The sequence below is a fragment of the Stakelama saccharophila genome, from assembly GCF_032229225.1.
GTDB classification, from domain to species: Bacteria; Pseudomonadota; Alphaproteobacteria; order Sphingomonadales; family Sphingomonadaceae; genus Sphingomonas; species Sphingomonas saccharophila.
Genome location: NZ_CP135076.1, coordinates 725,001 through 840,343, shown reverse-complemented (window position 1 = coordinate 840,343; position 115,343 = coordinate 725,001). Strand labels below are relative to the sequence as shown.

Genomic DNA, 115,343 nt, shown 5'->3' with positions numbered 1-115,343 from the left:
GATCGTCGACTGGTCGATCACCTTGAGCGGAATAGGCAGCTTGCCCGAGCGCAGCGCGATCGCGAGTTCGTTGGCCGATTCGACGGTGAATCCGCCCTCGATCATCGCGCTGCCGCCCAGGATCTGCGAATTGATCCGCGGCGCGGAGATGACGAGGTCGTCGACGATGATGGCGAAGCGCTTGCCGACATTGTCCTGCGTTGCGCGCGCGAAGCGCCGGCCGCCTTCGGAATTGAAATCCATGGTGACGATCGGCTGCCCCGTGGTCGGGCTGAACGCCTGGCGCGCATCGGTCAGCATGTCGCCGGAAATCAGCGTCGAACGGTCGAGCGCGATATTCTGCCCCGCTTCGGGATAGGGCAGCACCACGTCGCCGATGGGCGCATTGCCCTTGGCGACCATCGCCGGGTCGGCATTTTCGTCGACCATCTTGAATTCGAGCTTCGCGGTCTTGCCCAGCAGGTCCACCAGCGCTTTCGGGTCCTGCAGGCCCGGCACCTGGACGACGATGCGGTCGTCGCCCTGGCGCACGATGGTCGGCTCGCGCGTGCCGAGCGCGTTGATGCGCCGGTTCACATTCTCGCGCGCATCCTCCATCGCCTGGTCGAGCGCTTCGGACTGGCCGGCCTCGGTCGGGGTGATGACGAAGCGGGTCGAATCGACCACTTCGACATTCCATTCGCGCTGACCGCTCAGCCCCGCGCCGCTACCGGTGATCTCCAGCAACCGTTCGCGCGCGGCATCGACATCGTTGGCGTCGCGCACCATGAAGGTGACGCGTCCCTCGCGCGAGGAAATGTCGCCGATCGCGATGCGCGGGTCCTTGCGCATCGCCTCGGCGACCGAATCGCGCATCCGCTCCAGCCGGTCGCTCTGCAACTGGTCGCGGTCGCCCTCGAGCAGGATATAGCTGCCGCCGGCAAGGTCGAGGCCCAGGTTGACGGACGGGGTGGGGACCCAGGACGGCCACTGCGCGCGCACATTTTCGGGCACGAAGCTGGGGATCGCGAACAGGATCGCAACCAGGATCGCGGCGAAGACGCCCCAGACCTTCCAGCGCGGAAAATCGAGCATCAGTCGTTCGCCGGCTTGCCACCGCCGGCGGGCGAGACCTCGCTGAGCGTGGATTTCACGACCCGCACCTTCGTACCGGCCGCGATCTCGACCTCGACGAATTTTTCCTCGACCTTCGTCACCTTGCCGACCAGGCCGCCGGCCGTGACCACCTGATCACCCTTCTTCACCGCGGCAATAGCGTCCTGAAGCTGGCGCATGCGCTTTTGCTGCGGCCGGATCATCAGGAACCAGAAAGCGACGAAAATGAGGATCAGCGGCAGGAAGCCGACGATCCCGCCAAGGATTCCGCCGCCACCTGCGGCTCCGGCGGTCTGGGCATAGGCTGGGGTTGCGAACATTGTTTCCTGAACGGTCAAGTGGGAGCGGGACCGAAACGGCCCCGGCGTCAAGCGCCGCGCGCTATCACTTAGCCGCCTTTCGCGCAACTATTCGCGAGCCGGCTTGCATCCGCGCGCCACAGCGCATAGATGCGGCGCCACCTTGGTTTCGGGACGTAGCGCAGCCTGGTAGCGCATCACACTGGGGGTGTGGGGGTCGCTGGTTCGAATCCAGTCGTCCCGACCAAGGATTTCTGCCCCGTCCACAACGCGAAACCGTCCTGCGCGGCCGGTAAGCGTTTGCTCACCAAAGCGTGGCATTACAGGCGGCGATGGTGGAGGGAAGAAGAACGATGCGCGGCGCGTCAGCGATCGCGTTTTGCCTGCTGTTCGGCGCGATTCTCCTTGTCCGGCCGACGGATGCCGGGGCGAAGCCGCTGCAACTGAACCGGTCGCTGTGCCACGCCGTCACCGCACTCGACCACGACGACACCCCGCCGGCCGGGCGCCGCTTTTCGTGCACCGGCGAACCATCCGGCTATCAGCAGCAGAGCCTGTGGCTACGCCTCGATCCGGCGCGAGCCGGCCTCGACCCCGACGATCTGACGCTGATGATCCACCAGACGCGCTTCGACCGGGCCGTCCTGGTGTTTCGCTATGCCGACGGCACGGTCGTGCGGCAGCAGGTCGTCGGCGGAGATTTCGGTTCGCACTGGCGCGCCGGCGGACAGGTCGCGTTCGAGGCGCCGCAGCGCGCCGCCCCGGTGCGCGCCGCCACGATCCGCTTCGACAAGCTCGCCAGCCACCGCCTGCTGCGCATCCGTGCCGCCACGAGCGGCGCGGCCGAGGTACAGTCGGCCTCGCTCGCCATGCTGATCGGCGCGGCGCTCACGCTGCTTCTGATCGGCGTGCTCTACAATGTCTCGCTGGCCATCGCGGTCCGGCGCCGCTTTCTCGCCTGGCATGCCGGCTGGGCCGCATCGGTCCTGATCTGGGGCTTTCTCTGGTCGCAACTGGTTCTGGTGCTCGCCCCCGGTCTTGCCGGCACGGCCAGCGCGCAGACCTGCACCTTCCTCGCCTGCCTGGCGGTGACGCTCGCGACGATCAGCGCGGTTTCCCCCTTCGACTCGCATCACCTTCCCCGGATCGCGCGGATGTCGACGCTGGCGCTCGGCCTGGCGGTGGGGCTGATCGGCATTCCCGCCGCTCTGGTGCGCGGGCCCGCGATCGGGCCGCTGGGGGCGGTGCTGGGCGTACTCGTGCTGGCCGATCTGCTCGCCGTCGCTGTCTGCCTGGCCTGCGCGTGGCGCCGGGGCAGCGCGGAGGCGCGTGACCTCGCCGCGGCCTGGTCCGTGCCGATGGCGGCGCTCGGCCTCACCCAGTTCGTCGACGTCGAATCCACGCTGTGGGGCGGCGGATCGCAGCTTCTGGTGCTGTTCGCATCGGCCTGGCAGACGCTGTGGCTGTCGATCGCAGCGACGCGACGGCTGGCGCGCCTGCGGATCGAGCGCGACCGCGCCCGCGCCGCCGAGGCCCGCGCCAGCGAACTCGCCAGCCGCGATCCGCTGACCGGCCTCAACAACCGCCGCGGCTTTTTCGAGCGTATCGCGCCCTTGCTCGACCGGGCGCAGGCGGACGCGACGCCGCTCGCCCTGCTGGTGCTGGATATCGACCGGTTCAAGGCGATCAACGACGTCCACGGCCACGACACGGGCGACGCGGTGATCGTGACCATCGCCGAGCGGCTTTCGCGGTGGGACGGGCCGATGTGCGTCACCGCGCGGCTGGGCGGAGAGGAATTCGCGCTGATGATCGCCGGGCTGAGCGGCTTCGCACTGGCGCACTTCGCCGACAATGTCCGGCGTGAGATCGCGGCGTGCGACCATCAGGCGCTGGTCGGCAGCCAGCGCGTCACCGTCAGCATCGGCGTGGCAACGGCAGGGCCGGCGGCGCGCGATTTCCAGCAACTCTATCAGCGCGCCGACGGCGCCCTGTACGCGGCCAAGCAGAACGGCCGCGATCGCGTCGTCCACGCGCGGCCGGAGGACCGGATCGCCACCGAGCCGTTGCTCGCCAACCGCTAAACGCGGTGCGCTACTGCGCCACGCCCAACTGCCACAGCACGAACGCCATGTCCTCGGCCCCTTCGCGCAGCGCCTGCCAGCGGCCCGATTTGCCGCCATGCCCCGCGCCCATATTGGTCTTCAGCACCAGCACATTGTCGTCGGTCTTGACGCTGCGCAGCTTCGCCGTCCATTTCGCCGGCTCCCAATAGGTCACGCGCGGATCGTTCAGCCCGCCGGAAATGAACATCGGCGGATACTCCTGCGGCCGCACATTGTCATAGGGGCTGTACGACCGGATCAGATCGAACGCCGCCTTGTCCTCGATCGGATTGCCCCATTCGGGCCATTCCCCCGGCGTCAGCGGCAGCGTCTCGTCCAGCATGGTGTTCAGCACGTCGACGAAAGGCACGTCGGCCACGACCACGCCCCAAAGCTCCGGGTTGGAGTTGACCACCGCGCCCATCAGCTCGCCGCCCGCCGAACCGCCGCTGATCGCGATATTGCCGGCCGAGGTATAGCCGCGCGCGATCAATCCTTTCGCCACGTCGACGAAGTCGTGGAACGTGTTGGTTCGCTTTTCCAGCTTGCCGTCGTGATACCATTGCTGGCCCAGGTCGTCGCCGCCGCGGATATGCGCGATCGCGAACGCCATGCCACGGTCGAGATAGCTCATCCGCCCGGTGGAAAAGCCCGGCGGCATGGCGATGCCGTAGGCGCCATAGGCATAGAGGTACAGCTTGCCCGTCCCGTCCATCGGATAATCCTTGGGATAGACGATCGAGCACGGCACCTCGGTCCCGTCGCGCGCGGTGATCGTCAGCCGTTCGGTACGATAGTTCGCCGGGTCGTATCCGCTCGGGATCTCCTGGACCTTCAGCGTCTCCAGCTCGCCCGACGCGACATGATAGTCATAGACGGTCCCCGGCGTGACCATCGACTGATAGCCGATGCGGAGCCGGTCGACGTCATATTCGGCGATGCCGCCCAGCCCGGCGACGTAGCTCGCCTCCGGAAATACGATCCGCACCGGCGCGATTGCCGGGTCGTACCGGTGCAGTTCGATCTGATCGAGCCCGGTGTCGCGTCCTTCGACGACGAAGAAATCCTTAAAACAGGTGACGCCGGTCATATAGAACGTGTCCGACGGCGCGATCCGCTCGGTCCATTCTTGCGGGTTGCCGATCGGCGCGGTCACCAGCCGCCACATCGGATCGGTGTCGTTGGTGTGGATGAACAGCGTGCCTTCATGCTCGTCGACATCGTATTCGCGGCCGGTCTTGCGCGGCGCCACCAGGATCGGCTCGGCGGCGGGGTCGTCGGCGGGCAGCAGCCGCACCTCGCTCGTCGTGTGGTCGCCGGTCGCGATGATCAGCCATTTGCGCGACTGCGTCTCGCCGACATCGACGCGAAAGCCCTCGTCATCCTCGTGATACAGCTCGGCATCGTCTTGCGGATCGTCGCCCAGCCGGTGCCAGCGCGCATTGTCGGTGCGCCACTGCTCGTTGGCCAGGCAATAGAGGAACCCTCGCGAATCGCTCGTCCAGACGAGGTCGGACAGCGTGCCGGCGATCACATCGTCCAGCAAAGCGCCGGTCTCCAGGTCCTTCACCCGAACCTCGAACCGCTCGGACCCGTCGACATCGACGGCATAGGCCATCAGTCGCCCGTCGGGGCTGACCGACATGGTGCCGAGGCGGAAATATTCATGCGGCTCGGCCAGCGCGGGTTCGTCGAGGATCAGTTGCGCCTCGCCGCCGCCGACCGGCTTGCGCCACCATTTGCGATATTCGCCGCCGGTCTCGAACGCGGTCCAGTACAGCCAGCCGCCGTCCTTTTGCGGCACGGTGGCGTCGTCTTCCTTGATCCGCCCGCGCATCTCCCCGAACAACGTGTCGACCAGGTCGCGATGCGGCGCCATCACGCTCTCGAAATAGGCGTTCTCCGCCTCCAGATAGCCCAGTATCTCCTTGTCCGTGACCTTCGGATAGCCGGGGTCGCGCAGCCAGGCATAGGGATCTTCGATGCGCACGCCGTGGCGTTCATAGCTGTGGGCGTGGACGGGGGCGACGGGCGGTTTGGCTTCGGTCATGCCGACGCTCCTAACCGGATCGCCCCGCAGCGTCGAGCCGGCGCACGGCATCCCGACGGGGAACCACTGCCCCCGTCCCGACATTTCAGTGTGGTACGCCGGTACAGGGGCCGGCAGAAGGAAAGGCCAGCATGGCGATCAGATTCCACCGGGCGCGCGAACACGCACTCCATCCGCTTCACGCCGTCCTGCTCGGGGGCGCCTTCTCGCTGTTTCTGGGCACGGCGCTCAGCGATTTGGCCTATAACGCCAGCTATTTCATCCAATGGACGAACTTCGGATCCTGGATGAATGCCGGCGGGCTGGTCTTCGCCGGGCTGGCGCTCATCTGGGCGATCGTCGACCTCATCCGCTTCCGCGGCGCGACCGTGCCGTATTTCCTGGTACTGCTCGCGGCCTGGGTGCTCGGCTTCATCGGCTCGCTCGTCCATGCCAGGGACGCCTGGGGCGCGATGCCGGCCGCGCTGATCCTCTCGATCCTCACCACCCTGCTCGTGATCGCCGGGATCGTCATCGGCCTGATCGGCCTGCGGATGGGAGAACGCGCATGAAGACCGCCACCATTCTCGCCGCCGCCCTCCTGCCCGCTCTGCTCGCCGGATGCGGCGGCGGCGATGCCGACCAGGCGCACTACGGCCCCGACCCCAGACTGCCCAAGCCGCATCGCGGTCTCCTGCCCAACATGAAGATCGCCGATCCGGCCGGCTGGGGCGATCGGCGGCCGACCGTGCCGGACGGCTATACCGTCACCGCGATCGCCACCGATCTGAAGGTGCCGCGCCAGACGCTGGTGCTACCCAATGGCGACATCCTGGTCGCCGAGGGCAAGGGCGGTCACGAATCCACGCGCAATCCCAAGGATCTCGTCGCGGGCTATCTGAAGGCGAAGGGCACGACCTCGGTGAAGGGCGGCGATCGCCTCACCCTGCTGCGCGACGCGGACGGCGACGGTCGGTATGAGGGACGCTCGGTCTTCGCCGACAATCTCGACGCACCCTACGGCCTGGCGCTGATCGGCCACCAGCTCTACGTCGCCAACCAGGGCTCGCTGGTGCGCTTCCCCTATCGCGGCGGCGAGACGCGGGCCGCCGGCGCGCCGGTCAAGGTCACCGACCTGCCCTCGGAGATCAATCATCACTGGACCAAGGCGCTCACCGCCGGGCCGGACGGACGCTATCTCTATGTCGGTATCGGATCGAACAGCAACATCACCGAGAACGGGATGGCGGCCGAGGTCGAACGCGCCCGGATCTGGCAGGTCGATCCGCGCACCGGCTCGCACCGCACCTTCGCCACAGGCATCCGCAATCCCACCGCGCTGGCGATCGAGCCGCAGACGCGCGCGCTGTTCACCGTGGCGAACGAGCGCGACGAGCTGGGCTCGAACCTCGTTCCCGACTATCTGACCTCGGTGCGCGACGGGGCCTTTTACGGCTGGCCCTACAGCTATTGGGGCCAGCACGTCGATTCGCGGGTGAAGCCGCAGGACCCGCAAAAGGTCGCCGCGGCGATCGCACCGGACTATGCGCTGGGCAACCATGTCGCGCCGCTCGGCCTCGCCTTTTCGACGCCCGCCATGGGTCCGCGCTTCGCGAGCGGCGCCTTCGTCGGCGAGCATGGCAGTTGGAACCGCAGCGACCCGTCGGGCTACAAGGTGGTCTTCGTGCCCTTCCGCGACGGCCGCCCGGCCGGCAAGCCGGTCGATGTGGTGACGGGCTTCAGGGACGAAGGCGGAAAGACCTACGGCCGTCCGGTCGGCGTCACCGTCGATCCACGCGGCGCGCTGATCGTCGCGGACGACCTGTCCAACACCGTCTGGCGGATCGCGCCGGCCCGCTGACCGGCCTACCTCCCCTCCCGCTGCGCGGGAGGGGCCGGGGGAGGGCAAACTCCCCCTTCCACATCATTGACGGCAACCGGCCCTCCTGGAACCCCTCCCGCACGGCGGGAGGGCGAGCATTCAGGAACGGGTCAGGCGAGGTCGAACCGGTCGGCGTTCATCACCTTCACCCAGGCGGCGACGAAATCGGCCACGAACTTGTCGCCCGCATCGTCGGTCGCATAGACCTCCGAGATCGCGCGGAGCTGCGAGTTGGAACCGAACACCAGGTCGGTGCGCGTCGCCGTCCATTTCTCCTCGTCGGTCCGGCGGCAGGTGCCGACGAATTCCTCGTCGCCGGCCTCGTCCACTTCCTTCCACGCCGTGCCCATGTCGAGCAGATTGACGAAGAAATCGTTGGTGAGCTGCCCCGGCCGATCGGTGAAGACGCCGTGCCGCGATCCGCCATGATTGGCGCCGAGCACGCGCAGGCCGCCGACCAGCACCGTCATTTCCGGCGCGGACAGGCCCAGAAGCTGCGAACGATCGACCAGCAGCTCCTCAGTCGGCACGCTGAAGCGGACCGAAAGATAGTTGCGGAACCCGTCCGCCTTGGGCTCGAGCGGTTCGAAACTCTCCGCATCGGTCAGCTCGTCGGTCGTATCGACGCGGCCGGGGCTGAACGGAACCGTCACGTCATGTCCCGCCTCCTTCGCCGCCTTCTCGATCCCGACCGAGCCGCCGAGCACGATCAGATCGGCGATCGACACCTTCTTGCCGCCAGAGGCCGCACCATCGAAATCGGCCTTGATGCGCTCATAGACCTTGAGCACCTTGGCAAGTTCGGCCGGTTCGTTGACCTCCCAGTCCTTCTGCGGCGCCAGCCGGATGCGCGCGCCATTCGCCCCGCCGCGCTTGTCCGACCCGCGAAAGGTCGAGGCAGAAGCCCATGCCGTCTTTACGAGCTGTGCAACCGAAAGGCCCGAATCGGCGATCCGCTTCCTGAGTTCGGCCACGTCGGCGTCGCCGATCGGCATATAGTCCGCCTGCGGGATCGGGTCCTGCCAGATCAGGTCTTCATCGGGCACGTCAGGGCCGAGATAACGGACCTTCGGTCCCATGTCGCGGTGCGTCAGCTTGAACCAGGCACGCGCGAAGGCGTCGGCGAATTCTGCCGGGTTTTCGCGGAAATGCTCCATGATCCTGCGATATTGGGGATCGACCTTCATCGCCATGTCGGCGGTGGTCATCATCGTCGGCACCTTCGTGCCCGGCGTATGGGCCTTGGGCGCCTGGGTGTCCTCCGGATTGCCGACCGGCTGCCACTGCTGCGCGCCGGCCGGGCTCCTGACCAGTTCGTATTCATGGTCGAGCAGCATGTCGAAATAGCTCATGTCCCACGTGATGGGCGTGGGCGTCCACGAACCTTCCAGGCCGCTGGTGATGGTATGATCGCCGACGCCCGATTCGTGCCCCGACTGCCAGCCGAGGCCCTGCATCGCGATGTCCGCGCCCTCGGGCTCGGCGCCGACCTTGGACGCGTCGCCCGCACCGTGGCACTTGCCGAAAGTATGTCCGCCCGCGGTCAGCGCGACCGTCTCGTAATCGTTCATCGCCATGCGCGCGAAGGTCTCGCGGATGTCGCGGCCCGACTGTGCGGGATCGGGAACGCCGCCCGGTCCTTCGGGATTGACGTAGATCAGGCCCATCTGGATCGCGGCGAGCGGGTTTTCCAGCGCCCGGCCTTCTTCCTCGTGAATGCGGGTCAGGCTGCCTTCCTCACCGACCCATTCCTCTTCCGTGCCCCAATAGACGTCCTTTTCGGGCTCGAAGATGTCCTCGCGCCCGCCGGCGAAGCCGAAGATCGGGCCGCCCATCGATTCGATGGCGACGTTGCCGGCCAGGATCATCAGGTCGGCCCAGCTCAGGTTGCGGCCGTATTTCTTCTTGATCGGCCAGAGCAGGCGCCGCGCCTTGTCGAGATTGGCATTGTCCGGCCACGAATTGAGCGGAGCGAAGCGCTGATTGCCCGACGAAGCGCCGCCACGTCCGTCGCCGGTGCGATAGGTGCCGGCGGAGTGCCACGCCATGCGGATCAGGAACGGGCCGTAATGCCCGTAATCGGCCGGCCACCACGGCTGGCTGTCGGTCATCAGCGCGGTAAGGTCGCGCTTCACCGCGGCGAGGTCGAGCTGCTTGAACGCTTCCGCATAGTCGAAATCGTCGCCCATCGGATTGCCCGACAAGCCGTGCTGGTGGAGGATGTCGATCGAAAGCTGGTTCGGCCACCAGTCGCGGTTGGTGCGGCCCAGGAGCGACCGCGTCGCCTCCCGGTTCATCGGGCATCCGCCGCCGAGCGGGTCATTGGTCTTGGCGTCCATTTTCCGTCTCCTGGTTCCTCACGGGCATTTTCACCCCGATTCGACACCTGAAATGCTACGCCGCGTTTTCAATCGAGCGAAACGATTATGCTCGGTCAGTGACAATCAGGGAATCGATTGAACCCGGTGCGCCGCCCGGCGCGCGATTTTCGCCTCATTCCTGACACGCGCCCGCGGCAAGACCTCATTCCTGACACGCGCCCGCGGCAAGAGACGCGGCGGTTCGCAGAAGAGTATCCATGGTTCGCGTGACAAAGCTGCTCATTCCGCTCCTCGCGCTGCTCGGCCTCGCCGCGGGCCTGCCCGCCGCGCACGCCGGATCGGCGCCCTTCGACCTCGCGGGGCCACGGATCCGCGTTGCGGTGACGCATGACGGCATGACCCTGCCGATCGAATGGGTGCCCAATCTCGCACCCGGCGACCGTCTGTCGATCAAGCTCGACCTGCCCGAGGGGCAGCGCACCCGCTATCGCCTGATCGCCGCCTTTCTGCGCGGCGCGACCGATCGCCCCCCGCGCGACTGGTTCCACGATGCCGAAACGTGGGACGAGGACGAAAACCAGCTTTCGCTGGTCGTGCCCGCCGGTGCGAAACAGGCCGTCCTGTTCCTGATGCCGGAGGATGGCGGCGATTTCGACGCGGTGGTGGATATGGTGCGCGATCGCCCCGGCACCTTCGTCCGCGCGGTGCAGGAACTGAACCAGGCCGCGCTCGACCGCGCCCGGCTCGACGCCTTCCTGCGCGGCGTCCGCGCCGTGGAGCAACGCGATCCCACCCGCATCGACGACGCCTCCAAGGCGCTGACGCGCAGCCTGGCGATCCGGCTCGACGCCGCCTGCCTGCGCCAGCCCGTCGACCTGCAGGCCGCCTGCCTGACGCAGGACCGCGAATCGCTGCTGCTCGCCGACACGCACAGTTCGTCGCTCGCCTCGACGCTGGTGGGCGCGCCCACCGATCTCGCCCTGCAACTCAGCGCGACACCGCAGGGCGGTTATGGCTATTACAGCCCCTATATCGGGGTGGTCCGCGACATCTTCCGCATCTTCGGCGCGTTCGAGTCGACCCAGCTTCAATATATCCCGGCGCTCGCCCGCCTGCACGACGGTCGCGGCGGGCTGCTGCTCAATGCGCCTTTGTCCTTCGGAAAGCCGACCTCGGTGATGGTCGCCGCCCTGCCCGCGATCGAGCCGGCCAAGCCGCCGCCGTTGCGCCCGACGCATCCCGGCCGCCTGCTTTGCGCCGCGCCGGGCATGGCCCTGCCGGTCGACGGCGCGCCACTGGTCTTTGCCACCCGCTACGCCCGCGACATGGCGCTGCGATTGACCGGCAAGGGCGGCACCACCATCGACCTGCCGGTCGTCGCCGACGCCGAACGCGGTGGCTTCGTGCTGACCGGTACGCTCCCCTCCGACAAGCTCGCGCCCGATGTCGAGGCGCGACTCCACGGCAGATGGGGCTTCACGGCGTTCGACGGGCCACGCTTCACCTTGTCGAATCCGGCCGCCGGCGCGTGGCGGGCGGAGGGCAACACATCGCTCGTGGTCGGGCGCGACAACGGCCTGTCGCTGAACGGCGGCCCGGCGGGCTGCGTCTCGTCGGTCACGATGCGGCCGCAGGGCGGCTCGGCGCAACCCATCGCATGGTCGGCGACCGACGCCGGCCGCCTCACACTGACGCTGCCGCTGGGCAAGGCGAAGGCGGGGCCGGTGACGCTGCTGATCCATCAGACCGGCACCGATGCGCCGCAGACGGTGACGCTGCCCGCGACCGAGGAAGCCGCCGCGATCGACCGCCTGACGTTCCACGCCGGCGACCCGGCAGCGGTGCTGACGGGAACGCGGCTCGACCAGGTCGGGCAGGTGAAGCTCGGGCCAGTCATCTTCCGCCCCGACGGGCTGGAACGGGATGGCCGGCGCGACCGCCTGACGCTCGCGGCCGCAGATCCGGCGGCGGCGGCGGAGCTGGCCGCCGGGCAGCGCCTGACGGCCATCGTCGCCCTTGCCGGCGGGCGCGATCGCCAGCTCATGGCGACGATCGCGCCGCCGCGTGCGCGTGCCCGGATTCTCAGCCTTTCAACGCAGCGCGGCGCCGCGGGCGACACCCTGCCCGTCACGCTGAGCGCAGACGGCTTCGTACCCCAGGACGCGCGCCTGACCTTCGCCTTCCGCCTGACCGGCGACACGCCGCTCACCGGCCGCGAGACGATCGAGATCGCCGCCGCCGAAGGGGGCACCGCAACGGTCGCCGCCGGGAAGGGATATGACCTGCAGGACGCGCGAACCGGCATCGTGTCGATGATCCCCGCCGACGCGCTCGGCCCGATGACGAAAGGCGCGCTGCGCTTCCGCGTGCTGCGCGGTGATACGGCAAGCGCCTGGACGCCCCTGGCAACCGTCGTCCGCCTCCCCGCGATCAGCGCGATCGACTGCGACTCCGACAGACGTTGCACGCTCAGCGGAACGCGGCTGTTCCTGATCGAGGCGATCGCCACCGACCCGCGCCTGACGGATGCGGTCGCCGTTCCCGACGGCTTCACCGCCACCGCGATCCCCGTGCCGGCGACGAAGGACGGCCGGCTGTTCCTGAAACTGCGCGACGATCCGAACGCGATCGCGACGGTTCGCCGCCGATAGTGCTCCTGCGCGGTCAGGCGCACGGATATGACCACCGAGCGCCCCTGTCCCGCACGCGGCAAATCTGCCACAAGGCCTCCAAACGCCGTGGCGGCACTCCGGCTGCCGAAGGTTGCTGCCCGCAACAATCGGTCGGGCTCGCGCAATCTTTGCAAGGGAACGCCGCGAAAGTTGTGAATCTAACCGTGCGAGAGTGAAACGATGTCCACCCATTCCGACCGACTCAAGGCCCTTCGCGAACAGTTGCGGGCCGACCGGCTCGACGGCTTCGTCGTGCCGCTGACGGATGAGCATATGAGCGAATATGTCGGCGCCTATGCCCAGCGCCTCGCCTGGCTGACGGGGTTCGAGGGTTCGGCCGGCAACGCCGTGGTGCTGCCGGAGGCGGCGGCGATCTTCACCGACGGCCGCTATACCCTGCAGGTGCGCGAACAGGTGTCGGGCGACGATTACGAATATGTCGCGGTGCCCGCGACGAGCATGTCCGACTGGCTGCGCGACCACGCGCCCGAGGGTGGCCGCATCGGCTATGACCCATGGCTGCACACGCGGAGCTGGGTGCGCGAGGCGACGAAGGCGCTTGCCGAACGCGGCGCGGAGCTGGTGCCGGTCGCAAGCAATCCGATCGATGCGATCTGGTCCGACCGCCCCGCCCCCTCGCCGGCGAGGATGGAAGTCTATCCCGAAAAGGCGGCCGGTCGCTCCTCGGCCGACAAGCGCGCCGAAATCGCCGACTGGCTCGCCGGGCGCAAGGCCGATGCGGTGGTCCTGTCGGCACTCGATTCGATTGCATGGACGTTCAACGTGCGCGGCGGCGATGTCGAGCATACGCCGGTCACGCTGAGCTATTCGGTGATCCACTCGGACGGCACCGCCGACCTCTTCATCGACCCGGCGAAGATGACCGATGCGGTGCGCCAGCATCTCGGCAACGCCGTGCGCATCCATGACCGAACAGCATTCGGCGAAGCGCTCAGGGGCTTCTCGGGCAAGCGCGTCGCGGTCGATCCCGGCTTCGGCGTCGCCGCGATTTTCGACGCGCTGGAACAGGGTGGCGCGAAGGTGCTGCCGGTGCGCGACCCGGCGGTCCTCGCCAAGGCGATCAAGAACGAGGCCGAGATTGCCGGGCACCGCCAGGCGCAACTGCGCGACGGCGCGGCGATCGTGCGCTTCCTCCACTGGATCGAGCGCGAAGCGCCGAAGGGCGGTGTCGACGAACTGACCGCCGCGGCGAAGCTGCTCGATTTCCGCAAGGAAACCGGGCTGCTCAAGGACACGTCGTTCGACACCATCTCGGCGACCGGCGGTCACGGCGCGAGCCCGCATTACCGCGTCGATGAAACGTCGAATGCGAAGCTCGAAAAGGGGCAGCTCTTCCTGATCGACTCGGGCGGGCAATATGAAGACGGCACCACCGACATCACCCGCACCGTGCCGGTCGGCGAACCGTCTGCGGAGATGCGCGACCGCTTCACCCGCGTGCTGAAGGGCCATATCGCCATCGACCGGGCGCGCTTTCCCGAGGGCACGACCGGCGGCCAGCTCGACAGCTTCGCGCGCCAGCCGCTCTGGGAAGCCGGGCTCGACTTCGCGCACGGCACCGGCCACGGCGTCGGCGCCTATCTGGGCGTGCATGAAGGGCCGCAACGCATCGCCAAGCCCAATTATCCCGGTGGCGGCCCCGCCGAGCCGCTGGTCGCCGGCATGATATGCTCGAACGAGCCCGGCTATTACAAGGCCGGCGAGTACGGCATCCGCATCGAGAACCTGGTGCTGGTCGTCCCGCACGAGGTGACAGGCGCCGAGGCGCAGGTGCTGGGCTTCGAGACGCTGACCTATGCCCCGATCGAGCGGAACCTGATCGAGCCGATGCTGATGAACGCGGAAGAACTGCGCTGGCTCGATGCCTATCACCAGCGCGTGCTCGACCGGATCGGCCCGCTGCTGGACGACGAAGACCGCGCCTGGCTGGAAAAGAAATGCGCGACGATCGGCTGAGCCTCAAGCCCGCAAACAGATCCCGCATAGCCCTGAGCTTATCGAAGAGCCGCAAAGGTCGAGACGAAATGCCGCGTTGCCCCGAACTTGTCGAAGGGCCGCACTTTCTTCAGGCGAGAGGCCAGTGCTTCGACAGGCTCAGCACGAACGGTGAAAGCTCAGGGAAATCACCGCGTCAATCGGTCGATTCTGGCGGCGAAGCGGGAACCGAGCGCTCTTCCCCGTCGCGCTTGTCCCGCGCCTGTGCCTTGCGGCGCCTGAGATTGGCCCGCAACGCCTGCGCCAGCCGCTGCTTCTTCTCGTCGTCCCGGCTCATATCGCCGCGATAGTCCGCCCGCTACGGGTTGACAATGCGGGGCGTACCTGCACATAGGCCCGCTCCGCCAGCGCACGCTGCGCGAGTGCTGCCGTAGCTCAGTGGTAGAGCGCATCCTTGGTAAGGCTGAGGTCGTGAGTTCAATCCTCACCGGCAGCACCATTTTCCGCAACGATCCCCGGCCGGCCGGCACTCCGGATTCGTCGTGCGTCCTCATCGCCGGCAAGCCGGGCGGATTGCACGCCCACTACCGCGAATTCCTGTCCGCGCCTCGCCATCGCGGCCCGCAGGCGCTAGTCAGCCGGCAATGGCGATTCTCCAGCCCCTGGCCGATCATCTTGGCGATCTCGAAACCGCCCATCGCCGCCGCTCGCTGCAACCGCGATCGGGCCATGACTTCGCATCGAACGATTATCTCGGGCTGCGCGATTCCGCCCGCCTGATCTCGGCCGTCCGCGACGCGCTCGATCGCGGTATCGGAATCGGCTCGGGCGGGTCGCGGCTGCTGCGCGGCAACGATCCCGAACACGAAGCGCTCGAAAGCGAAGCCGCCGCGTTCTTCGGCGCCGAAGCCGCGTTGTTCTTCGCCACCGGCTATGCCGCCAATGCGGCACTGCTCGCGACGCTGCCACAGCGCGGCGACCTGATCGTTCACGACGCGCTGATCCACGCGAGCGCGCATGACGGCATCCGCCTCGCCCGCTGCCCGGCGGTTGTCGCGGAACATGGCGACGCCCAGGCGGTCGAGGATGCGATCCGCCGCTATCGCGGCGAAGGCGGCACCGGCACGCCGTGGATCGCGGTCGAAAGCCTCTACAGCATGGACGGCGACCGCGCGCCGCTGGAAGACCTGGCGGCGATCGCCGCCCGGCACGGGGCAATGCTGTTGATCGACGAAGCGCACGCCACGGGCGTGTTCGGCCCCGACGGCCGTGGGCTGGCGGCCGAGATCGAAGGCGGCGAGAACGTCATCACCCTGCATACCTGCGGCAAGGCGCTCGGCTGCGAGGGCGCGCTCGTCTGCGGCCCTCGCACGGCGATCGATTTCCTGGTCAATCGCGCCCGGCCCTTCATCTTCTCGACCGCGCCGTCGCCGCTGATGGCCGCCGCGGTCCGCGAAGCGTTGCGGATCGTCGCCGACGAGCCCGAACGCCGCCGGACCCTGCTCGCGCTCGCCCGCCATGCGGGGCAGCGGCTGGCGCGCCACGGCGCCACTGCTACCGGATCGCAGATCCTGCCACTGATCCTGGGCGAAGAGGTGCGGACGATGGCGGTCGCGACGACGCTGCAACGGCAGGGATACGATATACGCGGCATCCGCCCGCCGACGGTCCCGGCCGGCACCTCGCGGTTGCGGCTGTCGATCACCACCAATATCGGCATGGATACGATCGACGCACTCGACGCCGCGTTGGCGCAAGGCTTGCGATGAGCAACGCCGTCGTCGTCACCGGCACCGATACCGAAATCGGCAAGACCGTCTTCTCCGCCGCGCTCACCGGCGCGCTGGACGGCTGCTACTGGAAACCGGTGCAGGCCGGGCTCGACGGCGGCAGCGACCGCGAGCGCGTCGCCCGGCTGGCCGGCATGAGCACAGACCGGCTGCTGCCGGAGGCCTATCGCCTCACCACCCCCTGCTCGCCGCATCAGGCCGCCGCCATCGACGGCGTGACGATCGCGGCGGAGCGGCTGGCGCTTCCCGTCTGCGATCGACCGCTGATCGTGGAAGGCGCGGGCGGCGCGCTGGTGCCGCTGACGCGCTCGCTGACCTATGCCGACATTTTCGCGCGGTGGCACTGTCCCACGGTCGTCGTCGCACGTACCGAACTCGGCACGATCAACCATTCGCTGCTGACCGTGGAGGCGTTGCGCGCACGCGGCGTCCCGCTGCTCGGCATCGCCTTTGTCGGCGACGCGAATGAGGAGACGGAGAGCGTGATCGCGGAAATGGCCGGCGTCCGCCGTCTCGGTCGCCTCCCCCGCCTTCCCTCGCTGACGCCGGAGGCGCTGCGCGCCGCCTTTGCCGATCATTTCACCATAGCGGATTTCCGATGACCTCACCCGTCTGGCACCCATTCCACCAGCACGGGCTGGGCGAACCGATCCCGAAGGTCGTGCGCACCGGGGGCAGTTGCCTGTGGACCGGGGACGGCCGGCGGATCATCGACGCGATTTCCTCCTGGTGGGTGACGACGCACGGCCATCGCCACCCGCGCATCATGGCCGCGATCGCCGAACAGACGAAGGCGCTCGACCAGATCATCTTCGCCGGCTGGACGCACGAGCCGGCCGAGGCGCTGGCGCGCGGCCTGACGGAGATCATGCCGGAGCCGCTGGCGCACGTCTTCTATTCCGACAGCGGGTCCACGGCGGTGGAGGTCGCGCTGAAGATGGCGCTGGGCTATTGGCGCAATATCGGCGAGCCAAGGCACCGCATCGCCGTCATGCAGCACAGCTATCACGGCGACACCATCGGCGGCATGTCGGTGGGCGAACGCGGCGTGTTCAACCAGGCTTATGCCCCGCTGCTGTTCGACGTCGCCACCCTGCCCTTTCCGGTCGCGGGATCGGAACAGGCGACGCTCGACGCGCTGGAGGCCGAATGCCGCGGGCCGGAGCCGCTCGCCGCGCTGATCGTGGAGCCGCTGGTGCTGGGCGCGGGCGGCATGCTGATATACCCGCCGGAAATCCTTGCCGCGATGCGCGACATCTGTGCGAAGCACGGCGTGTTGTTCATCGCCGACGAGGTGATGACGGGCTGGGGCCGCACCGGCCCGCTGCTGGCATGCGAGCAGGCCGACATCGTTCCCGACATCGTCTGCCTGTCCAAGGGGCTGACCGGCGGCGCGGTGCCGCTCGCCGTCACCATGGCGACGAAACCGATCTTCGATGCGCATTGTTCGACCGACAAGGCGACGATGTTCTTCCATTCGTCGAGCTACACCGCCAACCCGATCGCATGCGCGGCGGGCGTGGCCAATCTCGCCATCTGGCGCGACGAGCCGGTGCGTGAGGGGATCGCCGATCTGTGCGAGCGCCAGGCGGCCCAGATCGCGCGCTACCGCGATAATCCGGCGGTCCACAATCTGCGCCGGTGCGGCACCATCACCGCGATGGAGATCGGCGATCCCGACGGTGCCTATCTGTCCGATATCGGGCCGCGGCTCGCCCGGATATTCCGCGAGCGCGACATCCTGCTGCGGCCGCTGGGCAACACCGTCTATGTCATGCCGCCTTATTGCGTCAGCGACGACGAACTGGACGAAATCTATGCGGCGATCGACGCCGGCATCGCCGCGGTGACCGGCTAGCGTCACGGTAATCCTCCCCTGAAAGGGGAGGTGGCAGTCCGAAGGACTGACGGAGGGGTGTCCGCCGCCCGCCGCCGTGTACCCCTCCACCGCGCTGCGCGCGGTCCCCCTCCCTTCCAGGGGAGGATTACCGTTGCCGCGATCAGCGTCGAAGGACTCCAGGACCGGGCGCTAGGATCGACCGACATTCAGAAGATGATGAGCCGAAAATGGTGGTTTTGCGTGACCCGGAGCGCAGCGACCTAAAGGGTCGTGAGCACCGGAAGCTCGCAAAGCCGCCATTTGCAGGCCGTCAGGGCTGAATGTCGATCGGTCCTAGGGCTGTTCGCCTTCGAGCAGCTCGACATAGCGCGCAGCCGACCGCGCTACCACGCCATTGCCATCCGCCAGCACCTCGCGCCCGGCAAAGGCACCGTAGATCCGCTCGAACCGCCACGGCGCGAGCATGTGGGCGATACGCCGCACCGATCCGGCCGACAGCGGCATCATGTTGGGATAGCTCCACAGGAACGACACCCGGTCCCGGCCGGGCGTGACCTGTACGATGTCGCCGCTCAACAGGGCGTCCGCACCGTCCGCGCCCTTGCCCCAGTGGAGCACGCAACCGCCGGGAAAATGCCCGCCGAGGCGAAGCACCGTCAGGTCGGGCAGCAGCTCCAGCCGGTCACCGTCCCAGAAGCGAATGGCGGGATGCGCGCGCATCATCCATTGCCGATCGGCGGCGTGCAGGTGGATCGGACAGTCGAACGCCTCGGCCCAGTCCTGCATCGTGGAATAATAATGCGGGTGCGAGATCGCGATGGCGCTCAGCCCGCCCAGCGCCGCGACGATCTCGCGCGTCGCATCGTCGAGCAGCGTCAGGCAGTCCCACAGCACGTTGCCCGCCGGCGTGCGCACCAGGAACGCCCGCTGCCCGATGGCAAAGGAGGGCCGGGTGCGCAGTTCGAACAGGCCCGGCTCGTGCCGGCGCCACGCATTCGCATGGCCCCGCACAACCGCGTCCGGCGTCGTCCAGCTCTGGCCGCCCGGCGGCACGAACTGGCGCTCGTCCTCGCAGATCGGGCAGCGCTCCGGCGGGGCCGCGCTTTCGCGATAGGCGGTGCCGCACGCCTTGCAGATGTGGATCGCCGCCACCTGCGCCCGCATCAGCCGTCGCCGACGCGTTCAATGTCGGCGCCGACGGCCTTCAGCTTTTCCTCCAGCCGTTCATAGCCGCGGTCGAGATGATAGACGCGGTTGACCTGCGTCTCGCCCCTGGCGGCCAGGCCGGCGATGATCAGGCTCATCGATGCGCGCAGGTCGGTCGCCATCACCGGCGCGCCGATCAGGTCGGTATTGCCGCGCACGAAGGCGGCGCGCCCGCGCACCTCGATATGCGCGCCCATCCGCGCCAGTTCCGGCACGTGCATGTAGCGGTTCTCGAAGATCGTCTCGGTCAGCACGCTGGCGCCGTCGGCCTTGCACAGCATCGCCATGAACTGCGCCTGCATGTCGGTGGCGAAGCCGGGAAAGGGCGCCGTCGACAGCGTCAGCGGCCCCATGCCGTTCGACGCTTCCACGCGGATCGCATCCTGGCGTTCCTCGATCGCCACGCCGGCATCGCTGAGCGCGTTCAGCGTGGCGCGCATGTCGCCCGCCGCCGCGCCCACCAGGTCCAGCGACCCACCCGTGATTGCGGCCGCGCAGGCATAGCTTCCCGCCTCGATCCGGTCGGGCATCACGCGGTAGGTGGCGCCGTGCAGCCGGTCGCGGCCCTCGATCTCGATCCGTTCGGTGCCGATGCCGGAAATCGACGCGCCCATCGCCACCAGCAGGTTGCAGAGGTCGACAATCTCGGGCTCGCGCGCGGCGTTTTCCAGCACGCTCGTTCCTTCGGCCAGGACGGCCGCCATCAGCGCATTCTCGGTCGCGCCCACCGAAACGACCGGGAAGGTATAGCACCCGCCGCGCAAGCGCCCGCCGGGTGCTGTCGCCTTCACATAGCCCGCGGCCAGCTCGATCTCCCCGCCCAACGCCTCGATCGCCTTCAGGTGCAGATCGATCGGCCGGTTGCCGATGGCGCAGCCGCCCGGCAGCGACACCGTCGCCTCGCCCGCGCGGGCGAGCAGCGGGCCGAGCACCAGGATCGACGCCCGCATCTTGCGCACGATGTCATAGGGCGCCTCGGTCGCGGTCAGGCGGCCCGCGCGGATCGTCATCACCCGGCCGAAATCGGCCGGCCGGGCGCCCTCGATCTGCGTCGAGGCGCCGAGCTGGTTGAGCAGGTGGCCGAAACTGTCGACATCGGCCAGGCGCGGCAGGTTTCTGAGCGTCAGCGGCTCGTCGGTCAAGAGCGCGCAGGGCATCAGCGCGAGCGCCGCGTTCTTGGCGCCGGAAATGGCGATGCGGCCGGAAAGCGGCGTGCCGCCGCGAATGAGAATGCGATCCATCGGGCACCTTCTATCGCGTGGCCACGGCCATGCAAGGGCAAGGGAAAGTCCGCCCAATTCGCAGAGCTTAACCGACTTTAATGCGCCGTCGCCGGCGCGCTGCTCTTTCGAGCGAAAATCGGGGGTGATGACGTTGAGCCGATCGGCGAGCTGTTTTGCGGAAATCCTCAGTGACCTGGTCGAACTCACCGACAATGAGATCCAGGCGCTGAAACAACTGGAAGCGCGCGAGCGCAATCTGCGCCGGGGGGCCGTGCTGCAGCGCGAGAACGAACCCGACCACGAGCTTTATATCCTGCGCCGGGGCATGATGATGAGCTATGTGCTGCTCGAGGACGGCAGCCGGCAGATCCTGCGCTTCCTGTTTCCCGGCGACATGATCGGCCTGCCCGGCATTCTGTACCGCGGATCGCCGGAGGCGCTGTGCGCGCTGTCGGATTGCGTCGTCTGCCCGTTCGACCGGTCGGCATTGTCCAACCTCATCGTACAGCATCCCCGCCTGGCGGCGCTCATCCTGGTCGTGAACCAGATCGAACGGGTATCGCTGACCGATCGGCTCGCCATGCTGGGGCGCACCACCGCCAAGGCGCGTGTCGGCGCGCTGCTGCTGGAGCTTCGCGACCGGCTGCGGGCGACCGACAAGTCGATCGACAACAGCTTCACGCTGGGCCTGACGCAGGAAGAGATCGGCGACGCGACCGGCCTAACATCGGTTCACGTCAACCGGATGCTGCGCCAATTGGAGCAGGAAGGGTCGATCGCGCGGGTGAACGGCCATGTGACGTTGCTGGACGAAAGCGTGCTCGCGCGGTCGGCCAATTACGTCAACCGCTTCGAGGGGATCGAGATCGACTGGCTGCCGGTTCCACGGTGAAGCCGGCCGGCTTGCCGGGTATCAGGCCTTTTCCAGCGTGCATTGCAGCGGATGCTGGTTCTGGCGCGCGAAGTCCATGACCTGCGCCACCTTGGTTTCCGCCACTTCGTAGCTGAACACGCCGCACACGCCGACGCCCTTCTGATGGACGTGGAGCATCACCCGCGTCGCATCCTCCATGCTCATGCGAAAGAAGCGCTGCAGGCAAAGGACGACGAACTCCATGGGCGTATAGTCGTCGTTGAGCATCAATACCCGATAGGGCGTGGGCTTCTTGGTCTTCGCGCGCGTGCGCGTGGCGACGCCGGTCGCGGCATCGTCATCGTCGAGGCCGTCGCCGTCCTCGGCCATCTGGATCGGGTGATACGGAACTGAAACCATCACAGATCGAAAATATGGCATTGCGGGCCTGCTCGACAAGGGCGGAAATGGTGCCGGACCCGCACAAAGTGGTTTAACGCGCAAAGAAAAGGACGACCGTCCCGAAGGACCGGCCGCCCTCTTTTCCCGTGCGGACGCCTGAGGCGCCGTATCCCCGGATCAGGCCACGGTCTTGGCCTTGTCCGCGGCGACCGCAACGCGGTTCGACAGCGGCTGCGACGCTTCGCCGGCCAGCTTCAGCATGGCCTCGCTCTGCTTCGACGCTTCGGCAACCGCCGAATCGAAGGCGGAGCGGACATAGTCGCTCTGCAGCTTGAAGAAGTCGGTCGGCGACTTGGCCGATGCCATTTCCTTCATCGCGGCCGTCATGGTCTCGAACGACTTGCGGCTATATTCGGCGGCGTCGCGGCCGAACGATTCCAGCCCCTTGGCGGTGATGCGGCCGGATTCGGCCATCGCCTCGACATTGCCCTTGGCGAAGTCGTTCATTTCCTCGACCATCTTCGAGCTTTTCTCCATCGCCGCCTTGGTGCGGTCGTTCATGTCGGCGAACATCGCCTGGGACTTGTCCATCGTCTTTTCTGCAGTGCTAGCCATGGTGGTTGCTTCCTTCCGGGTGCGTGTCGCCGGCTGCGCGGCGGTCTCGGTATCGTCGGCTGCGACCATCGCTGCCGCTTCGCTGTTCTTGGCCGCGGGAGCGGCGGGCTTTGCCGGAGCGGCAATCTCGGGGCGGCTTGCCTCCGCGACCTTTTCCGGGATCTTTTCCGCCGGCTTTGCGGGCGCAGGCGCGGCCTTTGGCTGAGTTGCGGGTGGCTGAGTTGCGGGCGGTGCGGACGGCGCCTTCGCGACAGCGGCCGCACGCTTCGGCTCAGCCGGTTTTGCGGCGGGCGTGGTCTTCGCCTCGGACCTCGCCGTCTTCGCCGGGGCCCGACGCTGCGTCGTCTTGCGGGGGGTGGTCTTCTTCGCGCCCCTGGGCGGGTTCCTGCTGGCCACAGTCCTGGCCTCCTGCTCGATCACCTGATTTTGCGGTGCAGCATATACCGATTCGCAAGGGACTTCGCAAGCGGTATTTGTGCACCGCAACATGACGCTTCCGCACCGTCTCGCGGCCGGGTTCAGCGCGCCTTTACATAGGTCCCCGGCGCATCGCCCAGCGCCTTCAGTCTGCCCTTGCCCGGAATGCGCGCCTTCACCGCTTCCACCTTGTCCGGCGCCTGCTCCGCGATCCAGGCGATCCAATCGGGCCACCAGCTTCCCTTGGTCTCCTTCGCCCCGGCGACGAACTCCGTCAGCGTTTCGACCGCCTCGCTGTTGGTCCAATATTGGTATTTGCCAGACGATGGCGGGTTGACCACCCCGGCGATATGGCCGGACCCGGCCAGCACGAATTTCAGCGGCCCGGCGAAGTGATGCGTGATCTTCCACACGCTCGACGCCGGGGCGATATGATCCTCGCGTCCGGCCTGGACATAGGTCGGTGTCGTGACGCGGGACAGGTCGACCGGCGTTCCGGCGATCACCATGCCGCCCGGCGTCGCCAGCTTGTTGTCGCGATAGAGATCGCGCAGATAGGACCGGTGCCACCCGGCCGGCAGATTGGTGACGTCGGCATTCCAGTGCAGCAGGTCGAACGGCGCGTAATCCTCGCCCAGCAGATAATTGTTGGCGACATAGTTCCAGATCAGGTCGCGCCCGCGCAGCAGGTTGAACGTCGCCGCCATGTAGCGGCCGTCGAGAAAGCCATCGGTCGCCAGCGTCTCGATCAGCTTCATCTGCTCGTCGTCGACGAAGAGTTGCAGGTCGCCCGCATCGGCGAAATCCACCTGGGCGGTGAAGAAGGTGGCGCTCCTCACCTTTTCCGCCTCGCCCCGCGCCGCCAGGATGGCGAGCGTCGCCGCCAGGGTGGTGCCCGCCACGCAATAGCCGACCGTGTGCACCGCCTCGACGCCCAGCAGGTCGCGAACCGTGTCGATGGCGTCGATCTGCCCGCGCTCGACATAATCGTCCCAATATATGTCGGCGAGCGACGCATCGGCCGATTTCCACGAACAGACGAAGACCGTCAGCCCCTGGTCGACCGCCCATCTTATGAAGCTCTTTTCCGCCGTCAGGTCGAGGATATAGAAGCGGTTGATCCAGGGCGGGAAGATGATCAGCGGCGTTTCGTACACCTGCTCGGTCGTGGGCGAATACTGGATCAGTTCGTAAAGCGGCGTGCGCTTCACCACCTTTCCGGGCGTCGTCGCGATATTCTCGCCGACAGCGAACGCTGTCTCGTCGGTATGGGTGAGCTGCCCCCGGCCGAGATCGGTCAGCATGTTCTCCAGCCCCTTGAGCAGATTCTCGCCGCGCGTTTCGATGATCCGTTCGATCACCAGCGGATTGGTCGCGGGAAAGTTCGTGGGGCTCATCGCGTCGATGAAGTGGCGCGTGGCGAAGCGGATCTGTTCCTTCTGCTTCGGGTCGACGCCTTCCAGCGCGTCGACGCCCTTCAGCATGTGGTCGGAAATCAGGAAATAGCTCTGGCGCAGGAAGTCGAACAGCGGGTCCTCGTGCCATTGCGGCGCCCGGAACCGCTTGTCGCGCGCATGTTCGGGCGCGATCTCCGCCGCCTCCGCCTTGGCCGGATCGAGAAAGCGCTGCCACAGCTTCATCGAATCGGACCAGAAATCGGCGCTGGCGCGGGCAAACGCCGCGGGATCGCTCCAGCCGGGCAGCGCACCCGCGTTCATCGTGTGAATGCCGTGTTCCAGCAGCATCTGCTGCGCGCGTCCCAGCAGCCAGGTCCAGTGCTGCAGTTCGGCCAGGGTCGCGGTGCCGCCGGTGGGGTTTTCCTGCGTAATACTTTCCTCCGGCATATTTTTCTCTCCTTGGGAGACCGCTCGACGCAACCTATAACCTGTCGGACCGTGCCAAGCGATTCACGGCTCTGGAGGTCCAACGCATGTCCGACGAATTCTATCGCATCCGCAGATTGCCGCCCTATGTCATCGCCGAAGTGAACGGCATGCGGGCTGCGGCGCGCGCGGCGGGCGAGGATATCATCGACCTCGGCATGGGCAATCCCGACATGCCGCCGCCCGACCATGTCGTCGACAAGCTCGCCGAGGTCGCGCGCAAGCCCGATGCGCACGGCTATTCGGCGTCCAGGGGCATTCGCGGCCTGCGCCGCGCCCAGGCGGAATATTACGGCCGTCGCTTCGGCGTCGACCTCGACCCGGAAAGCGAGGTCGTGGTCACGCTGGGCTCCAAGGAAGGGCTCGCCAACCTCGCCCAGGCGATCACCGCGCCGGGCGACGTGATTCTGGCGCCCAATCCGTCCTATCCCATCCACACCTTCGGCTTCATCATCGCCGGCGCGACCATCCGCAGCGTGCCGACCACGCCTGACGAGCGGTATTTCGAGGCGCTGGAAAAGGCGGTGCACTATACCGTGCCGCGCCCGTCGGTGCTAGTCATGGGCTATCCATCCAACCCCACGGCGGAGGTGGTCGACCTCGACTTCTACGAACGCGTCGTCGCCTTCGCGAAGGAAAACGGGCTCTGGATCCTGTCCGACCTCGCTTATTCGGAAATCTATTTCGACGGCAGGCCGACGCCGTCCATCCTGCAGGTGCCCGGCGCAAAGGACGTCGCGGTCGAGTTCACCAGCATGTCCAAGACCTATTCCATGGCCGGCTGGCGGATCGGCTTCGCGGTCGGCAACAAGCAGTTGATCGCCGCGCTGACGCGGGTGAAGTCCTATCTTGATTACGGCGCGTTCACCCCCGTTCAGGCCGCCGCCGTCGCCGCGATCAACGGGCCTCAGGATTGCGTCGAACAGAACCGGCAACGCTATCAGAACCGGCGCGACGTGCTGGTCGAAAGCTTCGCCCGCGCCGGGTGGGAGATCCCGTCGCCGCCGGCCTCCATGTTCGCCTGGGCGCCCCTGCCGCCGGCGCTGGCGCATTTAGGCAGCCTTGAGTTCTCCAAACAATTGCTAACCCATGCCAAGGTCGCGGTCGCGCCCGGTGTCGGCTATGGCGAGAACGGTGAAGGCTATGTACGGATCGCAATGGTGGAGAACGAACAACGGCTGCGTCAGGCGGCGCGCAACGTGAAGCGCTATTTCCAGAGCATGGGCGTCGCCACGCCCGAAGCACGATCGGCGTAGGCCGGCATGTTCCTGTTTCGCGGTGTCGAAAGCCATCCCCGCTCGATCACCAAGGCGTTCTCGTGGCGCGCACTGGGCAGCATCGACACGTTCGTGCTGAGCTGGCTGTTCACCGGCAACGTGTCGGCCGCGGGCGCCATCGCCAGCACGGAGATCTTCACCAAGATCCTCCTCTTCTATTTCCACGAACGGATCTGGGCGCTGGTGCCGTGGGGGCACGTACTGACGCCCGAGATGCGGGAATATAATGAAAAGCAGCGCGCGGCGTCGGCCCCGGAGGACCAGCCGGCGGCCGAAACCGGGGACTGACCGGACCCGCCGGCGCCGCGCCGCCGCTTATTCGGCAGCTTCGGCCTTGCCGTAAACATCCTCGGGCAGCGCCCAGACCAGGTCGTCCTTTTCCAGCACCCGGCCGTCATGCGCGCGCACCGACACCTGGGCGATCGGCTTGCGATCGCGGGCGTCGACCAGGATCGGGTTCGCCGCCACGCCGGTTTCCCACCGCTCGCCCCACTGGCGCAGCGCAACCATCGTCGGCAACAGCGCAAAGCCCTTTTCCGTCAGCCGGTATTCGATCTTGCGCCGGTCCTCCGGCAATGGCCGGCGCTCCAGGATGCCGTGGCCGACGAGGCGGGCCAGCCGGTTCGCCAGGATGTTGCGCGCGATGCCGAGTTCCGACTGGAATTCCTCGAAATGATGCAGGCCGTTGAACGCCGCGCGCAGGATGAGGAACGACCAACGCTCACCCATGGCTTCCAGCGCCGCCGGAAGGCTGCAGCAGGCGGCCAGTTCGCGCAGCGGTTCTCTCAAGGGATCAGCCATGTCCGGCAGCTTAGCGGCAACCGCGCCGTCCGCAAAGGCGGGCCGGACATGATGCGGCGCAGCACCAGTTGTTGAAAAACGATTGCAAAGCAGCGGCGCGCGGTCCCATCTAGATGGTGTGCTGCGCCAATATGAACTGGTCGATCGGGTCCTTGACTACGATCCGGACGCCGACGAGGCGTTGCTCAACCGCGCCTATGTGTTTTCGATGCAGGCGCACGGATCGCAGAAGCGTGCCTCGGGCGACCCGTATTTCAGCCATCCGATCGAGGTCGCGGGTATCCTGACCGACCTGCACCTCGACGACGAGACGATCGCCACCGCGATCCTGCACGACACGATCGAGGACACCGTCGCCACGCCCGAGGAAATCCTCGCCAAGTTCGGGTCTTCGGTCGCGCGCATGGTGGACGGCGTCACCAAGCTGTCGAAGATCGAGGCGCAGACCGAAAATGAGCGCGCGGCCGAAAATCTGCGCAAGTTCCTGCTCGCCATGTCGGACGACATCCGCGTGCTTCTGGTCAAGCTGGCCGACCGGCTGCACAACATGCGCACGCTGCACCACATCGCCAAACCGGAAAAGCGCCAGCGTATCGCGCGCGAGACGATGGACATCTATGCTCCGCTGGCGGAGCGGATCGGCATGTACGAATTCATGAAGGAGATGCAGACGCTCGCCTTCCGCGAACTCGAACCGGAAGCATATGAATCGATCACCAGGCGCCTGGAAACGCTGAAGGAAGGCGGCGACGACCGGATCGTCCGCATCGCGTCGGACCTGAAGCTATTGCTGTCGCGCAGCGGCGTCGATGCGGAGATTTCGGGACGCGAAAAGCATCCCTATTCCATCTGGAAGAAGATGTCGGAACGCCATGTCAGCCTGGAACAGGTGTCCGACATCATGGCGTTCCGCGCGATCGTCGAAAGCGAGGAGGAATGCTATCGCGCCCTCGGCATCATCCATCGCCGCTGGCCGATGGTGCCGGGACGGTTCAAGGATTACATCTCCACGCCCAAGCGCAACGGCTATCGCTCGCTGCACACCACGATCATGCACGCCGGCAACCAGCGCGTGGAAATCCAGATCCGCACGCAGGAAATGCACGCCCAGGCCGAATACGGGCTGGCCGCGCACTGGGCCTACAAGCAGAATGCCGTCCGTCCCGATACGCAGGTAAGCTGGATCCGCGATTTGGTCGAGATCCTGGACAATGCCGCCGATGCCGAGGAATTGCTCGAACATACCCGCATGGCGATGTACCAGGACCGGATCTTCGCCTTCACGCCCGCGGGCGAGCTGATCCAGCTACCCAAGGGCGCGACGCCGATCGACTTCGCCTATGCCGTTCACACCGATCTCGGCGATCAGGCGGTGGGCGCGAAGATCAACGGACGCGTCGTTCCGTTGCGCGCCGCCATCGACAATGGCGACCAGGTCCAGATCCTGCGCTCCAAGGCGCAGGCGCCGCAGGCCTATTGGCTGAACTTCGCCATCACCGGCAAGGCGCGCGCCGCGATCCGGCGCCATCTGCGCCACCGCGAACGCGACGAGATCGTCGCCATGGGGCAGAAACTCTATGACGAAATCGTCGCCCGCCTGCCCGTCGCCATCGGCAAGGACGTGCTGAACGACGCGCTGAAGCGGCTGAAACTGCCCGATCAGTCGGCGCTGATGCAGGCGATCGCCCAGCGTAAGGTAACGGACGAACAGGTGATGGCGGCGCTCCTGCCCGGCTATGACCACGGCCAGGCGGAGGCCGCGGAACCGCTGCCGCCGCAACAGCATGCCATCTCGATCACGGGACTGACGCCGGGCATCGCCTATGACATCGCCGGGTGCTGCCGTCCGGTGCCGGGCGACCGGATCGTCGGCATCCGCCGTCCCGGCGCGGCGATCGAGGTGCACGCGATCGACTGCCCCGCCCTCGACGCGCTGGAGGATGCCGACTGGACCGACCTCGCCTGGGGCGAAGGCGCCGAGGGCGGCATCGCCAGGGTCGCCGTCACGCTGCGCAACGAGCCTGGGTCGCTGGGCGTGATCGCCACCATCATCGGCACCTACCGGGCCAATATCACCGGCCTGCGGCTGGATAATCGCGACACCACCTTCCACACCAACATCATCGATATCGAGGTGCGCGACGCCGCCCATCTGATGAAATTGCTGGCGGCCCTGCGCGCGGCGGAGGCGGTGAGCGCGGCCGAACGCCTGCGCCCCGACGGCGTGGTGGAGGCCTGACGCCTCTGCCCCCGGCTCCCTGCCCCCGGCCACCGCGCCGACATCCGCATTTCGGATCATGACGGCGACCGGCAAGCGCGCTAAGGAGACCCGCCATGACATCGCCGCAGCTCTCCGTCGTCGTTCCGTGCTATAACGAGGAACATTGCCTGGAAGCGCTGCACGCGCGCGTGTCCGCCGCCGCGCGCACGGCCGTGGGCGAAAGCTACGAACTGGTGTTCGTCAACGACGGATCGCGCGACGAAAGCTGGTCGGTGATGCAGCGGTTGTCGACGGAGGACCCGCACCTCGTCGCCATCAACCTGTCGCGCAACCACGGGCACCAACTGGCGCTTACCGCCGGGCTCGACCTGTGTGCGGGGCATGAAATCCTGATCATCGACGCCGATCTGCAGGATCCGCCCGAACTGCTCGCCGACATGCGCCGGGCGATGGCCGAACAGCAGGCCGACGTGGTCTATGCCGTCCGGCGCAAGCGCGAGGGCGAGACCTTTTTCAAGCGGCTGACGGCGGCGGCCTTCTACCGCGTGCTCGACCGCGTGACGGATACCCCCATCCCGCTCGACACCGGCGATTTCCGGCTGATGAGCCGGCGTGCGCTCGATGCCTTCCTGGCGCTTCCGGAACAGGCGCGATTCGTTCGCGGCATGGTCGCCTGGATCGGTTTCCGCCAGGTGCCGTTCGCCTATGACCGGGCCGAACGCCATGCCGGCAACACCAAATATCCGCTGGGCAAGATGATCCGCTTCGCGCTCGACGCGGTCACCGGCTTTTCGACCGCGCCGCTGCGCTTCGCCAGCCATGTCGGGCTGTGGCTGACCGCGGCGTCGCTGCTGCTGATCGTCTATATCGCCATCGGCTGGCTGACGGGTTCGGCGGTGCAGGGCTGGACGTCGACGATGCTGGTCGTCGTCGTGCTCGGCGCGGTGCAGATGTTCGTGCTCGGCATGATCGGCGAATATCTCGGGCGGCTCTACGTCGAATCGAAACGGCGGCCGCTCTACCTCGTCGCCGACGTCGCGGGGCCGGTGCAGGGCCGCGCGACGCTCGGCTATGCCGGGCACGAAACGCACGACCCGCGGGAACCGGAAGACCCGCCGCGGCAATAAGCGCAAATCAGGTGAAGGGCAGGACGCAGCCCTCGCGCGCGCTTTCACGGGCGCGCGCCATCAGGCGCAGCGCGCGCACCGCGTCCCTCGGGTCGACCGGCGGCGCGGCGCCGGCGCGAACGGCATCGCGCACGCCCAGATAGAAACGGCGCCAGTCGCCGCGATCGGTGGCGACCGGACGGGCCACGCCGTCGCCCCCCGTCAGCGCGCCATAGGCCGCCGGCGCCTCTTCACCGAAGCCGGGATCGGTCGGGCGACCGCCGGCCCGCAGCACGCCTTCCTGCGGGTCCAGGCCGTATTTGACGAAGCTCGCCCGGTCGCCGTGGAGCGCGAAGCGCGGCCGCGCGGCGGCGACCAGCGTGCCCGCCGACAGCAGGACGCGCGTCGTTCCGTAATGCAGCGTCACGTCGAAATAATCGTCGGTGCAGGCTTCGCCGCGCTGGGTCAGGATGTCGGCGGATACCGCCTCCGGCCACCCGAACAGACACGCCGCCTGGTCGATCAGGTGCGGCCCCAGATCAGCGAAGACGCCGCTTCCCGGCCCCGCTTCCTCGCGCCAGCCCTGCTTGACGGCGGGGCGGAATCGATCCCAGCAGAACTGCGCCAGCCGCACCCGGCCCAGCGCGCCCGAGCGGAGCAGGCGCCGGACCGTCAGGAAGTCGCCGTCCCAGCGCCGATTGTGGAACACGCTCAACATGCGCTCGCGCTCGCGCGCCAGTTCGACCAGCATTTCCGCCTCGGCCGCATCGAGCGCGAACGGCTTGTCGACCACCACATGCTTGCCCGCCTCCAGGCCTGCGCGTGCGAGCGGGGCATGCGTCTGGTTGGGCGTGGCGATGACGACCAGCGCGACGCCCGGATCACCGAACACGGCGCCCGCTTCCGCCACGACCCGCGCATCGGGAAAGCGTGTGCGCACTGATTCGGCGCGCGAGGTGGCGACCGCTGCAACATGCAGCCCGTCCACCGCATCGATGACCGGCGCATGCAGCACGCCGCCGGCGAGGCCGAAGCCGATCAGTCCGACGGGCACGGAGGGTTCATTGTCCATGCCAGCGTTGCTGCCACCGAATGCACCAGCGACGAAACCCCATTTATACGCGAGAAAAAGGACGACTGAGAGTGGCGATCAGCCGCCAGGAATCTCCCCTCCCTTTCAAGGGAAGGGGGACCGCCGAAGGCGGTGGAGGGGCACCGCGAAGCGGTGAAGCGGCGCGAAGACATGCCCGTCGCTCTTCGGGCGCCCCCTTCACCACACTTCGCATTGTTCCCCTCGAGCCGAGTTCGGAGAGGAACTCGGGTCCCGCTCCTTGCCTTTGCCCGCCGCATTCCGGTCCGACAGCACCACTGGGCTATTGCGGCGCAAATGTGATAGCGCTCTCAGCGGACCAGGAGAGGGCGGCGCGGATGCCGGGCGTCCGGCGCTTTCCGAGGCTGGCACCGCAAGAGGCTGATGTCGGAAACCCGGCGGCGCAAATTGGCGTTCGATATGCTGGCCGACTGCTGTGCAGGCCGTGCCGCCAAGCAGAATTGAGGAGAAACCGTTGAGCTTCGATATACCTTATACCGCCGATGCCGGCCGTTATGACGGGCGCATGCCGTACAGGCGTTGCGGCAGGAGCGGACTGAAACTGCCGGCGATCTCGCTGGGGCTGTGGCAGAATTTCGGCGGTGCGGACGTGTTCGAAACCGGCCGCGCGATCCTGCGCCGCGCCTTCGACCGGGGCGTGACGCATTTCGATCTCGCCAACAATTACGGCCCGCCCTACGGATCGGCGGAGGAGAATTTCGGCCGCGTGCTGGCGAAGGACTTCGCCGCGCACCGCGACGAGTTGATCGTCTCGTCCAAGGCCGGATGGGACATGTGGCCGGGGCCGTATGGCGATGTCGGCGGCAGCCGCAAATATCTGATCGCGAGCTGCGACCAGTCATTGAAGCGGCTGGGTGTCGATTATGTCGACATCTTCTATTCGCACCGCGTCGATCCCGACACGCCGCTGGAAGAAACGATGGGCGCACTCGCCACTATCCACCAGCAGGGCAAGGCGCTCTATGTCAGCATCTCCAGCTATTCGCCCGAGCTGACGCGCAAGGCGGCGGCCATCCTGGCCGAATACAAGGTGCCCCTGCTCATCCACCAGCCGAGCTATTCCATGCTCAACCGCTGGATCGAGGACGAACTGCTCGATACGCTCGCCGATCTCGGCACCGGCTGCATCGCCTTTTCGCCGCTGGCGCAGGGGTTGCTTACGGGCAAGTATCTGAACGGCGTACCGGAGGATGCGCGCGCGGCGAAGGCGGGATCGTTCGACCGCGAAATGCTCACGGACGAGAATATCGAACGTGTCCGCGCGCTCAATGCCATTGCGGAAAAGCGCGGGCAGACGCTGGCGCAGATGGCGATCGCCTGGGTGCTGCGCGACCCCCGCGTTACCTCCGCCCTGGTCGGCGCGCGCACGGTGGAACAGCTCGACAACAGCCTCGATGCGCTCAAGAACCTGGATTTCAGCGACGACGAACGCGCCGCGATCGACCGCCATGCCACCGAAGGCGGCGTGGACAAGTGGAAGGTGTCGTCGACGCTGACCGCAGGCGAGGTCGGCTGAGCCTCAGTCTTTCGACGCCAGCGTGATGATCGACAGGCCGGGTGGCATCGGCACCCGGCCGATCAGATGCCGTTCCAGCCCGAAGATCGCCTGGAATGCGCGGTTGAGCGCGGCCGGCGGCGGCGAATCGTCGCTGTCCTCCTTGCCCGTGAGCTTGCCCGCGGCGCGCGCGGCGACGGCGGCGGGAAAGAGCAGCGAGTTGAACCAGCGCAACCCGTTGTGGCGCAGGCCGGCGGCGCGGATCGCCTTGCCCAGCGCACGCTTCGAATAGCGCCGGTGATGGTGGTTCACCTCGTCATGCGCGCTCCACATCCAGGGATGCGCCGGAACGGTGATCAGGATGGCGCCGCCCGGTTTCAGGCACTCGGCCATCGCCGCAAGGGCCGCCACGTCGTCTTCGATATGCTCGACCACGTCCAGCACCGCGATCAGGTCGTAGGCGCCGCGCGGCACGCCGCCCAGCGCGGGCAGCGGGGCACTGCCGACCGGCTTGCCCAGCCGCTTGCCCGCGATCGCGGCGGCGGCGGGATCGATCTCGATCGCATCCACCGTGCCGAAGCGCGCCAGCATCGGCAGATTGTGCCCCGTGCCGCAGCCGATCTCGAGAATGCGCGCATCCGCCGGCAGCGCCGCCTCGCGCGTCAGATAGTCGGCCAGCACCTCGCGCCGGGCGCGATACCACCAATGCGTCGAATCGTGCGCGGCCATCCGGTCATAAACGATGCGTTCCATCTCAGGCGAACACCCATTGGCGGTTGAGGACGAAGGTCACGAGCGGCACGATCATCAGTCCCGGGATCAGCGGCACCCAGGCCGGCTGGTGCAACAGGCCGGTCAGCAGCCAGGTGATGCCCGCGTGCAGCATCAGGCCGAAGCCCTGCACGGCGACGAACTTCACATGCTGGCGGCCACTGGAATCGCGCGTGCCGTGATCCTTGAAGCTCCACTTGCTGTGCAGCACGAACCCGCTCGACACTGCCGCTGCAAAGGCAAAGGGCACGGCGAAGACCGCCTGCTCGCGCGCGAAGACGAACATGGCGAGCGGCAGATAGACGCCGGTATAGATCAGCGTCGTGATCCCGCCGGCAATGCCGAAGCGGACCAACTGCCCGAACACGCCGCTCGCGCGCAATGCCTCAACCTGTCGCGAAATTGCCGTCACAGCCACCTTGCCCTTTGCGCTTGCGGCACTAATGGCCGACGCAACAAGAGGAAAGCGTTTTGCGTCTCGCACTGCCCGCGGTCGGCACGGTCGCCCGCCTGATCAGACTGCCCGCCGGCGACACGCTCGCCCGCCTGAACGACCGTTACTGGCTGCGCGCCAGCATGCTCGTCTGGCTGGGCGTGGCGATCTGGTTCTTCTGGGACCGCTGGCCCTACATCTATTGGCTCGCGCTGCGCGATACGGACGACAATATGCGGTTGATGCAGGTCCGCGCCCTCCTGTCGGGGCAGGGCTGGTACGACCTCACCAACTATCGCCTGAACCCGCCACAGGGCTTCAACATCCACTGGTCGCGTATCGTAGACCTGCCGATCGCGGGCCTGATCCTGTTCTTCCGTCTGTTCACCAGCAACTGGTGGGCCGAACGGCTTGCCGCCGGCATCGCGCCGCTCATCCCGCTGTCGGTTGTCATCGGCGCGCTCGGCTTCACGGTGCGGCGCCTGGTCGGGGCGTTTTCGTGGCCGCTAATGATCGCGATGCTGCTTTTGAGCAGCGGCCCGGCGATCCTGATGTTCTATCCCATGCGGATCGACCATCATGGCTGGCAGCTCGCGGCGCTGACGCTGACCGTTGCGGGCCTGGCCGACGACCGGCGCGTGCGCGGCGGCGCGATCATCGGCGCGTCGAGCGCGTTCTCGCTCGCCATCGGGCTGGAGATGCTGCCCTATTGCGCCATGGCCGGCGCGATCCTGACGCTGCGCTGGATCTGGGACCGCGACGATGCGCGCCGCCTGCTGGTCTATGCTCTGACGCTGGGCGGCGGCGTGGCGATCGGTTTCGCCGGCTTCGCCTCCTACGCCAACCGGGCCATGCGCTGCGATGCGCTGACGCCGGTCTATCTGGCGACCGTCACCCTCTCCGCCGCCCTGCTGTTCGTGCTCGCCTGGGTCAACCCGCGCGCGCGGCTCATTCGCCTGACGCTCGCCGTCCTGGCCGGCGCCGCGATCGCCGCCGCCTTCGCCGCCGCCTTCCCGCAATGCCTGGGGCGCCCCGAAGGCGCTTCGCCCGAACTCTACCGCGTGTGGCTGGACAACGTGCGCGAGGCGAAGCCGATCTACGAACATCCGCTGCGCAATATCGTGCGGATCGCGACGCTGCCCGTCATCGGCCTGATCGGCGCGATCGTCGCGACCGTCGTCGCCTGGCGGCGGGGCCGCTTCATGCTGTGGCTGCCGGCCGCCCTGTTCACCGCCTTCGCCTGCGCCATGCTGCTGTGGCAGGTCCGCGCCGGCCCCGCGGCCGAATTGCTGGCGCTGCCGGGCGCGACTGCGCTTGCCTGGATCGTCATTCCCTGGCTCGTCACCCGCCGCGGCTGGATGCCTAAGGTCGTCGGCGCGGGCGTCGGCGCGGCGATCCTGGCGGCGGTGTTCGCCGGCGTCCTGCTCGGCTGGTTCCGTGTCGACCCGATGAACGAATATCACCGGGTGGTGAACCGCGCCAATGCGCGCTGCGCCAGCTATTCGCGTCTGAAGCAACTGGACCGCCTGCCGCCGCAGGTGATCTTCACCCATGTCGATCTCGGCCCCCGGCTCGTCACCGTCACGCACCATGACGCGGTCGCCGGCCCCTATCACCGCAACGGGCCGGCCATCCTGGACGTCCACCACGCCTTCGAGGGGACGCCAGAGCGCGCCCACCGCATCATGAAGCGGCACCATGCGACGCTGCTCCTCGTCTGTCCGAACATGAGCGAGACCACCGTGTACCGCGCCAGCGCGCCGGACGGCTTCTATGCCCGCCTGTCGCACGACAAGGTGCCCGGCTGGCTGACACCGGTCGAACTGCCGAAGGATTCGCCGTTCCGCGCCTGGCGGATCAGGTGAAGCTGGCGCGCACGCCGTCGACGATGAACTGAACCGAAAAGGCCGACAGCAGCACGCCCAGCAGCCGCGTGATCATCGCCTCGATCTTGTCGCCCATCAGCCGCATCAGCGGCCCCGCCGCCATCAGCGCGGCCAGCGTCAAAAGCAGGATCACCCCGACCGCCGCAAGGATGACGATCGAGCGTTCGAGCCCCGAATCGCGCGACATCAGCAGCATGATCGACGCGATCGAACCCGGCCCTGCGATCATCGGCATCGCCATGGGAAAGATCGAGACGTCCTCCACCTCCGGCTGCTCGTCGATGATCTTCTGCGCCCGGTCCTCGCGCCGCTTGGTGCGCTTTTCAAAGACCATTTCCAGCGCGATCAGGAACAGCATGATGCCGCCTGCGATGCGGAAACTGTCGAGGCTGATGCCCAGCCCGCCCAGCAGATGCTCGCCGAACAGGGCGAAGACCAGGATGATGGCGGCCGACACCGTGATCGCGCGGATCGCCATGGCGCGCCGCTGCGCCGTGGTGGCGTCCGCCGTCAGCCCGGCATAGATCGGCGCGCAGCCGATCGGGTCGATCACCACGAAAAAGGTGATGAGCGTGGAGATGAACAGCTCGACCACGAGTCTAGATCGCGTCCATGTCGAGCGCCACGCCGGCATTCCGGTGCGCGGCGACCAGCGTGTTCCGGAGCAGGCAGGCGATGGTCATCGGCCCCACCCCGCCCGGCACCGGCGTGATCGCGGCCGCGACCGATGCGGCGCCGTCGAAATCGACATCGCCGACCAGCCCGTCCTCGGTCCGGTTGATGCCGACGTCGATGACGGTGGCGCCGGGCCTGATCCATTCGCCCTTGACGAAATCGGGGCGGCCGACGGCGGCGACGACGATGTCGGCGCGCCTGATATGGCTCGACAGGTCGCGCGTGCGCGAATGAGCGACGGTGACCGTGCAGTTGCGCGACAGAAGGAGCTGCGCCATCGGCTTGCCCACCAGGATCGAGCGGCCGATGATCACCGCGTCCATCCCCGACAGATCGCCGAGCTGGTCTTCCAGCAGCATCAGGCAGCCGAGCGGCGTGCAGGGCACGAGTCCCTCGATGCCGAGCGCCAGCCGCCCGGTGCTGACCGGCGTCAGGCCGTCGACATCCTTGTCCGGGTCGATGCGTCGGATCACCGCCTGCTCGTCGAGATGCTTCGGCAGCGGAAGCTGGACGAGGATGCCGTCGATGCGCGTGTCGGCGTTGAGCCGGTCGACCAGATGCAGCAGCTCGTCGAGCGAGGCGTCGGCGGACAGGCGGTGCTCGAAGCTTTCCATGCCCGCGGCGACGGTCGCCTTGCCCTTCATCCGGACATAGACGGACGACGCCGGGTCCTCGCCCACCAGCACGACGGCCAAACCGGGTGGCCGGCCCGCCTTGCCGCGGAAATCGGATACCATGTCGCCGATACGGGCCCTCAGGTCCGCCGCGAACGCCTTGCCGTCGATGATCGCTGCCGTCATGCCCGCGCCCCATAGAGATTTCGTGACCGACTGGCCACCGCCGGACGCTACATCACGAAGGTGGGGCCGGTATAGAGCCGGGGGATGATGATGTTCTGCAGGATATAGAGGATGATCAGGACCACCAGCGGCGACAGGTCCAGCGCGCCGAAATCCGGCAGTACCCGCCGGATCGGGCGGTAGAGCGGCTCGGTGATCACGCCCAGGCCATGCCATAGCGAGCGCACGAACTCGTTATGCGTGTTGATGACGTTGAACGCGATCAACCAGGACAGGATCGCCTGAATGATGATGATCCAGGTCAGGATCGTCAGCAGAACCTGGATGATGTCTAATATTGCGTTCAAGCCTTGTCTCCGCGCGTCGGTGTGCCGCCTGGCTGGTACAGTCGCGCCAAATTAGGTGCTCGGCATCGATTTGCCAACCAGCGTGCCCGCGCCGCGCCGCGTAAAGATTTCCAGCAGCATCGCATGGGGCACGCGCCCGTCGAGGATGACGGCGGCATCCACGCCCGCCTCCACGGCCGAAACGCAGGTTTCCAGTTTCGGGATCATGCCGCCGGTGATGGTGCCGGCCGCACGCAGGCGGGCGATGGCGGGCGGATCGAGGTCGGTCAGCAGGTCGCCTCGGCTGTCGAGCACCCCGGCCACGTCGGTCAGGAGGAACAGCCGGGCGGCCCGCAACGCGCCGGCGATGGCCCCGGCCATGGTGTCGGCGTTGATGTTGAAGGTCTCGCCCCCCGGCCCCACGCCGATCGGCGCGATCACCGGGATCATGCCGGCGGCCGAGACGGTGTCGATCACGCTGCGGTCGATGCGCTCCGGCCGGCCGACGAAGCCGAGATCGACCGCCCGCTCGATATTGCTGTCGGGATCGCGCGTCGTGCGTTCGACCTTGGCGGCACGCACGAAGCCGCCGTCCTTGCCCGAAATGCCGACCGCGCGGCCGCCGGCCTGGTCGATCCAGGCGACGATTTCCTTGTTGATCGCGCCCGACAGCACCATTTCGGCGACGCGCGCCGTTTCCGCACTGGTGACGCGCAGGCCGTCGATGAATTCGCTCTCGACGCCTAGCTGCTTCAGCATCGCGCCGATCTGCGGACCGCCGCCATGAACGACGACGGGATTGATGCCGACCGCCTTCAGCAGCACCACGTCCTCGGCGAAGTCGCGCGCCAGTTCGGGGTCGCCCATGGCGTGGCCGCCATATTTCACGACGAAGGTCTCGCCGGCGTAGCGTTGCAGATAGGGCAGCGCCTCGGTCAGCGTTTCCGCCTTGGCGAGCATCGCGGGATCGGGGGTATGATCGGTCATGACGCGGTCCGCCTTAGCGACGCCGCGGCATCGGGGGAAGCGTCCGCAGTGCCCGACGTCCGGTGGCCGGGCGCGAGAGGGTCAGCGCATGGTCAGGACGATCTTGCCGATATGATCGCCCGCTTCCATCCGGGCATGGGCGTCGGCGGCGCGTTCCAGCGGAAAGGTGCGGTCCATGCACGGTTTCAGCGCGCCCGCCTCGACGTGCGGCCAGACGTTCCGCGACAGTTCGTCGGCGACCATCGTCTTGAACCCGGTGTCGCGTGCCCGCAGCGTCGAACCCGTCAGGGTCAGGCGCCGCTGCATCACCTGGAAGATGGGAATCGTCGCCTTCGCCCCGCCCTGCACGGCGATGGAGACGTGCCGGCCGTCCTCGGCCAGGCATTTCAGGTTGCGCGGCACATAGTCGCCGCCGACCATGTCGATCACGATCTGGACGCCGGCGCCGCCGGTGATCGCCGCCACCCGGTCGACGAAATCCTCCTGCCGGTAATTGATCGCGTGATCGGCGCCCCACACCCGCGCCGCATCGCATTTCGCGTCGGTGCCGCAGGTTACGATGCTGGTCAGCCCGAACAGCCTGCCGAGGCTGATCGCCATCGTGCCGATGCCACTGGTGCCGCCGTGGACGAGCACCGTGTCGCCAGCGTCGGCGAAGGCGCGCTCGAACAGGTTGCTCCACACCGTGAACAGGGTCTCCGGGATGGCCGCCGCCTCCGTCATGGTCAGCGCATCGGGCACCGGCAGGCACTGGCCGGCCGGCGCACAGGCATATTCGCCATAGCCGCCGCCGGCGATCAGGGCGCAGACGGGCTGGCCCATCTGCTCCGGGCCGACGCCCTCGCCCACCGCGGCGACCGTCCCGGCGATCTCCAGGCCGGGGATCGACGGTGCACCGGGCGGCGGCGGATAGGCCCCTTTGCGCTGCATCACGTCGGGCCGATTGACGCCGGCCGCCGCCACGGCGATCAGCACCTCGCCGGCCCCCGGTCGGGGGACGGGACGCTCGACGATCCGCAGCACGTCCGGCCCGCCGGCTTCCGCCGGGTCGATCGCGCGCATCTTCTCCGGAACGGTCGTCATCGCCTGCCCCCCAATCTGCGCAGTGGCACGCCCGTTATTGACATCGCCGCGCCCAGGGTCAACGCTGCGATCCGATGGACGTCGACGAGAATCTTCCGCGCCGTCCGGGCGATGCGCTCGCCGACCTCGCCCGGCAGGACCTCGATCCGCTTTCGGTGGACGAACTGAACGCGCGCATCGCCGCGCTGGAGGGCGAGATCGCGCGGACCAGGGCGCGAATTGAATACGCCGTTAATCACCGTGCAAGCGCCGAGGCGCTATTCCGGCGATGAGCGCGAGCGGGCCGGAAAGCGTGGGGTCGCCTCCGCGAACTTCCGGCACGGGGTCGCCGCGCTTGATGTGCCGGTCCGCAATTCCGACATTGGGTTTGCGGGCCCCGTACATTCCCTTTCGGCCCGACTGGAGTACTGACTGAAATGCCTTCTTTCGCATCCGCGCTGGAATCCACGCTGCACAAGGCGCTCGAGGCCGCGTCCGCCCGCCGCCATGAATATGCGACGCTGGAGCATCTGCTGCTCGCGCTCGTCGATGACGAGCATGCGCTGAAGGTGATGGGCGCCTGCGGCGTCGATCTGGACGAATTGCGGACGGTGGTCGCGCACTATCTCGACACCGAACTCGATGCGCTGAAGCTCGACGCGGCGACCGACCCCTCGCCGACCAGCGGCTTTCAGCGCGTCGTCCAGCGCGCCATCCTGCACGTGCAATCGTCCGGCCGGGACGAGGTGACCGGCGCCAACGTGCTGGTCGCCTTGTTCTCCGAGCGCGAAAGCTATGCCGTCTATTTCCTGCAGCAACAGGATATGAGCCGCCTCGACGCCGTCAGCTATATCAGCCACGGCGTCGGCAAGGGCGCCTCGACGGCGGAAGCAGCGACGCCCAAGGGCGCCGAGGACGAAAAGGCCGCCAAGGGCGACGGCAAGAAGGGCGAAAGCGCGCTCAAGCAGTTCACCGTCAACCTCAACGAAAAGGCGGAAAACGGCAAGGTCGATCCCCTGATCGGCCGCGGGCCGGAGGTCGATCGGACGGTGCAGATCCTGTGCCGCCGCTCGAAGAACAACCCGCTTTACGTGGGCGATCCCGGCGTCGGCAAGACCGCCATCGCCGAGGGCCTGGCCCGCAAGATCATCGAGGGCGACGTTCCCGAGGTGCTGGAAGAGGCGGTGATCTATTCGCTCGACATGGGCGCGCTGCTCGCCGGCACGCGCTATCGCGGCGATTTCGAGGAGCGGCTGAAACAGGTGGTGTCGGAGCTGGAAAAGCTGCCGCATGCCATCCTGTTCATCGACGAGATCCACACCGTCATCGGTGCGGGCGCGACCTCGGGCGGCGCGATGGATGCGTCGAACCTGCTCAAGCCTGCGCTGTCGGGCGGCACGATCCGCTGCATCGGCTCCACCACCTACAAGGAATTCCGCAACCATTTCGAAAAGGATCGCGCGCTCTTGCGCCGGTTCCAGAAGATCGACGTCAACGAGCCGACCGTCGAAGACACGATCAAGATCCTCGCCGGGCTCCGTTCGGCGTTCGAGGAGCACCACTCGGTCAAGTACACGCCCGATTCGCTCAAGACCGCGGTCGAGCTGTCGGCGCGCTACATCAACGACCGCAAGCTGCCCGACAAGGCGATCGACGTGATCGACGAGGTCGGCGCGATGCAGATGCTCGTGCCGGTGTCGAAGCGGCGCAAGACGATCACGCCCAAGGAGATCGAGGCCGTCATCGCAACGATGGCGCGCATTCCGCCGAAATCGGTGTCGGCGGACGACACCAAGGTTCTGTCCAGCCTGGAGACCGACCTAAAGCGCGTCGTGTTCGGCCAGGACAAGGCGATCGAGGTGCTGTCCTCCGCCATCAAGCTAAGCCGAGCGGGCCTGCGCGATCCCGACAAGCCGATCGGCAACTATCTGTTCTCCGGCCCCACCGGCGTCGGTAAGACCGAGGTCGCCCGCCAGCTCGCGGAGATCCTGGGCATTCCGCTCCAGCGCTTCGACATGAGCGAATATATGGAGCGCCATTCGGTCAGCCGCCTGATCGGCGCGCCTCCGGGCTATGTCGGCTATGACCAGGGCGGCCTCTTGACCGACGCGGTCGACCAGAATCCGCATTCGGTGCTGCTGCTCGACGAGATCGAGAAGGCGCATCCCGACCTGTTCAACGTGCTGCTGCAGGTCATGGATAATGGCAAGCTGACCGACCATCACGGCAAGACCGTCGATTTCCGCAACACCATCGTCATCATGACGACCAATGCGGGCGCCGCCGACATGGCCAAGGAAGCGATCGGCTTCGGCAATGTCAGCAAGGAGGATGCGCAGGACGAGGCGGTGAAGCGGCTGTTCACGCCCGAATTCCGCAATCGCCTCGATGCCATCGTGCCGTTCAGCTATCTGCCGACCGAGGTCGTCTCGCGGGTGGTGGAGAAATTCATTCTCCAGCTCGAGCTGCAACTCGCCGACCGGGGCGTGCACATCCAGCTCGACGACGGCGCCAAGGAATGGCTGACGAAGCGCGGCTATGACAAGCTGTACGGCGCCCGGCCGATGAGCCGCCTGATCCAGGAAAAGATCAAGCAGCCGCTGGCCGAGGAGTTGCTGTTCGGCAAGCTGGTCAATGGCGGCGAGGTGGCCGTGAAGCTGAAGGACGGTACGGACGAACTGTCCTTCGAGATCACGCCCGCCCCGCCGAAGCGCCCGCGCAAGAAGAGCGGCGGCAGAAAGAAGCCGGCCGAGGTCGAAACCAAGTAAGGGTGTGGGCGGCCGGACCCGATCCCGGCCGCCCCGCTCGCGCGCCGCTATCGCACCGCCGGCCATGCCGCTTCGCCGCATGAGTGCTTGTCGGTCTGCGCGCGATGGCGTACAGGTTCGACCATGCGACACAGGCGCGCCATCGGATTCGGGATCATCGCGGCGGCATTGCTGGCCGTCGGGATCGCCGATCATCCCAGCGCCGACATCCGCATCCTGACCCATGACCATGGCGACCGCGCCCCGCACCGCGTCAGCGCCGCTGTCGACCTGGGCGTTGCCGCGTTCTCGGTGCTGGTGACCTGGACCGGAAGCCGCGTCGCGCGCTGAGGGGCGGTTGCGCTCCCCGCCGGACCTGCTTACACTCGTGTAAATGAGCGACCCTGCCCGAGCCTGGCGCGAGCGTTATCAGCACCCCGGCCCCTGGGATCAGGCATTTCCGCCGCTGTCCATGGTCGATCTGTTCGAACGGTCGGCGCGGGACGCCGGCAAGATGCCCATGATCGATTTTCTGGGGCGGAAATACAGCTATGCCGAGGCGCTGGACGGCGCCAACCGGGTCGCGTGCGGACTGGCGGCGGCGGGATATGGCCCCGGCGACAGGATCGGCCTGTTCCTGCCCAACGTCCCGCATTATTGCGCCGCATATTACGGCATCCTGAAACTGGGCGCGACGGTGGTCAATTTCTCGCCGCTCTACACGGTCGAGGAACTGGCGCACCAGGTAGAGGATTCGGGCACCCGTTTGCTGTTCACCCTGTCGGCGACGGCGCTGCTGCCGACGGCGCTGAAGGTTCTCGACACGAGCAGCCTGGAACGGCTGGTCGTGGGATCGGTCGCGGGCGTGTTGCCGCCGGCCAAATCGCTATTGTACCGGCTGTTCCGCGGTCGGGAGGTGGCGCGGAAACCGGATGACGAGCGGATCACGGCATTTTCCGCGCTGATCGCCAATGACGGCAGGTGCCGGATGCCGGAAATCGCACCGGAGCGCGACATCGCGCTGATCCAATATACCGGCGGCACCACCGGCAGGCCGAAGGGCGCGATGCTGACGCACCAGAACCTGTCGGCCAATGCCCGGCAGGTGGCGGCGCTCGACCCGCAGCGCGGCAAGGTGGTCGACCGCATCCTGGGCGTGCTGCCTTTTTTCCACGTCTTCGCCAATACCTGCGTGCTCAACCGCACCGTCCTGACCGGCGGCGAGATCGTGATGCTGCCGCGCTTCGACGCGGCGCAGACGCTGGCGGCGCTCGACCGGACGAAGGCGACCTCGCTTCCCGGCGTGCCGACCATGTATCAGGCGCTGCTCGACCATCCGAAGACGGCGCGCACCGATTTTTCGAGCCTGCGCGTGTGCATTTCCGGCGGCGCGCCGCTGCCGGCGGAGCTGAAATCCCGGTTCGAGCAGGAAACCGGCGCCAGGCTGATCGAGGGATACGGCCTGTCGGAGAGTTCCGGCGTGGTGTCGAGCAATCCCTATGAGGGGGAGAACAGGAACGGCACCATCGGCCAGCCGATCCAGGGCACGGCCGTCCGCCTGGTCGACAAGGAGGATCCGTCGCGTCCCGCCGCAGACGGCGAGCCGGGTGAGATCGTCGTGTGCGGGCCGCAGATCATGGCCGGCTATTGGAACCGCCCCGACGCCGATGCCGGGGTGGTCACCGGCGGACCGGACGACCGCCGCTGGCTGCGCACCGGCGATGTCGGCCTGATCGACGCGGACGGCTATATCCGCATCGTCGACCGGTTGAAGGACATGATCGCGGTCGGCGGGTTCAAGGTGTTTCCCAGCCAGATCGAGACCATCCTGTACGGCCACCCGGCGGTGAAGGAAGCGCTCGTGATCGGCGTGCCCGACGCCTATCACGGCGAAATGCCGCGCGCCTACGTGACGCTGAACCACGGCTTCGAAGCGAGCGGCGCGGCGCTGCGCGACTGGCTGAACCCGAAGCTGGGCAAGCATGAGCGCGTGGACGAGGTGATCGTGCGCCTGACCATGCCCAAGACGATGATCGGCAAGCTCGACCGCAAGGCGCTGCGCACGGAGGTGGCGGCCGCAGACTGATCCGGCGCGCCCCGGTACCCCACATAAATCCGCCAAAGGTCGCACAGAGTCGCACCTCAACGCAGGCGCGGGCGCGGGCGCGGGCGCGGGCGCGGGCGCGGGCGCGGGCGCGGGCGCGCGAGGCATGACAATTTTACCGATGTCAAAGAGCAATATCGGTGCTGGCACAGATCACGGGGTGTAGGAAAGTTGTTTCTTCGACCCGTTCGTGGCCGACCTGGTCCGGGACAGCGCGCGCCAGCGTGCCGGGGAGCGCCCCGCGCGCAGTCGGCTCAGGTGCCGGCCGATGCCCCGCGAGCCTGTCCGTCGAGCCAGCGTCCGAACCCGACCACGACGTAGATCAGCGGCGGGACGAGGATGGCCGACAGCGTCACCTTGGCGAGCATCTGGCCGGCAAGCAGCTCCGCGATCGGAAAGGTGCCGTAAAAGGCGATGGTCACGAACAGCAGCGTGTCGACGACCTGGCTGAGCGCGCTTGCCAGGCCGGCGCGGAACCAGAGCAGATGGCTGCCCTCGCGCCCCTTCAGCGCGGCGAAGATGGTGACGTTGAGCGTCTGCGACACGCCGTAGGCGACGATGCCGCCCAGCCAGATGCGCCACGTGCCGCCGAGCACGCGCTGGATCGCATCGCGATATTCCGGCTGCATGTCGGTCGCGGCAGGCAGCGCATGGACGATCACCGACAGGATGATCGACACGATGAGCGGGACGAAGCCGATCTGCACCAGCCGGTTGGCGAGGCTGCGGCCGTGCAGTTCGGCGACCGCGCTGGAAACGACGACGAGCAGCAGGAAGGCGAAGATGCCCGCTTCCACCGCCAGCGGGCCGAGACCGAACAGCGGGCCGATCTGCGAGATCGGGCCGAGGCTGACCTGCTTGTTGCCGAGCACGCCGGCGATGCAGACCATGCCGCCGTAGAAGATCGCGAAGAAGAAGAGCGAGCGCGGGATCGCGAGGGACTTGGCTTCCATTGCGGCGTGCTAGCGGGAAATCGCGGGCGACGGAAGAGATTGGTGGCCGAAGGGCGAGGAGGCGAAGGAGCCGGTCGCGCGACCGGTTCTCGTCACCCAGGACCTGATCCGGCATCCGGGCGATCGGTCGGCGGGGCATGGCCGGTCGTCGCTGGTCCGTGCCCCCCGGAGCAAGTCCGGGGTGACGGCGACGGGGACGGGGCGGGGACAAGGACGAAACGGGGACGGGGACGGCGACGCGATTGCCAGCCGCGCCGCCATCGGGTTACAACCCCCTAGCCCTGTCGCGCGTACCGTGTATGGTCGCGCCCCGCGTGTGCCGGGGGGCCGCGTCAGTTTGGTTCGAAAGGCGCGGGTACGGCTTCATGACACGTTTTCTCATCGGCATCGCCGGAATCTGCGTGATCCTGGCCATCGCCGTTGCCCTGTCCACCAACCGCCGGGCGATTCGGCCGCGGGTCGTCGGCGCGGCCTTCGCGCTGCAGGCGGGGATCGCGGTGCTGGTCCTCTATGTCCCGGCGGGCAAGCGCGTGCTGCAATTCCTGTCGGGCGGCGTGTCCAACCTGCTCGGCTATGCCGATGCCGGCGTGCAGTTCATCTTCGGTCCGCTCGCATCGCCGGAAATCGGCGGCAACAGCTTCGCCATCTCGGCGCTACCCGTCATCATCTTCTTCGCCAGCCTGGTGTCGATCCTCTATTATCTGGGCATCATGCAGTTCGTCGTGCGCTGGATCGGCGGCGCGATCGAATGGGTGATCGGGGTGTCCAAGGTCGAAAGCCTGTGCGCGGCGGCCAACATCTTCGTCGGCCAGTCGGAATCGCCGCTCGTCATCCGCCCCTATCTGCCGACGCTCAGCCGGGCACAGCTCTTCACCGTCATGTCGTCGGGCATGGCGGGCGTGGCGGGCACGATCCTGGCCGCTTATGCCTCGATGGGCATTTCGATCGAATATCTGCTGGCGGCGAGCTTCATGGCGGCGCCGGGCGGCATCCTGATGGCCAAGATCGTCCTGCCCGACGATCCGGCGGAGCCGCGCGACGGCGAATTGCCGCTGGGCGACGACGCGGAAGAGGAGCAACTGGCGCTCGCCGAGGCGACGCACGACGACGAAAAGCCGTCCAACCTGATCATGGCGGCGGCGCAGGGCGCGCAGACGGGCGTGAAGCTGGCGGTCGCGGTGGGCGCGATGGTGCTGGCCTTCGTCGCGCTGGTGGCGCTCGCCAACGGCATCCTGACCGGGATCGGCCACTGGTTCGGCATCCCCGAGCTGACCTTTCAGGGCCTGCTCGGCTATGTCTTCAAACCGGTCATGTTCCTGCTCAACATTCCCTGGGACGAAGCGGGCATCGCGGGCGGCCTGTTCGGCGAGAAGATGGTGCTCAACGAATTCGTCGCCTATATCGACCTGGGCAAGCAGGCGGCGGCGCTTTCCCCGCGCACCGTCGCGATCGTCACCTTCGCGCTGTGCGGCTTCGCCAATTTCTCGTCGATCGCGATCCAGATGGCCGTGACCGGCGGCCTGGCCCCCAACCAGCGGCCGATGATCGCGAAACTGGGCATCCGCGCATTGTTGTCGGGCAGCCTCGCCAACCTGATGTCGGCGGCGCTGGCCGGTTTGCTGCTGCCCTATTGAAGCGCGGCCGGCGCGTCCTGCACCCCGCGCGGGGCAAGGACATTGTCGAGCCGCTCGCGCACCATCGCCTCATACTCCTCGCGGCTCATCGAACGCGGGCAGGACAGCGCGATGTCGCTGACGATAGCATCGCGGATGCGGTGCACCGCATCGGTATCGAGAATGCCGACGTCAAGCAGTTCGCGGCAGAGCTGCACCAGCCCGGCGGCGGTCGCCTGGGTACGCATCCCGATGAATTCGAGGGATCCGTGGAGTTTCTTGGAGTCAGGCAGTTCCATCATTTCCTCTCCCGAAATTTTCTTTCGTGGTGACAGTGATATAGCAGCAATGGCGGGCGCGACCAAACGAACGGGGCGATCAGCCCAACAGTCGGGGCAGGTTGAGCGCCGCGATCACCAGGACGCCGGCGGTGGCGCCGAACCCGGCGAGGATCAGCAGCCCGTCGCAGGCGGTCAGGCCGATGCCGAACAGCAACACCGCGGCGGCGGGCGCTGCGGCGGCGAAGGGGAGCAGTTCCAGCGGCGGCATGGTCAGCGCCAGCAGCGTGCAGCACAGTGCCGCCACCCATTCCGCGCGGCGGCCGGTCGCCCAGACGAGACGGCGCGTGATCAGCCGGTCGATCCGGCGCAGCACACCGCCCGCGCGATCCTGCGCCGCCGTGACCTTGTCTCGAGAAAATCCGACCTTCTGGAGCCGCGCGGGCACCCAGGGGTGCTCGCGGCCGAACAGCCACTGCACCGACACCAGGAAGATAAGCACCCCCATCGCGGTGGGAATACCGGGAATCGCACCGATCGGCGGGGTCATCGCGACCAGCGCGAACACCGCGATCAACGGACCGAAGCTGCGGCTTCCGAAATTATCCAGCAGCGAGCCGATCGTAACCCTGCCGTCCTGCTCGCTCTTCTCCGCATCGTCGAGCAGATGCTCGAGCGGCTTGTCCTCTGGCCCGGTCGCCGATCCGTCCATTCTCCATCCTCCTGTCGGGAGGGAAACGGACCGGCGGCTCGTCGGGTCCGGCCTCAGCGGGTCGGGACCGGCTCGTCCCCCGAATAGTCGTAGAAGCCGCGCCCGGTCTTGCGGCCGTACCAGCCGGCCTCGACATATTTGACGAGCAGCGGGGCCGGACGGAACTTGGGGTCGCCGGTGCCGTGGAACAGCACGTTGGTGATCTCCAGACAGGTGTCGAGGCCGATGAAGTCGGCCAGCGTGAACGGCCCCATCGGGTGGTTGAGGCCGAGCTTGCACGCCGTGTCGATGTCGGGAATCGTCGCCACGCCCTCGCCCAGCGCGAAGCACGCCTCGTTCAGCATCGGCATCAGCACGCGGTTGACGATGAAGCCGGGCGCATCGTTGGCGTGGACGATTTCCTTGCCGAGCGACGTGCCGAACTGCTCCACCGCGGCGACGGTATCATCGGAGGTGGCGAGGCCGCGGATCAGCTCGATCAGGCCCATCACCGGCACCGGGTTGAAGAAGTGCACGCCCATGAAGCGCGCGGGATCGTGGCTCGCCTGCGCCAGCCGGGTGATCGGGATGGACGAGGTGTTGGACGCAAGGATCGCGCGGTCCGAGAGCACCTTCGACACATTCTGGAAGATGGTGCGCTTGATCTCCTCGCGCTCGGTCGCCGCCTCGACGACGAGGTCGCATTCGCCCATGGCGGACACATCGCCGACGGCCTCGATATTGGCGAGCGTCTTCGCCCGCACATCCTCGCTGATCTTCTCCTTGGCGACCAGCTTCGCCAGCGCCTTGTCGATCCCCGCCTTTCCGGCCTCGGCCCGATCCAGCGACACATCCGACAGCAGCGTACGATATCCCGCCGTGCCCGAAACCTGGGCGATGCCGGCGCCCATCTGGCCGGCGCCGATGACACCAATGACGTTCATGCGAATTCTCCTTTTCGGTGCTCCCTACCCAAGCCGCGCGGATTCGGCTAGGACAGCGCGCAATGATGATCGCCGCCCTCGCCCTGGCCACCATGCTCCAGCCGACGGACATGAAGGTGTTCGGCCACTGGACGGTTTCGTGCGACGACGGCCGGCGCTGTGTCGCCATGGAGATGAAGAACCCGCACAAGCTGAATGCGCTGCACGACGCCTCCATGCGGATCACGCGCGGCGCCCGGGGCGGCATGACCGTCGAGATCTGGCCGGGCCGCAAGGTCGCGGCACCGGTGACGATCCGGATCGGCAAGACCCTGGTCTATCGCGGGCGGATCAAGGGCGACGTCCTGCGCCTGACGGGCGAGCGCGGCGTGCGCGCTGCCCGGGCGGCGGCGACGGCGGCGGGCGACGGCTTCGTCATCCGCGCCGACGACGGCAGCTATAGCGGCACCGTGCCGCTATACGGCGTCAGCCATTCGCTGCGCTATATGGACCAGCAGCAGGGACGCGACCACGCATCCTTCGCCTGATTGGCAATCAAGGCGCGAGCGCATGCGGGCGCGCTTCGGCCAGGATCAGGGCGAAGCGATCCGCATCGTCGGTCCATTCCGAAACCGGCGTCCATCCCCCCGCGCGCAGCAGAAGCCGCGCGCCGGACGGCGTATATTTGTGGCTGTTCTCGGTATGGATGGTGTCGCCCGCGCCCATGTCGAACTGCCGGCCGTCGACCTCGAACAGCACGTCGCGCGTCGCCTCCAGATGCATTTCGATCCGCTCGTGACCGGGGTTCCACACGGCCTTGTGGCGAAAGGTGTCGACGGGAATCGTGCCCGCCAGCTCGCGGTTGATGCGTTCGAGCAGGTTCAGGTCGAAGGCAGCCGTCACCCCGGCCGAATCGTCATAGGCCGGCACCAGCACGTCCGGGCTTTTCACCCGGTCGATGCCGATCAGGAGCTGCGCGCCTTCGCCCAGCGATTTCCGCATGGTGCGCAGGAGGTCGACGGCCGCCGACGCCGTCAGATTGCCGATGGTCGAGCCGGGAAAGAAGCCGAGCTTCGGCTGATCGGCAACGACGTCCGGCAACGGGACGGGCTGCATGAAATTGGCCTCGACCGGGTGGACCGGCAGGTCGGGAAAGCGCTGCGCCAGATCGGCCGCTGCGGCGCGCAGGAAATCGCCCGAAATGTCGATCGGCACATAGGATGCCGGCCGGATCGCCTGCAGCAGGCGCGGCGTCTTGGCCGAGGAGCCGGAACCGAACTCGATCACCGCCCGCCCCGGACCGACCGCGTCGGCCACCGCCGGACCCGACCGGTCGAGCAGGCCGATCTCGGTCCGGGTGGGATAATATTCGGGCAGGTCGGTGATGTCCTCGAATAATTCCGAGCCGCGCCGGTCGTAGAGCCAGCGCGCCTGAATCGCGCGCGGACGGCGGGAAAGCCCCGCGACCACGTCGGCGCGGAACATGGGATCGACCGGCGAGCCGTCGCCGGCTTCCTGTTTGTGCATGGGGTTCAGAGATCCTTGGCGAGCCGCACGCCGGTGAACTGCCAGCGCTGGTGCGGATAGAAGAAGTTGCGGTAGCAGGCGCGCGCATGCCCCCGCGGCGTGGCGCAGGAGCCGCCCTTCAGCACGAACTGCCCGCTCATGAACTTGCCGTTATATTCGCCGACCGCGCCCTCGGCCGGACGGAAACCGGGATAGGGGCGATAGGCGCTGCCGGTCCATTCCCAGACATCGCCGAAAAAGGCCGGGCCGCCGCGCGCCGGGCGCGGCTCGACAGGGCCGGCGCGATCGAGCTGGTTGCCGGCCCAGGCGTCGTGCGCGCCGGCGGCGGCTTCCCATTCGAACTCGGTCGGCAGGCGACAGCCGGCCCAGCTCGCATAGGCGTCCGCCTCGAAAAAGCTGACATGGGTGACGGGCGCCGCCGGATCGAGCGCACGGCGGCCGTCGAGGCCGAAGCGGGTCCAGACATCGTCGCGCCTTTCCCAGTAAAGCGGCGCTTCGATTCCGTTCGCCTGGACCCAGGCCCAGCCGTCGGACAGCCAGTGATGCGGTTCGGCATAGCCGCCGTCGGCGATGAAGGCGGCCCATTCGCCGTTGGTCACGGTGCGGTCGGCGATGGCATGCGGGTGCAGGAGTTCCCGGTGGCGCGGGCCTTCGCAGTCGAAGGCGAAACCACCCCCGTCATGGCCGATCTCGACGATCCCGCCGGCATGCTCGATCCAGCGGATGGTGCCGGGCAGGTTCACCGGAACCTTGCGCTCGCCCGGCCAGATCGCCGGTTCGACCGGGTTCTGCGCGAACAAATGGAGCATGTCGGTCAGCATCAATTCCTGATGCTGTTCCTCGTGATGACAGCCGAGCACGGCGAGCTGGCGCGCCGCCTCCGGCAGGTCGGGCAGCGCTTCGACCATCGCTTCATCGACATGGGCGCGGTATGCCAGCACCTCGTCCAGCGTCGGACGCGTCACCATGCCGCGACGGGCGCGGCTGTGGCGCGCGCCCTCCGCCTCGTAATAGCTGTTGAAGAGAAAGGGGAAGCGTTCGTCGAAGAACGTATAGCCGGGCACGTGATCGCGCAGGATGAAGGTCTCGAAAAACCAGCTTATGTGCGCGAGGTGCCATTTGGCGGGCGATGCGTCCTCCATCGACTGAACGGTGGCGTCGGCGTCGGAAAGCGGCGCGGCGAGCGCCTCGCTCAGCGCGCGGACCTCACGATAGCGGCGCTGTAGCGGTCCGGGTTCGGCTTCCCTGACGGCGGATATGGCTGGCATGACGCTTCCCCATGTTGCGCGACCGTGACATTGTCCCCCCGGCCGACGGCCGGTCCGCATCGCGCCCGGTCATCGTGACGCACCCGGAACCCAAAGAACGTCGCCGCCGTCCTGTTTGTTCACGCTTCGTGCGAGAACGAACAAAAAATCGGACAGACGGTTGATATAAGCCAGTGCCAGAGGGTTGAGCGGGACGACGGCGGCGGCCGCCACCGTCGTGCGTTCGGCCCGACGCGCCACCGACCGTGCGACGTGCAGACCGGCCGCCACCCGGTTGCCGCCGGGCAGGACAAAGCTCTTGAGTGGTTCGAGTTCACGGTTCGCTTCGTCGATGCGCGCTTCCAGCCAGTCGACCTGTGCCTGGACGATGCGCAATTCCATTTTGCCCGGGGTGAAATCCTCCCCCGGCGTGGCGAGGTCGGCGCCGAGATCGAACAGGTCGTTCTGGACGTGCTTGAGCAGGGCGGCGACGCCCTTTTCGCCCGCACAGTCCGCGACGACGACGCCGAGGAACCCGTTCAGTTCGTCGACATCGCCCATTGCCGCCATGCGCAGGTCCGATTTCGCGACGCGCGAGCCGTCGACCAGCCCGGTCGTGCCGTCGTCGCCCGTACGGGTATAGATCCGGTTGAGCCGGACCACGGACCGCTCAGGTCCGGCCGGCGGCGAAGAGGATCAGGACGACGATCAGGATCGCCAGCGCCTGAAACAGGATGCGCGCCTGCATCATCTTGTTCGAACGCATGCCGGGCTCGCTCGGCCCCTCTCCCTTCAGATCGGCCTCGGTCGTCTTCAGAAAGGTGACAATGCCGCGGACCAGCGCCGCGACGGTGGCGAGCATGGCGCCGATGAGCAGGATGACGAGAAACGTCTGCATGGCCGGGAGTCTAGTCGCTGGTTCGGACAAAGCCAACCGGCAGTTCGCCGCCGCGCAGCCTGTCGGCCAGCGCCCGGCCGTCCTCTCCCGCCAGCCGCAGCGATTCCAGCGTCGGCGCGCCGTGCCGCTTGGCCAGCCGTTCTCCACCGGGGCCGGTGAGAAGGCCGTGATGGTGATATTCGGGCGTCGGCAGCCCGAACAGCGCCTGGAGCAGGCGGTGGATGTCGGTTGCCGGAAACAGATCGACCCCGCGCACCACGTCGGTAACGCCCTGCGCCGCATCGTCCAGCGCAACCGCAAGATGATAGCTGGCCGGCGCATCCTTGCGGGCGAGCACGACATCGCCGTGCGCGGCCGGATCGGCGGCGACCGTCCCGGCGAATTCGTCATGCCAGGTGAGCGGCGGGCGGACGCCGTGGTTGTCCGCGACGACACGCGCCACCGCCGCCTCCACGTCCAGCCGCCACGCATGCGGCTTTGCCTTGATCCGGGCTTCGCGGACGTCGGGGGCCAGCGCGCGGCAGGTGCCGGGATAGATCGGGCCGTCGGGGCCGGCATGGGGGGCGAAGGCGCTTTCGGCGATCTCCCGCGCGACATCGGCGCGGGTGCAGAAGCAGGGATAGACCAGCCCCCGCGCCTTCAGAGCGTCCAGCGCTGCGGCGTAGCGGTCGAGGCGCCGGGACTGGAAGACGACCTCGCCGTCCCAGTCTAGGCCGAGCCAGCGCAGATCGGCGAGGATCGCGTCGACATGCTCCGGCCGGCTGCGCGTACCGTCGATATCCTCGATCCGCAGCAGGAAAGCGCCGCCGCCCGCGCGCGCGAAATCATGGGCGCGAATGGCCGAATATGCGTGGCCGAGATGCAGCCGCCCGGTGGGGCTGGGCGCGAAACGCGTCACCACCGGCCGCGCGGGGACTTGACCGCGAGTCATGCCGGTGCTGTCATATGCGTGTCATGCGCCTGGGCGAATTGCACGGGCGCCGCAGGGCGATAGAGGGGACATCGATGTATCATCCCGATCTGCTCCGACATCCGGACAGTTGCCCCTCGCTCGTGCTGAACGCGGACTATACCCCGCTCAGCTATTACCCCTTGAGCCTCTGGCCCTGGCAGACCGCCGTCAAGGCGGTCTTTTTGGATCGGGTCGACACCGTCGCCTATTACGAGCGCGAAGTGCACAGCCCGTCGGCCACCCTGAAGCTGCCTTCGGTCATCGCGCTGCGCCAGTTCGTCAAGCCGTCCGCCTTTCCCGCCTTCACCCGGTTCAACCTGTTCCTGCGCGACAAATTCGCCTGCCAATATTGCGGCGAACCGCGCGAGTTGACCTTCGACCATGTCGTGCCTCGCGCCCAGGGCGGCCGCACGACATGGGAGAATGTCGTCACCGCCTGCGCCCCGTGCAACCTGAAAAAGGGCGGCCGGACGCCCAAGCAGGCGACGATGCCGCTGCACATAAAGCCGATCCGGCCGACCAACTGGCAGTTGCAGGAACATGGGCGGGCCTTTCCGCCCAACTATCTGCACGAAAGCTGGCGCGACTGGCTGTACTGGGACATCGAGCTGGAGGCCTGACCGCCGGCGCGGCGCAGCCCGGCACCGGAGCACCGGCGTTCAAGAGGCCGCGCCCCGACGGCGCGACTCAGTTTTGGTTCATCGCTCCGTGCGCTATAGGCGCGACCTTTCATGCACCTTGCCGGAACTGTGGCATTGCACTAATACAGCACGTCCGACCGTGAACCGATTTGATCCCCTCGACCCGGCTGCGTCCGGCGCGCTTTCCGGCGCGGATCGCCCGACCGGCGCGCAGCCCTGGTATGAGGGCGATCCCGATCCGAACGCGCCGCCTTCGCGCGCGCGGCGGCGCTGGCGCTGGTTCGTGCGCGGGCTGGCGGCGATCCTCGTGCTGTTCGTCGTCCTGATCGGCTGGCTGGCGCTGACGGCGCCCTTGTCCAAGTCGCTCGAGCCGCCCGTGCCGCCGTCGGTGACGCTGTTGTCGGCGGAAGGCACGCCGATCGCCAGGCGCGGCGCGATCATCGCCGCCCCGGTCGACGCCGCGGCGCTGCCGGACAGGGTAACGCAGCCCTTCATCGCGATCGAGGACCGGCGCTTCTACGGCCATTGGGGCATTGATCCCATCGGCATCACCCGCGCGCTGGTGCACAACATCTTCACCGACGGCGCGACCGAAGGCGGCAGCACGATCACGCAGCAGCTCGCCAAGAACGCGTTCCTGAGTTCGAAGCAGACGCTGGGGCGCAAGGCGCGCGAGGCGCTGATCGCGCTGTGGCTGGAGGCGTGGCTGTCGAAGGACGAAATCCTGTCGCGTTATCTGTCGAACATCTATTTCGGCGACAATGTCTATGGCCTGCGCGCGGCGGCCGACCATTATTTCAGCCGCACGCCGGAGAAGCTGACCGCGGCGCAGGCGGCGATGCTGGCGGGGCTGGTGAAGGCGCCGTCGCGGCTCGACCCGACCGACAATCTGGACGGCGCGCGCGACCGGCAGGCGGTGGTGGTCGGCGCCATGGTCGATGCCGGCTTCCTGACACTGAGCGAGGCCGACGCGATCAAGCCGGCCAGGCTGAAGGTCCGCAAGACGCGGGCGATTCCCAACGGCACCTATTTCGCCGACTGGATCCTGCCCGCTGCGCGCGACGCCGCCGGCGACCTGACGGCCGAGCAGGAAGTGCGCACCACGCTCGAGACGAAGATGCAGAAGGCAGCCGAGCGGGCGGTGGGCCGGGCGGGCCTCGACAAGGCGCAGGTGGCGCTGGTCGCGATGCGGCCCGACGGACGCGTGGTCGCCATGGTGGGCGGGCGCGATTACGGCGAGAGTCCGTTCAACCGCGCGACCCAGGCGCGGCGCCAGCCGGGATCGACCTTCAAGCTGTTCGTCTATCTCGCCGCTTTGCGCGACGGCATGACGCCCGATTCGATGGTCGACGACGCGCCGGTGACGATCGGCGACTGGTCGCCCGAAAATGCCGGCGGGCATTATCGCGGGCCGATCCCGCTGACCCGCGCCTTCGCCGTATCGAGCAACGTCGCGGCGGCGCGGCTGACGCAGAAGGTCGGCCCGGAAGCGGTGATCCGGGCCGCGCGCGATCTGGGCATCACCACGCCGATACCGAACGAGGCGAGCATCGCGCTCGGCACCTCGTCGGTATCGCTGCTGGAGCTGACCTCCGCCTTCGCCGCCATCGCCGCGGGCGAGGCGCCGGTGGAGCCGCGCGGCCTTGCGATCGCGGAGCAGCCGAGCTGGTTCGAAAAGCTGAGCAGCAGGCAGCACGCCCTCGGGCGCAGAGAACTTGCCGGCATGCGCCGCTTCCTCGCCGCGTCGGTCGATTACGGGACGAGCCATCAGGCAGCCCTCGCCATTCCCGCCTACGGCAAGACCGGCACGACGCAGGACAGCCGCGACGCGTGGTTCCTGGGCTATGCCGGCGGGCTGGTCGCGGGGGTGTGGGTCGGCAATGACGACAACACGCCCAATCCGGGGCTGGCGGGCGGCGGGCTGCCGGCGCGGATCTGGCGCGACTTCATGACGCGGGCGCTGGGCGTCGGCGCAAGGCCGAAGCCGCAGCCGGCGGTGGAGGAAGAACCGGCAGCCGATCCGCTCGACCTGGGCAACGAGCTGTTCGGCGAGGACGTGCCGATCCAGCTCAACGGCAATATCGGCGGGCTAGGGCTCGACCTGCGCATCGACCCCGATGGCGGGGTGCGCTTCGACGCGCGCCAGCGGCCCGAACCGCCGGCCGCGCCGCCCCCGCCCGCGCCGCGCAATCGGGAGCCGGAGCCGGCGGGCCCGTAAGCCGGCGGCTTCTCGCTAGAGCATCGAGCCTTAAATCAGAACCGTTCGTCCCCGGACTTGATCCGGGGTTGTCGAAGCACCGTTCTTGCTGAGCTTGCTGGAGGTGAAAGAGAAAAGCGGCCCCCTTCGGCTGGCTGGCAAAGCCAGCCGCTCAGGACAGGCTTCGACAAGCTCAGGGCGAACGGCAGGGGGTCGGATTTAAGGCGCGGCGCTCTAGCATGGCATGGCGTCAACGTGCTCCTGCGAAGGCAGGAGCCCAGAGCTTCACATGCCCGCGCTCGCGGCTCTGGGTTCCTGCCTGCGCAGGAACACGGCTATTCAGCTCGAAAATATGGCGGCGACGGCGTGAAGCGCGCGTTGGCCGTTGACGCCCGCGCTTTGCCTCCGCAATGGCGGAGGCATGCGCTTCTTTTCCGACAATGCCGCCCCGGTCTGCCCCGAGATCCTGTCCGCCCTCGCCGACGCAAACCGGCTCGACACCGCCTATGACGGCGATCGCTGGTCGCAGGCGCTCGACGCGCGCATGTCGCAAGTGTTCGAGACCGAGGTGCGCGCATTGTGGGTGCCGTCGGGCACGGCGGCCAACGCCCTCGCGCTCGCCGCGCTGTGTCCGCCGCACGGGGGCGTGCTGTGCCACCGCAATGCGCATATCCAGAACGACGAATGCGGCGCGCCCGAATTCTATACGCACGGCGCGAAGCTGATGCTGCTGGACGGTGCGGGCGCGAAGATCACGGCGCGGGCGATCACGGAAGCATGTGCGCTGATCCGCGACGACGTGCACCAGGTGCAGCCGCACGCCGTCTCCGTTACCAATGCGACCGAATACGGCCTGACCTATACGCCCGACGAGGTCGCGGCGATCGGCGCGGCGGCGCGGGAGCGCGGGCTGGGGCTGCACATGGACGGTGCGCGCTTCGCCAATGCCGTGGTGCATTCGGGCGCGAGCCCGGCCGACCTGACCTGGCGCGCGGGCGTCGACGCGCTGAGCTTCGGCTTCGTCAAGAATGGCGGGATGAATGCCGAGGCGCTGGTCTTCTTCCGGCCCGAACTGGCCGAGGCGACGCTGTATCGCCGCAAGCGCGCCGGCCTGCTCCTGTCCAAGGGACGCTATCTCGCGGCCCAGATCCTGGCCATGCTGGACGACGACCTGTGGCTGCGCAATGCCCGCGCGGCGAATGGCGGCGCGCAATTGCTGGCGGAGGCGGCGGGCGAGCGGCTGGTCTATCCGGTCGAGGCGAACGAGGTGTTCCTGAAGGCGAGCGCGGCCGAAGCGGCGCATCTGCGCGGGCTGGGTTTCGACTTCTACGACTGGGCGCCGGGCGAGGTGCGGCTGGTGCTGTCCTGGGACCAGGGCGAGGAGGCGGTGCGCCCGCTCGCCGACGCCATCGGGGCGCTGTGAGCGACACTCCCTCCCGGAACGGGGAGGGGAACCGCCGAAGGCGGTGGAGGGAGGTCGCCGCTCGCGATTCGGAAGCGGCGATGCCCCTCCACCATGCTTCGCATGGTCCCCCTCCCCCCGCGGAGGAGGATCGGCCGCGCTCGACCAGGCTCGCCGTCCTGATCCCGTTCGGCGTGGTCACGCTGATCTGGGGATCGACCTGGATCGTCATCCGCGACCAGATCGGGCAGGTGCCGCCGAGCTGGTCGGTCACGTACCGCTTCCTCATCGCCGGCGCGGTGATGCTGGCACTGGCGCTGTGGCGGCGCGAGCGGTTCCCCGCCGACGGGCGCGGGTTGCTGTTCGCCGCCGCGCTGGGGCTGAGCCAGTTCTGCCTCAACTTCAACTTCGTCTATCGCGCCGAGCAATATGTCACCTCCGGCCTCGTCGCCGCGACCATCGCGTTGCTGCTGGTGCCGAACGCGATCCTTGCCCGCATTTTCCTGGGGCAGCGGATGGGCGGGCAATTGCTGCTCGGCTCGGCCCTTGCGGTGATCGGCGTCGGCCTGTTGTTCGTGCAGGAAGCGCATGCGGCCGATCCGGGATCGCTGGGCAATGTCCGGCTGGGCATCACCATCGCGGTCGGCGGGATGCTCGCAGCCTCGGTGGCGAACGTGATGCAGGCGACGCAATTCTCCCGCCGCTATCCGATGGTGCCGATGCTGGCGATCGCAATGCTGATGGGGGCTGCGATGAACGGCGCGATCGCCTGGACGACGCTCGGCCCGCCGATTCTGTCGCGTGCACCGGGCTATTGGGCGGGTGTCCTCTATCTCGGCCTGTTCGCCAGTGCGCTCAACTTCACGCTCTACTTCAACGTCATCCGCATGATCGGGCCGGCCAAGGCGGCCTATTCCAGCGTGCTGGTGCCGATCATCGCCATGGGCTTTTCAACCGTGTTCGAGGGCTATCGCTGGTCGGCCTTCGCGATTTCGGGCGGCGTGCTTGCCATTTTCGGGCTGGTCGTGGCGTTGAGGGCGCGCAGGCCGAACCGGTAGGTCGGATAGTGCGGCCGCCAGCCGAGCACGCGCTTCGCCTTGCCATTCGCCACGCGCCGGTTCTCGGCATAGAAACCCTGCGCCGTGGGCGACAGCGCCTCCAGCGCGACCAGCGGCGGCGGAGCAAGCCCGAGCAGCGCGGCGGCATATTCGATGACGGCGTTACGGCCCGCGGGCAGATCGTCGGCGAGGTTGTAGGCCCCGGCGTCCGCGTCCAGCCCGGCCAGCACGCCCGAGACGATATCGTCGACATGGATGCGGCTGAACACCTGCCCGCCCGCCAAGACGCGGTGCGCCGTGCCCTCGCGCATCTTGTCGAGCGGCGAGCGGCCGGGGCCGTAGATGCCGGGCAGGCGAAAGACCCGCGCGCCGCGTTTCAGCCATGCCGCATCGGCCTCGCTTCGCGCCTTGCGGCGGCCCGTGCCGATCGGCGCGCTTTCATCGACCCAGGCGCCGCCGACATCGCCGTACACGCCGGTCGAGGAGAGATAAGCGAGCTTCGCCCCGGTCGCGGCCAGCGCTTCGCCATAGGCGTCCAGCACGGGATCGTGCCCCTCGCCGGGCGGGACCGAGGACAGGATGTGCGTCGCGCCACCGATCCAGCGCCGGACGGCGGCTGCATCCTCGAACCGCAGGCTGTCGCCGCGCCCGTCGCGCGTGGTGCCGGCGACGGCCCCGCCGCCGGCCCGGACGGCGCCTGCGATGCGCGACGCCGTATAGCCCAGGCCGAAGATCAGGAGGCGCACCCGGACCGTCCTATTTCGCGCCGTAGCCGTGATAGAGCGTGCCGAAGAAGTCGCCCCTGTTCCATGCCGGGCGCTTTTCGGCGTCGGCGATCTGCCGCGCGATCTGATAGTTCACGTCGATGAAGCGCACGCCCTGCGCCCAGTCGATGCCCGACTTGCCGATCTGGTCCGAAGGCTGGTGGTAATGCTTGTCGAAAAATTCCTCGACCGCGGCCTTGCCGGGGCCCTTTTCACCCGGCCACAGGAAGACGGACGGAATGCCCTGCTGCACGAAACGGTAATGGTCGGAGCGCACGAACAGGCCCATTTCCGGCATCGGATCGGGCGAGAAGGCGACACCGGCATCGCGCGCCGCCTGCTTCACGATCGGCCCCAGCGTCGAGCGTTCGGCGCCGAAGGCGATCACGTCCTCGAACGGATAGGTGAGGATCGGCATGTCGAGATTGACGTCGGCGACCAGCTTGTCCTTCGGCACCGTGGGGTGGCGGGCGAAATAGTCGGAACCGACCAGCCCCTTTTCCTCCGCCGTTACCGCCAGGAACAGGATCGAGCGCTTGGGCGGCTTGCCGCTTGCCTTGAAGCGCCTGGCCTCCTCGATCAGCGAGGCGATGCCGACGGCATTATCCTCCGCGCCGTTATAGATGGTGTCGCCGGTATCGTCGGGATCGCCGACGCCGACATGGTCGAGATGTGCCGACAGGACGACGACCTGGTCGCCGACCTGCGGATCGCTGCCCGGCAGGATGCCCGCGACGTTGGAGCTTTCCATCGCCTCGCGCGCGGTGTTGACGGTGGCGGTGAGGGTGACGGGAAGCGCAACGGCGCGGAACCGTTCGGACGTGAGATCGTCGGCAGTGAGCCCCGCCGCGTCCAGCAGCCGCCCGGCCGCCTTGCCGCCGATCGTGCCGAGAATCGGCGTGCCCGGCGCCGCCGGATGGCCGTTCCCCTGGGCATCGGCCCAGGTCACGCGCGCATGGTCGTAATATTTCGCCGCCCGCTCCAGCGAACCGGGATCGAGGATGACGACGCCGGCGGCGCCGTGCGCGGCGGCGATCGCGGCCTTGGTCGAGGTGCTGCCGAAATGGGCGCGCTGTTCGCCGTCATAGCTTTCCGGCGCGCCGCGAACGACGGCGACGATCTTGCCGCGCACATCGACGCCGGCATAATCGTCGCGGTCGTGACCGGGCGCGACGATCCCCTGCCCCACCAGCACGATCGGCGCGCCGACCTTCGTTACCGCGGCCTCGGGATTGCCGCTGGGCACATATTCCTCGCCGAAGGTCAGCTTGCGTTTCCTGCCGTCCGTGCCGAGCGCGAAGCTGCCCTTGTCCGCCGGCTTGTAGCTGACGAGCGGCACGCGCTGGAGATAGCCGCCATCGTCGCCCGCCGGACGCAGACCCGCGGCATAGAATTGCGAGGCGACATACTGCGCGGCGATGTCATATTCCTCGCTGCCCGCCTCGCGCCCGCGCATCGCGTCGGAGGCGAGGAACATGACATGCGCCTTCATCGCCGCCTGTTCGGGCGGAAGCGCCTTGGTGAGCACGGCGTTGCGCTCGGCCCGCGCGGCGGCCGCTTTCGCGGCGGTATCGGCGGGCACATCCGCCGTCTGCGCCACAGCGGCGGTGGCAAGCGGAAGCAGGGCGAGCGGCAAAGCGAAACGAACCATGGATGTCCTCGGTTGTGGGAAGGTTGCGGCAGCGTTAGCAGCGCGACGCGCCGACGCAAATGCGAACGCGATTTTCACCATGTCCGCGCACGCCGCGGCCGATTAGAGTGCACCCATGCCAGACGTTCAAGCCACTGCTCAGCCCACCGTCACCCGCCGCGAGGAATATCGCGCGCCGGACTGGATGGTGCCGGAAATCACCCTTGACTTCGATCTCGGTGCCGAGGCGACCCGCGTCCGCGCGACCTTGACGGTGGAGCGCAACGGCCCGCACGACCGGCCGCTGCGCCTCGACGGCGAGGGGCTGGCGCCGGAGCGCGTCCTGATCGACGGCGAGGCGAGCGACGCCTGGCGCATGGACGGCGGAACGCTGGAAATCGCGCTGGCGGGCGAGCGGCACGAAATCGGGACCGAGGTCGTCATCGCGCCGGAGCGCAACACGCAGCTCATGGGGCTCTATGCCTCGGGCGGCATCCTGTGCACCCAATGCGAGGCGGAAGGGTTTCGCCGTATCACCTTCTTCCCCGACCGGCCCGACGTGCTGAGCCGATACCGGGTGACGATGACGGCGGACAAGGCGCGCTATCCCGTGCTGCTCGCCAATGGCGATCCGGTGGCATCCGGCGACGCGGAGGACGGCCGGCACTGGGCCAAATGGCACGACCCCTTTCCCAAGCCGAGCTATCTGTTCGCGCTGGTGGCGGGCGACCTGGCCGCCAATCGCGACACCTTCACCACCCGGTCCGGGCGCACGGTCGACCTCGCCATCTGGGTACGCGAAAGGGATCTGCCGCGCACCGATCATGCGCTCCGTGCGCTCAAGACGGCGATGACCTGGGACGAGCAGACCTATGGCCGCGAATATGATCTCGACGTGTTCAACATCGTCGCGGTGGACGATTTCAATTTCGGCGCGATGGAGAATAAGGGGCTGAACATCTTCAACTCCCGCTATATCCTCGCCGATCCCGACACCGCCACCGACCATGATTATGACGGCATCGCCGGCGTCGTCGCGCACGAATATTTCCACAACTGGTCGGGCAACCGCGTCACCTGCCGCGACTGGTTCCAGCTTTCGCTGAAGGAAGGCTTCACCGTCTTTCGCGACCAGAGCTTTTCCGCCGACCAGGGCAGCCATGCGGTCAAGCGGATCGAGGATGTCCGCACCCTGCGCGCCGCGCAGTTCCCGGAAGATGCCGGCCCGCTCGCCCATCCGGTGCGGCCCGACAGCTATCAGGAGATATCCAACTTCTACACCGCCACCATCTATAACAAGGGCGCCGAACTGATCCGGATGATGGCGACGATCCTGGGCGAAGAGAAATTCCGCCGGGCGACCGATCTGTATTTCGATCGGTTCGACGGCACCGCCGCCACCTGCGAGGATTTCGTCACCTGTATGGAGGAAGCGGGCGAGGTCGACCTGATCCCGTTCCGCCGCTGGTACAGCCAGGCCGGCACGCCGCGCGTCACCGCGACGGTCCGGCACGAACCGGGCAGCGCGCGCGCACTCGTGAAGCTGTCGCAGAGGGTCCCGCCGACGCCGGGCCAGCCGGCCAAGCAACCGATGGTCCTGCCGCTCAGGCTGAAGCTGTTCGGCGCGGAGACGGGACAGGAACTGGCGCCGGAGGAACTGGTGCTGCTGTCGGACGAACATGCCGAAATCGCGTTCGAGGGCGTGACCGAGCGCCCGGTATTGTCGATCAACCGCGGCTTTTCCGCGCCCGTCATCGTCGAGACGAACCGGACGGCGGCCGATCTCGCCTTTCTGTCCGCGCATGACGACGATCCCTTCGCCCGGTATGAGGCGATGCAGCAACTGATGCTCGACACGCTGGTCGCGGGCGTCACGCACGGCCGGGCCGATCATGCCGATGTGGTCGAGGCGGTGCGCCACACGCTCGCCGACGAAACGCTCGATCCTGCCTTCATCGCCGAGGCGGTGCTGCTGCCGTCGGAAAGTTTCGTCGGCGACCAGATGGAGGTCGTCGACCCCGATACGATCCACCGTGCGCGCGAAACGCTGCGCCGCGATCTGGGGCGCATGCTGGAGGGCGAATGGCGCCGCGCTTATGAGCGTTCACGCGCCAACCGGTTCGAATATTCGCCCGCGGCCAAGGGCGCACGTCGTCTGAAATCCGTGGCGCTCGGCTATATCGACGCATCCGGTGCGCCCGATGCGGCGAGCCTGGCCTTCGTCCAGTTCGAACATGCCGACAACATGACCGACCGGCAGGGCGCGCTGACGACGCTCGCCGGCGGCACGTCGAAGGAGTGGGTGGCCGCGCTCGACATCTTCTACAACCGCTATTCGGACAATGCGCTGGTGCTCGACAAGTGGTTCTCGACCCAGGCGCTGTCGTCGCGGGACGATGCGGCCGAGCAGGTGGAGGAACTGGCCAGGCACCGCGACTTCACGCTGGCCAATCCCAATCGCGCGCGTGCGCTGATCGGTGCGTTCAGCGTAAACCAGCGGGCGTTCCACCATCCGTCGGGTCGCGGCTATCGCTTTTTGGCGGACCAGTTGATCGCGCTCGACAAGCTGAATCCGCAGACGGCGGCCAAGCTGTTGCCGCCGCTGGGGCGCTGGCGTCGTTTCGACCAGAAGCGGGCGCGGATGATGCGCGAGCAGCTCCAACGCATCCTGGCGACGCCGGGCCTGTCGAAGGACATGTTCGAGCAGGCGTCGAAAAGCCTGGAATAGCGCGCGGCGGGGAGTGGATCGCGAAGCGCGCCGCGCCGGAGCCGTTCCGACGGTGATCGGGGCGACGCTTATCCTCCCCTGAAAGGGGAGGTGGCAGTCCGAAGGACTGACGGAGGGGTGTTGCCGCCCACTACGAACGGCCCCCTTCCGAGGAGAGGATTTGCCGGCTGATTAGCGGGCCGGGCCGAGCGTGGTCTCGGGGCCGCTTGCGTGCGTCGCCCTCACCCAGCTCCGACCAGGCGGCACGCCGCCAAATCTTTGCATCCCTCTCCCACCGGGAGAGGGAATGGCGGCGACACGCCTCACCATATGCCCGTCGCTCCTGCGCAGGCAGGAGCCTATCGCTGGTGCTTCAGGCGGTGCGCTCGCCACAAGAGACATGGGTTCCTGCCTACGCAGGAACGACGGCATAAATTTCCGGCACCGGGACCAGCACTGCTCTCAGCCTCACAGCAGCGCCGCGCGCACTTTACCCCACCATGCCGCCGGCGGCGAGGACGGCGAGCGTCACCAGCTCGCTCGCGCTGGAGGTCATGGGTGCGATCTGGACCGGCTTTTCCATGCCGATCAGCATCGGCCCGATGACCGAATCGCCGCCCAGTTCGCGCAGGATCTTGGCGGAGATGTTCGCCGATTGCAGCCCCGGCATCACCAGCACGTTGGCGGGCCCGGAAAGCCGGGCGAACGGATAGTTGGCGAGCTGGCGCGGGTTGAGCGCGACGTCGGGGGCCATTTCCCCTTCATATTCGAAGCTGACGTCGCGATCGTCGAGCACCTTCACCGCGGCGCGGATATTGTCGAGCCACTTGCCCTCGGGATTGCCGAAGGTCGAATAGCTGAGGAAGGCGACGCGCGGCTCGTGCCCCATGCGGCGCGCGACCTGCGCGGTCTGTTCGGCGATGTCGGCGAGTTCCTCCGCCTCGGGCCGTTCGTTGACCGTGGTGTCGGCGATGAACACGGTGTGCGTGTGGCCGACCATGATATGGATGCCGAACGGCGTCTGGTCCGGCTTCGGATCGATCACCCGGCGCAGCTCCCGCGTCGTCTGCGCATAGGTGCGCGTAACGCCGGTGATCATGGCCTCGGCCTCGCCGAGTTGCAGCAACAGCCCGCCGAAGACGTTGCGGTTCTGGTTGACCAGCCGCTCGCAATCGCGCCGCAGATAGCCGCGGCGCTGGAGCCGGGCGTACAGGAAATCGACCATCTTGGGCACCAGCGGCGAATGGCGGCTGTTGTGGACCTCGAAATCCTCGGGCCGGTCGACGCCCAGTTCGCGCAGGCGACCATGCACCTCGTCGCGGCCGACCAGCACCGGCGTGCCGTAGCCGCCGTCGCGAAAGGCGATCGCGGCGCGCAGCACGACCTCTTCCTCGCCCTCGGCGAAGATCACGCGCTTGGGCTGCGACCGCGCGCCTTCATAAGCGAGCTGGAGCACCGAGGTGGTCGGGTTGAGGCGCCCGCGCAGTTCCTGACGATAGGCCGCCATGTCGAGGATCGGCCTGGTCGCGACGCCCGAATCCATCGCCGCCCTGGCGACCGCCGCCGGCACGATTTCCATCAGGCGCGGATCGAACGGCGCGGGAATGATGTAGTCGGGGCCGAAGCTGTGCCTGGTGTTGTAGGCGGTGGCCACTTCCTCCGGCACCTGCTGGCGCGCCAGTGCGGCCAGCGCCTCGGCCGCGGCGATCTTCATCGCATCGTTGATCGTCGTCGCGCGCACATCGAGCGCGCCGCGGAAGATGAACGGGAAGCCGAGGACGTTGTTGACCTGGTTCGGATAGTCCGACCGTCCGGTGGCGATGATGACGTCGGGACGCGCCTTCTTGGCGACCGGCGGCGAGATTTCGGGGTCGGGATTGGCCATGGCGAAGACGATCGGCTTGTCCGCCATCTTCGGCAGATATTCGGGCGGCAGCGCGCCGGCGGCCGAAAGCCCCACGAACACGTCGGCGCCGTCCAGCGCCTCTTCGAGGGTGCGGCGATCGGTTTCGACCGCATGTGTCGACTGCCATTGGTTGATGTTGTCGCGGCCCTGATACAGAACGCCCGAGCGGTCGAGCATCAGCATGTTTTCCTGCGGCAGGCCCATCGCCTTGATGAGGTCGGCGCACGCGATCGCCGCCGCACCCGCGCCGTTCATCACGACTTTCGTATCCTTGATGTCGCGCCCCGTCAGGTGAAGCGCGTTGATCAGCCCGGCGGCGGCGATGATCGCGGTGCCGTGCTGGTCGTCATGGAATACCGGGATATTCATCCGCTCGCGCAGCGTCTGCTCGATGATGAAGCATTCGGGGCTCTTGATGTCTTCCAGGTTGATGCCGCCGAAGCTCGGTTCCATCAGCTCGACCGCCGAGATGAACTTGTCGACATCCTCCGTCTTCAGCTCGATGTCGATCGAATCGACATCGGCGAAGCGCTTGAACAGCACCGCCTTGCCCTCCATCACCGGCTTGGCGGCCAGCGCGCCGAGATTGCCGAGCCCCAGGATCGCCGTACCGTTGGAGATGACGGCGACGAGATTGCCCTTGGCGGTATAGTCATAGGCGGTGTGCGGGTCCTCGGCGATCGCACGCACCGGCACCGCAACACCGGGCGAATAAGCGAGCGCCAGGTCGCGCTGCGTAGACATCGGCTTGGACGCGACGATCTCGATCTTGCCCGGGCGCCCTTCCGAATGAAACAGCAATGCTTCGCGTTCGGAAAACTGGACGTTCGATTCTTCGGCCATCAGAACCTCATAAAATGGGGACGATTGCCCTTAGCCCGTTCGGGCCGAGCTTGTCGAAGCCCCGTTCTCACTTTTGCCGAGTAGAGGCAAAAGCCGCACTTCGACAAGCGCAGTGCGAACGATGTTGGTCGGAGCGGACTGCTGCGCTACCCAACGGCGCATGTCCGCACCCACTCCGATGATGGCCCAGTATCTCGCGCTCAAGCGCCAAGCCGAGGACTGTCTGCTCTTCTATCGCATGGGCGACTTCTTCGAGCTGTTCTTCGACGATGCGAAGACGGCCGCCGCGACGCTCGACATCGCGCTGACCGCGCGCGGCGAGCATGACGGCGAAAAGGTTGCGATGTGCGGCGTGCCGGCCCATTCGGCCGAAAGCTATCTCGCGCGGCTGATCAAGGCCGGGCACCGCGTGGCCATCGCCGACCAGGTGGAAACGCCCGAAGAAGCGAAGAAGCGCGGCGGATCGAAGGCGCTAGTCGAACGCGCCATCGTCCGCGTCGTCACCGCCGGCACGCTGACCGAGGAGGCGCTGCTCGATGCGCGCACGGCGAACTGGTGCGTGGCAATCGGCGAAGCGGCGGGCGAGATCGCGGTGGCGGCGGCCGATGTCTCGACCGGACGGTTCGAGGTCGGCGGCACGACCGCCGATGGGCTGCCTTCCGAACTGGCGCGCCTGAACCCGGCCGAGGTCGTCGCCGCCGACACGACGGAGTTCGCGGAGGCCGCGACGACGCTGCGACCCAGAGCGGAGTTCGACAGCGGCCGGGGCGAGGAACGGCTGAAACGGCTTCACGGCGTGGCGACGCTCGACGGATATGGCCGGTTCTCGCGCGCGGCGCTGGCGGCGTGCGGCGGGCTGATCGCCTATCTCGACCATACCGCCAGGGGCGCGCTGCCCTTCCTCCGCCCGCCGGTGATCACCGACACGGCTGCGACCATGGCGATCGACGCGGCGACGCGCGAGAGCCTGGAACTGACCGTCAGCACCGCCGGCACGCGCAGGGGCAGCCTGCTCGACGCCGCCGACCGCGCGGTGACGGGTGCTGGCGCGCGGATGCTGGCGCAGGACATCGCCGCGCCGCTGATGGACCGCGGCGCGATCGAGGCGCGGCTGGCGCTCCTGCAGCGCTTCCACGACGATGCGGGGCTGCGCGAGAACACCCGGTCGGCCCTGCGCGCGCTGCCCGATATCGGCCGCGCGATCGGCCGGCTGGCGGCGGGGCGCGGAAGCCCGCGCGATCTCGGCCAGTTGCGCGACGGACTCGACGGCGCATGGATGCTCGGCGAGAAGCTGGCGGGCGTGGGCGACGCGCCGCCGCTGCTCGCCGATCTGGCGCCGAAACTGCGCGGGCACGGCGCGCTGATCGATCTGCTCAAGCGCGCGCTGGTGCCCGACCCGCCGATCGACACCGACAAGGGCGGCTATATCGCCGAAGGCTATGACGCCGCCCTCGACGACCTGCGCGCGACCGGCGCGGGCGGGCGCCGCGCGATCGCGGCGCTCGAGGCGCGGTATCGCGAAGAAACCGGCATCAACGCGCTCAAGGTACGGCACAACAATGTGCTCGGCTATCATGTCGAGGTGCCGGCAAAGCACGCCGACGCGCTGATGGCGCCCGACAGCGGCTTCACCCACCGCCAGACGCTGGCGGGCGTCGTCCGCTTCAACAGCCCCGAACTGCACGAAACGGCGACGAAGGTGACGCAGGCCGGCGCGCATGCGCTCGCCGCCGAGGCCGCGCATCTCGAGGACCTGGTCGCCACCGCGCTGGAAACGCGCGAACAGATCGCCGCCACCGCCGATGCACTGGCGCGGATCGACGTGGCGGCAGGGCTGGCCGAACGCGCGGTCGAAGGCGGCTGGGCGCGGCCCGCGCTGGTCGATGCCCCCTGTTTCGAGGTCGAAGGCGGGCGCCATCCTGTGGTCGAGGCGGCGCTCCACAAGGCCGGCGAGCGTTTCGTCGCCAATGACTGCACGCTGTCGGAGGATTCGCGGCTGTGGCTGGTGACGGGGCCGAACATGGGCGGCAAGTCGACCTTCCTGCGGCAGAATGCGCTCATCGCGGTGCTCGCGCAGGCGGGGAGCTATGTGCCCGCCTCGCACGCGACGCTGGGGCTGGTCGACCGGCTGTTCAGCCGCGTCGGCGCGTCCGACAATCTCGCGCGCGGGCGTTCGACCTTCATGGTCGAGATGGTCGAAACGGCGGCCATTCTGGCCCAGGCCGGGCCGCGCAGCTTCGTCATCCTCGACGAGGTCGGGCGCGGCACCTCGACCTATGACGGGCTTGCCATCGCCTGGGCGGTGGTCGAGGCGATCCACGAGGAAAATCGCTGCCGCTGCCTGTTCGCGACGCATTATCACGAGCTGACGCGGCTTGCCGAACGCTGCGAAGCGCTGAGCCTGCACCATGTCCGCGCGCGCGAGTGGAAGGGCGACCTGGTGCTGCTGCACGAAGTCAGCGAAGGACCGGCCGATCGCAGCTACGGCCTAGACGTCGCACGCCTCGCCGGGATGCCGAAGACCGCGCTTGCCCGCGCCAAGGCGGTGCTCGCCAAGCTGGAGGCGGGCCGCGAAAAGACCGGCGGCATCGCGGCCGGGCTGGACGACCTGCCGCTGTTCGCCGCGGCGGCCGAACAGGCGGAAGCGGAGGTCGATGCGCTGCGCGAGGAATTGGGCAGCCTCGACGTGGACGCGCTCAGCCCGCGCGAGGCGCTCGATACGCTCTACCGGCTGAAGGCGCTGGCGGGCGAGACCTGATCAGGGGCGTGCGGGCTCGGGCAGGTCGGGCGTCGTTGTCCCGGGACAGGCCGACTGCGCCGCCATGGCAAGCGCGAGAAGTGCTACCGTCAACTGTCGTCTCCCGGATCGTTATGCGTGTTGATGTAAGCGGTGCCCTGTCGATGTTGTGCTCCCGCAAAGGCGGGAGCCGGTCTGGGTCCCCGCCTTCGCGGAGACACAAGATACCGGTCCCCGAATGTCACAAATCGGGGGAGCAGCGACGGCCGTGGCAATGGCGGGACCGCGAACGAAAAAGGGCTGCCGGGTCGCTCACGACCCGACAGCCCGAAGCATGGTCAGCGGCCGGAAGCTCCAGCCCGGGAGACCATGCGAGCCGCGCGTGAAATCGCATCGCCCCGGCACCGATCGGGAAAGGAGTTTCCCCGCCGGGGCGTCGCTCACTTGCTTAGCGGCGCGTCTCCCGAACGAACTGAACCGACCCCATTGCTGAACCATGAGACATCGGATCACCTCCTTTCGCTAGTTGAAGAACGGCGCGCCCCTTTTTCGGGCGCAAGCGAATCATTGAATCATCGCGAGTCGCAGAACAAGACTTGTTTTTTGCGCGCTTTTGAACGATTGTGAGAGGCCTGTGCTGCTCAGTCGCGGCCGAACGCGCGGCGAAGCGAGTCCTTTGCATCTTCCAGCACCTTTTTCTGCTTCGGATCCAGGTCCTTGCCGGCGCGATTGATGTAAAAGGTCAGCATCGACATCGCCGACTGATAGGGCGATCCCTTCTTACGGTCGCTCGCTTCCGCCGATTTTCTAAGCGATTCCGCGATTGCATCCGGGTCCTTTCCGCTAAAAACCCCCTCCTCCAGATCGAGCGCATCGGAATGTCCGGTCACGCCTTGCGACCATTTCCGGGATTTCGCCATGCCATCCTCCTCACGCGGGAAACGCGCGTGCGGACCCGCTTATCCCCGTGCGCAGGTGCGGATGACGTCGCCCACCGCCGGCGCGCCCGGCATGACGAGCGGCACCTGATCGCCCAGCGTGACGGCGATGCGTTCCGGTTCGCGCGCCAGCACGTCCGTCAGGAACGGAAAGCTCGCGGCGCTTTCCGCCTGCACCTGCGGCAATTCGGTATCGGCGGCATGGGCCGGAAAGGTCGCCGCGCCGGCATCGGTGGCGATGTGCATCGCCGCGCCGGGCGCCGGCATGGCGCCGGACCAGATGAAGATCACCTGACGCGCTTGCGGATCGCAACGGATGATGAAGCGCGCCTCGGTGCCCGCCGGGCCGAACAGGGCGGCGGGACCGCCGGCGAGCATCTTTTGCGACCACTCGCCCTCGGCCATGGCGGCGCCGGCGAATTCCGGTGCGGGAAGATCGCCCGGCGCAGGGGTGTGTTCGGGCAAGGGGCGCTGCGCAATGTTCGCCTGCGCCTTCGGCGTCGGCTGCGCCGGTGGCGCCTTCGTCGTGTCGGCCGAATCGCACCCGGCAAGCGCGAGCAGCGCGGCGGCGGCGACGGCGTTTCTCACGCCCGGCAATCCTCCGTCACGCGCAGGATCTCGGCCCAGGAGGGGATGACCAGCGTCGGCAGGCCCGGCGTCTCGACGATGAAACGGCCGCGGCTGAAGCCCATCGCGTCCAGCAGCCGGTCGGAAGGGTGCAACGCCACCGCGAGATAGGGCGGCGTGCCCCCGGTCGGCCGAGCGGTGAGCACCCGGTCGGCGGAGGTGGTCCGGATCGTCAACCGGGTCTCGCCCCGGATCGCCCCTGCGCGCGACAGATAGACAGTATCGCGCCCCTGATCGCAGCGGATGGTGAACAGCGCGTCGCCGCCCGGCGAGCCGAACAGCGCGATCGAGCCGCGATCATCCTGGCGATAGTCCCAGTCCCCACGCGTCAGCGGCCAGTCGCGCCAGTCGCCGGCGAGCGCCGCGGTCGGCGGGCTGGGCGCGGGAGCGGGAGCGGGTGCCGGCGTGGGCGCGGGGCTGGGCTCCGCCGGCGGGACCGGCCGCTCGGACTGCGGGATGCAGCCGGCGGCGAGCAGGGCGAGCGCGAGGACGATCGAACGACGCATGGCTGCGCTTATGGAGGCGCGCCGCCCGCCTCTCAAGAGCGAAAGCGATGGAACCATGGCCGCGGTCGGTCGATATCGACGCGACGAAGGGAGCCGAAGCCATGCCGATCGCGTTTCTTCTTGCCCTGGCCGCGGCGCAGGCCGGCACCATGCCCGACGCGCCGCCGCTCGGCGCGAATCTCGAGCGGTTCGACTATCGCGCGCCCGTGCACTGGTTCGAAACGCAGGCGCAGGGCGGCACGGTCCAAATGGCCTATCTCGATTTCACGCCGACCGGCCCGTCCAGGGACCGGACACTGGTCCTGCTGCACGGCAAGAATTTCTGCTCCGCCACCTGGATCGAAACGGCGCGGGCGCTGGCGGCGCGCGGCTATCGCGTCATCGCGCCCGATCAGGTCGGCTTCTGCAAATCGTCCAAGCCGGCGGGGTTTCAATACAGCTTCGCCGCCCTCGCGACCCTGACGGATGCACTGCTGGCCGACGTCGGGGCCGGTCCGGTGACGGTCGTGGGGCATTCGACCGGCGGGATGCTGGCGATGCACTATGGCCTGCTGTATCCGGAGCGGGTGGCGCAGCTCGTGCTCGTCGATCCGCTGGGCCTCAACGACACGCTCGCCGAGGGCGTACCCTATGCGCCGCTCGACGTACTGCGCGCCGAGGAAGCGAAGAAGGACGCGGCCGCGATCAAGGCGTATCAGCGGCGCGTCTATTATCACGGGCGATGGCGCCCGGCCTATGACCGCTGGGTGCGGATGCTCGCGGGCCAATATGCGAGCGCGGACGGCGACCGGGTGCGCGACGCGCAGGCGCGGCTGTCCGACATGATCGAGACGCAGCCGGTCGCCGCCCGGCTGGGGGCGATCGAAGCGCCGACGACGCTGATCGCGGGGTCGCTCGACACCACCGCCTTCCGCGCGTCGAGCGCGCCGAAGAACAAGCGCGAGGCGATCCGCACGGTGCCGGAAGCGGCGCGCGACGTCGCGGCGCGACTGCCCGGATGGAAGCTGGTGGAGCTGGACGGGCTCGGCCATTCGCCGATGGTGGAGGCGCCGGACCGGTTTCAGCGGGTGCTTTTGCGGGTGCTCGACAGCAGCTAACGCCGGCCGCCGCCGAATTTCTTCTGCACCTTGCCGTAGCGGGTTTTGCGCGTGCCGGGCTTGCCCTCGTTCGAGCGGCCCATCAGCGGCGCCTTCTTCTCGCTGTCGGGCAGGCCCAGTTCCTCGCTTTCCAGCTCGCGGATCTGGTCGCGCAGCTTGCCCGCCTCCTCGAATTCGAGGTTCGCCGCGGCATCGCGCATCTTCTTTTCAAGCTCCTCGATATACGCGCGCAGATTGTGCCCGACCATGTGCGGATGCTCGTCGTCGATCTCGACGGTCACCTGATCGCGCGAGGCCACGTCGCCGACGATGTCGCCGATCTTCTTGCGCACCGTCTCCGGCGTGATGCCGTGTTCGGCATTGTAGGCGAGCTGCTTTTCGCGGCGGCGCTCGGTCTCGTTGATCGCGCGCTCCATGGAGCCGGTCATGCGGTCGGCGTACAGGATCACGCGCCCGTCGACATTGCGCGCGGCGCGCCCGATCGTCTGGATGAGCGAGGTCTCGGAGCGCAGGAAACCCTCCTTGTCGGCATCGAGGATCGCGACCAGGCCGCATTCGGGAATATCGAGCCCCTCGCGCAGCAGGTTGATGCCGATCAGCACGTCATACACGCCCATGCGCAGGTCGCGGATCAGTTCGATCCGCTCCAGCGTCTCGACGTCGGAGTGCATGTAGCGGACCTTCACCCCGGCTTCGTGCATATATTCGGTCAGGTCCTCGGCCATGCGCTTGGTCAGCGTGGTGACGAGCGTGCGATAGCCGGCTTCGGTCGTCCTGCGGCATTCGTTGATGCAATCCTGCACCTGATCCTCGACCGGCCGGATCCCGACCGGCGGATCGACCAGCCCGGTGGGGCGGATCACCTGCTCGGTGAAGACGCCGCCGGTCTGTTCCATCTCCCAGCCACCGGGCGTCGCCGACACGAAGGTGGTCTGCGGCCGCATCGCCTCCCATTCGTTGAAGCGCAGCGGCCGGTTGTCGATCGCGGAGGGCAGGCGAAAGCCATATTCGGCGAGCGTCAGCTTGCGCCGGTGGTCGCCGCGCGACATGCCGTTGATCTGGCCGATGGTGACATGGCTTTCGTCGACGAACAGCAGCGCGTTCTCTGGCAGATATTCGAACAGGGTCGGCGGCGGCTCGCCCGGCAGGCGGCCGGTCAGGAAGCGGCTGTAATTCTCAATGCCCGCGCAACTGCCCGTCGCGGCGATCATCTCCAGATCGAAATTGGTGCGCTGTTCCAGCCGCTGCGCCTCCAGGAGCTTGCCTTCGGCCTGCAATTCCTTCAGCCGCTCTGCCAGTTCGTGGCGGATCGCCTCCATCGCCTGCTTGAGCGTCGGCCCCGGCGTCACATAGTGCGAATTGGCGAAGATGCGGATGCGCTCCAGGCTCGCCACCTTCTTGCCGGTCAGGGGGTCGAACTCGACGATCTCCTCGACCTCGTCACCGAAGAAGGCGACGCGCCAGGCGGTGTCCTCATAATGCGAGGGAAAGATTTCCAGGCTGTCTCCGCGCACGCGGAAATTGCCGCGGGCGAAGGCGGCGTCGTTGCGCTTGTACTGGAGCGCCACGAGTTTCCTGATGATTTCGCGCTGGTCGACGGTGTCGCCCTTCTTGATGTCGAAGATCATTGCCGAATAGGTCTCGACCGAGCCGATACCGTAGAGGCAAGAAACCGAGGCGACGATCAGCACGTCGTCGCGTTCGAGCAGCGCGCGTGTCGCAGAATGGCGCATGCGGTCGATCTGCTCGTTGATCGAGCTTTCCTTCTCGATATAGGTGTCCGAGCGCGGGACATAGGCTTCGGGCTGGTAATAATCGTAGTAGCTGACGAAATATTCGACCGCGTTTTCGGGGAAGAACTGCTTGAATTCACCATATAGCTGGGCCGCGAGAATCTTGTTGGGCGCGAGCACCAGCGCCGGGCGCTGCAATTCCTCGACCATCTTGGCCATGGTGAAGGTCTTGCCCGAGCCCGTGACGCCCAGCAGCACCTGATCGCGCTCGCCCGCTTTCGCCTGCTCGACAAGCTCTGTGATCGCCGTCGGTTGGTCGCCGGCCGGCTGATAGTCGCTCACCAGTCTGAATTTCTTGCCACCTTCCGCCTTTTCCGGGCGTTGGGGGCGGTGCGGCACGAAGGCCTGGCCCGTTTCCGGCTCGGCCAGCGTGGTGCGGATCTGAATTGCCATGGCCGGAGATATGGGCCCGGCCGGCGACCGGCGCAACGCGCCGGCGACGCGGGAGACGAGTATGAAGCGCGCGCTATGGGTTCTGGGCCTCGGCCTGCCGCTGCTCACCGGATGCGGCGACGCGGACGACAGCATCGATGCGCGCAACGCGTCGGTCGCCGACGTGTCGCAGCAGGCGCAGACGATCCTGAAGCAGAAGCCGGGCATGTGGCGCACGACGACCGAAATCACCGACCTGAAGACCGCCGACATCGTCCAGGGCTCCCCGATCGACCGGCTGATGCGCGAGCAGATGGCGTCCGGGCAGACGCGCAGCGCCTGCGTCAGCGAGGGCGATGCGTCGCTTCCCATCTTCGCCCGCGCGGTCGATCCGCAGGCGGCGTGCCGATACGACCATATCCGCATGGGCGACGGCACTATCGATGCGCTGCTGACCTGCCCGGCGGCGGACGGCGTGGGCACCGTGGAATTCTCGCAGCGCGGATCCTATAGCGCGACCGACTTCGACATCGAGACGCGGCTTACGCGCCGCAACGGCGACGGCACCGGCGCCAGCACCATGGCCATGCGGCTGACGGGAGAACGCACGGGCGATTGCGAAGCCTGACGACGATGCCGGACCCGCGCTGCAACATCTTGTTGCGCGCCCGCGAAATTTCCGCGTTCCGCCCTTTGAACCGGAGCGCGGTCGCGATAGAGAGCGGACATGTTCATCCGCCCGCGCCCCGACTCTGCATCGTGAAACGACTGACCCGACGCAGAATCCGCGCTTTGATGCGGCGCCATGGGCCGCAATCGCTCGTTTTCCGCCGTCGGATCGCGATTACCGCCGGCGCGGTGTCGATCGGCCTGATGGCGCTGATATTCGCCCGGGCATCCGATGCGGTCAGCGAACAGTTTGTCGGCCTGGCGCACCAATATACCTATCTTCCGCTTCTCCTGACGCCGATCGGCTTCGTCCTGATCGTCTATGTGACGAATCGTTTCGCGCCGCTTTCGCGCGGCTCCGGCATTCCGCAGGTGATCGCGGCGAAGTCGAACCCCAGCATGGCCGCCACGGCGCTGGTATCGATGAAGACGGCGGTGCTGAAGGCGATCCTGACGCTCGCCGCATTGTTCTGCGGCGCCTCGGTCGGGCGCGAAGGACCGACGGTGCAGCTTGCCGCCGCACTGATGGCGCGCTGGCACAAACTGATGCACGCGCCGATGCGCGCCTCGATGATCATCGCCGGCGGCGCCGCCGGCGTCGCGGCCGCGTTCAATACCCCGCTGGCGGGAATCGCCTTCGCCATCGAGGAACTCGCCGCCGCCTATGAGCAGCGGATGACGCTGCTGGTCATGACCGCGATCCTGCTGTCGGGCATGATCGCGCAGGGGCTGATGGGTGATTACCTGTATTTCGGCGTGACCGGCGCCGCCCTGCCCTTCATGAGCGCGATCATCGTCGCACCGCTCGCGGGAATCGCGGGCGGTATCGGCGGGGGCTGCTTTTCCCGCCTGGTCCTGGGTGCGGCGCGCGCGGACAATGCGCCGATGCGCTGGAGCCGGGCCAACCCGCTGATGTTCGCCGGCATCTGCGGCGCGGTGGTGGCGGTTCTGGGCGTGTTCACGCAGCTTACCTGGGGCACGGGCTATCTGCCGGCGCGCTATATGATCGAAGGGGTGCATGCGCCCTTGTGGTTCGGCTTCGCGAAGTTCGCGACCACGGCGGCGACCGCGGTCGCCGGCCTGCCCGGCGGCATCTTCGCCCCCAGCCTGGCGACCGGTGCGGGCTTCGGCAACCTGTTGCGTCCGCTATTCCCCGGCGAGCCTGCGAGTGCCGTCGTGCTGCTGGGCATGGTCGCCTATTTCACCGGCGTCGTCCGGGCGCCGCTGACCGCGGTGATCATCATTTCCGAAACGACGGTGAGCCGCGGGCTGATGCTGCCCATGCTCGGCGCCGCGCTGATCGCAAATCAATCGAGCCAGCTCGTCTGCAAGGACAAGCTCTACAACGCGCTCGCCCTCACCTTCGGCACGCGCGGCGCCGACGACGATTAATGCCGGCGACGCATTGCTAATGCCGGCGACGCATTGCGCCGATCTTCGGCCGGAAAAAGAGGGCCGCTCCTTCGGCAAGCTCAGGGCCGGCGAAGCCTGTCCCGGCGCGGGCATGGACGGGTCGCCCTTGCCTTCAAGGTAGCGCACGCGCCGCCGGCGTATCGAGGCAATCGAGGATGCGCTTTCGCGGGACGATCCGGTGCGCCGCCGGTTCCGCACGGCCGGGAATCTCCACCGTCCTGCCGATCGCGACAGTGCTGAAGGCGTCGCCCAGGCCGGCGCAGCGCGCCGCCAGCTCCAGCAGGCGCGGCGGCGTGTCATAGGCTTCGCGCGACAGGCGGAACGTCCCCCAATGGATGCCGATCGCGCGCGCCGCGTGCATGCGCTCGAAGATCGCCACCGCGCCCGCCGGCCCGACATGGCTGGACGACGCCATCTGGCCGGGCACAAATCGGAAGGCGCCGATGGGGATGAGCGCGAGTCGGATCGGGCCATAGGATGCCGCCGCGTCGGCCCAGCGGCCGTCGCCGAACCCGGTGTCGCCGGCGAAAAGCAGGTTGCCGCCGGGAAGCCGCACGACGAAGCCGGACCACAAGGCGCGGTTGCGATCGGCGAACCAGCGGCTTCCCCAATGATGGTTGCGGGTCACGACAAGCTCGACGCCGGGCGCGATTCTCAGCCGCCCGCCCCAGTCCAGCGCCGTGGACGGCACCCCCGCCTGGCGGATCACGCTGTCATTGCCGAGCGAGGTGACGATGCGCGGCCGGTCGCGCCGCCACAGCCGCCGCAGGGTCGCGAGGTCGAGATGATCGTAATGATTGTGGCTGACCAGCACGAGATCGATGGGCGGCAGATCCGCGAACCGGATGCCGGGCGCCGCCACCCGCGACGGGCCGATGCCGAGCGGGCCGGCCGTGTCGCTCCACATGGGATCGGTCAGGATGTTCAGTCCCCGGGTCTGGATCAGCACGGTCGCATGGCCGACCCAGGTCGCCAGCATTCGGTCCCCCGTCACACGCTGCGGCGGCGTGGCCGGCGAAACCGGGACATGCGCCGGCCAATCGGGCCGGTCGTCGCGGTCCAGCAGATAGCGGACCGGAAAGCTGGAGCGATTTCCCCTGCCCGTCGGCGTCGGTTCGCCCTCGCCGTCGGGATTGAAGAACCGCTCGCCATCGAAATGATCGCTCACGGGGCCGCGATAATAGCGGCGGTCGAGGAAATGCGGGACGACGGTCGCCCCCAGGCACAGAATGATCGCGATCCACAACGCGACCTTTCCGGCGCCCCGCAGCAGCCGGCGGATCATGCGCCGTGCCCGACAAGGTCGGGCTGTGCCCTGTCGCGCAGCCGCCTGCCCGCCGGCGGATCGCCGCGCGACCCGCCGTTGCTTACGGGACCGTGTCCATCGCGACATCGCGACATGCCTTCTCTCCGCCGTTCCGGGAAATCGTTGATCGACAGCGCGCAGCAACGATGATCGTTCCGCATGACACGGCGCGGCAGTCCCCGAACCCGATTTCTGCGCCCGGCCGGTGCCGCGGAAAGAAATCGGCAACCATGGTTCGAAGGCGGGTGTAAACCACGGCCGTATAGACGGGGCGCGTGTTCGAAATGTCCCGGAATCTTCGCAGCGGCCTGTTCGGCCGATCCGCGCGCGCGAGCGACGGCGACGGCACCGACTGGCCGCAGCGCGCCATGCGCCTGGTCGAGGAATTCGAGACGAGTTCGGCCGGCTGGTTCTGGGAAACCGATCGCCACGGACGGCTCACCTATCTGTCGGCGAAAGTGGTCGAGCAGATCGACGCCGGCGACGGGGCCGTCATGGGCCAGCCGCTGGGCGAGGTCTTCGTGGTCGACGGCGCCTCTTCGGACACGGAACGGACGCTGAGCTTTCACCTGACGTCGCGCGTATCCTTTTCCGACTATTCGGTCCGGTCGCGCGGCGTTGCGGGGCAGGAACGCTGGTGGTCGATCTCGGGCCGGCCGATCTTCGACGAGGTCGGCAATTTCCGCGGCTTCATCGGCAATGGCAGCGATCTTACCGAAAAGCGCCGGTCGGAAGCCGAGATCAACCGGCTCGCCCTGTTCGACAGCCTGACCGATCTCGCCAATCGCCAGCGGATGCGGATTTCGCTCGACCAGACGCTGGCGGAAACGAGCGGCTACCGCGCGACCGCGCTGATGCTGCTCGACCTCGACCGGTTCAAGGCGGTGAACGACACGCTGGGCCACCAGACCGGCGACGCGCTGCTCAAGCAGGTCGGGCAGCGCCTGTCCCGCGCGGTCGGCGGCGCCGGGCTGGTGGGACGCATGGGCGGCGACGAGTTCCAGGTGATCCTGCCGAACGAAGGCGGGCGCGACCGTCTTTCGGAACTTGCCGAGCGGATCATCGCGGCGCTGTCGCAACCCTATTTCCTCAACGGCTCGTCCATCTCGATCGGCTGTTCGATCGGCATCGCGATCGCACCGGGCGACGGCGAGGATTCGGAAACGCTGGTCCGCAACGGCGACCTCGCGCTGTATGCGGCGAAGGCCGACGGGCGCGGCCTGCACCGTTTCTATCACCAGGACATGCTGATCGGCGCACAGAGCCGCAAGCAGCTCGAAGACGACCTGCGCACCGCGCTGGCGCAGAACCAGCTTCACGTCGCTTATCAGCCGGTGGTGAGCACCAAGACGACGCGGATCGTCGGGTTCGAGGCGCTGGTGCGCTGGACCCATCCCGAACGCGGCGCCATTTCGCCGGCCGAATTCATTCCCATCGCCGAGGATTGCGGCCTGATCGAATCGATCGGCGAATGGGTGTTGCGCACCGCCTGTCACGATGTCGCGCACTGGCCGGGCGATGTGCGCGTCGCGGTCAACGTGTCGCCGATCCAGTTCGCCAATCCGGCGCTGCCGACCATCGTCACCAGCGCGCTGGCGGGCGCCGGAATCGCCGCCGGACGGCTGGAGCTGGAGATCACCGAAGGCGTGTTCCTGAACGAGAGCAGCTCGTCCGAACAGATGTTCCGCAAGCTGAAGGCGATCGGCGTGCGCCTGGCGCTCGACGATTTCGGCACCGGCTATTCCTCGCTCGGCTATCTGAAGAACGCGCCGTTCGACAAGATCAAGATCGACCAGAGCTTCGTGCGCGGGGCGGCCGTTCCCGGCAACCGCAACGCCGCGATTATCAAGGCGATCGTCATGCTGGCGGAGACGCTGGGCATGGAGACCACGGCCGAGGGGCTGGAGGTGCAGGACGAGATCGAGCTGATCCGCGAACTCGGCTGCAGCCATGTCCAGGGCTATGTCTATGGCAAGCCGATGCCGGCGGCCGAAGCGCTGGCGCAACTGGAAGCCCAGGGCGGCGCCGCATCTGCAAGCGGTTTCAAGGTCAGCCGCAGCCCGCGCATCAAGATGCTGCGCCGCGCGGTGCTGGAGGTCGCCGGCGAGCGCGGCGAGGTGCGGATCCAGAATCTGTCGTCCACCGGCGCCATGATCGAAGGGATCGCATTGTCCGATCAGTTCGTCGGGCACGAGGTCCGGATCGAGATGATGGACCGGCAGATGATTTCGGCCACCATCCGCTGGGCCAGGAACGGAAAGGCCGGGCTGCAGTTCGCCGAACCGATCGACCTCGACCGCCTTCAGCAGCCGCCCAGCCGCATCCTGCGCAAGACCGGCTGACGCATCAGTCCGCGGGGTCGCCGCCCTCACCGAACAGCATTGCCTGCATCCGTTCGAGATAGGCCAGCCACGCCTTGCGGCCGGCATCGGTCAGGCTGCACCGGGTCTGCGGGCGGCGCTTCACGAAGGCCTTGTCGATGCGGATATAGCCGGCCTCCTCCAGCTTGCGCAGGTTGACCGAGAGGTTGCCGTCCGTCACGCCGGTCTTGTCGCGCAACTGCGAGAAATCCGCCGTATCCGCGCCCGACAGATAGGCCATTACCGCCAGCCGCACCCGGCCGTGAATAACGTCGTCGATGGCGCGGTAATCGAGCGGCGCGTCCTCAGCCATGCGCCCCGCCCTCTATCCGCATGAGCGCGATGCCGGGCAGGACGGAGACGATCAGCACGCCGAGCGCGGTGACCGGCAGCTGCCACAGGGTCCAGGCCAGCGGCACGGTGATGACGGCGAAGGCGAGCGAGAGCCAGACATAGACGCCGAGCGCGGGCTGCGCCGAGGCGACCGAGGCGGTTCTGAGCGCCAGCGTATAGACACCGAACATCACCGGCGGCAGCATCGAGAACATCAGGTAGAAGTCCGAACCTGCGGACATGTTCGCGCGCACCATGCCGGTGATAAACACGGCCAGCGCCAGCGCGCAGAGCACGTCCTCCTTTGCTTGGCGGATAGCTTTATCTCTTAAAGTATATGGGTTGTTAAAGCGGTCGGGACGCTTGATCGGCGCCGCGACCACGCATAGCGCTTTCATCCATGGCTGAACGCACCGACCCGCCAAAGACCGAGAAAGACGCCGCCGCGCGGCTGGAGACGCTGGCGGGCGAGATCGGCCGGCACAATCGGCTCTATCATAGCGAGGATGCCCCGGAAATTTCCGATGCGGACTATGACGCGCTTGTACGTGAGAATGCCGCTATCGAAGCGGCGTTTCCGTACCTGAGGCGCACCGATTCGCCTTCACTGCAGGTCGGCGCGGCGCCGGCCGGCCATCTGTCGAAGGTGCCGCACGCCCAGCCGATGATGAGCCTGGAAAACGCCTTTTCCGACGGGGAGGTGGCGGAGTTCGTCGCGCGCATACGCCGGTTCCTGACACTAAGGGAGGACGCGCCGGTCGCGCTGACCGCCGAGCCCAAGATCGACGGGCTGTCCTGTTCGCTGCGATACGAAAACGGGCGGCTGGTGCGCGCGCTGACGCGCGGCGACGGGCAGGTGGGCGAGGACGTGACCGCGAATGTCCGGACCATCGCCGACATCCCCGAAAGGCTGCCCCGCGACGTGATCGGCACGCCGGCCGTCTTCGAGGTGCGCGGCGAAGTCTATATGGCCAAGACCGCCTTCGCCGAGCTGAACGCGCGCCTGCGGGCCGAAGCGGCGGAACGCGGCGATCCCGACAAGGCCCGCCAGTTCGCCAATCCGCGCAACGCCGCCGCGGGGTCGCTGCGCCAGAAGGATGCGGCGGTGACGGCCGAACGCCCGCTCGGCTTTCTCGCCCATGGCTGGGGCGAGGCAAGCGCGCTGCCCGGCGAAACGCAGCACGCGGTGGTCGCCGCCCTGCGCGCGATGGGCTTTCCCGTCGCCGAAGGGTTCACCCGCGTCGAAACGGTGGAAGGCGCGCTGGAAGCCTATCGCCGGATCGAGGCGGAACGCGCGGACCTGCCCTTCGACATCGACGGCGTCGTCTACAAGGTCGACCGGCTGGACTGGCAGCAGCGGCTGGGCAGCGTCGCCCGCGCGCCGCGCTGGGCGATCGCGCACAAATTTCCCGCCGAGCAGGCGCAGACCACGCTGAAGGCAATCGACATCCAGGTGGGCCGCACCGGCAAGCTGACGCCGGTCGCGCGGCTGGAGCCGGTGACGGTCGGCGGCGTCGTCGTCACCAACGCGACGCTGCACAATGCCGACGAGATCGAGCGGCTGGGCGTGCGCCCCGGCGATCGCGTCCGCCTGCAGCGCGCCGGCGACGTGATCCCGCAGATCGTCGAGAATCTGACGCCGGATGCCGAGCGGCCGGCCTGGCGCTTCCCCGCGCGGTGTCCGCAATGCGATTCCGCTGCCGAGCGCGAAGCCGGCGAGGTCGACTGGCGCTGTTCGGGCGGGCTGATCTGCCCGGCGCAGCGGGTCGAGCGGCTCCGCCATTTCGTCTCCCGCCGCGCGCTCGACATCGAGGGTCTGGGCACGACGAGCATCGAAGCCTTCTTCCATGACGGCCTGATCGCACAGCCGGCCGACATCTTCCGGTTACGGCGCGACGACCTGCTCGAACGCGAGGGCTGGGGCGAGATTTCGGCGGACAAGCTGATCGACGCGATCGACGCACGCCGCACGCCGCCGCTCGATCGTTTTCTGTTCGCCCTCGGCATCCGGCATGTGGGCGAGGTGACGGCGCGCGACCTGGCGCGTCATTATCGAAGCTGGGCGGACTTCCGCGCGATGATCGACACGGCGCTGGAAAAGCGTGCGGCGATCACGCCCGCGATCGGCGAAAGCGACGACAAGCTGCTCGCGCGAACCGGCAAGGAACTGGCGGCGATCGTCGACACCACGGGCGTCGGCCCCGAAGTGGCGCTAGCGCTGGTCGACTTTTTCGCCGAAAAGCACAACCGCGACGCGGTCGACGACCTGCTGGCGGAAATCTCGCCGGCCGACGTGGTGCACGAAACCAGCGAGTCGGAGGTATCCGGGTTGACGATCGTCTTTACCGGCAGCCTCGAATCGCTCTCACGCGACGAAGCCAAGGCGCAGGCGGAAATGCTGGGCGCGCGCGTATCGGGATCGGTATCGTCGAAGACCGGGCTGGTCGTGGCCGGCCCCGGCGCAGGATCGAAACTCAAGAAGGCGGGCGAATTCGGCATTCGTGTCATCGACGAAGCCGAATGGGCAAGGATCGTGCACGCGGCGCGGTGAATCGGCCGGGCCGTCCTCCCTGGCCGTCCTCCCTCGCTAGTGATGCTTTTTTGCAACGCAGCATAAGTCTTTTGGTTCCGTCGCGCCCGCCACGTTGACTGTCACGCAACGGAAATAAAAGGGTCCCAATGGGCGGCGCGACGGTGAGCAACACCGCGTGCTTTGGGCACTTGGGCTCCAAAAAGGGAACAACATGCGAAATCATCTTCTGATGGGTGCGGCGGCCGTCGCGCTCAGCATTCCGGCCGCAGCCTCTGCGCAGCAGATCACCTCCGGCATCGAAGGGTCGGTGCTGGATGACACCGATGCGGCGCTGCCGGGCGCCACGGTCACCATCACCGACACGCGCACGGGCTCTTCGCGTACCGTTTCGACCAGCGACAATGGCAGCTTCCGCGCCAACAATCTGGTTCCCGGCGGCCCCTACACCGTGACCGCCAGCGCCCCCGGCTTCGAGAGCAAGACCGTGCAGGGCGTCAATATCAACCTGCAGGGCAATACCGACCTCAGCTTTCAGCTCGCCACCGGCGCCGGCGAAATCGTCGTGACGGGCAGTTCGGTCAACTCGACCCAGCTCGCGATCGGCCCCGGCCAGTCCTTCGGCGAAGAAACGCTGGAGGCCTTTCCCTCCATCACCCGCGACATTCGCGACTATATCCGCATCGACCCGCGCGTCAGCCTGAACCGTTCCGACGAAGTCGACCGGGTTTCGTGCCTGGGCGGCAACGACCGCACCAACACCTTCACCGTGGACGGCATCACGCAGTCCGACGTTTTCGGCCTGAACTACACCCCGTTCGCGTCGCGTAACTCGCTGCCGCTGCCGTTTGACGCGGTTCGCGAAACGTCGGTCGAATTCGCACCCTTCGACGTGCAGTACGGCGCCTTCACCGGCTGCTCGATCAACGTCGTCACCAAGTCGGGAACGAACCAGTTCCACGGCACCGCCTTCTTCACCTATCGCGACGAGAATCTACGCGGCGACACGATCGACGGCGAAGAATTCGCCGCCGCGCCGTTCGATGAAAAGCGCTACGGCGCGTCGCTGGGCGGCCCGATCATCAAGGACAAGCTGTTCTTCTATGCCGCCTATGAAGGCCTGGACAGCGCGTCGAACCAGGACCGCGGCCCGTCGGGCGGCGGCTTCGCCAATGAGCTGGACTTCGTAAACGTCGACCAGTTCAACGAGATTTCCGATATCATCGCGCAGAATTACGGCATCGAGACCGGGCCGATTCCGCGCGCCCTGCCGGAAACGAACGACCGTTATTTCGGCCGCATCGACTGGTACATCAACGACCGGCACCGCCTGGAAGCGACGTACCAGCACCTCGAGGAATCGAATGTCGAGGAAGACGATATCTCGCAGACCAACTATGCGGGCCTGAACACGTTCGAGGAAGAAGGCACGAAGTCGGATTATTTCTCGGCACGTCTGTATTCCGACTGGACCGACAATTTCTCGACCGAGATCCGTGCCTCGCACGCCGAGGTGAACGACATTCAGGGTCCCGTCGGCGGCGGCGAGGCGCAATCGGGCAACCCGATCCCGCGCATCATCGTCGGTGTCGAAAATAACGGCAATTACGGTTCGATCCAGGCCGGCCCCGGCTATTCGCGCACGTCGAACGAGCTGACCACCAAGATCGACCAGTTGAAGGTGAAGGGCGATATCGACGTCGGCAACCACACGCTGACGATCGGCACCGAATTCAACCAGGTCCATGTCTACAACCTGTTCGCGCAGAATTCGACGGGCACGCTCGATTTCGCCAATATCGACGATCTGCGCGCCGGTCTGCTGTCGAACGGCACCAACACCTTCCCGCAGGGCGAGGATTTCGCGAACTACGACGCTGCCGGTTCCTACGGCAACTTCACCGCGAGCGGCGACATCAACGACGTCGCGGCCCGTTTCACCCGCACGCTGTTCTCGGTCTATGCCCAGGATAACTGGCAGGCCACGCCGCACCTGAACGTCCTGGCCGGCGCGCGCCTGGACTGGACGGACGGCGACGCCCCGCGGGCGAACCCGGCGTTCCTTAACCGCTACGGCTTCACCAATGCGATCGGCTTCAGCCAGCTCGACCCGGTCGTCCTGCCGCGCCTCGGCGTCACCTACGACTTCGACAATGACGGCTTCTTCCGCTCCACCCAGGTGACCGGCGGCGTCGGCATGTTCTCGGGCGGCGACCCGATGGTCTATTTCTCGAACGCCTTTTCGAACAATGGCTTCGTCACGGGCATGGGCACCAGCTATTCCGACGCCTGCGCCGGTGCGCGGGATGCCAACGGCCAGATCGACGTTCTGCAGAACGGCCAGTTCACCGGCATCCCCGACTGCGTCCGCCAAGACGGTTCGGCAGCGGCCGGAGCCGGCCTGGGCGATACCCAGTCAACCGATCCGAATTTCAAGACGCCGACGGTCATTCGCGCCAATCTCGGCTTTTCGACGACCTTCGGCACCGGCGGCGGCTTCTTCGACGACTGGCACCTGAACGTCGACTATATCTATAGCCGCTTCCGCAACCCGGTCGATTTCGTCGACCTGTCGCAGGTGGTGAATCCGGCCCTGGGCAATAACGGCTACATGGTCGATGGTCGCCCGATCTATCGCGCGATCGATCCCACGGCCGCCGGGTGCGATGCCACCCTGCAGGGCTTTGGTGGCCTTTCGCCCAGCTACACCAATGTAAGCGACGCCTGCTTCGACACCACGCGCGACGATGAAATCCAGCTCACCAACGGCAAGGATTTCGAGACCCATGTTGCCTCGCTGGTCCTGTCGAAGCACTTCCGCGGCGGCCTGTTCACCGAAGGCGGCAGCGTCTCGTTCAATCTCGGCTATGCCTATACCAATGCCGAGACCAACCGTGAATCGGGCAGCTCCACGGCAACTTCGAGCTACGACTACGTCGCGGCCTTCGACCGTCAGAACGTGGCGATCGCCCGGTCGGAATATGAAACGCGCCACAACATCACCCTTGCGCTGAACCTGAAGGAACAGTTCTTCGGTGATTACGACACCTCGGCGGGTTTCGTGTTCGTCGGTCGCTCGGGCCGTCCGTACAGCCTGACGTTCAACGGCGGCGGCGTGTTCAACGACTCGGCCTCGGGCAGCAACAACGCACTGCTCTACGTGCCGACGGGCGTGGACGACCCCAACCTGGGTGCAGGAACCGATCCAGAAGCGGTACGCAACCTGATCGACTACGTCGCCAATTCGAATTGCGACTATAAGCCGGGCCAGACGATCAAGCGTGATACATGCACGAACGACTGGTTCTTCGACGTCGATCTTCGCTTCAGCCAGGAGATTCCGGGGCCGGCGCATTTCTTCGGCGTGAATGACAAGCTGAAGCTGTTCGCCAATTTCGACAACTTCCTGAACCTGCTCGACTCGAGCTGGAACGTTTATCGGACGCAGAGCTACACGGTGGACGTGGCCAAGACGGCGGTTGGCGATGACGGCCGCTATGTCATCACCGACTTCGACCCCTACGATCCGAATTTCGTCCAGACCTCGTCCTCGATCTGGAAGATTCAGGTCGGCGTCAGCTACGAATTCTGATCATCGGATCAGGCACCTTGCGGCCGCCGTCCTCCCCCCGGGGAGGGCGGCGGTTTCCTTTTGGGGAGCCGCCGATATGCACGGTGCGTTCCACTACGGCTTTGCGCCGGACGCGCGGCGATATAGACTCGAGTTCCATCGTCCGTTTGCGTGACCGAGGACCGCCTTCCTTGCCCAAGCCCAGCCCAGCCTTGTTCGCCCGCCCCTTTTTCGAGGACAAGGCACGCGCCTTCTGGATGCTGCAGGGCGGCGGGTGGATGGCGTATCTGGTGCTGCGTACCGTCACCGGCATCACCAACACCTTTTCCTTCCGCCTGCTGTTCGTCGCGTTGGCGGAAGCGGCCGTCGGCTATTGCCTGACGCTGCTGCTCGCCAGTTGCTACAAGATCTATCGCACGCTGCCGCGCTATTACGCGATCGCGGCAATTCTCGTGACCTTCGCCGTGGCGACGCTGATCTATGCCGTGATCAACGCCTATGCCTATTCGCTGATCCGCAACGATACCCAGGGGGTTACATTCGGCCTGGTCGTCGGCCTCTTATATCTGTGTCTGACGCTGCTGCTCGGCTGGTCGGCGCTGTATTTCGGCATCAATTCCTATCTGACGGTGGAGGAGCAGAACACCCAGCTCCGCCTGCTGGAGGCGCAGGCATCGACGGCACAGCTCACCATGCTGCGCTATCAGCTCAATCCGCACTTCCTGTTCAACACGCTGAACTCCATTTCGACTCTGGTGCTGCTGAAACAGACGGAGCGCGCCAATGCGATGCTGGCGCGGCTGTCCAACTTCCTGCGCTATACGCTCGCCAACGAACCGACCGCGCATGTCACGCTGCTGCAGGAGGTCGACACCCTCAAACTCTATCTCGAAATCGAGAAAATGCGCTTCGACGAGCGGCTGCGACCCGAATTCGACATCGATCCGCGGACGGAAAAGGCGCGGATGCCGTCGCTGCTGCTGCAACCGCTGGTGGAAAACGCCATCAAATATGCCGTCACGCCGCAGGAGGAGGGCGCCGAAATCTGCATCCGCACGCGACTCGCCGGAGACAGGGTGCAGATCACCGTGTCGGATACCGGCCCCGGATTGACCGCGACCCACCGCCGGCCGAACCTTTCCACCGGGGTCGGGCTCGCCAATATCCGCAAGCGGCTGGCGCAGGCCTTCGGCCCCGACCACCAGTTCGCGACGCGATCGAACCCTGGGGGCGGGTTCAGCGTTGAGATAGAGATACCGTTCCAGTTCGAGGAACAGACCCGAGAGGCAGCATGACCATCCGTACCATTCTCGTCGACGATGAGCCCCTGGCGATCCAGGGCCTGGAACTCCGGCTCCAGGCGCATGAAGACGTGGAAGTCGTCGAAAAGTGCCAGAACGGCCGCGAGGCCATCCGCGCAATCAAGACACAGAAGCCCGATCTCGTCTTCCTCGATATCCAGATGCCCGGCTTCGACGGCTTTTCCGTCGTGCAGGGCCTGATGGAGGTCGATCCGCCGCTGTTCGTTTTCGTCACCGCCTATTCGGACCACGCGATCCGCGCGTTCGAGGCGCAGGCCGTCGATTATCTGCTGAAACCCGTGGAGGAAGGCCGTCTTGCCGACACGCTGGAACGTGTCCGCATGCGGTTGAGCGAGCGGCGCGGCCAGGCCGAGATCGAAAAGCTGAAGAACGTGCTGGCCGAGGTCGCGCCCGAAGCGGCGGAGGAACTGGCCGAGGGCGGCGAGGCGCCGACCGCCGGCCGCTATGAAAAGCTCATCAACATCAAGGATCGCGGCCAGATCTTCCGCGTCGACGTCGACACGATCGAACGCATCGATGCCGCCGGCGATTATATGTGCATCTATACCGGCGACAACACGCTGATCCTGCGCGAGACGATGAAGGATCTGGAAAAGCGGCTCGATCCGCGCCGGTTCCAGCGGGTCCACCGGTCCACCATCGTCAATCTCGACCTGGTCAAGCAGGTCAAGCCGCACACCAATGGCGAATGTTTCCTGGTGCTCGATTCCGGCGCGCAGGTGAAGGTCAGCCGCAGCTACCGCGACGTGGTCGCCCGCTTCGTCCATTGACATGGGCAACTTTTTGGTTGCCTTTCCGCCGGTCGCGGGCATATGTGCAGCCAGGAGGTTGCATATATGCCCGATTTTATCGAAAAGCAGGTCCGCCTGAACGCGTCGGTCGATCGCGTCTGGAAGGCGCTGACCGATCACGAAGAATTCGGTGCCTGGTTCCGGGTGAAGCTCGATCGCGCGTTTGCACAGGGCGGGCAGGTAAGCGGACGCATTACCTATCCGGGCTATGAACATCTGAAATGGGAAGTCCGCGTGATCGCGATGGAGCGGCCGCGAAGGTTCGCGTTCACCTGGCACCCCTATGCAATCGATCCGGAACACGACTATTCGGAAGAGCCGCCGACGACGGTGGAGTTTTTCCTTACGCCGATCGAAGACGGTACGCTGCTTACGGTCCGCGAGTCGGGTTTCGATGCTATCCCTGCTGAACGAAGGGACCTTGCGCTACGGATGAACGACGACGGCTGGGCGCAGCAGATGGAAAATATCGAGCGTCATGTCGAGGGCTGACATCGCCATTCCGCGCGCTGCCGAACTGTTTTCGGCGCTGGGTGATCGCACCCGGCTGGCGATGCTCGAACAGTTGGGCGGCGGCGTTGCGCGGCCGATCGCCGCCCTGTCGGCAGGGCGCGACCTGACCCGTCAGGCGGTCACCAAGCACCTCTGCGTGCTGGAACGCGCCGGGCTGGTCCGATCACAGCGCAGCGGCCGCGAAAAGCTGTTTTCAGCCGCGCCCGAGGCGGTGGCCGAAGCGCAGACCTATCTCATGCGCGTTGCGGCCGAATGGGAAGACGCGCTGGATCGGCTCAAGATCTTCGTCGAAGAATAAGCAGCGAAACGCTCAGCCCTCGTCCGCCACGTCCTGCGGGCCGGTGGCTTCCGCATCCTCGGCCTGCTCGGCATCCTGGTAATAGGCCTCGACCGGGCCGGTCAGCTTGATCGTCAGCGGCTGGCCGTGGCGGTCGACCTTCTTGCCGAGCGCGACGCGGATCCAGCCTTCGGACATCGAATATTCCTCGACATCGCGGCGCTCGCTGCCCTTGAAGCGGATGCCGATGCCGCGTTCGAGTACGGCCTGATCGAAATGGGGGCTGCGCGGATTGATCGACAGCCGGTCGGGGGGTGTATCAGTCATGTGCGCGCCTTTGCCGCAAAGCCGGGCTTCAGGAAAGGGGCCGGCACATAAAAAGGGGACGGCGAACCGTCCCCGGAGTTCTTATCGGCAATAGCGGACGCGGACCGGCCGGTGGAGATAGGGGTCCCACACCCGGCGGATGTGGCAATAACGATAATTGCTGCGATAGCGTCGCGCATAATAGCCGTTGTTAGGATAATAGCCGTGGCGATAGTGATAGCGGCGATCGTAACGGTCGTTATCGTCCGAGGCGATCGCGGCGCCGATGGCCAGCCCCGCGATGCCGGCGACAATGGCCGCACCGGCAGCGTCGTTGTCGTGATGGCGATAGTGGCGGTAATGCTGGGCCTGGGCGGGCGCCGCGACCGACAATGCGGTCGCACCGAGCGCGAGCCCAAGCGCGGATTTCATAATCATCTGTTTCATCTTTGCGGTTCTCCTGGCTCTGATCGCAGTCCGCGGCCACGAAAACGTTCCAAGCGAAGTGCGACTGTGATCTATACTATACAGGAGACCGGCTGAACCGGTGCGGAACCGTACATTCAGCATGCGTTTACCTTCGCAATACTTGCAGGAAGAGGAAACCGACATGCGCTATTGGCTGCTGAAGTCCGAGCCGGGAAGCTATAGCTGGCACGACCTGATGCGCGACGGCACGACCGAATGGGACGGGGTGCGCAACAACGCCGCCGCCCGCCACCTTCGCGCGATGCAGCCGGGCGACCGGGCGCTCTTCTATCACAGCGGCAAGGAAAAGGCGGCGGTGGGCGTGGCGGAGATCACGCGCGCCTGGAAGCCGGACGGCGCGGAGGGCGCCTGGGCCTCGGTCGCCGTCAAGCCGGTGGCGCCGCTCGGTCGCGCGGTATCGCTGGCGGCAATGAAGGCCGAACCGGCCCTTGCGGGCATGGCGATGCTGCGACAGCCGCGCCTGTCGGTATCACCGGTCAGCGACCGGGAATGGGAAGCGATCGCGGCGATGGCCGGGGACTGACCATCGCCGCCGTTCGTCAGGCCGCCTTGGCGCGCGCCGCCCGCTTGCGTTCGTGCGGGTCGAGATGGCGCTTGCGCAGGCGGATGGACTTGGGCGTCACCTCCACCAGCTCGTCATCGTCGATATAGGCGATGGCCTGTTCCAGCGTCATGCGGCGCGGCGGCGTCAGGCGGATCGCGTCGTCCTTGCCCGAGGAACGGATATTGGTGAGTTGCTTGGCCTTCATCGGATTGACCTCGAGGTCGTCGGGCTTCGCATTCTCGCCGATGATCATGCCTTCGTAGAGCACCTCGCCGGCGCCCACCATCAGCACGCCGCGGTCCTCCAGCGAGTTGAGCGAATAGGCGTTCGCCTCGCCCGCGCCGTTGGAGATCAGCACGCCGTTGGGCCGGCCTTCAATCTTGCCCTTGTGCGGACCGTAGCGTTCGTACACGCGGTTCATGATGCCGGTGCCGCGCGTGTCGGACAGGAATTCGCCGTGATAGCCGATAAGGCCGCGCGACGGCGCGGAAAAGGTGATGCGCGTCTTGCCGCCGCCGGAGGGCCGCATGTCCGTCATCTCCGCCTTGCGCAGCGCCATCTTCTCGACCACCGTGCCGGAATATTCCTCGTCGACGTCGATCATCACGGTTTCGTAGGGCTCGGTACGCTCGCCATTTTCCTCGCGGAACAGCACGCGCGGGCGGCTGATGCCGAGTTCGAAGCCCTCGCGCCGCATCGTTTCGATCAGCACGCCGAGCTGCAGCTCGCCGCGGCCGGCGACCTCGAAACTGTCCTTGTCCTCGGCCTCTGTCACGCGGATCGCGACGTTGGTCTCGGCCTCCCGGAACAGGCGGTCGCGGATCATGCGGCTGGTGACCTTGGTCCCCTCGCGCCCGGCAAGCGGCGAATCGTTGACGGCGAAGCGCATCGACAGCGTCGGCGGATCGATCGGCTGCGCCTGAATCGGCTCGCTGACCGAAGTGTCGGCGATGGTGTTCGCCACCGTCGCGACTTCCAGGCCGGCCAGGCTGATGATGTCGCCGGCGGTCGCTTCCTCCACCGGCACCCGCTCCAACCCGCGGAAGGACATCAGCTTGGACGCGCGGCCGGTCTCGACCACCTTGCCGTCGCGGTCGAGCGCGTGGATCGGCTGGTTGAGCTTCACCGTGCCCGTCTTGACCCGGCCCGTCAGGATGCGGCCGAGGAAATTGTCGCGGTCGAGCAGCGTCACCAGGAAGGTGAAGGGCGCGTCGGGCTCCACATTGGGCTCGGGCACATGGTCGACGATCGTTTCGAACAGCGGCGTCAGGTCGCCTTCGCGCACATCGGCGTCGACGCCGGCATAGCCGCTGCGCCCGCTCGCGAAGAGGACGGGAAAATCGAGCTGTTCGTCATTGGCGTCGAGCGACACGAACAGGTCGAACACCTCGTCCAGCACTTCCTGCGCGCGGGCATCCGACCGGTCGATCTTGTTGACGACGACGATCGGCTGCAGGCCCAGCGCCAGCGCCTTGCCGGTGACGAACTTCGTCTGCGGCATCGCGCCTTCGGCCGCGTCGACCAGCAGGATGACGCCGTCGACCATCGACAGGATGCGCTCCACCTCGCCGCCGAAATCGGCGTGGCCGGGCGTGTCGACGATGTTGATGCGCGTGCCCTGCCAATCGATCGAGGTGCACTTGGCGAGAATCGTGATCCCGCGTTCCTTTTCCAGGTCGTTCGAATCCATCGCGCGTTCGTCGACGCGCTGATTGTCGCGAAAGGTGCCGGACTGGCGGAAAAGCTGGTCGACCAGCGTGGTCTTGCCGTGATCGACATGGGCGATGATCGCCACGTTGCGGAGGCTCATTACGGATATCCGATTGTGGGAGGCTTTATATCGCGCGCGCCATAGCGCAGATGCTGCGCCGCGGAAAGGGTCATCCGCCCAGGCGGCCGCCGCCGCCCCGCCGTTCGGCGGCAATCATTGAAATCACCGGCTGTATTATTTAGATAGAACAGTTGAAGCCTTCGCGAAATCGGATCATCTAGTTTCGCGACGATTTTTGCGTGGAAGGGATTGCATGGCGACCGATACTGCCACCGCCGAAAAGGATCTGGTGCTGGAAGCGCCCGAACCCGTTCCCGAGGTTTCCCCGGACAAGGCCGCCGGCCTCGTCCCCGTCGACGAAAAGACGCGGTCCAAGCTCGACGAGCGGGTCGACGGCTTCATCGCCGACCTGATCGCGCAGGACGTCAATTCGCCCGAATTCGGCAAGCGCGTCGACCAGATCACCAGCATGGGGCAGAAGGAAATCCGCGACGCCGCGGGTCAGTCGCACCGTTTCCTGGATCGCCCGGTGCGCGCCATGGACCAGGAATCGGGCGTCGGCGCCGACCTGGCCGAACTGCGCCGCACGATCGAGGATCTCGACCCCGGCCGGAAGGGCAATCTGACCGCGCCGAAGAAACTGTTCGGGATCATTCCGTTCGGCAACAAGCTGCGCAACTATTTCGACAGCTATAAATCGTCGCAGACGCATATCGCCTCGATCCTGAAGGCGCTCGCCTCCGGCAAGGACGAGCTGTTGATGGACAATGCCGCGATCGACGTGGAGCGGCAGAATCTGTGGGCCTCGATGGGGCGGCTGGAACAGATGATCCATATCGCCGCCGAAATGGACCGCAAGATCGAGGAAAAGGCGAACGACCTCGACGCCACCGATCCGGCCAAGGCCAAGGCGCTGCGCGAGACGGCGCTGTTCTATACCCGGCAGCGGCATCAGGACCTGCTGACGCAGATGGCGGTGACGGTGCAGGGCTATCTCGCGCTCGATCTGGTCAAGAAGAACAATGTCGAACTGGTGAAGGGCGTCGACCGCGCCTCGACCACCACGGTCGCGGCGCTGCGCACCGCCGTCACGGTCGCGCAGGCGCTGACCAATCAGAAACTGGTGCTGGAGCAGATCACCGCGCTCAACACGACGACCGCCGGCATCATCGATTCGACCGGCAAGCTGCTGAAGAGCCAGACCGCGCAGATCCACGAACAGGCGGCGGCGTCCACCATCCCGATGGAAACGCTGCAGCGCGCCTTCCAGAACATCTACGACACGATGGACGCGATCGACACCTTCAAGCTGAAGGCGCTCGATTCGATGAAGAGCACCGTCACGACGCTCGACAAGGAGGTCGAGAAGTCGAAGGGCTATATCGCCCGGGCGGAAGGCGCGGCGCAGAATACCGAGAGCGGCGCAAAGGCCGACAATCCCTTCCGGCTGGAGGAGATGTAAGCCGCCATGCCGACCGATGTCGACCGCCAGATCGCCCGGTCCAGCGAGTATCTCGACCGCACGCGGGAACGCTATGCCTCGCTGAAAGCGCGATCGAAGCGGCGGCGCGAGGCGGAAATCCTGAGGCGGCTGGGCCGCATCGCGGTGGCCGACATCGCCATCGTCATCGGCGCGCTGGTCGTCGGCTGGATGGTGCCGCTGGGCATGGGCGGGGCGCTCCTGGTCATGGCGCTGCTGATCGCGGCCACCCTGGCGCTCGCCATCTTTCCGCTGGCGCCCGAGGTGACGGTCGAAACGCTGACGCAGACGCCGCTCAAGGCGCTGCCGGTGCAGACCGAGCAGTGGCTGGAAAAGCGTCGCCCCGCCTTGCCCGCGCCGGCGCGGACGCTGGTCGATTCGATCGGGGTCAGGCTGGAGACGCTGGCACCGCAACTCGCCACGCTGGACGAACGCGAACCCGCGGCCGCAGAGGTTCGCAAGTTGGTGGGCGAGCAACTGCCCGAACTGATCAAGGGCTATGAACGCGTGCCGGAGCCGCTACGCCGCAGGGAACGCAATGGCCGGACGCCCGATCAGCAGTTGACCGACGGCCTGAAGCTGATCGAGGAAGAGATCGGCGAGATGACCGAGCAGCTCGCCGAGGGGGACCTCAACCTGCTCGCCACGCGCGACCGCTACCTGCAGATCCGCTACCGCGAAGACGACGCCCTGGGTTGAGCCGCCGCCCGACCGCTGGCCCTCACATCCCTTCCGGCATGAAGACGCCGCAGGCGATGCGCGAACCGCTGTTGCCGGAAGGATCGGTGCGCATGTCGTCGGGGCCGGAATGGATCACCATGGCGGCGCCGTCCGCGTCCATCAGGCCGTTATAGGTGCCGGCCGGCAGGTTGACCGCCAGCGAGCCTTCGCCGTTCGTCCCGATCAGCAGATTGGGCATGTCGCCGGCATGCGGGCCGGCCGGGTTCTGGACGCCGTGCTGACTGCCCGTCGGATTCCAATGGCCGCCGGCCGAGGTGAAATCGGGCGCGTCGCAGCGTCCCACGGCATGGATATGAGCACCGTGCGCGCCCGGCGGCAGATCATGCGCGTTGACGGCCACGCGTACCCCGCCGCCCGAAAGCGCCGTCGCCGTTGCGGTGCCGACATCCGCGCCGTCCGCCGTCATCAGCCGTGCCGTGGCGGCCGTTCCCGCAGCGACGCCGGGCTGCGTTGCCATGGGGCCGTTCGTGGTCGTGCTGCAGCCTGCCGCCGCCAGCGAAAGCCCGGTCGCGGCGGCAAGACCGAATCCTACGGTATGCAAGCGGATCATCAATCCATCTCCCTGTTGCCTGCGCCGTCAATGATCGCGCGAGGCAACCGGTTCCCTTTTCGCGGCGGATTGTACCCCGCAGGGATCTCGCCCGTCCGCGGCCGGCCGCCATTTGCGCGCGCTGGCGGATTCCACCAGCCGGCCCGATCGGGCGCCGGTCCGGGGATATGGAGGCGAATGCTGTCAGATTTGCACATGATCGGCCTGAGCTTTCGGAGGTTCGGAAACCCTGTCCCGCCACGCTCAGACTGGGCTCCCGCCTTCGCGGGAGCACAATGGAAGTGCGCGGAGCACAAGAGAGGTGCGCGGGAGCGCAAGGAAGGTGGAAAGGCGCGTGGAGTTGGTACGAGGCTCTACAGGCACCGGCCCGAGAGTCCGGCACGGCATTCACCGCTGGGAACGTACCTCTACGGCAATATTTCCCGCCACTCGGCGCTGTGATCGCCTTCGTGATTGTCCATGCCGGGCTTGGTCAGATAGCCGCGATCATTGGGGACGTGGCTGAAGATCATCCGCGCCGGCGCTTCGTGCCAGGACAGGTTGCAGGCCCAGCGGACGGGGAAGAATTCCATCGTCGAATAGGGCAGGTGATCGTGCACCCACCAGGCGAGCCGCTTCCAGTCGCCCGGCCGGTCGAAGCGGTTGGCGAAGCTCGGCACCACGATGCAGGCGGTGGCGCCCATATGCCCCCTGGCGTCGCGCTGATCCCAGATATGATGCGCGGCGTTGCGCTCGTTCGACGCGCAATTGTGCCCCTTTGCATGGCCCGTCGCGTTGACCTCTGCCGAGCGATAGGCCGAGCGGATCGCGATCCGGCCGAAGGCATCCTGCAACGGCTCCAGCAGGTCCTGGCACAGCCGGGTGCCGGCGGCGATCGCGAGGTCGGGATCGTCGGGCAGGTTCGAGATCCTGTAGATCTCGGCGATGTCGGAATAGAGAAAATCGCGCATGAAAAAGGTACGCGAAAGCTGAACGCGGCCGAATTCGGTCAATTGTGCGACGGTAAGCGGCTTCTTCACGCGATCATCCCGGCAAGTCCATAGTCCCGATATTCCGGCGGGGGTCGATTATCGCCGCGTCCGGCAGCTTTGACCTAGGGTGCGCGGCGCCAGATCTGCGTCTTGCAGAACGGGCCGACACAGCCTTTCACTTCCAGCTTCGCGCCCTTGCGCTGCATCAGCGAGCGGTAGGTATGGCCCGATTTGGGGTCGTAGATCTCGCCGCGCCACACCCCGTCGTCGCGGTCAGGGGTGAACTGCAACAGCACGTTGATGCCCTCGACCGGCCGATCACGCTTGCTCGCGTCCGAATTGTTGACGTCGTATTCGGGGAAATCCTTGTCCAGCACACGTTCGACGCGCCCGCACAGCGCATTGCCGCACGGTTCGATGGCGACGATCGCCTTGTCATGCCGGATGAACCAGCGCCCCATCAACGAGCGCGGATTGTCCACCGGTGCCGACGCGGCGAGCGCCGGCCCGGCGACAAAAAGCATCAACAGGCCGAGGGCCGGTCTCAAGCGGCGAGTTTCCTCAACACATAATGCAGGATGCCGCCGTTGAGATAATAGTCAAGCTCGTTCGCCGTATCGATGCGGCACTTCGTCATGAACGTCTCGCTGGAGCCGTCGGCGCGGGTCAGCGTCACCTCGACCTCCTGACGCGGGCGAATATCGGTGATGCCGCGAATGGTGAAGCTTTCCGATCCGTCGAGCTTCAGCGTGTTGCGGGTCACGCCCTCGGCGAACTGCAGCGGCAGCACGCCCATACCGACCAGGTTCGACCGGTGGATGCGCTCGAAGCTCTCGGCGATGACGGCGCGCACGCCGAGCAGGATCGTGCCCTTGGCCGCCCAGTCGCGCGACGAACCGGTGCCGTATTCCTTGCCGGCGACGACAACCAGCGGCGTGCCGTCGGCCTTGTAGCGCATCGCCGCGTCGTAGATCGGCATGACCTCGCCTTCATATTTGGTCACGCCGCCCTCGATACCGGGCACCATCTCGTTCCTGATGCGGATATTGGCGAAGGTGCCGCGCATCATCACCTCGTGATTGCCGCGCCGCGAGCCGTAGGAATTGAACTCCTGACGGCTGACCTGATGTTCCTGCAGGTAGATGCCGGCCGGGCTGTCCGCCTTGATGGCGCCGGCGGGCGAGATGTGGTCGGTCGTGACCGAATCGCCCAGGAGCGCCAGCGGCTTCGCCTCGATGACGTCCGACACGGGCGCCGGGGTCATCGTCATCCCTTCAAAATAAGGCGGATTCTGAACATATGTGGAGCTGGGGTTCCACTGATAGGTGTTCGAGCCCTCTACATCGATGCGGCGCCAGTGTTCGTCGCCCTTATAGACATCGCCGTAGCGGTCGCGGAACATTTCGTCGTTGATGTTGGCGGTCACCATGTCGGCGACCTCCTGGTTCGTCGGCCAGATGTCCTTCAGGAAGACGTCGTTTCCGTCCTTGTCCTGGCCGATCGGCGAGCTTTCCATGTCCTCGGTCACCGTACCCTTCAGCGCATAGGCGACGACGAGCGGCGGCGAAGCCAGGAAGTTGGCGCGCACGTCCGGGCTGACACGCCCTTCGAAGTTGCGGTTGCCCGACAGCACCGAGGCGGCGACGATGTCGCCCTCGTTGACCGCCCTGGAAATCGGCTCGGCCAGCGGCCCCGAATTGCCGATGCAGGTGGTGCAGCCATAACCCACCAGGTTGAAGCCGAGCGCGTTGAGGTCGTCGGTCAGCCCCGCCTTGTCGAGATAGTCGGTGACGACCTGGCTGCCCGGCGCGAGCGAGGTCTTCACCCAGGGCTTGGTCTTCAGCCCCAATGCGTTGGCCTTGCGCGCGACCAGGCCGGCGGCGACGAGCACGGCCGGGTTGGAGGTGTTGGTGCAGCTCGTGATCGCCGCGATGACGACGTCGCCGTCGCCGATGTCGTAATCGCGGCCCTCGACATCGACGCGTGCGGGCGCGGACTTCTTGTACACGCTTTCAAGGTCGCCGTTGAACGCGTCGTCGACCTGCGGCAGCGCAATCCGGTCCTGCGGACGCTTCGGCCCCGCGAGGCTGGCATGCACGGTCGTCATGTCAAGTTCGAGCATGTCGGTGAAGACCGGGTCCTGCCCCTCGGGATCGTGCCACATGCCCTGTGCCTTGCAATAGGCCTCGGTCAACGCGATCGTTTCCTCGTCGCGGCCGGTGAGCGCCATATATTCCATCGTCTTTTCGTCGATGGGGAAGAAGCCGCACGTCGCACCATATTCGGGCGCCATGTTGGCGATCGTCGCGCGGTCGGCGAGCGTCAGCGCATGCAGGCCGGGACCGAAGAATTCGACGAAACGGCCGACCACGCCCTTCTTGCGCAGCATCTGCGTGACGGTGAGGACGAGGTCGGTGGCGGTGATGCCCTCGTTAAGCTTCCCGGTCAGCTTGAAGCCCACCACTTCGGGGATCAGCATGGAAACCGGCTGGCCGAGCACGCCCGCTTCCGCCTCGATACCGCCGACGCCCCAGCCGAGCACGCCGAGGCCGTTGATCATCGTGGTATGGCTGTCGGTGCCGACGAGCGTGTCGGGATAGGCGACGGGGTTGCCGTCCGGGTCCTCCGACGACCAGACGCCGCGACCGATATATTCTAGGTTGACCTGATGGCAGATGCCGGTGCCCGGGGGCACGACCTTGAAATTGTCGAGCGCTTTCGATCCCCATTTGAGGAACTCGTAGCGTTCGCCGTTGCGCTCATATTCGCGCTCGACATTCTGCTCGAACGATTTGGGCGTGCCGAATTCGTCGACCATGACCGAGTGGTCGATAACGAGATGGCAGGGAACCTGCGGATTGATCTTCTCGGCATTGCCGCCCAGCGTCTTGATGGCGTCGCGCATCGCCGCGAGGTCGACGACGCAGGGAACACCGGTGAAGTCCTGCATCAGGACGCGGGCGGGGCGATACTGGATCTCGCGGTCGGAGCGGCAGTCCTTCTGCCAGTCGACGATGGCCTGCGCGTCCTCGGGCGTGACGGTCGTGCCGTCGTCGAAGCGCAGCATGTTTTCGAGAAGCACCTTCATCGAAAAGGGCAGGCGGGAGATGTCGCCGAGCTTTTCCGCGGCCCTGGCCAGCGAGTAATAGGCATATTCCGTGCCGCCGACCTTTAGCGTGTCGCGGGTGCCGAGCGTGTCCTTGCCGATGGCGGTCATATCGGGGTGTTCCTTCCCTTGTCTGTTGCCTTGCCAACGCTGGGATCGGCGGGAGGGTCCGTGACCGGCCGCTGGCCCGAAGGAGCCGCGCTGATCAGAGGTCCTCCACGCCGATACGCTGGCGGAAAACTGGCGAATACGAGATTCGAGGCGAGCCTGTAGCAAGGGGGGGCGGTTTGGGAAAGGGTGAGCGGGTCCGCCATTGCAAATGGAGCGGGCGACCGAACTCGAGCCGCACGAACGGAACGTCCTGTTCCGCAAGGCGCGGCCGCCCGTCAGCGCTTGTCGGTCTTCTTCTTCCGCGCGCCCGCAAAGGCCCAGAACATCACGAGCGGCGCCAATGTCCCGAGCACCAGTCCGGCGATCGCGCCCCAGATCGAGCCCTGCTCGCCGAACCAGATCGCACCGAGAATCGCGCCGCCGATGAAGAACAGGACCGGGAAGAGGCAGCCGAGCGCGAGCATCGTCGGCGGTCTAGTCGGTGTGCGCCCGATTGCAACATCCGCCCGGCCGCGGGATGGAGGCGCCCGTGCGCCGCACGACCGTGATGAGGAAGCGCGCGGCATTCCTGAGCGTGGCGAAATTGCATCCCGGACAGGTGACGATCACGCGCACGTCGCAAATGCGGATCGCGGCGGCAACATCCCTGCGACACGCCCGTCGCTTGCCGTCATGCATCCGATCCCCGATTCCGTTCGGGCGCCATCACGACGCCGAAGTTATCAGGCAGGTTGCACAGGCACGGCGGCCAGGCAGGCGTGGTCGCCAAGTCCTATATCGCGGCGAAGCGCCCGGCCCGTTCGCGAAGCTCGGCCGCCTCCGCCCTGACCCGTTCGATCCCGTCCATTTCCGTCGCAGCCAGCAGGTTGTCGATCACCCGGCCGAGATGATCCCGCATCGCCTTGCGCGCGCCATGCGCATCGGCCGCGGCGATGGCATCGACGATCGCGCGGTGATCGTCGATGCGTGGCTTCACCCCCGAGCGCCGCGACCGTTCGAGCATCTTCTCGCACAGTGGCGACCGGTGCCGCACATCCCACAGCGTTTTCATCAACAGCACGATCGCGGCGTTGCGCGTTGCCTGGGCGATGCGCAGGTGGAAATCGCGATCGGCGACCTCATCGTGCAGCTCCCGCTCGTTCTCCGCGATCATCTGGTCGAGTATTTCGCGCAGCTCCGCGACGTCCGCGGGATCGGCCGTCACCGCCGCAAGCGCCGCCGCTTCCCCCTCGACCAGCCGACGCGCCTCGGTAAGTTCGAACGCGCCGATGTCGAGGTCGGACGGCGATACCGTCGCCCCCGGCCGTTCGGTGACATAGACGCCGGAGCCGCGGCGCGCCTCGACCAGCCCCATGATCTCCATGCCGATCATCGCCTCGCGCAGCGTCAGGCGGCTTACGTCGAACCGCTCGACCAGTTCGCGTTCGGGCGGCAACCGTTCGCCGGGCCGGTACTTACCGCTCGTGATCTCTTCCTGCAGCGTATCAATGATCGCGCGATAGAGTTTCGGAGCGGCGGCGGTCATGCTCTTTCTCTCCTGTCTGCTTTTGGAGCCGATCGTACCGGCATCGCGCGCCGCTGTCATTCCCGACGAACAGATCACCGTGCGTATGCGACACCGCCAAATCGAAGGGCCGAAAGCCGCATTCCATCCTGGCCCGCACGCACCGTCAGCGCTTCACGTCGACCCCGCCGGCGACGAACCCGTCCAGATCGGCGCGCCGGAACAGGCTGGCGTCGCCGGGCAGCGAATGCTTCAGGCTGGTGAGCGCCAGCCCGTTCGCCGCCGCCGCCTCGATCGACCGTCCGTTCCGCAAGGCGTCCAGCACCCCGGCTGCAAAGGCGTCCCCGCCGCCGATGCGATCGACGATGCCCGTCAGCGCGATCTCTTGCGTCTGCGCGTGACCGTCGCGGGCGTCAATGCGTGCCGACAGCCGGTGATGGCCGGAATCGACCACATGCCGCGCGGTCGAGGCGATGATGCGCAGCCTGGGAAAGGCGGCGAACGCCGCATCGGCCGATGCGCGGCGCCGATCCTCGCCCTCCCCACCGAAATCGCGGTCGAGCAGCAGCGCGATGTCGCGGTGGTTGCCGAACAGGATGTGCGCGGCCCCCACCAGCCTGGAAAGGACGGCGCGCGGATTGCTGTCCCAGCGTTTCCACAGCCGCGCGCGGTAATTGCCGTCGAACGAAATGGTGATGTCGCGCGCGCCGGCCGCCTCGACCGCCGCCAGTGCGGCCTCCGCCGGTACCGGCCCCAGCGCCGGGGTGATGCCCGACAAATGCAGGTGATCCACGCCGTCGAGCAGCGCGTCCCAGTCCCACGCGCGCACCGGCGCCTCGGCAAAGGCGGAATGCGCGCGGTCGTAGATGACATCGGTCGGCCGCAATCCGGCGCCGGGCGTGACGTAGTATAATCCCATCCGCCCCGGCCGCCGAAGGACATGCCGACAGTCGACGCCGAGCCCGCGCAGAGTCCGCTCGGCCGCGTCGCCGAGCGCGTTTTCGGGCAGCGCCGTCGCCAGCGCCACGTCATGGTCCAGCAGCGCCAGCGCGGTCGCGACGTTCGCCTCCGCACCCGCGGTCCAGACATCGAGTGCGGGAGTCTGGAGGAGGAGCTGACGATCGGGCGGCGACAGACGCAGCATCACTTCGCCGAAGGCCAGCATCCGTCCCATCATCATCTCCCTGTTTCGCGACCCGACGTCCCGCCGGCATCATCCTGGCGGCGGTGTACACGCCGACGGCAACGGCGCAAATACCGCGCGCGGGCCAGAATGCGCTTGTTCACCGCGTTGACCAGCGTCAGCTTGGCATTGAGCGTCGGCACCCGTCCGGTGTTGGTGAGCGCCACGGCGATCGCCATCGCGCCGCAACGGCGGGGTCGGCGCCTTTTCGCTGATGCCCGGCTTTACCTATGCCGTGACCGGCCCCGACGGAAAGACGAGCGTGCACAAAGCGGCATCGTTGACGTACTGATATGGCGGCACGGCAACGCCGCGGCCGAACGTGCTGCGTTGCGCACGGGGCCGATGGCGTCCACGAGAATTGCCGCATCCTGTCGGAATATCGGCTGATCGAAACGGCCGACGGAAACGGAGGCCGTCCTTGAGGCGAATGCTATCGGCTTTGCACACGATCAGCCCGAACTTTCGGAAAGGTTCGGAATCTTGTGTGTTCGCGAAGGGCACCCATCAAAGGAGTATTTTGACGAGACCCGGTGGCGGGGACACAGGCTGGGCTCCCGCCTTCACGGGAGCACAAGGCCCGGCACGCGTTCAAAGTCGACCGAACCCACCTCTGGATTTCCGGATCAGCTCGCTTTCCGTGATTGTTCGGCTGCGTCAGCGACGGCGCTTCGGCGCGGCCGTCGATTCGCGCACGACCAGGCCTGCCGGCACCACTTGCGGCGATGCCGGGGGCTTCTCGCCCGCCCGCGCCGCGATGATGAGTTCGACGGCGCGTGCGGTGACATTCGCGATCGGTTGCTCGATCGCGGTGAGCGGCGGATAGCCGAAGCGGACGACCGGCGTGTCGTCGAAACTGATGACCGACAGATCGTCCGGCACGTCGAGACCGCGCGACCGCACGACGTTCAGCAGGCCGAGCGCGGTCTGGTCGTTGCTGGCGATGATGGCCGTCGCCGGCGCGTCGCCGTCCAGCAGCCGCACCGCCGCCCGTTCGCCCGATGCGAGGCTGAAATCGCTTTCGGCCAGCAACCCCTCGAGATCGAGACCTGCCGCCGCCATCGCCGTCCGCCACCCGTCGACGCGCCACGCGCTCAGTTCGTATTCGGGCGAGCCGGCAATGAAGCCGACGCGGGTGTGGCCGAGCGCCAGAAGGTGTTCCGTCGCCAGCCGCGCCGCACGTTCGTCGTCCATCGTCAGGCGCAGGCCCGGTCCGCCCGTCAGCGATCCGATGCGCGCGATCGTGATGTTGTGCTCGTCGAGCAGGTCGACGATCTGCCGGTTCTGCGAATGCGGCGGCGTCAGGATCACGCCGTCCGGCTGCAGCGCGGCGATCGCGGCCAGCAGCTCGCGTTCGATATGGTCGCTATGCGTGTCGATCAGTTCGACGATCAGGCGGTAACCGTGTTCGGCGCAGGTCAGCATCCCGCCGAACATCATCTGGTCGACCCAGTCGGTGCCCTCGCGCTTTTCCCAGTCGGCGATGGTGCGCTCGCGATCGTTGAGCGCCATGATGAGATAGGAGCGCGACCCGCTCATCCGCTGCGCCGCGATCGAGGGGACGTAGCCCAGCTTCTCGATCGAGGCCTGCACCCGTTCGCGCATGGCCGGGCGGACATTGGGTTCCTTGTTGATGACGCGGCTGACGGTCTGCAGCGAAACGCCGGCATCGGCGGCGACATGCTTGATCGTGACTGCCTGTTTCCGTCGCGCCATGCCCCGCCGCTCAGGCCGCCTCTGCTTTGCTGGCGCCGCAATAGCGCGCCACATAATCGGCATGGGCGGGGAGTGTTTCGACGGTGCGGGCGACACCGTGGCGAAGTCCGGTCAGCAGGCGGTCCAGCTCTTCGTCGCCGAGCTTGGCGGCGATGGGATGGTGGCTTTCGGGCATGATGCCCTGCCCCATCATCACCTGCACCCAGCTATTTTCCGCGAACAGTTCCTCGTTCCGGCGAAAGACGCGGCCGGTTTCGCGGAACAGTTCGATCTTCTGCGCCAGCGTGTCGGGGATCTCCATGTCCGCGCAGTGCCGCCAGAAGGCGCTGTCGCGGCGCTGCGTCACCTTGTAGTGCAGGATCAGGAAGTCGCGGATCTGCTCCATGTCGAGCGTCTGCTGATCGTTGAACTCGGCGATGTCGCGCGCACTGATCCGGCCTGCCGGCATCATGCGGACAAGGCGCAGCACCGCGCGCTGGATCAGGTGGATGCTGGTCGATTCCAGCGGCTCCATGAACCCGCCCGACAGGCCGATGGCGATGCAGTTGCGATACCATTGCCGGCGCCGGACGCCGGTGGTGAAGCGCAGGAAGTTGGGCTCGGTCCGGGCCGCGCCCTCGATATTGCCCATCACCCGCGCAAGCGCGTCGTCGCGCGACAGATAGCGGCTGCAATAGACGAGGCCGTTGCCGGTCCGGTGTTGCAGCGGGATGCGCCACTGCCACCCGGCGTCGTGCGCCATCGCGCGCGTATAAGGCGGCGCGGGGCGGACGCTTTCCGTCTGGATCGCGATCGCCGAATCGCACGGCAGCCAGTGCGTCCAGTCATCGAAGCCGGCATGCAGCGCCTGTTCCATCAGCAGCGCGCGGAAACCGGTGCAGTCGAGGAACAGGTCGCCCTCGATCCGCTGGCCGGATTCGAGCTTCAGCGCGACGATGTCGCCGCTTTCGCCGTGGAGGTCCACCTGCGCGATCTTTCCCTCGATCCGCCTGGCGCCGTTCTTTTCCGCAAGCTGGCGCAGGAAACGGCCATAGGCGGTGGAATCGAGCTGATAGGCGTAGTTCATGCGGTTGTCGGGCAGGTGGGCGAACCGGCCCTCCCGCGCGGCGACCAATTCCAGACAATAGTCGTCATAGGGCTGGTCATGGCCTTTTTCCCGGCCGTGGAGCCAGAAATGCTGGAAGCCCGCGGACCAGTGATCCTTGCCTGTCAGGCCGAAGGAATGGAAATAGCTGTCGTCCGCCGCACCGGTGCGCCAGCCGTCGAACCAGATGCCGAGCTTGAACGTGGCGCTGGTCGCCCGCATGAAGTCGGCCTCTTTCACCCCGATCACGCGGTTATAGGTGGCGAGCGGCGGGATGGTCGATTCGCCCACGCCGACGGTGCCGATCGCGTCCGATTCCACCAGCGTCAGATCGACCGTGTCGCCCATGGTATGCGCAATTGCGGCCGCCGCCATCCACCCCGCCGTGCCGCCGCCGGCGATGACGATACGCTGCGCCGGCCTCACTGATTCAACTGCCGGAGCAGGAAACCGCGGATGCGTTCCGCGCTTTCGGGGGTGAGGGGCGCAAGCACGCTGCGCGCGTCCTCGGGGATATGCTCGACATCCTCGGGCCGGTTGCGGAAGACATAATGGTCGAACAGGTCGCGCCAATGCTCCTTTTCCGCCTGGGGCAGGTCGCGGATCGCCATGAGGGCGAGGTTGAGCGCGTTCTGCGGCTGGCCCAGCCAGCGCGGCGTGTCGCGCCACCAGTAATTCACCAGCACGTTGAACGACGACAGCCCCTCGACATGGTGCCACCACATGGACGGGATATGCAGCGCGTCGCCGGGTTCCATTTCCGCCACCAGCGCATGGTCCAGCGCCTCGCGGAATTTCGGGAAACGCTCGAAATCGGGATTGTGGAAATCGACCATGCTGATCGCGCGGCCGGCGGGCGTGTTGTCGATGGGACCGAGATAGAGGTTGCGGAACTGATCCGGCGGGAACAGCGTGAAGCGCCGCCGCCCCACCGCGACGCAGGCGAGATTGTCGGGAAAGTCGTTATGCGCCGCGATCCGTGTCGGCGTGCCGATCCAGATGCCGTCGAGGCTCTTGCGCTCGCCCAGATCGACGCGGTTCTCCTCGGCCAGGCCGGAAAAGAAACGGTGCATGTCGATCGAGGCGAGATAGATGGGGTGGGCGTCCGCCCTGCCTTCCTGTGCATCGATCCGGGCAAAGATTTCGGGCAATGGTGCCTGGAGCGTGCGGAAATTCATCCCCATCGCGGCGTCGTAGAACATCCTGCCGTCGGTGCCGGGGGCTCCGGCGGAGACGGTAAACTTCATGGCGCGCGCGTGGTCGAGCAGATATCGCCGCGCGGCGCGGGGCGACTGCTTGCCGGCGGCAACCAGCGGCCAGTCCGACACCAGGCCACGCACGACGAAGGGTTCGCCGGCCTCGCGCAGTACGGCGTCGAGTTGCGCGACATCGGCGATCTGCCGCTCGCGAACGGCCGGAATGGAGCGAAAGATGCCGGGATCCGCCTCAGCCATCGCTGATCCGCCGGTTCTTGCGCCGGATCAGCGCATCAAGGTTCGAAAGCGAGGCCAGCGCCATGAAGACCGGCATCAGATGCCCCTCGCCATGCAGTTCGGCGAGCGCCGCGGAGTCGAGTTCGCGCAGCCGGTCCTCGTTGATGGCGTGAAACCCGACCAGCCGGTTGACCGAACCGTCGACCAGCGGAATTTCCACCGCCAGCGGCTCGATCAGGTCATGCCGGCGAAGTGCCGCGAAGAACGCGTCCGAGCCCTGATAGCCGCGATCGAGCTGGCCGAGTTGCTCGCTCACCCGCTCCAGATACGAGGTCGGTTTGCCGTCCGCGTCGAACACCGCAAGGTCGCCGTCCGCGCCGATACGCGGGCTGGCCATATCGACATGCACATGGCGTTCGCGCGATTCCGGGGACGGCCGGCCGATCAGGAATGGCTGGATGGTCATCGCGAGCGGCCGATAGCGCGCATCCCAGCACCCGTCATCAAGGAACAGATTCTCGCCATTCTCGAATCCGAACATGGCGAGCGCGGCGAAGCTGTCGCGATCCGGGTTCAGCCGGAACAGGATGGGATATTCGTTCTGCACACGCCGAAACTCGTCCGGCACCGTGACGCAGCACATCACCCCGTCGCCATAGGTCTCGCCATGTCCGCTATGGACGCGCAGGTCGCGATGGGCGTCGGGGGTCAGGATGGTATGCTGGGACATGGTGGAAATACTTGCTCGACCGCTGGATACACTCGCGTGACCGCCGACGGATCGGTGGCCGTCCGAAATAATGGCACAAAGGGCACCCCCTTTCGAGAGCGCCCTTCATGCCAACCGGCCAGCCCCTTTCTCCGGCCGATCAGAAGGCGAAGCGCAAGCCCGCCGAATACCGCGCGGCACCGGGTGACGCGAAGGTGACGGCGTTGTCCGAGCGCCGGTGCCCGCGCCGGCTCTCGCCGGTCAGGTTGATGCCTTCGACGAATACCGAGGTGCCCGGCATGAACTCGAAGCTCGCGCTTGCGTCCACTTGGCCATAGGCCTCGACATAGGTCGGGTTCGGCCCGCTGCCGGACAGGAACTCGTCGCGCCAGTTATAGGCGACGCGCGCCTGGAGCGGCCCCTTGTCGTAGAAGGCGACGGCGTTGGCGCTGTCGCTGAGCCCGGTCAGCGGCGCGAACTGCGACTGGCTGGCGGGCAGCGTGTTGTCATAGGTCGTATCGCCATCGACGATCGTATAGTTCAAGATGACGCCGAAGCCAGTATCCCAGAAGCTGTGCTGAACCGCGAATTCCCAGCCGTGCAGGTTGGCCGTCTCGTCATTGTTGACGGGTGTCGATATCTGGAAGATCAACGGATCGTCCTCGGGCAGGCCGAAGATGTCGCCCGTGGTATTGCCATTGGCGTCCGTCCCCGTGATGTTCACCGAGTCCGGATAATTCGCGAAGATATAGTTGCGGACCGATGTCGAATTGACGTCTTCATTGGCGGCCTGCAGGGCCGCGACAGCAGCGCGGTAGCGCGGACCGTCGCCCGGATTGGTCAGGTCGTAATAATTGTCGTCGACCCGCGTGTTGGAAATGAAGTTTTCGACATTCTTGTGGAACCAGCCGATGGAGATGTAGCTGGACGGCCCGTAATACCACTCCGCCGACAGGTCGATATTCTTCGACTTGTACGGCAACAGCCCCGGGTTGCCGACGCTGCCGGTGCCATTGCCGATCCGGAAGAGCTGATCGAGGGAGCGGCCGCCCTGCAGGTCGGAATAGCTCGCCCGTGCGATGGTGTGGCTGTATGATGCGCGCAGCTTCACGTTGCGGATCGGTTCGACATCGAAATCGATCGCCGGCAACCAGTTCTGATAGCTTCCCTTGAACCGGGTGACTTCCGTCTGATCGGAAAAGATCACGTTGAACTCGTTCGCCGAAATCCATTTCGTCCCGGTCGGCACCGGCACCACGGCCGAGGAATCGACCGTTGTCGTCTCATAGCGGAGACCGGCGCTCAGATGCGCTTCGCCCGCCAGGAAGTCGAAGGCGGTATTCACCTGCAGATAGGGGGCCAGCGTCTTTTCGGTGATGTGGCGGTCCTGCGTGAAGTCCGCGAGGCAGTTCCCGTCGCCGCCGCAAACGCCGTACAGCTCGTCGAGCAGCGGGACCAGCCGGTCGAAATCGAATTTATAATAGCTCTTGATCGCGTCGGGATCGTCTATGCCGCCCAGCCCGTCGAACTTGTCCGGAATCGTGACCTTGGTGAAGATGTCGTCGGGAATGTCGGAAGCCGGGCCCGCGCCGCCCCAGGTGTCGTTCTGGATATAGCCATAGGCCGAGCGCACCTTGTTGTCCGTATAGGTAACGCCGAAGTCCAGGCTATCCAGAAAATCGCCGCCATGATCGTAATGCCCCTTGAGCATGACCTGATCGAGACGGTCGTGGAAATAGGAGTGGCGAAAGGCGTTGCCGGTCGGCGTGATGAGCGAGGGATCGAGCGCATCGATGCCGTCATACATGTCGTAGGAGATGACCGGGGCGTAATGCTCGAAATTGATGCCCTGATCCTCGATTCCGAAGATCGAGGTGCCCACCGACATGGAGTTGCCGTAGACGTTGGTCGGCTTCGACGTCGCGGTCGAGCGGTGCGCGTCGAGCTGCATCGTCACCCCGCCCGGCGCTTCCCAGGTCAGGTTGGCGCCGATGTCCTGGTTCTCGTTGCGGTTGGACGTCTGCGCGCCGCTATACGCCAGATCCTTGCCTTCGTCCGCGCCGAAATGCTCGGAATAGAAGATCGGGTCGGCGACGGGGCCGTCGCCCCAGGCGCTCGATGTGTCGTTATGGTTGAAATAGATGCCGACACTGCTCGTATGCGTCTCCAGCGTGTAGCGCGAATAGGTGTAATCGACGGTCGCCGTCAGCGAATCGATCGGCTTGAACTGCAGCACCGCCTGACCGTTGATGCGCTCACGATCGATATCGTTCAGAATGTAGGACGCGCCCTGCGGCACCGCGTAAACGTCGTTCGGCCCCGGCCGATTCTCGATATTGTCATAGCGCGGATCCCCTTCCTGCGCGAGCGAGCCCCAGTTGTTCTCGGAGCCGAGATAGCCGTCGCGCCATTCGTCGATCTGCGCGAGATCGGTGCTCGCCTTGCGCTTGGAATAGCCGCCGCTGACAAGGATGCCCAGCCGGCCGTCCATGAAGGTATCGCTGATCACGCCCGAGATTTCGGGCGTTACCGGCGTGTCGCCGTTGCGGGTGGTGTCATAAATCCCTTTGGCGGAAATGCTGCCGCGTAGCCCTGGGCGGTCGAGCGGCCGCGGCGTCAGGATGTTGATGGTCGCGCCGATGCCGCCGGTAGGAATCGAGGCGCGGCCGGACTTGTACACCTCGACCGCCTTGACGCCCTCCGACCCGAGATTGGCGAAATCGAAGGACCGCGATGACGGTGCGCCGAGGCCGTTGCCCAGCGTCGACGTCGCCATTTGCCGTCCGTTCAGCAACACCAGATTATATTCCGGGCCGAAGCCGCGAACGGTGACGGTCGAACCCTCGCCGTTCGAGCGATCGATCGACACGCCGGTAATGCGCTGCAGCGATTCGGCGAGATTGGTGTCGGGAAACTTGCCGATGTCCTCGGCCGAGATGGCATCGACGACGCCCTGCGCCTCACGCTTGATATTCATCGATTCGCGCAGGCTGGCGCGGATGCCGGTAACCACGATTTCGGTGCCGACGGCCTGATCGTCGGCGGCATTGTCCTGATTGCGGATTTCGGAATCGCCCTGCATCCCCATCGTCGACGAGGTCGACGAATCTCCGGCGTCCTGCGCGAATGCCGTTACCGGCACGGCGGCGATCGCCAGAGTCGAAGCCGAAATGATCCAACGCGAAACCGAGCGAGCGCTGACGCTGCGCATATCGTCCTCCCCTGTCATGGCGCGGCTGAGCCCGCGTCTCGAAATATTGAGAACGTTCACTTGCGCGGTTTCGTTCGTCCTGTCAAGTAACTCCGGCAGCGGCCCGGATCGGGGTTGGCGCGCCGCCCGGCACCCGTCCGGCCGGCGGGCCCGAAGGCCGCCACGACCGGAACCGGTCATCGGAAACGATACGGAACGGCCTCGGGGCCGAACAGGAGAAGGGCTGAACATGGCGAAGAAACTGCGGTTCGCACTGGTGGCGTCCTGTGCGCTGACGGTGTGTGCACCCGGCGGCGGCGCCGCCCAGACGGCGGCGAACACATCCGCGACGACGCAGGCGCGGAGCCGTGCCGAAGCGATCGTTGCAAAGATGACACGCGACGAGAAAATCGCGCTGGTGCACGGCCTCTTCCCGCCGATGGCAGAGGGCAAGACGGACAATGAGCTGATCCCGTCGGCCGGCCATATCGACGGCATTCCCCGCCTGGGCGTGCCGTTGGTGCGCGAGACGGATGCGTCGCTGGGCGTCGCCAATCAGGTCGAACAGCGCAAGGGCGATGTGGCGACCGCCCTGCCCTCCGGTCTGGCCACCGCCGCCAGTTTCGATCCCGATATCGCCCGTGCCGGCGGCGCGATGATCGGTTCGGAAGCGCGGGCCAAGCGGTTCAACGTGATGCTGGGCGGCGGAGTGAACCTGACGCGCGACCCCTGGAACGGCCGCAATTTCGAATATCTGGGCGAGGACCCGCTGCTCGCCGGCACCATGGCGGGCGCGCACATCGCCGGCATCCAGTCGAACCGCATCGTTTCCACCGTGAAGCATTTCGCGCTGAATTCGCAGGAAACGGGCCGCATGGTGCTCGATGCGCGGATCGGTGAGGACGCGCTTCGCGAAAGCGACCTGCTGGCGTTCCAGATCGCCATCGAGAAAGGCCGGCCCGGTTCCGTCATGTGCGCCTACAACAAGATCAACGGCGACTGGGCGTGCGAGAACGCGCATCTGCTTACCGACGTGCTGCGCGACGACTGGGACTATCGCGGCTGGGTGATGAGCGACTGGGGCGCGGTCCATTCAACAGTGAAGGCCGCCAATGCCGGGCTCGATCAGGAATCGGGGCAGGAACTCGACAAGAGGATCTATTTCGGCCCGCCGCTCGAACAGGCGGTCGAATCGGGCGCGGTGTCCGAAGCAAGGCTGGACCAGATGGTCGTCCGCTATCTGACCGGGCTGATCGAAACCGGCGCCTATGACACGCCGGCGCCGAAGACCGCGCAGAAAATTGATTATGCCGCCCATGCAAAGGTCGCCGAGCGGGCGGCCGAGGCGGGCATCGTCCTTTTGAAGAATATCGGCGATCTGCTGCCCCTCGACGGTGTGCGAAAGATCGCCGTGATCGGCGGCCATGCCGACAAGGGCGTGCTGTCGGGCGGCGGCTCCAGCCAGGTACGCTCTGTCGGCGGCGCGCCGATCGAAATTCCGCTCGCCTCCGGCGCGGCATCGTCGTTCGCGCGCATCACCTATCATGCGTCTTCGCCGCTAAGGGCGCTGCGCCAAGCGATGCCCAATGCCCAGATCACCTGGGTCGACCAGCAGGACGTGGAGGGCGCGAAAAAGGCCGCGCGCGAGGCGGACGTCGCGATCGTATTCGCGGTTCAGTGGGCGACGGAGGCACAGGATGTCGAAAGCCTGTCGCTACCCTATCATCAGGACGCGCTGATTTCCGCGGTCGCCGAGGCGCAGCCGAAGACCGCCGTGGTGCTGGAGACCGGCGGGCCGGTGCTGATGCCGTGGATCGAGAAGGTGCCGGCGGTGGTCGAGGCCTGGTATCCCGGCCAGCGAGGCGGGCAGGCGATCGCCGGCATCCTGACCGGCAGGGTCAATCCTTCGGGCCATCTGCCGATCACCTTCCCGAAATCGCCGTCGCAGGCGCCGCGGCCCGAGCCGGTGGGGCTGGACCGCCTCAACAGCCTGGAGGCGCAGGCGGCGGCCAATCCGGCCGACGCGTCGGATTATCAGTTGCAGAGCTTTCCCGTCGACTATGTCGAGGGCAGCGATGTCGGCTATCGCTGGTACGAGAAGACGGAGGCAACGCCGCTTTTCCCGTTCGGGCACGGCCTGAGCTATACCCGCTTCACCTATGGCGATGCGAAGGCGATGGGCGGCAAGTCGCTGACGGTATCGTTCGACGTGACCAACAGCGGCGGGCGCGCCGGCGCGGACGTGGCGCAGGTCTATGTGAAGCGCGCAGGCAGCGACATGCCGATGCGCCTGGCGGGATTCCGCCGGGTGATGCTGAAGCCCGGTGAGACGAAGCGGGTTACGGTGACGGCGGAACCGCGCGTCCTGGCCGAATATGACCACAACATGCCCGGCTGGCGCATCGCCGGCGGCGACTATCGGGTGGCGATCGCGCACGATGCGGCCGACCGCGACCTGATGGTGGAGGCGACGCTCGACCCGATGACGATGAAGCCGTGACCTGAATTCGGACGCGGCGGAGCGATTCCGGCGGTTGCCGACCGTCGGCCGCGCGGGCAAATCCTGGGCAATGCCGTTCCGAATCGTCCCCAGGCCGACCGGGCGCCGCGCCGTGCCGGTTGTCGAGCGGCAACCGATGCGCTTCGTGCTTCTGTACGGACTTGCCTATACCGGCGGGGTTATCGGCTATCTGCCGTTATTGTCCTTCCTGTTGCCGATGAAGGTGGAAGCGGTGACGGGCGAGTTGCGGCTCGGCATCTTCACCGCCTGCCTGGTCGCCGGCGCCGTGGCGGCCAGCTTGTCCAACATCCTGTTCGGCTGGCTGAGCGACCGGTCGCTGGCGCGCGGCGGCGGCCGGCGGCGCTGGATCGCCGGCGGGCTGATCGCCACCGCCTTTGCCTATGCCGGCTTCGCCGCCGCGGCCGACCCCGTCGCGATCATCGTGTCGGTCGCCTGCTTCCAGACCGCGATCAACATGGCGCTGGCGCCGCTGTTCGCGATTATGGCGGACGAGATTCCCGATGCGCAGAAAGGCGTGGCGGGCGGGCTGCTCGCGCTCGGCTATCCCGTCGCCGCGGGCGTGGCCGCGGCCGTGCTGCGGATCGACGGCCTGTCGGAAGCGATGCGGCTGGCGATCGTGTTCGCGGCGCTGGCCGCGTGCATCGTGCCACTGATGCTGACGCCCGCCCGGCATATTCCCGAGCCGGTCGATACGCCGCTCAGGCGCCAGATGCTGGAGGGCGACCTGGCGATCGCCTGGGGCGCGCGTATTCTGGTGCAGATCGCGGGCGCGGTCCTGTCGCTTTATCTGCTTTATTATTTCGAGAGCCTGTCGCCGGATCCGCAGCCGGGATTGCCCGTCCATGTCAGCCATGTACTGATGCTGGCTTATCTGGTGCCGGTGCCGGTCGCCATCCTGATCGGCAGGATTTCCGACCGAATCGGCCGGCGCAAGCCGTTCCTGCTGGGCCTGTCGGTGCTGACCATGCTCGGCCTGATCGGCATGGCGCTTGCGACAGGGCCGACGGCGGGGGCGCTGACCTTCGGCGCCTATGCCGCCGGCAGCGCCACGTTCCTGGCGTTGCATTCCGCCTTCGCCATGCAGTTGCTGCCAAGCCCGCGCCACCGCGGGCGCGACCTCGGCCTGCTCAACCTGACCAATACCCTTCCCTCGCTGATCGGACCGATCGTCACCTGGTCGCTGGCGACGCCGGACGATTTCGACGCGGCATTGCTCGCGCTCGCCGGGCTGGCGCTGTGCGGCGGGCTGCTGGTCCTTCGGGTGCGCGGCCGGCGCTGAGCGCCGATCATCCGGGCGGATAGCGCACCAAGGTTTGCCGAATGGCGCCCTTCCTTGCCGCTGCGCCGGCGTCGTTGACGATATGGGCGATCGTCCCCTTTCCGCCACCCAGGGAAATCGTGGTGACATCGCGGAACACCACGTCAGGTTTTTCGGGCGCCTCGATCGCGCTTTCCAGGACGATCGACGGATCGGCGGTGAAATTGGCATAGATGCCCATGCCGACCGCCAAATGATGGTCGACATGATCGGCGACCTTATAGGCAGCATAGCCGCGCCTGTTCCCGGCCATGTACCCCGCCTGGCTCGGCGGATCGTAGGGCAGTTCGTTCTGATAGAAATAGGTGCGGCCGCGCTCGCCATTCCACAGCGTCTGGTATTTCTGGAAATGCTCGACGAACAGGCCGTAGATCGTCACGTCGTCGCCGTTGACCACCAGCCCCTGATCGGCGGTATTGTCTTCCCATCCGACATGCACGCGGCCATTGGCGCGGTCGCCGTGATCGGCGCGCCAGATCCACAGGTGATCGCCGATGACGTGATGGCTGTTGATTTCGCAGCAGGTCTCGACCCGGCCGGGCGTCGCGCCGCCGACCCGGAAGAAGAGGTCGGACAGCGACACCGGATTGCCGGCATGATCGCCGCGCGCGCCGCGCGGCCCCACTTCGAGCAGCACCGGCGACACTTCCGGCCCGGCATCGAACAACAGTCCGGCCAGCGCGACGCCGGGCACGTCGGCGATGGTCATTGCCGTCGCGCCGCGTTCCGCCAACAGGGTGGCGAGGCCGAGGCCCAGCACGACGGTATCGGGCCGGGTGACGCGCACGGGTTCGGCCAGCCGGTGGATACCGGGCGTGAACAGCAGGTGCCGCCCCGCCGC

At 66.8% G+C, this 115,343-nt stretch carries 97 protein-coding genes and 2 tRNA genes (2 of these 99 cut by a window edge); 44 read left to right on the top strand and 55 right to left on the bottom strand.

Features of this window, described 5'->3' with window-relative positions:
• Together secD and yajC are read right to left on the bottom strand one after the other, a co-directional pair.
• Positions 1–1,074, bottom strand: the 5' portion of a protein-coding gene (gene secD / locus RPR59_RS03795) for a protein translocase subunit SecD (RefSeq protein WP_313916819.1). 519 nt of this gene lie to the left of the window's left edge; 1,074 of the gene's 1,593 nt are visible here — the first part of the coding sequence; the start codon lies at positions 1,072–1,074; the stop codon falls past the left edge of the window.
• A complete protein-coding gene (gene yajC / locus RPR59_RS03790) occupies positions 1,074–1,415 on the bottom strand; it encodes a preprotein translocase subunit YajC (RefSeq protein ID WP_313916816.1) in 342 nt (113 codons plus the stop codon). The genes secD and yajC overlap by 1 nt, the downstream gene beginning before the upstream one ends.
• Before the next feature lie 149 nt (positions 1,416–1,564).
• On the opposite strand from yajC, the gene RPR59_RS03785 reads away from it, so the two are divergent.
• A tRNA-Pro gene (locus RPR59_RS03785) sits at positions 1,565–1,641 on the top strand.
• A 106-nt stretch (positions 1,642–1,747) separates the two neighbouring features.
• A complete protein-coding gene (locus RPR59_RS03780) occupies positions 1,748–3,478 on the top strand; it encodes a GGDEF domain-containing protein (RefSeq protein WP_313916814.1) in 1,731 nt (576 codons plus the stop codon).
• A gap of 10 nt (positions 3,479–3,488) precedes the next feature.
• On the opposite strand, the gene RPR59_RS03775 is transcribed toward RPR59_RS03780, so the two are convergent.
• Positions 3,489–5,549 (bottom strand): S9 family peptidase, encoded by a 2,061-nt coding sequence (locus RPR59_RS03775; RefSeq protein WP_313916812.1) that lies wholly within the window; start codon positions 5,547–5,549, stop codon positions 3,489–3,491.
• A gap of 131 nt (positions 5,550–5,680) precedes the next feature.
• Between RPR59_RS03775 and RPR59_RS03770 the strand changes: the two genes are divergently transcribed.
• The gene (locus tag RPR59_RS03770; RefSeq protein WP_313916810.1) at positions 5,681–6,100 is read left to right on the top strand and encodes a hypothetical protein; all 420 of its coding nucleotides are present in this window, start codon (positions 5,681–5,683) and stop codon (positions 6,098–6,100) included.
• Positions 6,097–7,389 carry a PQQ-dependent sugar dehydrogenase gene (locus RPR59_RS03765; RefSeq protein ID WP_313916808.1) on the top strand — a complete coding sequence of 431 codons (1,293 nt, stop codon included), beginning with the start codon at positions 6,097–6,099 and terminating at the stop codon, positions 7,387–7,389. Before RPR59_RS03770 ends, RPR59_RS03765 begins: the two co-directional genes overlap by 4 nt.
• Positions 7,390–7,520: 131 nt before the next feature.
• Here RPR59_RS03765 and katG read toward each other — a convergent pair whose 3' ends face one another.
• Positions 7,521–9,749, bottom strand: a complete 2,229-nt coding sequence (gene katG / locus RPR59_RS03760) for a catalase/peroxidase HPI (RefSeq protein ID WP_313916807.1) — start codon at positions 9,747–9,749, stop codon at positions 7,521–7,523.
• Positions 9,750–9,988: 239 nt separating this feature from the next.
• Here katG and RPR59_RS03755 point away from each other — a divergent pair, with 239 nt between their 5' ends.
• Both RPR59_RS03755 and RPR59_RS03750 read left to right on the top strand, forming a co-directional pair.
• Positions 9,989–12,382 carry a hypothetical protein gene (locus RPR59_RS03755; protein ID WP_313916805.1) on the top strand — a complete coding sequence of 798 codons (2,394 nt, stop codon included), beginning with the start codon at positions 9,989–9,991 and terminating at the stop codon, positions 12,380–12,382.
• A gap of 201 nt (positions 12,383–12,583) precedes the next feature.
• Entirely contained in the window at positions 12,584–14,380 is a 1,797-nt protein-coding gene (locus RPR59_RS03750) for an aminopeptidase P family protein (RefSeq protein WP_313916802.1), read from the top strand.
• A 175-nt stretch (positions 14,381–14,555) separates the two neighbouring features.
• Here RPR59_RS03750 and RPR59_RS03745 read toward each other — a convergent pair whose 3' ends face one another.
• A complete protein-coding gene (locus RPR59_RS03745) occupies positions 14,556–14,696 on the bottom strand; it encodes a hypothetical protein (protein WP_313916800.1) in 141 nt (46 codons plus the stop codon).
• Positions 14,697–14,783: 87 nt separating this feature from the next.
• Between RPR59_RS03745 and RPR59_RS03740 the strand changes: the two genes are divergently transcribed.
• The 4 genes from RPR59_RS03740 to RPR59_RS03725 all read left to right on the top strand — a co-directional run bounded on the left by RPR59_RS03740 (position 14,784) and on the right by RPR59_RS03725 (position 18,007).
• A tRNA-Thr gene (locus tag RPR59_RS03740) sits at positions 14,784–14,858 on the top strand.
• A 145-nt stretch (positions 14,859–15,003) separates the two neighbouring features.
• A complete protein-coding gene (locus tag RPR59_RS03735) occupies positions 15,004–16,128 on the top strand; it encodes an 8-amino-7-oxononanoate synthase (RefSeq protein WP_313916798.1) in 1,125 nt (374 codons plus the stop codon).
• Complete coding sequence (bioD, locus tag RPR59_RS03730) at positions 16,125–16,751, top strand: dethiobiotin synthase (RefSeq protein WP_313916796.1); 627 nt, start codon at positions 16,125–16,127, stop codon at positions 16,749–16,751. The genes RPR59_RS03735 and bioD overlap by 4 nt, the downstream gene beginning before the upstream one ends.
• Complete coding sequence (locus RPR59_RS03725) at positions 16,748–18,007, top strand: adenosylmethionine--8-amino-7-oxononanoate transaminase (protein WP_313916793.1); 1,260 nt, start codon at positions 16,748–16,750, stop codon at positions 18,005–18,007. Before bioD ends, RPR59_RS03725 begins: the two co-directional genes overlap by 4 nt.
• Before the next feature lie 315 nt (positions 18,008–18,322).
• On the opposite strand, the gene RPR59_RS03720 is transcribed toward RPR59_RS03725, so the two are convergent.
• Together RPR59_RS03720 and murA are read right to left on the bottom strand one after the other, a co-directional pair.
• Positions 18,323–19,153: an MBL fold metallo-hydrolase gene (locus RPR59_RS03720; RefSeq protein ID WP_313916791.1), complete on the bottom strand. Its 831-nt coding sequence runs from the start codon at positions 19,151–19,153 to the stop codon at positions 18,323–18,325.
• Entirely contained in the window at positions 19,153–20,436 is a 1,284-nt protein-coding gene (murA, locus tag RPR59_RS03715) for a UDP-N-acetylglucosamine 1-carboxyvinyltransferase (protein WP_313916788.1), read from the bottom strand. The genes RPR59_RS03720 and murA overlap by 1 nt, the downstream gene beginning before the upstream one ends.
• A gap of 127 nt (positions 20,437–20,563) precedes the next feature.
• Here murA and RPR59_RS03710 point away from each other — a divergent pair, with 127 nt between their 5' ends.
• Positions 20,564–21,310, top strand: coding sequence for a Crp/Fnr family transcriptional regulator (locus RPR59_RS03710; protein WP_313916786.1), 747 nt, complete (start codon positions 20,564–20,566; stop codon positions 21,308–21,310).
• A 21-nt stretch (positions 21,311–21,331) separates the two neighbouring features.
• Here RPR59_RS03710 and clpS read toward each other — a convergent pair whose 3' ends face one another.
• From clpS to RPR59_RS03695, 3 genes are all read right to left on the bottom strand, one after another.
• A complete protein-coding gene (clpS, locus tag RPR59_RS03705) occupies positions 21,332–21,661 on the bottom strand; it encodes an ATP-dependent Clp protease adapter ClpS (RefSeq protein WP_313918310.1) in 330 nt (109 codons plus the stop codon).
• A 189-nt stretch (positions 21,662–21,850) separates the two neighbouring features.
• On the bottom strand, positions 21,851–22,288 hold the full coding sequence (locus RPR59_RS03700) for a phasin family protein (protein WP_313916784.1): 438 nt from the start codon (positions 22,286–22,288) through the stop codon (positions 21,851–21,853).
• 518 nt (positions 22,289–22,806) lie between these two features.
• On the bottom strand, positions 22,807–24,549 hold the full coding sequence (locus tag RPR59_RS03695; protein WP_313916782.1) for a PHA/PHB synthase family protein: 1,743 nt from the start codon (positions 24,547–24,549) through the stop codon (positions 22,807–22,809).
• An 86-nt stretch (positions 24,550–24,635) separates the two neighbouring features.
• On the opposite strand from RPR59_RS03695, the gene RPR59_RS03690 reads away from it, so the two are divergent.
• Positions 24,636–25,844 carry an LL-diaminopimelate aminotransferase gene (locus RPR59_RS03690; protein WP_313916780.1) on the top strand — a complete coding sequence of 403 codons (1,209 nt, stop codon included), beginning with the start codon at positions 24,636–24,638 and terminating at the stop codon, positions 25,842–25,844.
• 6 nt (positions 25,845–25,850) lie between these two features.
• Positions 25,851–26,153 carry a DUF2061 domain-containing protein gene (locus RPR59_RS03685; protein ID WP_313916778.1) on the top strand — a complete coding sequence of 101 codons (303 nt, stop codon included), beginning with the start codon at positions 25,851–25,853 and terminating at the stop codon, positions 26,151–26,153.
• Positions 26,154–26,180: 27 nt separating this feature from the next.
• On the opposite strand, the gene RPR59_RS03680 is transcribed toward RPR59_RS03685, so the two are convergent.
• Complete coding sequence (locus RPR59_RS03680; protein WP_313916775.1) at positions 26,181–26,666, bottom strand: winged helix-turn-helix transcriptional regulator; 486 nt, start codon at positions 26,664–26,666, stop codon at positions 26,181–26,183.
• A 118-nt stretch (positions 26,667–26,784) separates the two neighbouring features.
• Here RPR59_RS03680 and RPR59_RS03675 point away from each other — a divergent pair, with 118 nt between their 5' ends.
• Both RPR59_RS03675 and RPR59_RS03670 read left to right on the top strand, forming a co-directional pair.
• The gene (locus RPR59_RS03675) at positions 26,785–28,905 is read left to right on the top strand and encodes a RelA/SpoT family protein (RefSeq protein WP_313916773.1); all 2,121 of its coding nucleotides are present in this window, start codon (positions 26,785–26,787) and stop codon (positions 28,903–28,905) included.
• A 95-nt stretch (positions 28,906–29,000) separates the two neighbouring features.
• Positions 29,001–30,014: a glycosyltransferase family 2 protein gene (locus RPR59_RS03670; protein WP_313916771.1), complete on the top strand. Its 1,014-nt coding sequence runs from the start codon at positions 29,001–29,003 to the stop codon at positions 30,012–30,014.
• A gap of 7 nt (positions 30,015–30,021) precedes the next feature.
• Here the strand turns inward: RPR59_RS03670 and RPR59_RS03665 are convergent, their stop codons facing one another.
• Positions 30,022–31,065, bottom strand: coding sequence for an oxidoreductase (locus RPR59_RS03665; RefSeq protein WP_313916769.1), 1,044 nt, complete (start codon positions 31,063–31,065; stop codon positions 30,022–30,024).
• A 493-nt stretch (positions 31,066–31,558) separates the two neighbouring features.
• On the opposite strand from RPR59_RS03665, the gene mgrA reads away from it, so the two are divergent.
• Entirely contained in the window at positions 31,559–32,620 is a 1,062-nt protein-coding gene (gene mgrA / locus RPR59_RS03660) for an L-glyceraldehyde 3-phosphate reductase (RefSeq protein WP_313916766.1), read from the top strand.
• Positions 32,621–32,623: 3 nt separating this feature from the next.
• On the opposite strand, the gene RPR59_RS03655 is transcribed toward mgrA, so the two are convergent.
• A complete protein-coding gene (locus RPR59_RS03655) occupies positions 32,624–33,352 on the bottom strand; it encodes a class I SAM-dependent methyltransferase (RefSeq protein WP_313916763.1) in 729 nt (242 codons plus the stop codon).
• Position 33,353: 1 nt separating this feature from the next.
• Positions 33,354–33,788, bottom strand: a complete 435-nt coding sequence (locus RPR59_RS03650; RefSeq protein WP_313916762.1) for a GtrA family protein — start codon at positions 33,786–33,788, stop codon at positions 33,354–33,356.
• Between the two features lie 53 nt (positions 33,789–33,841).
• Between RPR59_RS03650 and RPR59_RS03645 the strand changes: the two genes are divergently transcribed.
• Positions 33,842–35,668 carry an AcrB/AcrD/AcrF family protein gene (locus RPR59_RS03645; RefSeq protein ID WP_313916760.1) on the top strand — a complete coding sequence of 609 codons (1,827 nt, stop codon included), beginning with the start codon at positions 33,842–33,844 and terminating at the stop codon, positions 35,666–35,668.
• On the opposite strand, the gene RPR59_RS03640 is transcribed toward RPR59_RS03645, so the two are convergent.
• From RPR59_RS03640 to RPR59_RS03620, 5 genes are all read right to left on the bottom strand, one after another.
• Entirely contained in the window at positions 35,661–36,284 is a 624-nt protein-coding gene (locus RPR59_RS03640) for a MarC family protein (RefSeq protein WP_313916758.1), read from the bottom strand. The two genes, RPR59_RS03645 and RPR59_RS03640, sit on opposite strands and share 8 nt — an antisense overlap.
• 4 nt (positions 36,285–36,288) lie before the next feature.
• Entirely contained in the window at positions 36,289–37,164 is an 876-nt protein-coding gene (folD, locus tag RPR59_RS03635; protein WP_313916756.1) for a bifunctional methylenetetrahydrofolate dehydrogenase/methenyltetrahydrofolate cyclohydrolase FolD, read from the bottom strand.
• 47 nt (positions 37,165–37,211) lie between these two features.
• The gene (locus tag RPR59_RS03630) at positions 37,212–37,511 is read right to left on the bottom strand and encodes a YggT family protein (protein WP_313916754.1); all 300 of its coding nucleotides are present in this window, start codon (positions 37,509–37,511) and stop codon (positions 37,212–37,214) included.
• Positions 37,512–37,562: 51 nt separating this feature from the next.
• Entirely contained in the window at positions 37,563–38,477 is a 915-nt protein-coding gene (argB, locus tag RPR59_RS03625; RefSeq protein ID WP_313916752.1) for an acetylglutamate kinase, read from the bottom strand.
• Positions 38,478–38,558: 81 nt separating this feature from the next.
• Entirely contained in the window at positions 38,559–39,560 is a 1,002-nt protein-coding gene (locus RPR59_RS03620) for an NAD(P)H-quinone oxidoreductase (RefSeq protein ID WP_313916750.1), read from the bottom strand.
• Positions 39,561–39,634: 74 nt separating this feature from the next.
• Between RPR59_RS03620 and RPR59_RS03615 the strand changes: the two genes are divergently transcribed.
• The 4 genes from RPR59_RS03615 to RPR59_RS03600 all read left to right on the top strand — a co-directional run bounded on the left by RPR59_RS03615 (position 39,635) and on the right by RPR59_RS03600 (position 44,372).
• A complete protein-coding gene (locus RPR59_RS03615; protein ID WP_313916748.1) occupies positions 39,635–39,832 on the top strand; it encodes a DUF1192 domain-containing protein in 198 nt (65 codons plus the stop codon).
• Between the two features lie 144 nt (positions 39,833–39,976).
• Positions 39,977–42,307 carry an ATP-dependent Clp protease ATP-binding subunit ClpA gene (gene clpA, locus RPR59_RS03610; protein WP_313916746.1) on the top strand — a complete coding sequence of 777 codons (2,331 nt, stop codon included), beginning with the start codon at positions 39,977–39,979 and terminating at the stop codon, positions 42,305–42,307.
• Positions 42,308–42,430: 123 nt separating this feature from the next.
• Positions 42,431–42,637: a hypothetical protein gene (locus RPR59_RS03605; RefSeq protein WP_313916744.1), complete on the top strand. Its 207-nt coding sequence runs from the start codon at positions 42,431–42,433 to the stop codon at positions 42,635–42,637.
• Between the two features lie 43 nt (positions 42,638–42,680).
• Positions 42,681–44,372 carry a long-chain-fatty-acid--CoA ligase gene (locus RPR59_RS03600; protein WP_313916742.1) on the top strand — a complete coding sequence of 564 codons (1,692 nt, stop codon included), beginning with the start codon at positions 42,681–42,683 and terminating at the stop codon, positions 44,370–44,372.
• 272 nt (positions 44,373–44,644) lie between these two features.
• On the opposite strand, the gene RPR59_RS03595 is transcribed toward RPR59_RS03600, so the two are convergent.
• Positions 44,645–45,343 (bottom strand): queuosine precursor transporter, encoded by a 699-nt coding sequence (locus RPR59_RS03595; protein WP_313916739.1) that lies wholly within the window; start codon positions 45,341–45,343, stop codon positions 44,645–44,647.
• A gap of 365 nt (positions 45,344–45,708) precedes the next feature.
• Between RPR59_RS03595 and RPR59_RS03590 the strand changes: the two genes are divergently transcribed.
• On the top strand, positions 45,709–46,977 hold the full coding sequence (locus RPR59_RS03590) for a NupC/NupG family nucleoside CNT transporter (RefSeq protein ID WP_313916737.1): 1,269 nt from the start codon (positions 45,709–45,711) through the stop codon (positions 46,975–46,977).
• Here the strand turns inward: RPR59_RS03590 and RPR59_RS03585 are convergent.
• The 3 genes from RPR59_RS03585 to RPR59_RS03575 all read right to left on the bottom strand — a co-directional run bounded on the left by RPR59_RS03585 (position 46,971) and on the right by RPR59_RS03575 (position 48,869).
• Positions 46,971–47,255, bottom strand: coding sequence for a hypothetical protein (locus RPR59_RS03585; RefSeq protein WP_313916735.1), 285 nt, complete (start codon positions 47,253–47,255; stop codon positions 46,971–46,973). The two genes, RPR59_RS03590 and RPR59_RS03585, sit on opposite strands and share 7 nt — an antisense overlap.
• A 79-nt stretch (positions 47,256–47,334) precedes the next feature.
• Positions 47,335–47,946: an exopolysaccharide biosynthesis protein gene (locus RPR59_RS03580; RefSeq protein WP_313916733.1), complete on the bottom strand. Its 612-nt coding sequence runs from the start codon at positions 47,944–47,946 to the stop codon at positions 47,335–47,337.
• 53 nt (positions 47,947–47,999) lie between these two features.
• On the bottom strand, positions 48,000–48,869 hold the full coding sequence (locus RPR59_RS03575) for a 3-hydroxyacyl-CoA dehydrogenase NAD-binding domain-containing protein (protein WP_313916731.1): 870 nt from the start codon (positions 48,867–48,869) through the stop codon (positions 48,000–48,002).
• A 62-nt stretch (positions 48,870–48,931) separates the two neighbouring features.
• Here RPR59_RS03575 and RPR59_RS03570 point away from each other — a divergent pair, with 62 nt between their 5' ends.
• Positions 48,932–49,396, top strand: coding sequence for a DUF1176 domain-containing protein (locus RPR59_RS03570; protein ID WP_313916729.1), 465 nt, complete (start codon positions 48,932–48,934; stop codon positions 49,394–49,396).
• A gap of 7 nt (positions 49,397–49,403) precedes the next feature.
• On the opposite strand, the gene egtD is transcribed toward RPR59_RS03570, so the two are convergent.
• From egtD to gluQRS, 5 genes are all read right to left on the bottom strand, one after another.
• Positions 49,404–50,375 carry an L-histidine N(alpha)-methyltransferase gene (gene egtD, locus RPR59_RS03565; protein WP_313916727.1) on the bottom strand — a complete coding sequence of 324 codons (972 nt, stop codon included), beginning with the start codon at positions 50,373–50,375 and terminating at the stop codon, positions 49,404–49,406.
• A gap of 5 nt (positions 50,376–50,380) precedes the next feature.
• Positions 50,381–51,643, bottom strand: coding sequence for an ergothioneine biosynthesis protein EgtB (gene egtB / locus RPR59_RS03560; RefSeq protein WP_313916726.1), 1,263 nt, complete (start codon positions 51,641–51,643; stop codon positions 50,381–50,383).
• Positions 51,644–51,712: 69 nt separating this feature from the next.
• Positions 51,713–52,285 (bottom strand): cob(I)yrinic acid a,c-diamide adenosyltransferase, encoded by a 573-nt coding sequence (locus RPR59_RS03555; protein ID WP_313916724.1) that lies wholly within the window; start codon positions 52,283–52,285, stop codon positions 51,713–51,715.
• Positions 52,286–52,292: 7 nt separating this feature from the next.
• The gene (locus RPR59_RS03550; RefSeq protein ID WP_313916722.1) at positions 52,293–52,520 is read right to left on the bottom strand and encodes a twin transmembrane helix small protein; all 228 of its coding nucleotides are present in this window, start codon (positions 52,518–52,520) and stop codon (positions 52,293–52,295) included.
• A 10-nt stretch (positions 52,521–52,530) separates the two neighbouring features.
• Positions 52,531–53,451: a tRNA glutamyl-Q(34) synthetase GluQRS gene (gene gluQRS / locus RPR59_RS03545; RefSeq protein ID WP_313916720.1), complete on the bottom strand. Its 921-nt coding sequence runs from the start codon at positions 53,449–53,451 to the stop codon at positions 52,531–52,533.
• 74 nt (positions 53,452–53,525) lie between these two features.
• Between gluQRS and RPR59_RS03540 the strand changes: the two genes are divergently transcribed.
• The 4 genes from RPR59_RS03540 to RPR59_RS03525 all read left to right on the top strand — a co-directional run bounded on the left by RPR59_RS03540 (position 53,526) and on the right by RPR59_RS03525 (position 58,770).
• Complete coding sequence (locus RPR59_RS03540) at positions 53,526–54,092, top strand: HNH endonuclease (protein ID WP_313916718.1); 567 nt, start codon at positions 53,526–53,528, stop codon at positions 54,090–54,092.
• Between the two features lie 160 nt (positions 54,093–54,252).
• Positions 54,253–56,331 (top strand): transglycosylase domain-containing protein, encoded by a 2,079-nt coding sequence (locus RPR59_RS03535; protein ID WP_313916716.1) that lies wholly within the window; start codon positions 54,253–54,255, stop codon positions 56,329–56,331.
• Positions 56,332–56,731: 400 nt separating this feature from the next.
• Positions 56,732–57,733, top strand: coding sequence for a threonine aldolase family protein (locus RPR59_RS03530; RefSeq protein ID WP_313916714.1), 1,002 nt, complete (start codon positions 56,732–56,734; stop codon positions 57,731–57,733).
• Positions 57,734–57,813: 80 nt separating this feature from the next.
• Positions 57,814–58,770 (top strand): DMT family transporter, encoded by a 957-nt coding sequence (locus RPR59_RS03525; RefSeq protein ID WP_313916712.1) that lies wholly within the window; start codon positions 57,814–57,816, stop codon positions 58,768–58,770.
• On the opposite strand, the gene RPR59_RS03520 is transcribed toward RPR59_RS03525, so the two are convergent.
• A complete protein-coding gene (locus RPR59_RS03520) occupies positions 58,680–59,516 on the bottom strand; it encodes a Rossmann-fold NAD(P)-binding domain-containing protein (RefSeq protein WP_313916711.1) in 837 nt (278 codons plus the stop codon). The genes RPR59_RS03525 and RPR59_RS03520 overlap by 91 nt on opposite strands.
• A gap of 10 nt (positions 59,517–59,526) precedes the next feature.
• A complete protein-coding gene (locus RPR59_RS03515; RefSeq protein ID WP_313916709.1) occupies positions 59,527–61,185 on the bottom strand; it encodes a M20/M25/M40 family metallo-hydrolase in 1,659 nt (552 codons plus the stop codon).
• Between the two features lie 115 nt (positions 61,186–61,300).
• On the opposite strand from RPR59_RS03515, the gene pepN reads away from it, so the two are divergent.
• The gene (pepN, locus tag RPR59_RS03510) at positions 61,301–63,892 is read left to right on the top strand and encodes an aminopeptidase N (protein WP_313916707.1); all 2,592 of its coding nucleotides are present in this window, start codon (positions 61,301–61,303) and stop codon (positions 63,890–63,892) included.
• 469 nt (positions 63,893–64,361) lie between these two features.
• On the opposite strand, the gene RPR59_RS03505 is transcribed toward pepN, so the two are convergent.
• Entirely contained in the window at positions 64,362–66,620 is a 2,259-nt protein-coding gene (locus RPR59_RS03505; RefSeq protein WP_313916705.1) for an NADP-dependent malic enzyme, read from the bottom strand.
• Between the two features lie 178 nt (positions 66,621–66,798).
• Here RPR59_RS03505 and mutS point away from each other — a divergent pair, with 178 nt between their 5' ends.
• The gene (mutS, locus tag RPR59_RS03500; RefSeq protein WP_313918308.1) at positions 66,799–69,378 is read left to right on the top strand and encodes a DNA mismatch repair protein MutS; all 2,580 of its coding nucleotides are present in this window, start codon (positions 66,799–66,801) and stop codon (positions 69,376–69,378) included.
• A gap of 620 nt (positions 69,379–69,998) precedes the next feature.
• On the opposite strand, the gene RPR59_RS03495 is transcribed toward mutS, so the two are convergent.
• From RPR59_RS03495 to RPR59_RS03485, 3 genes are read right to left on the bottom strand one after another with little or no spacing between them, the layout of a single operon-like run.
• Positions 69,999–70,277, bottom strand: coding sequence for a DUF3175 domain-containing protein (locus RPR59_RS03495; RefSeq protein ID WP_313916703.1), 279 nt, complete (start codon positions 70,275–70,277; stop codon positions 69,999–70,001).
• 39 nt (positions 70,278–70,316) lie between these two features.
• Positions 70,317–70,883 carry a hypothetical protein gene (locus RPR59_RS03490; RefSeq protein WP_313916701.1) on the bottom strand — a complete coding sequence of 189 codons (567 nt, stop codon included), beginning with the start codon at positions 70,881–70,883 and terminating at the stop codon, positions 70,317–70,319.
• The gene (locus RPR59_RS03485; RefSeq protein WP_313916699.1) at positions 70,880–71,428 is read right to left on the bottom strand and encodes a hypothetical protein; all 549 of its coding nucleotides are present in this window, start codon (positions 71,426–71,428) and stop codon (positions 70,880–70,882) included. Before RPR59_RS03485 ends, RPR59_RS03490 begins: the two co-directional genes overlap by 4 nt.
• 47 nt (positions 71,429–71,475) lie before the next feature.
• On the opposite strand from RPR59_RS03485, the gene RPR59_RS03480 reads away from it, so the two are divergent.
• On the top strand, positions 71,476–72,525 hold the full coding sequence (locus RPR59_RS03480; RefSeq protein WP_313916697.1) for an alpha/beta fold hydrolase: 1,050 nt from the start codon (positions 71,476–71,478) through the stop codon (positions 72,523–72,525).
• On the opposite strand, the gene uvrB is transcribed toward RPR59_RS03480, so the two are convergent.
• Positions 72,522–74,711: an excinuclease ABC subunit UvrB gene (gene uvrB, locus RPR59_RS03475; RefSeq protein WP_313916694.1), complete on the bottom strand. Its 2,190-nt coding sequence runs from the start codon at positions 74,709–74,711 to the stop codon at positions 72,522–72,524. The genes RPR59_RS03480 and uvrB overlap by 4 nt on opposite strands.
• Positions 74,712–74,772: 61 nt before the next feature.
• Here uvrB and RPR59_RS03470 point away from each other — a divergent pair, with 61 nt between their 5' ends.
• Together RPR59_RS03470 and RPR59_RS03465 are read left to right on the top strand one after the other, a co-directional pair.
• The gene (locus RPR59_RS03470; protein WP_313916691.1) at positions 74,773–75,318 is read left to right on the top strand and encodes a DUF3617 domain-containing protein; all 546 of its coding nucleotides are present in this window, start codon (positions 74,773–74,775) and stop codon (positions 75,316–75,318) included.
• Between the two features lie 167 nt (positions 75,319–75,485).
• Positions 75,486–76,751, top strand: coding sequence for a chloride channel protein (locus tag RPR59_RS03465; protein WP_313916690.1), 1,266 nt, complete (start codon positions 75,486–75,488; stop codon positions 76,749–76,751).
• 133 nt (positions 76,752–76,884) lie between these two features.
• Here RPR59_RS03465 and RPR59_RS03460 read toward each other — a convergent pair whose 3' ends face one another.
• The gene (locus RPR59_RS03460) at positions 76,885–78,057 is read right to left on the bottom strand and encodes an MBL fold metallo-hydrolase (protein ID WP_313916688.1); all 1,173 of its coding nucleotides are present in this window, start codon (positions 78,055–78,057) and stop codon (positions 76,885–76,887) included.
• A 305-nt stretch (positions 78,058–78,362) separates the two neighbouring features.
• On the opposite strand from RPR59_RS03460, the gene RPR59_RS03455 reads away from it, so the two are divergent.
• The gene (locus tag RPR59_RS03455) at positions 78,363–80,420 is read left to right on the top strand and encodes an EAL domain-containing protein (RefSeq protein ID WP_313916686.1); all 2,058 of its coding nucleotides are present in this window, start codon (positions 78,363–78,365) and stop codon (positions 80,418–80,420) included.
• Between the two features lie 4 nt (positions 80,421–80,424).
• Here the strand turns inward: RPR59_RS03455 and RPR59_RS03450 are convergent, their stop codons facing one another.
• The gene (locus RPR59_RS03450) at positions 80,425–80,751 is read right to left on the bottom strand and encodes a winged helix-turn-helix domain-containing protein (protein ID WP_313916684.1); all 327 of its coding nucleotides are present in this window, start codon (positions 80,749–80,751) and stop codon (positions 80,425–80,427) included.
• Positions 80,744–81,154 carry a hypothetical protein gene (locus RPR59_RS03445; RefSeq protein ID WP_313916682.1) on the bottom strand — a complete coding sequence of 137 codons (411 nt, stop codon included), beginning with the start codon at positions 81,152–81,154 and terminating at the stop codon, positions 80,744–80,746. The genes RPR59_RS03450 and RPR59_RS03445 overlap by 8 nt, the downstream gene beginning before the upstream one ends.
• A 17-nt stretch (positions 81,155–81,171) precedes the next feature.
• Between RPR59_RS03445 and ligA the strand changes: the two genes are divergently transcribed.
• The 6 genes from ligA to RPR59_RS03415 all read left to right on the top strand — a co-directional run bounded on the left by ligA (position 81,172) and on the right by RPR59_RS03415 (position 89,796).
• Positions 81,172–83,322: an NAD-dependent DNA ligase LigA gene (gene ligA, locus RPR59_RS03440; RefSeq protein ID WP_313916680.1), complete on the top strand. Its 2,151-nt coding sequence runs from the start codon at positions 81,172–81,174 to the stop codon at positions 83,320–83,322.
• Between the two features lie 193 nt (positions 83,323–83,515).
• A complete protein-coding gene (locus tag RPR59_RS03435) occupies positions 83,516–86,893 on the top strand; it encodes a TonB-dependent receptor (protein WP_313916679.1) in 3,378 nt (1,125 codons plus the stop codon).
• A gap of 170 nt (positions 86,894–87,063) precedes the next feature.
• Entirely contained in the window at positions 87,064–88,167 is a 1,104-nt protein-coding gene (locus tag RPR59_RS03430; RefSeq protein ID WP_432280285.1) for a sensor histidine kinase, read from the top strand.
• A complete protein-coding gene (locus RPR59_RS03425) occupies positions 88,164–88,964 on the top strand; it encodes a LytR/AlgR family response regulator transcription factor (RefSeq protein ID WP_313916677.1) in 801 nt (266 codons plus the stop codon). The genes RPR59_RS03430 and RPR59_RS03425 overlap by 4 nt, the downstream gene beginning before the upstream one ends.
• Before the next feature lie 66 nt (positions 88,965–89,030).
• Positions 89,031–89,477, top strand: coding sequence for an SRPBCC family protein (locus RPR59_RS03420; RefSeq protein WP_313916674.1), 447 nt, complete (start codon positions 89,031–89,033; stop codon positions 89,475–89,477).
• The gene (locus tag RPR59_RS03415) at positions 89,464–89,796 is read left to right on the top strand and encodes an ArsR/SmtB family transcription factor (RefSeq protein ID WP_313916672.1); all 333 of its coding nucleotides are present in this window, start codon (positions 89,464–89,466) and stop codon (positions 89,794–89,796) included. Before RPR59_RS03420 ends, RPR59_RS03415 begins: the two co-directional genes overlap by 14 nt.
• Before the next feature lie 12 nt (positions 89,797–89,808).
• On the opposite strand, the gene RPR59_RS03410 is transcribed toward RPR59_RS03415, so the two are convergent.
• Entirely contained in the window at positions 89,809–90,102 is a 294-nt protein-coding gene (locus tag RPR59_RS03410; protein ID WP_313916670.1) for a DUF3297 family protein, read from the bottom strand.
• Between the two features lie 81 nt (positions 90,103–90,183).
• The gene (locus tag RPR59_RS03405) at positions 90,184–90,528 is read right to left on the bottom strand and encodes a hypothetical protein (RefSeq protein ID WP_313916667.1); all 345 of its coding nucleotides are present in this window, start codon (positions 90,526–90,528) and stop codon (positions 90,184–90,186) included.
• 163 nt (positions 90,529–90,691) lie between these two features.
• Between RPR59_RS03405 and RPR59_RS03400 the strand changes: the two genes are divergently transcribed.
• Positions 90,692–91,093 carry an EVE domain-containing protein gene (locus tag RPR59_RS03400; RefSeq protein WP_313916665.1) on the top strand — a complete coding sequence of 134 codons (402 nt, stop codon included), beginning with the start codon at positions 90,692–90,694 and terminating at the stop codon, positions 91,091–91,093.
• Positions 91,094–91,109: 16 nt separating this feature from the next.
• Here RPR59_RS03400 and typA read toward each other — a convergent pair whose 3' ends face one another.
• Positions 91,110–92,924, bottom strand: coding sequence for a translational GTPase TypA (gene typA / locus RPR59_RS03395; protein WP_313916663.1), 1,815 nt, complete (start codon positions 92,922–92,924; stop codon positions 91,110–91,112).
• Positions 92,925–93,138: 214 nt separating this feature from the next.
• On the opposite strand from typA, the gene RPR59_RS03390 reads away from it, so the two are divergent.
• Together RPR59_RS03390 and RPR59_RS03385 are read left to right on the top strand one after the other, a co-directional pair.
• Positions 93,139–94,347 (top strand): toxic anion resistance protein, encoded by a 1,209-nt coding sequence (locus RPR59_RS03390; RefSeq protein WP_313916661.1) that lies wholly within the window; start codon positions 93,139–93,141, stop codon positions 94,345–94,347.
• Between the two features lie 6 nt (positions 94,348–94,353).
• Positions 94,354–95,064, top strand: coding sequence for an HAD family hydrolase (locus RPR59_RS03385; RefSeq protein ID WP_313916659.1), 711 nt, complete (start codon positions 94,354–94,356; stop codon positions 95,062–95,064).
• Between the two features lie 22 nt (positions 95,065–95,086).
• Here RPR59_RS03385 and RPR59_RS03380 read toward each other — a convergent pair whose 3' ends face one another.
• From RPR59_RS03380 to RPR59_RS03320, 13 genes are all read right to left on the bottom strand, one after another.
• Positions 95,087–95,656, bottom strand: coding sequence for a superoxide dismutase family protein (locus RPR59_RS03380; RefSeq protein WP_313916658.1), 570 nt, complete (start codon positions 95,654–95,656; stop codon positions 95,087–95,089).
• Between the two features lie 407 nt (positions 95,657–96,063).
• Positions 96,064–96,675 carry a hypothetical protein gene (locus RPR59_RS03375; protein WP_313916656.1) on the bottom strand — a complete coding sequence of 204 codons (612 nt, stop codon included), beginning with the start codon at positions 96,673–96,675 and terminating at the stop codon, positions 96,064–96,066.
• Positions 96,676–96,749: 74 nt separating this feature from the next.
• The gene (locus tag RPR59_RS03370; RefSeq protein WP_313916654.1) at positions 96,750–97,175 is read right to left on the bottom strand and encodes a DUF2147 domain-containing protein; all 426 of its coding nucleotides are present in this window, start codon (positions 97,173–97,175) and stop codon (positions 96,750–96,752) included.
• Positions 97,172–99,844, bottom strand: a complete 2,673-nt coding sequence (acnA, locus tag RPR59_RS03365) for an aconitate hydratase AcnA (RefSeq protein ID WP_313916652.1) — start codon at positions 99,842–99,844, stop codon at positions 97,172–97,174. The genes RPR59_RS03370 and acnA overlap by 4 nt, the downstream gene beginning before the upstream one ends.
• Positions 99,845–100,119: 275 nt before the next feature.
• Complete coding sequence (locus RPR59_RS03360) at positions 100,120–100,308, bottom strand: hypothetical protein (protein WP_313916650.1); 189 nt, start codon at positions 100,306–100,308, stop codon at positions 100,120–100,122.
• Between the two features lie 308 nt (positions 100,309–100,616).
• Positions 100,617–101,369, bottom strand: coding sequence for a FadR/GntR family transcriptional regulator (locus tag RPR59_RS03355; protein WP_313916649.1), 753 nt, complete (start codon positions 101,367–101,369; stop codon positions 100,617–100,619).
• A 145-nt stretch (positions 101,370–101,514) separates the two neighbouring features.
• Positions 101,515–102,522 carry a sugar kinase gene (locus tag RPR59_RS03350; RefSeq protein ID WP_313916647.1) on the bottom strand — a complete coding sequence of 336 codons (1,008 nt, stop codon included), beginning with the start codon at positions 102,520–102,522 and terminating at the stop codon, positions 101,515–101,517.
• A gap of 2 nt (positions 102,523–102,524) precedes the next feature.
• On the bottom strand, positions 102,525–102,710 hold the full coding sequence (locus RPR59_RS03345; RefSeq protein WP_313916645.1) for a hypothetical protein: 186 nt from the start codon (positions 102,708–102,710) through the stop codon (positions 102,525–102,527).
• A 478-nt stretch (positions 102,711–103,188) separates the two neighbouring features.
• Positions 103,189–104,247, bottom strand: a complete 1,059-nt coding sequence (locus RPR59_RS03340; RefSeq protein ID WP_313916642.1) for a LacI family DNA-binding transcriptional regulator — start codon at positions 104,245–104,247, stop codon at positions 103,189–103,191.
• A gap of 10 nt (positions 104,248–104,257) precedes the next feature.
• Entirely contained in the window at positions 104,258–105,706 is a 1,449-nt protein-coding gene (locus tag RPR59_RS03335; RefSeq protein WP_313918304.1) for a tryptophan halogenase family protein, read from the bottom strand.
• A gap of 47 nt (positions 105,707–105,753) precedes the next feature.
• Complete coding sequence (locus RPR59_RS03330; RefSeq protein WP_313916640.1) at positions 105,754–106,785, bottom strand: cupin-like domain-containing protein; 1,032 nt, start codon at positions 106,783–106,785, stop codon at positions 105,754–105,756.
• On the bottom strand, positions 106,778–107,494 hold the full coding sequence (locus RPR59_RS03325) for a SapC family protein (RefSeq protein ID WP_313916638.1): 717 nt from the start codon (positions 107,492–107,494) through the stop codon (positions 106,778–106,780). Before RPR59_RS03325 ends, RPR59_RS03330 begins: the two co-directional genes overlap by 8 nt.
• A 139-nt stretch (positions 107,495–107,633) precedes the next feature.
• The gene (locus RPR59_RS03320) at positions 107,634–110,684 is read right to left on the bottom strand and encodes a TonB-dependent receptor (protein WP_313916636.1); all 3,051 of its coding nucleotides are present in this window, start codon (positions 110,682–110,684) and stop codon (positions 107,634–107,636) included.
• A 229-nt stretch (positions 110,685–110,913) separates the two neighbouring features.
• Between RPR59_RS03320 and RPR59_RS03315 the strand changes: the two genes are divergently transcribed.
• Together RPR59_RS03315 and RPR59_RS03310 are read left to right on the top strand one after the other, a co-directional pair.
• Positions 110,914–113,163 carry a beta-glucosidase gene (locus RPR59_RS03315; RefSeq protein ID WP_313916634.1) on the top strand — a complete coding sequence of 750 codons (2,250 nt, stop codon included), beginning with the start codon at positions 110,914–110,916 and terminating at the stop codon, positions 113,161–113,163.
• Positions 113,164–113,299: 136 nt separating this feature from the next.
• Positions 113,300–114,463: an MFS transporter gene (locus tag RPR59_RS03310; RefSeq protein WP_313916632.1), complete on the top strand. Its 1,164-nt coding sequence runs from the start codon at positions 113,300–113,302 to the stop codon at positions 114,461–114,463.
• A 7-nt stretch (positions 114,464–114,470) separates the two neighbouring features.
• Here RPR59_RS03310 and RPR59_RS03305 read toward each other — a convergent pair whose 3' ends face one another.
• A protein-coding gene (locus RPR59_RS03305; protein WP_313916630.1) for an adenylyl cyclase crosses the window boundary here: on the bottom strand, positions 114,471–115,343 show its 3' end. The gene runs 906 nt beyond the window's last position; 873 of the gene's 1,779 nt are visible here — the last part of the coding sequence; its start codon lies off the right edge, out of view; it ends in the stop codon at positions 114,471–114,473.

Excerpts from the sequence above, each read along its gene's own strand:
- yajC (WP_313916816.1), bottom strand. The coding sequence starts at position 1,415 with ATGTTCGCAACCCCAGCCTATGCCCAGACCGCCGGAGCCGCAGGTGGC.
- RPR59_RS03780 (WP_313916814.1), top strand. The coding sequence starts at position 1,748 with ATGCGCGGCGCGTCAGCGATCGCGTTTTGCCTGCTGTTCGGCGCGATT.
- RPR59_RS03775 (WP_313916812.1), bottom strand. The coding sequence starts at position 5,549 with ATGACCGAAGCCAAACCGCCCGTCGCCCCCGTCCACGCCCACAGCTAT.
- RPR59_RS03770 (WP_313916810.1), top strand. The coding sequence starts at position 5,681 with ATGGCGATCAGATTCCACCGGGCGCGCGAACACGCACTCCATCCGCTT.
- RPR59_RS03765 (WP_313916808.1), top strand. The coding sequence starts at position 6,097 with ATGAAGACCGCCACCATTCTCGCCGCCGCCCTCCTGCCCGCTCTGCTC.
- katG (WP_313916807.1), bottom strand. The coding sequence starts at position 9,749 with ATGGACGCCAAGACCAATGACCCGCTCGGCGGCGGATGCCCGATGAAC.
- RPR59_RS03755 (WP_313916805.1), top strand. The coding sequence starts at position 9,989 with ATGGTTCGCGTGACAAAGCTGCTCATTCCGCTCCTCGCGCTGCTCGGC.
- RPR59_RS03750 (WP_313916802.1), top strand. The coding sequence starts at position 12,584 with ATGTCCACCCATTCCGACCGACTCAAGGCCCTTCGCGAACAGTTGCGG.
- RPR59_RS03745 (WP_313916800.1), bottom strand. The coding sequence starts at position 14,696 with ATGAGCCGGGACGACGAGAAGAAGCAGCGGCTGGCGCAGGCGTTGCGG.
- RPR59_RS03735 (WP_313916798.1), top strand. The coding sequence starts at position 15,004 with ATGGCGATTCTCCAGCCCCTGGCCGATCATCTTGGCGATCTCGAAACC.
- bioD (WP_313916796.1), top strand. The coding sequence starts at position 16,125 with ATGAGCAACGCCGTCGTCGTCACCGGCACCGATACCGAAATCGGCAAG.
- RPR59_RS03725 (WP_313916793.1), top strand. The coding sequence starts at position 16,748 with ATGACCTCACCCGTCTGGCACCCATTCCACCAGCACGGGCTGGGCGAA.
- RPR59_RS03720 (WP_313916791.1), bottom strand. The coding sequence starts at position 19,153 with ATGCGGGCGCAGGTGGCGGCGATCCACATCTGCAAGGCGTGCGGCACC.
- murA (WP_313916788.1), bottom strand. The coding sequence starts at position 20,436 with ATGGATCGCATTCTCATTCGCGGCGGCACGCCGCTTTCCGGCCGCATC.
- RPR59_RS03710 (WP_313916786.1), top strand. The coding sequence starts at position 20,564 with ATGACGTTGAGCCGATCGGCGAGCTGTTTTGCGGAAATCCTCAGTGAC.
- clpS (WP_313918310.1), bottom strand. The coding sequence starts at position 21,661 with ATGGCCGAGGACGGCGACGGCCTCGACGATGACGATGCCGCGACCGGC.
- RPR59_RS03700 (WP_313916784.1), bottom strand. The coding sequence starts at position 22,288 with ATGGCTAGCACTGCAGAAAAGACGATGGACAAGTCCCAGGCGATGTTC.
- RPR59_RS03695 (WP_313916782.1), bottom strand. The coding sequence starts at position 24,549 with ATGCCGGAGGAAAGTATTACGCAGGAAAACCCCACCGGCGGCACCGCG.
- RPR59_RS03690 (WP_313916780.1), top strand. The coding sequence starts at position 24,636 with ATGTCCGACGAATTCTATCGCATCCGCAGATTGCCGCCCTATGTCATC.
- RPR59_RS03685 (WP_313916778.1), top strand. The coding sequence starts at position 25,851 with ATGTTCCTGTTTCGCGGTGTCGAAAGCCATCCCCGCTCGATCACCAAG.
- RPR59_RS03680 (WP_313916775.1), bottom strand. The coding sequence starts at position 26,666 with ATGGCTGATCCCTTGAGAGAACCGCTGCGCGAACTGGCCGCCTGCTGC.
- RPR59_RS03670 (WP_313916771.1), top strand. The coding sequence starts at position 29,001 with ATGACATCGCCGCAGCTCTCCGTCGTCGTTCCGTGCTATAACGAGGAA.
- RPR59_RS03665 (WP_313916769.1), bottom strand. The coding sequence starts at position 31,065 with ATGGACAATGAACCCTCCGTGCCCGTCGGACTGATCGGCTTCGGCCTC.
- RPR59_RS03655 (WP_313916763.1), bottom strand. The coding sequence starts at position 33,352 with ATGGAACGCATCGTTTATGACCGGATGGCCGCGCACGATTCGACGCAT.
- folD (WP_313916756.1), bottom strand. The coding sequence starts at position 37,164 with ATGACGGCAGCGATCATCGACGGCAAGGCGTTCGCGGCGGACCTGAGG.
- argB (WP_313916752.1), bottom strand. The coding sequence starts at position 38,477 with ATGACCGATCATACCCCCGATCCCGCGATGCTCGCCAAGGCGGAAACG.
- RPR59_RS03620 (WP_313916750.1), bottom strand. The coding sequence starts at position 39,560 with ATGACGACCGTTCCGGAGAAGATGCGCGCGATCGACCCGGCGGAAGCC.
- RPR59_RS03615 (WP_313916748.1), top strand. The coding sequence starts at position 39,635 with ATGGACGTCGACGAGAATCTTCCGCGCCGTCCGGGCGATGCGCTCGCC.
- clpA (WP_313916746.1), top strand. The coding sequence starts at position 39,977 with ATGCCTTCTTTCGCATCCGCGCTGGAATCCACGCTGCACAAGGCGCTC.
- RPR59_RS03605 (WP_313916744.1), top strand. The coding sequence starts at position 42,431 with ATGCGACACAGGCGCGCCATCGGATTCGGGATCATCGCGGCGGCATTG.
- RPR59_RS03600 (WP_313916742.1), top strand. The coding sequence starts at position 42,681 with ATGAGCGACCCTGCCCGAGCCTGGCGCGAGCGTTATCAGCACCCCGGC.
- RPR59_RS03595 (WP_313916739.1), bottom strand. The coding sequence starts at position 45,343 with ATGGAAGCCAAGTCCCTCGCGATCCCGCGCTCGCTCTTCTTCTTCGCG.
- RPR59_RS03590 (WP_313916737.1), top strand. The coding sequence starts at position 45,709 with ATGACACGTTTTCTCATCGGCATCGCCGGAATCTGCGTGATCCTGGCC.
- RPR59_RS03585 (WP_313916735.1), bottom strand. The coding sequence starts at position 47,255 with ATGGAACTGCCTGACTCCAAGAAACTCCACGGATCCCTCGAATTCATC.
- RPR59_RS03580 (WP_313916733.1), bottom strand. The coding sequence starts at position 47,946 with ATGGACGGATCGGCGACCGGGCCAGAGGACAAGCCGCTCGAGCATCTG.
- RPR59_RS03575 (WP_313916731.1), bottom strand. The coding sequence starts at position 48,869 with ATGAACGTCATTGGTGTCATCGGCGCCGGCCAGATGGGCGCCGGCATC.
- RPR59_RS03570 (WP_313916729.1), top strand. The coding sequence starts at position 48,932 with ATGATGATCGCCGCCCTCGCCCTGGCCACCATGCTCCAGCCGACGGAC.
- egtD (WP_313916727.1), bottom strand. The coding sequence starts at position 50,375 with ATGCACAAACAGGAAGCCGGCGACGGCTCGCCGGTCGATCCCATGTTC.
- egtB (WP_313916726.1), bottom strand. The coding sequence starts at position 51,643 with ATGCCAGCCATATCCGCCGTCAGGGAAGCCGAACCCGGACCGCTACAG.
- RPR59_RS03550 (WP_313916722.1), bottom strand. The coding sequence starts at position 52,520 with ATGCAGACGTTTCTCGTCATCCTGCTCATCGGCGCCATGCTCGCCACC.
- gluQRS (WP_313916720.1), bottom strand. The coding sequence starts at position 53,451 with ATGACTCGCGGTCAAGTCCCCGCGCGGCCGGTGGTGACGCGTTTCGCG.
- RPR59_RS03540 (WP_313916718.1), top strand. The coding sequence starts at position 53,526 with ATGTATCATCCCGATCTGCTCCGACATCCGGACAGTTGCCCCTCGCTC.
- RPR59_RS03530 (WP_313916714.1), top strand. The coding sequence starts at position 56,732 with ATGCGCTTCTTTTCCGACAATGCCGCCCCGGTCTGCCCCGAGATCCTG.
- RPR59_RS03525 (WP_313916712.1), top strand. The coding sequence starts at position 57,814 with ATGCCCCTCCACCATGCTTCGCATGGTCCCCCTCCCCCCGCGGAGGAG.
- RPR59_RS03515 (WP_313916709.1), bottom strand. The coding sequence starts at position 61,185 with ATGGTTCGTTTCGCTTTGCCGCTCGCCCTGCTTCCGCTTGCCACCGCC.
- pepN (WP_313916707.1), top strand. The coding sequence starts at position 61,301 with ATGCCAGACGTTCAAGCCACTGCTCAGCCCACCGTCACCCGCCGCGAG.
- RPR59_RS03505 (WP_313916705.1), bottom strand. The coding sequence starts at position 66,620 with ATGGCCGAAGAATCGAACGTCCAGTTTTCCGAACGCGAAGCATTGCTG.
- mutS (WP_313918308.1), top strand. The coding sequence starts at position 66,799 with ATGATGGCCCAGTATCTCGCGCTCAAGCGCCAAGCCGAGGACTGTCTG.
- RPR59_RS03495 (WP_313916703.1), bottom strand. The coding sequence starts at position 70,277 with ATGGCGAAATCCCGGAAATGGTCGCAAGGCGTGACCGGACATTCCGAT.
- RPR59_RS03485 (WP_313916699.1), bottom strand. The coding sequence starts at position 71,428 with ATGCGTCGTTCGATCGTCCTCGCGCTCGCCCTGCTCGCCGCCGGCTGC.
- RPR59_RS03480 (WP_313916697.1), top strand. The coding sequence starts at position 71,476 with ATGGAACCATGGCCGCGGTCGGTCGATATCGACGCGACGAAGGGAGCC.
- uvrB (WP_313916694.1), bottom strand. The coding sequence starts at position 74,711 with ATGGCAATTCAGATCCGCACCACGCTGGCCGAGCCGGAAACGGGCCAG.
- RPR59_RS03470 (WP_313916691.1), top strand. The coding sequence starts at position 74,773 with ATGAAGCGCGCGCTATGGGTTCTGGGCCTCGGCCTGCCGCTGCTCACC.
- RPR59_RS03465 (WP_313916690.1), top strand. The coding sequence starts at position 75,486 with ATGCGGCGCCATGGGCCGCAATCGCTCGTTTTCCGCCGTCGGATCGCG.
- RPR59_RS03460 (WP_313916688.1), bottom strand. The coding sequence starts at position 78,057 with ATGATCCGCCGGCTGCTGCGGGGCGCCGGAAAGGTCGCGTTGTGGATC.
- RPR59_RS03455 (WP_313916686.1), top strand. The coding sequence starts at position 78,363 with ATGTCCCGGAATCTTCGCAGCGGCCTGTTCGGCCGATCCGCGCGCGCG.
- RPR59_RS03450 (WP_313916684.1), bottom strand. The coding sequence starts at position 80,751 with ATGGCTGAGGACGCGCCGCTCGATTACCGCGCCATCGACGACGTTATT.
- ligA (WP_313916680.1), top strand. The coding sequence starts at position 81,172 with ATGGCTGAACGCACCGACCCGCCAAAGACCGAGAAAGACGCCGCCGCG.
- RPR59_RS03435 (WP_313916679.1), top strand. The coding sequence starts at position 83,516 with ATGCGAAATCATCTTCTGATGGGTGCGGCGGCCGTCGCGCTCAGCATT.
- RPR59_RS03425 (WP_313916677.1), top strand. The coding sequence starts at position 88,164 with ATGACCATCCGTACCATTCTCGTCGACGATGAGCCCCTGGCGATCCAG.
- RPR59_RS03420 (WP_313916674.1), top strand. The coding sequence starts at position 89,031 with ATGCCCGATTTTATCGAAAAGCAGGTCCGCCTGAACGCGTCGGTCGAT.
- RPR59_RS03415 (WP_313916672.1), top strand. The coding sequence starts at position 89,464 with ATGTCGAGGGCTGACATCGCCATTCCGCGCGCTGCCGAACTGTTTTCG.
- RPR59_RS03410 (WP_313916670.1), bottom strand. The coding sequence starts at position 90,102 with ATGACTGATACACCCCCCGACCGGCTGTCGATCAATCCGCGCAGCCCC.
- RPR59_RS03405 (WP_313916667.1), bottom strand. The coding sequence starts at position 90,528 with ATGAAACAGATGATTATGAAATCCGCGCTTGGGCTCGCGCTCGGTGCG.
- RPR59_RS03400 (WP_313916665.1), top strand. The coding sequence starts at position 90,692 with ATGCGCTATTGGCTGCTGAAGTCCGAGCCGGGAAGCTATAGCTGGCAC.
- typA (WP_313916663.1), bottom strand. The coding sequence starts at position 92,924 with ATGAGCCTCCGCAACGTGGCGATCATCGCCCATGTCGATCACGGCAAG.
- RPR59_RS03390 (WP_313916661.1), top strand. The coding sequence starts at position 93,139 with ATGGCGACCGATACTGCCACCGCCGAAAAGGATCTGGTGCTGGAAGCG.
- RPR59_RS03385 (WP_313916659.1), top strand. The coding sequence starts at position 94,354 with ATGCCGACCGATGTCGACCGCCAGATCGCCCGGTCCAGCGAGTATCTC.
- RPR59_RS03380 (WP_313916658.1), bottom strand. The coding sequence starts at position 95,656 with ATGATCCGCTTGCATACCGTAGGATTCGGTCTTGCCGCCGCGACCGGG.
- acnA (WP_313916652.1), bottom strand. The coding sequence starts at position 99,844 with ATGACCGCCATCGGCAAGGACACGCTCGGCACCCGCGACACGCTAAAG.
- RPR59_RS03360 (WP_313916650.1), bottom strand. The coding sequence starts at position 100,308 with ATGCTCGCGCTCGGCTGCCTCTTCCCGGTCCTGTTCTTCATCGGCGGC.
- RPR59_RS03355 (WP_313916649.1), bottom strand. The coding sequence starts at position 101,369 with ATGACCGCCGCCGCTCCGAAACTCTATCGCGCGATCATTGATACGCTG.
- RPR59_RS03350 (WP_313916647.1), bottom strand. The coding sequence starts at position 102,522 with ATGGGACGGATGCTGGCCTTCGGCGAAGTGATGCTGCGTCTGTCGCCG.
- RPR59_RS03345 (WP_313916645.1), bottom strand. The coding sequence starts at position 102,710 with ATGGCGATCGCCGTGGCGCTCACCAACACCGGACGGGTGCCGACGCTC.
- RPR59_RS03340 (WP_313916642.1), bottom strand. The coding sequence starts at position 104,247 with ATGGCGCGACGGAAACAGGCAGTCACGATCAAGCATGTCGCCGCCGAT.
- RPR59_RS03335 (WP_313918304.1), bottom strand. The coding sequence starts at position 105,706 with ATGGCGGCGGCCGCAATTGCGCATACCATGGGCGACACGGTCGATCTG.
- RPR59_RS03330 (WP_313916640.1), bottom strand. The coding sequence starts at position 106,785 with ATGGCTGAGGCGGATCCCGGCATCTTTCGCTCCATTCCGGCCGTTCGC.
- RPR59_RS03325 (WP_313916638.1), bottom strand. The coding sequence starts at position 107,494 with ATGTCCCAGCATACCATCCTGACCCCCGACGCCCATCGCGACCTGCGC.
- RPR59_RS03320 (WP_313916636.1), bottom strand. The coding sequence starts at position 110,684 with ATGCGCAGCGTCAGCGCTCGCTCGGTTTCGCGTTGGATCATTTCGGCT.
- RPR59_RS03315 (WP_313916634.1), top strand. The coding sequence starts at position 110,914 with ATGGCGAAGAAACTGCGGTTCGCACTGGTGGCGTCCTGTGCGCTGACG.
- RPR59_RS03310 (WP_313916632.1), top strand. The coding sequence starts at position 113,300 with ATGCGCTTCGTGCTTCTGTACGGACTTGCCTATACCGGCGGGGTTATC.